We start from the raw sequence: 115,343 nt of genomic DNA on the forward strand, positions 1-115,343 counted from the left end.
TTCCTAGTGAATTAGGAAACTTGGTTGATTTAATAGCTTTATATTTTTATAAAAATCAATTGACAGGAAATATTCCTAGTGAGTTAGGGAATTTAACTAAAGTGATTGAATTAAGGTTTTTTGATAATCAATTAACAGGAACTATACCTGTTGAGTTAAGTAAATTAACTGAACTAAAAACATTAAGTTTTAATAATAATCAATTATCAGGAGAAATACCTACAGAATTTGAAGGATTAATGAATCTTGAAAATATTTATCTTTATAGAAATAAGTTTTCAGGGAAGCTTCCAAATTTCTCAGGACTCCCAAATTTAAAACTTTTAAAAATAGAGAATAACAATTTTATTTTTGGAGATTTTGAAGATCAGTTCAATCAATATAATAGCTTAGATACATTTACTTATTCACCTCAAGATAAATTTGATGAGGAAAGTATATTAACTCATGAAGAAGGAGAAAATATCACTTTAACCTCGTTTTTTGCTTCTAATCCATCTAGTCCTAATAATAGTTATCAATGGTATAAAGATGGAAATGCTATTAGCGGAGCTACAAGTGCTAATTATATGATAACCGACGCAAAAGAAACTGACGCTGGAGATTATATTTTAAAAGTTAATAATAGTGTAGTTACAAATTTAGAGTTAGAAAGAAATAAATTAACTGTTGAGATATCTGAAAAAGCAGGAAACGAAGATTTAGTTTTTGATAAAGATGTAAGCTTATTTCCTAATCCATCTCAAGGAGCTATTAATTTAAAAATAAATAACAATTACTCTGGTAAACTTACTGTTGAAGTTTATGATTTATTAGGAAAATCTATACTTAAAAAAGAGTACGACAAAAATGGTCAGGACTTTATTCAAAGAATAAATTTTACTAATATTTCAAATGGAATTTATTTAATGAAAATTAAAAAGGATAATGGTTTTGTTAGTAGAAGGATAATACTTTCAAAATAAGGAATAGTTACTCGTTTTAAAATTAAAATAAGGCAGTCTTGTTAACAAGACTGCCTTATTTTGTTTATACTTTCAAAATAATTCGATTGATTTACCAACTAGTTTGTCGGTCGGAATTTATATTGTAAGATTAAATACAGAAGATAATATTAACAAAACTAAAAAGATAGTTATCAATTAATCCCTAATTTAAGCATAAGATGAAAAAATCTGATAAAAATATATCAAGAAAAGAAGCTTTAAAAAAGATAGGTAACTATAGTAAGTATTCAGTATTAACAGCTATCGGAACATATTTAATTTTAAATCCTCAAAAAGCTCAAGCTAGTAGCCCTGAAGCTCCAGGTGAAGGTTTTTAAAAAGAAGAAGTATTATAGGGGGATGAATTTGTTTTTTTGTGAAACTGATTAGTATTCCTACTGAGAGAATAACGGTCTCGGCTATGAGTAGTTGCGTGGTTTAGTGCTTAAACTTAGCAAGTACACACCAAGCTGAAAATCCGCGAGGATTTTCAGAAGTAAGCGAGAACAAGCAATTACTTATAGCCATTGTTGGGCATAGTTATTTTTTCTTACTTTTTTTTGTGGTCTTTTTTTTGTCTTTAATATCGTTCATTAGTTTTACAAAAGACTTTTTCTCTCTTTCAACTACGACGAACTCTTTATCGAAAATCTCTTTAAATGTATCTTTAAATTTATCAGTGTCTCTAAAATCCCTAAAAAGAGGCCATTCCTGATAACTTGAAGCATTTATGTCATCGTGTTCAGGTCCAATTTTTTTCATTAACGAAGTTGATAAGTCATAATCTTCTTTTAATACGGAAACAGCTAATTGAAATACTAGACCAACAGACCAATCTTCCGAATCAAGTATTTTATTGCTTGTTTCTTTTTCTCCTTTTAAATAAAACGACAATGCTTTATTAATAATCATCGTTTTTCGCATTTTTTCTGTACCCTTTTTAGGTAAAGTTTCTGTTGCGAATTTGAGTAAATTAATAGCTAAATCATAATAACCGTTAATAATCAAGTCAAAAGAAATATTGTTTAAATTACCATCAGCTTCATTTATTTTGGTAGGAAGGAACTTTCTCCATAATACTTGTCCTAATTTAACTCCTATTTCAAATACAGCTTGGAAACCATCATTGAAATATTCTGGGGCAACATCTAAAACATCATTAAGTTCTATGTTTTCTATTGTTTTGACATTATGCTTTTTACAATTTTCAATGTAGTTTCTTGATACCAAACCATTACAATGAACAAATAGATTTCTTCTTTCTGTTAATTCTATGAATGTTGGTAAAACAGGAAGATTAGTTGTTAAAGTAAATTCTTTTTTTGTGTGTTTAGAAATTCTTTTTTCTAGTGTTCTTAGCTGTTCATAATGGCTTTTACGTAATAGAGATTCAACATCTTTTTCTATTACATATTCTTTTAATTCATCTAAATCTTCATATTTTAGGATATCTTGAAATGTAAACTCTTTTTCTAGCAAAAAAGCAAGTTCTGGCTTAATTTGAAATAAAGAACGGCAAAGGTCTGCTAAATAGGCATCATACTGACTAACTAATGAAACCACGAAATTTCTCGGCAAAATATCATATGCTGCTCTTGAAGTTTTTGCATGTTTATCAAGCTTATTAAATTCATTAAATCTATCTAATGGTATTCTATATAATTTCTCACCATTTTCATCTTTATCCTCGTGTTCATCAATGAATTTATCAAGTTTTTTTTGATGATTTTTTAACTTATATTCTACTAATCCCATTACTAAAGGTAAAGATTCTGCAAGTGAATCAATTTCAAGTGTGAATCTATCGATAGCGTATTCAAATAACTGATAATCTTTAAGTTCAGTCTCTAGGTTTTCTTCTTTATTCATTCAGTTTTTTAATTATGCCCAACTTGTTTATATAGACACAAAATACATCGTTATATATCCAATTAGGTAGATAATCGATATAAAAGTGTGTTTTATACTTTTTTTTTAATGAGTTATAAATGTATAGATATTAGAGGTTTTATTATTGCGGAAATCCGTAATTTTAATAAGGTTTTTCCGTAATAATTTTAAAACATAAAAAAAACACATCGTTACGATGTGCTTTTTTATTTTATGTAGTAAGAAGATGTTAGACGTTACCCCAACACATATATTTTATTTCCATAAATTCACTAATACCGTATTTAGAACCTTCGCGTCCGAAACCACTTTCTTTAATTCCTCCAAAAGGTGCCACAGTGGTAGAAATAGCTGCGGTGTTAATACCTACCATTCCGTATTCTAATTCCTCGGCAACACGCCATAATTTTGCGTAGTCTTTTCCGTAGAAATAAGCTGCTAATCCGTATTCGGTATTGTTGGCTAGTTCAACAACTTCTTCTTCGGTAGAGAATTTAAAAACAGGTGCCACTGGACCAAAAATTTCTTCTCTATGAATTTTCATGCTTGTATTTACATTGGCTAATACCGTTGGTTGATAAATATTAGCAGTTCCTTTAACACCACCAAGTGCTATAGTAGCTCCATTTTCAACAGCATCTATTACTAAGTTGTTTACATCTTCAACTGCTCCTTGATTAATTAACGGACCAATAACGGTATCTTCGTTTAATCCATTACCAACAGGAAGTGCTGCAACAGCTTTTGAGAATTTTTCAATAAAGGCATCGTAAATTCCTTCTTGAACAAAAAGACGATTGGCACAAACACAAGTTTGTCCTGCATTTCTATATTTTGCTAATAAAGCACCTTCTACTGCGGCATCAATATCTGCATCGTCAAATACAATAAAGGGTGCATTTCCTCCTAATTCTAACGAAAGTTTTTTAACCGTATCGGCACTTTGTTTCATTAAGGTTTTTCCGATTGGAGTAGATCCTGTAAATGATAATTTTCTCACAATAGGACTCGAGGTCATAACACCACCAATTGCTCGTGAGTTTCTACCAGTAATTACGTTAACGACTCCTGGAGGAAATCCTGCTTGTTGTGCTAATTCCATTAAAGCTAATGCCGATAAAGGTGTGTTTGCTGCTGGTTTTATAACAACAGTACATCCTGCTGCTAGTGCCGGAGCAACTTTACGGGTGATCATTGCGTTAGGGAAATTCCATGGAGTTATGGCAGCAACCACACCAATAGGTTGTTTAATGGTTGTAATTCTTGCATTTGCCATATGTGCAGGAATGGTATCTCCGTAAGTACGTTTTGCTTCTTCTGCAAACCATTCTACAAACGAAGCTCCGTATAAAATTTCTCCTTTAGCTTCTTTTAATGGTTTTCCTTGTTCTACCGTTAAAATATATGCTAAATCATCGGCATTTTCTACAATTAAATCGTACCATTTGCGAATGATTTTTGAACGATTACCTGCAGTTTCTTTTTTCCAAAGTTTAAACGCTTCGCTAGCAATGTTAATGGCTTCTTCAGTTTCTTCGGCTCCACAATTTGCAATGTTTGCAATAACTTCGTTGTTAAAAGGATTTTCAACAGTAAACGTTGTTTGATCTTTTGAAGAAATCCACTTTCCATTTATATAAGCTTGCTCTTTAAACAAAGCTTTGTTCTTTAATTCCATGTTACATCTTTTTTATATTATCAATCACAAATTGAGGAATTGTTTTTCCTTTTCTTTTCTCAGTATCGATATGGCATGTTATTATTTCTGTTTCTGCTACTGTTTTTGAAGTTTCTAAGGACTTCATAACATGTTTCATTTTTAGAATTTTATTTTTTAACTCTACAATTTCAGATTCAACATAAATACTTTCTCCTGCTAAGACCTCGCTTTTGTACTTTATGTTTTGCTCTAATGCTGCCATACCACAATGGTTTTCTTTTAAATATTTTGGTGTTAAACCAATAAGGGTGAAAAGATTCCAAGCAGCTTCGTCGAACTTACTGGTGTAAAATTGTACGTTCATATGATTCATATGATCGCATTGCCATGGATATACAACTCCTTGATATGTTTTAATCATATAACTATTATTTACAGATACATACTGTCAATTTGCGATTCGTATTTTTTACGAATAACTCTACGTTTAGGCTTCATGGTTGGTGTTAGTTCTGTTTCGCTACCATCTGCTTTCATAAAATCCCAAGTATCTAAAATAATAATAAACTTTTTGATTTTTGCTGTATGACTCGAACCAATATTTGCTTTATCTACCGCTTCTTGATAACGTGTGATTACTTTTTGATTTTTACAAGCTTCGGAAAGGTTAGATGAATCAATTCCATTTTCATCACACCATTTTGTTAATGCTTCGGTTGCTGGTAAAATAATTGCTGAAACAAATTTCTTTTTTTCACCAACTACCATAGCTTGTTCTACCAAAAAATCTTCTTTTAAACGTCCTTCGATAGGAGCAGGAGCTACATATTTTCCTCCAGAAGTTTTTAAAAGTTCTTTTTTACGATCGGTAATTTTTAAGAATTTAGTTCCATGTTCATTGGTAATAATCTTACCAACATCGCCAGTTCTAAACCAGCGTTTACCGTTAAGTTCTACGAAGTTTTCTGCTGTTACTTCTGGTTTATTGTAATAGCCCATCATTACATGAGGTCCAGAAGTTAATATTTCTCCTTCACCGTCTCCGTAGTTGTCATCTTCTTCAATCATTACATCTACACCATCAACAAATTTTCCTACGGTACCTACTTTAGATTGATGAGATTTTGTAGAATTAATAGTAATTGTTGGTGATGTTTCGGTTAATCCGTATCCTTCTCTAATACGAATTCCTGCGGTAGAAAATGTTCTAATAATGTTAGCAGAACATGGTGCTGCACCAATTGCCATTGCACGAATATTACCGCCTAAAGCGGCTCTCCATTTACTAAATACAAATTCATCGGCTTTGGCTAAAGCAGCTTTTTCTTCTTCAGAATATTCTTTGTCGAATTCAAAATTTTCAGCTAAACTTAATGCCCAAAAGAAAGCTTCTTTGGCTTGACCTTCTAAGGCTAAACCTTTATTATAAATACTTTCGTATACTTTTTCTAATAAACGAGGTACGGTTGTAAAATAGGCTGGTTTAACGGCTAAGATATCACCATCTGGTCCTGCTAAATTTTGAGTTCCTGCTTGGTAAATAGAACAACCTTGATAAATATAACTGTAGGTAACGTTACGTTCAAAAACATGACATACTGGTAAGAAACTTAATACAGTATCTCCTTTTTGGGTTTCTAAATCATCTACCATACTGGTAACATTACTTGCAATATTCCAATGAGATAACATTACTCCTTTTGGGTTTCCTGTGGTTCCTGAAGTATAGATTAAAGTAGCTAATTCCTCTTTTTTAATACTGCTTTTTAATTCTTCTACTTTAGGTTGTAATGTGGTGTCAATTTCGAATAGTTCTTCCCAAAAAGGTACATCTTCTCTTTGGTCAAAAGAGTATACTTTTTTAAGTGTAGGAACTTCTTTTTGTGCTTCTAAAACTTTACTTACTAAGTCTAATTTTCCTGCAAAAACATATGATACTCCTGCATCGTTAAAAATATATTTGTAATCTTTCGGACTAATAGTAGGATATACAGGAACATTAATAGCTCCTATTTGTGAAATAGCAATATCTGCAATAACCCATTCGGCTCTATTTTGATATACAACCATGGCTATTTTATCACCTTTTTGTACTCCTATTTTTAACAAACCTCTACTAAGTGCATTGGCTTTGTCTATAATTTCTTGGGTACTGAACGAAATCCAATCGTTACCATTTTTATAGGTAACCGATTTTTCCATTGGATGGTGTTCTTGTTGATAATATATAAAGTCGAATAATCTTTCTGGTTTCATTGTTAGCTTGTTTTACTGTTAGTTAGTGTGAGTGTTTTAAACACGGTTTTTTCTGTAAGAATCTTTAATGTAGATTTTTCCATCTTTAAAGTGGAATAAATCATTTCCATTAACTTCTACTTTTTTTCCGTCTTCTAAAGTTCCTGTAAAATACCATTGTGAAGCACCACGATTTCCATCAACAAAATGGATGTCGTTGTTCCATTGTGCATCTGGAAAAACTTTAAAAATGCCTAAAAAACTTTCTCTTACTGCTTGTTGACCTTCGAAACGAGTACCAAATTCAAATGCTCCTGAAGAAGCATCGTATATACAATCGTCGGTCATACAATCCATTAATGTATCTATGTCGTGATTGTTAAAAGCTTGTGCAAACTTTTTTAACAAATCTATTTTTTCTTGATGTGTCATATTTTTTACTTTTCTACTTTTTGGGGCATTAATAAATCTTCTAACTTATTTTTAATACTATCGGGTATTAGTACTGTTTTTCTAATTTCTTTGTTTAAAAAAGCATAGGTTATTACTGCTGTTCCCGATAATTCTTTGGTGTCTCCATTGTATAACTCATGAGTTATTTGTACTACTTTTCTAGCCAAAGAACTAATGTGAGATTCTATATAAATGGTGTCGTCTTCGAATAGTTCTTTGTAATATTTTATTTGTTGTTCTAAAATAATAATGCCTAAGTTATTTTCTTTAGCATATAGGCGGGTATAGCCTACATCTGTAAACATATTCATAGCGGCAAGTTCATATTTGTTAATGTAATGCATTACATTCATATGCCCATTTGTGTCGCTTTGGTTAATGCTAACAGCTCCTTTGTATGCTAATGTTTTTTTGGTCATTTTAATATGGTAGGTCTACTTTTTAAGTAAGAATCTTTAATTAAAATTTTATCGTTTTTAAAAGTGAAAACATCTACACCTCTCACTTCTATTTTTTTATCTTGATTAATAGACGCTTCAAAGGTCCATTCAGAATAAGCTTTGTTCTCATAAACAATACACACAGGGTTTTTCCATTGTGCATCTTTAAAATTGTTTATTACATTTTGAAAAGCTTTTTTTACATCTTCATAACCTTTGTGTTTTTTCCCGGTAACTTCAGTTCCTCGAGCTTCCAAAAACACACAGTCTGTATGCATGTACGACATTATTTTATCCATGTCGTGTTTGTTCCATGCATCCATAAAATCTAAAACCACAAATTCTTTTGTCATTTTAAATTAGAATTTAGGATATACAATAGGTTCAGATCGTAAATTTTCATACATTTTAGAGAGCTGTAAAACTCCTAAATCGTCAAATCTATTACCAACAATTTGCAAACCAATTGGTAACCCTTTTTTGGTAAATCCACAATTGATAGATGCTGCTGGTTGTTCAGTTAAGTTGAATAGAAATGTATAGCACCAAGGGTCAAATAACCTTGTTTCGTCTGGCGCTGCTTTTTCTGCTTCAAATGAAGGAATTGGAGTAGAGGGTAATAATACAAAGTCGTAACCATGAATTAATTGCATAGCACGTTCTCGTAGTTTTTGTATGATGTTAAAAGCATCGTATAAATCCGTTGCTTTCATATCTACACCATCTCGTGTCCAATTATAAATAGTGTTAGATTTTGATAAATCCTCAGTAGGTAATTTTTGAAACTCTGTTAAGGTCCTTATTTTATAAAAAGCTTCTGCAGCTTCGTATTCGTCTTTTTTAAACGGAGGAGTATCTAAAATATCAACATTTAAACCTTCGTATTTTAAATCTTTAACAGCATCTCTTATATGTAAATCTACCTCTAAATCTAAGGTAGGTCCAAATCCTAAGCTTGGTATAAACAGTGCTTTTTTATTCAACAAGTCTAAAGGTTTTAATTCTTTATGATATTGAATATTATCAAAAGGTAACGCAGTATAATCTCGTTTATCTGGTTGCGCTAAAACGGTCAGCATCAACGCAGCATCGTCTACAGTTCTGGTCATAGGACCTGCAACTAACGATGGACTATTTGGAAAATAATACGGTACACGACCTTGGCTTGGTTTTAATCCGTATAAACCACAAAACGAGGCAGGTAAACGAATAGAGCCTACAATATCGGTTCCTATGGATATTGGACCAATACCCGCTGCAACTGTAGCTGCTGCACCCGAAGACGATGCACCTGTGTTGTGAGCTAAATTCCACGGATTTCTAGTTACTCCGTGTTTTGAGCTTACGCCAGCGCCTAAAATTCCGTAGTCACACATGGTATTTTTACCAAGGATAATGGCACCGTGTTCTTTTAATCTTGCTACCGTAGAATGATCGGTAGTTGCAATTTCAGCTTCATTAGCTGCCGAACCTCTGTACATTGGCATTCCTATAGTACCTAAAGCATCTTTTACTGTAGTAGGAATTCCGTCTAATAATCCGATTGGATTTCCTTCTTTCCATCTTTTCTCAGATGCTAAGGCTTCCTTTAATGCGTTTTCTGCAACAACATAATACACAGCATTAATTTTCGGATTAACTTCTTCAATACGTGCCAACATGAATTTAGTAACTTCTACAGGAGAAAGTTCTTGTCTTCGATAGGCTTCTAGTAGTTGAAGCGCGGTCATGTAAGCAATATTGTTGTACATATTAAATGTCAGTTAGTGTTTTATAACCTTTGCCTCCATAGATTAAAGGTTGTTGCTCGTTGTGTTGAATATCTTCAATAGTTCCAATAAAAATGGTATGTGTATTAGTATCCACAGTTTGGGCTACTGTACAAGAAAAAGCGGTATTCGCTTCCTTTAAAATGGGTGTTTCAATAGAGCTTTCGCTCCAATTACCACTTTCAAATTTTTCTTCTGGATGGTTTACAGAACTTGCAAATCTGTTTGAAATATGAACTTGTTCTTTGTTTAAAAGATTTACCGAAAACTTACCACTATTGGCAATTAAATCGTGTGTTCCTGCACTTTTGTTTACACAAACTAATAATGATGGCGGATCGTTCGAAACCGAACTTACAGCAGTAGCTGTAAGTCCTGATCGAACTCCACTATGACGAGCAGTGATTATCGTTACGGTAGCAGCTAATTGCTGCATTCCTTTTTTAAATTCGTCTTGAGTAATTGGCATCTTATCCGTTTACTTTTTTAATTACACCCTCAGAGAACGCTTCTAAAGCTCCACGCTCAATATCGTCTCCAAAGAAACCAACGTGATGCCATACGAAGAACTCATCGATGTTATATTTTTCGGCGAGCATCATTACCTGATCTAGTGTTTCTTGATGTCCACCATTCCAAACACGTCCCATTGGCACATGGTAAGGAGGTGCATTGTAAGCATAGTTAAATGTTTCTGTAAACATTTGCTTGTACTTCTTTCTATCAGCTTCTGTATGCCCTGTTAATAAGTGAGCTCCTAAAGCAAGAATATCGTTATTGGTAGTATGTGTTAATCCGTTTTCGTGAGCTGCTTGTAAACAGTTATCTAGAATAACTGGCATAAACTCTTCTTTATCGGCAGTAACAAACGATACCATTTTAGCTCCTTCACCAGCCCAAAATTTAGCGGTTGCCATAGAGTATGAAAATGGTGCATATACTTTTGGATAAGGTTGCTGTAATGGGCGAGGAGTAATTCCTCCTTTTTGTAATATTCCTCTTGAGTCTACAGTTCCTTCGGGGCTCCAATCTTTTGTAGGATTAAATTCCCATGGCACTTTTGCTGGGAACTTCCAAAACTCACCATCGTGTTCTGTTAAATCATCAGTCCATAACGATTTTACTAACTTCCAGTTTTCATATAAAGCACGTCTGTTACGTTGATCTGCTTCAGATTTATCAGATTCTGCTGAAGTAATATCTAAGTGTTGCCCCATAGCAGCTGTCCAACGAGCAGTATTTCCTCTAGAGAAACCTGCGAAAGCACGTCCACCAGTCATATGATCTAACATGGCAATGTCTTCTGCGACTTGAATTGGGTTTTTAGCCGTTAGGTTCATACCTAACTGACCTACTTTAAAGTTTTTAGTGTGTTGTGCAACGTATAAGTTCCATAATAATGGATTGGTAGTTGCTTCAACTCCTTCAACTTGCATGTGGTGTTCTGTTAAACAGAAACCATCGTATCCTAATTCTTCAGCATATACCATCTGATCTTTCATCTTTTCCATCATTACTTGGAAACGATGTGGATCTCTACCTGCTAATTGCGTGTTTTCTCCGTATTCACGCATAAAAGGAATGGCTAATATTTTAAATTTCATCGTGTTGTTTTTTATAATTGATAACCTCACAACATAGGCTGTGAGGTTATTGTATTAGTTTAATAATTCGTAGATACCTGCGATACCTTGACCACCACCTACACAGGCGGTTACCATACCGTATTTAGCTCCTCTACGACGCATTTCGTTGAATAACTGAACCGATAATTTTGCTCCTGTACAACCTAATGGGTGTCCTAAAGCAATGGCTCCACCATTTACGTTTACGATATCTGGATTGATGCCTAATTCTCTAACTACAGCTAATGCTTGTGATGCGAAAGCTTCGTTTAATTCGATTAGGTCAATATCTTCTAACTTTAAATTCGCATTTTTTAATGCTTTCGGAATCGCAGCAATAGGTCCGATTCCCATGTATAACGGATCAACACCTGCAACGGCACAAGTAATTAAACGTGCAATAGGTTTTAAGTTTAATTTTTCAACTAACTCGCCGCTTACTACTAATACAAATGCTGCTCCGTCTGAAGTTTGTGATGAATTTCCTGCAGTTACAGAACCTCCTGCTTTAAATACTGGACGTAATTTTGATAATACTTGCGGATTTGTTCCTGGACGAACTCCTTCATCAGTATCTACTACAAAGTTTTTCTTTACACGCTTTCCGTCTACATAATGTGTTTCTTCAACATCAATAGGAACAATTTCATCTTTGAATTTTCCGTCGGCAATGGCTTGTGCTGCTAACTTGTGAGAACGTGTTGCAAACTCATCCATATCCTCACGAGAAATATTGTATTTTTCTGCTACAGCTTCCGCAGTATTTCCCATTCCAACATAATAATTTGGAGTTGTAGATGCTACGTTATAACTTGGTGCGTATTTGTTACCTAACATTGGTAGCATACTCATACTTTCTGCACCACCAGCAATATAACAATGTCCGTGACCAGCTTTAATTTTAGTTGTAGCAATATCGATAGCTTCTAAACCTGAAGCGCAAAAACGATTTACGGTTACTCCCGGAACAACTTTTCCCATAGACATCATTGAGACTTGACGACCAATTTGAAAAGCTTGTTCTGCTTCTGGTACTGAACATCCTACAATTACATCATCAACCATTTCCGGAGTAATTTCTGGCACTTCTGCCATCATGTGTTTTACCACTTTTGCTCCTAATTCATCTGAACGGTGAAATTTGAATCCACCTCTATGCGATTTTCCAACCGCTGTTCTATATCCTTTTATTATATATGCTTCCATTTGTTAGTTTCTTAAAGGTTTACCAGTTTTTAACATGTGTTTAATACGCTCGAATGTTTTTGGCTCTGTAGCTAAACTCACAAAACCTTCTAATTCTAACTCTAATAAGTATTTTTCTGAAACTTCTTGAGCACCAGATAAATCTCCACCACATAAAATCCAAGCAATTTTCTTTGCTACTAAAGCATCGTGCTCAGAAAAATAGTTTCCTAATTGATAGGTATTAATAAATGTGTAGATTGCCGCTAAACCACCTTGACCCATTACAGAAATACGTTCTCTTAATACTGGAGCAACGTAGTTGTATGATAAGGCTAATACTTTTTGTTTTGCAGCTTCGATTGTTGATTCTGGTCTACCCACAACCATATCTTGATTCTTTACGATATACCCCATGTTTTGCGCATCGAAAGCCGAACCTGCAACTTTAGACATTGCTAATTGATTGAACTTCGCAATTAACTTAGGTACTTTTACATCTTCAAAGAAGAATCCGTCTGATAATTGAACTGCCATTTCTTTGGTTCCACCACCACCAGGTAATAGACCTACACTTGCTTCTGGTAAACCAATATATGATTCGTAAGCAGCAACAGCAGCATCTGAATGCATCATAATTTCTGCTCCTCCACCTAAGGCATAACCTTTAACAGCTGCTACAACAGGTACTTTTGCTAAACGAATAGCTGAGGTCATTTTTTGGAAAGTTCCGCAAGCTAATTCAATAGCTTTGAAATCTTTTTTCTCAATACTTTCTGCAACACCTACTAAGTTGGCACCTACAGAGAATGATTTTGTATTGTTACCAATTACAATTCCTTTCCAACCATTTTCTTCTGCGATACGGATAGCTTCTAAAATTCCAGCAGTAACTTCTACAGAGATAGCGTTAGCTTTAGAAATGAATTCTAAACATAAAACACCATCACCAATGTCGTGTAATTTAACACCTTCATTTTGATATACCGGAGCTTTGTCGGCACCTAAAGAAGCAAAGGCACTACGTCCTTCAACTTTTTGATAGTTTTTATCTTCTGAATTGAAGTAGTCTGCACCGTTGTTATTGTAGAATGTTTTTCCGCTTGAAATTAAATCAGCTGCCCAAGAAGCTACTTCTTTACCTTCTGCTTTGGCTAATGCTAATCCTTTTTCTCCACCGATTAAATCCCAGTATTCAAAAGGGCCAACTTCCCAAGCATATCCTGCTTTCATAGCATCATCAATACTGTAAATATTGTCTGATACTTCTGGAATTCTGTTTGAAATATATGCGAAGAATTCACCGAAATAGCGACGTGCAAATTCTCCTCCTTTATCGTCGGCAGCTAATAAGCTTGCTAAACGGTCTTTTAAGCTTCCTTTAGTAGCTAAACTAGCAATAGTAACCTCTTTTACTGGAGCATATTCTTGCGTTTTTAAGTTGAACGCTAATAATTGCTTTTTACCTTCTGGAGTTACCGTTTTTTGGTAATATCCTTTTTTGGTTTTATCTCCTAATGCTTTGTTTTCTAACAACCACTTAATATAGTCTTGGCGCTCTCTGTTTGCAAACTCTACGATTAACTCGTCTTTTGGACAAGCTTCTACCATAAAATCCATCACTTTTTCGTTTACGTCAATACCAATTAAATCTTGTAAGCGGTAGAATCCTGTTTTTGGACGACCGATAGGTTTTCCTAAAATAGCATCTACTTCTTCGATTGTAAGATCTAATTCCTCAGTAAGTTTTTCAATGATGATTCCTGAAGCAACGCTAAATCTGTTTGCTATAAATGCTGGTGTATCTTTACATAGAACAGTTACTTTACCTAATGTTTTTCTTCCGTAAACCATTAAGTCAGAAACTAAACTAGCACTGGTTTCATCAGTAGGAATTACTTCTAATAAATCCATATGACGTACTGGATTGAAGAAATGTAATCCTAAGAAATTCTTTCTAAAATCATCGCTACGTCCTTCTTTCATTAATGAAATAGGAATACTTGATGTGTTTGAAGCTACAATACTTCCTTCTTTACGGTACTTATCTACTTTTTCAAAAACTTGCTTTTTAATAGCTAAGTTTTCAATAACAACTTCAATAATAATATCGCTATTGGCAATTTTTTCAAAATCGTCTTCAAAATTTCCAACCGCAATTCTTGCAGCAAAATCTTTGCTATAGAAAGGATTCATTCTCGATTTTGTTGCTGCTTTTAAAGCACCAGCAGCAAAAGAATTACGAGCTGATTTTTTCGATTTTTGTTTCTCGTCTAAATTTGGTGGAACGATATCTAATAATAGTACTTCACAACCAATATTGGCGAACTGAGCAGCAATACCCATTCCCATGGTTCCTGAACCTAAAACAGTTACGTTTTTTATTTGTTTCATCTGTTAATGTCTAAAATCTGTATTATAATTTGATCTTAAAGAATTAATTCTTTATCTCCTGTTTTAATGGTTAACATATCGGTATCCATTAAAGTTGTTGCACAAGAATCTATACGAGGCATTTCGTATTTGTAGAAATAACGCATAGTTAATAATTTACCTTCGTAGAATTCTTGAGAACGTTTTGTACTACCACTTTCTAATGCTTTTTTAGCAGCAGTTCCCATTTTTAACCATTGCCATCCTATTACGATGTTACTAAATAGTTCCATCATATAGTTAGCATCTGCTAAGAAGGTTTCAAAATCACCTTTTGCAGCGTTAGGGAATAAGTGACCTAATACTTTTTGTAATGTTTCTAATGATTTGCCTAAAGTAGCAGCGTGTGGTTTTAAATCTTCAAATTGATTTGCAGCTTCGATATCTTTAGCTACAATTCCGTTGAAAAGTTTTAATGCTTTTCCTTTATTCATGGTCATTTTACGACCTAATAAATCTTGAGATTGGATTCCTGTAGTTCCTTCGTATAAAGACATAATTCTAATATCTCTATAGTATTGTTGTAATGGGAAATCCATGGTGAAACCATAACCTCCTAATACTTGTAATCCGTTGCTTACAGACATTTGTCCTTGCTCTGCAGGATATGTTTTTACAATTGGAGTTAACAATTCCATTAATAATTCGGCATCTTCTTTAGCTTCTCCTTCAGATAAATGCTCAAGGTCAAAGAAACGAGAGCACTCTAGAATTAATGCGAATGAACCTTCAGTTATTGCTCTTTGTAATAATAACATTCTACGAACATCTGCGTGGTTCATAATTGAAATCTGCTCTGTAGTAGCGTCTTTAGCTCCAGATTTATTTAATTTTCTACCTTGGTTACGCTCATTTGCATATTGTAATGATGCTTGGTAAGATGCTGAACAAATTGCTGCTCCCATAACTCCAGTACCAATACGAGCACCGTTCATCATTTGGAACATGTAGTTTAATCCTTTTCCTGGTTCACCAACTAACCATCCTTTACAATTGTCTTTTCCTCCGAAACCTAAGTGAACAGTAGCAAAACCTTGTTGTCCTACTTTTTCGAATTCAGCAATAGATTGTACATCATTTGGTTCTAAAGAACCATCAGCAGTAATTCTATTTTTTGGAACTACGAATAATGAAATTCCTCTTGTACCTGCTGGTGCTCCTTCAATACGTGCTAGCGTTAAGTGCACGATATTGTCAGTAAATTGCATATCTCCACCAGAGATAAATATTTTTTGCCCGTCGATATTATAGCTTCCGTCACCATTATCTTTTGCTGATGTTGTGATGTCTGATAATGAACTTCCTGCTTGTGGCTCTGTTAAACACATAGACCCCATCCATTCTCCAGAAATCATTTTTTGAGCATACTTTTCGTTTAATTCTTCGTTACCAAAAGAAGTAATTAATTTAGCAGCCCCACCAGTTAATAATGCATAACCTGGTGCACTGTTATTGGCTGCGTTCATAATTAAATCGATAGTTCTGTATACAATCATTGGCATTTGAATACCATTCTTGTCGTAATCGAACATTGCACCGAACCAACCTAATTCTGCTAAACCTTTGTTGATTCCTTCAATTTTAGGATGCACATAAATTTGTCCATCTTTAAAATATACCGGTTCGCTATCCATTTCTGTTGCACAAGGAAAGAGTTCACGATCTGCAAATTCCTTAAAAGCATCTAACATCATATTGATGTTTTCTATATCGTAATCTTGGTATTTTTCATTTGAAATAATAGGACTTATATCTAACGTTTCTTCTAAAATAAAGCGTAAGTCGTCCAAGTCAATGTATTTTTGAGCATACATATCTGCCATGATAAAATGTATTTTTGAATTATTTTATTTCTTGATTATTAGTGTTTTAGTATTGAAATTCTCTCATTACTATTCTTTCTTTGTGAAGATGTCTATTACCTTCAACAAAATCTTTGATTATTTGTTGATATTGTCTGCACTGAGCTTCGGTAACTTCTGCAGATGCACCTACTGAAAACATTTTAGATTGCAATGCTTTTTGTTGTTGTTCGCAAGCATAATTGTCTTCTAAAACAAAATCATAAGACTCCATTGGGTCGCCATCTTTTAGTTTTTGAAGTTGTAAAAAACCAAAATATGAACGGATAAATTTTGGAATATTCTTAATAGTTTCTGAAGTGGACATTGGTTGTACTTTAGTTCGCAAAACCACTTTACATTTGTTTGGAGCTAATGGAATAATATGAAAGGTAGACCAGTTCGTTTGACTTTCTGCTAAACCGATGTTTGGGAAAATCATAGGTACATATACCAAAGTACTATCAACTCCTTTTATTTTAGAAATGGGTTGATTGTTAATTCTTTTTTCATAATCTTTTTCATGCACTGGTTCTACAAATGTATAATGAGGTCCGGCATAACCAAAACTAGCTTTATCGTGGTTAAACATGAAAAGTGTTTTACTGTGTAAGTGATTTAGATGGTATACATCCATGTAGTTTTCAGCAACTAATTTCCAGTTTGCATGAATAACGTGTTCTTGTTTAAAAGCTGTTAATTCTTGTAGTTCTTCTGGTTTGTGATAGGGACTAATATAATTTTCAAATCCACATAAAAATTCATGTAAAGGTTCTGCTTTAGGATCAGGATGAACAAATACCATTCCTCGCCAAGTTTCAACTTGAGCTTTATGCAAACAGAATTTCTTTTTATCTAGATTAGGAAATTGTTTTTCTTCGTCTGGAACTGATTGTAACTCACCTTGTAAACTATAAGTCCAAGCATGATAAGGGCAGGTTATTGCTGTTTTAGCTTTACCGGCAGAACGTAATAATTGTGTTCCTTTATGACGACAAATGTTATGAAAAGCACGTAAGCGTTGGTCTTTTCCTTTTACAACCATAATGTTTTGACTACCACATTGAACGGTAACAAAATCTCCTGGGTTAGCTACGTCTTCTATAAGACCAGCAAATTGCCATGTGTTACCAAAAATATGTTCCATTTCTAAATTGTACCATTCTTGAGAAGTATATGCTTCTACTGGTAAAACAGGCATTAGTTTTTGTTCTTCGGTAGTGGTTTTCATGGTAAAAATATTAGTCTCTTCAAATTTATTTTAAACCCTAGTTTTTTCTTTTGACATAGGTCAAAAACTAAGGTTATGCACCCAGGTATTCAGGAAAAAAAGGACGTAAAATAAATACCATACTAAATAAGAACCATAGTACATTGGTTAGCCAAAATTCTAAAGGCTCATTTTCTTTAGTTGCAATTGATAAGAATTGTGTAGAACCACTATTTACAGCTTGAAAAACCCAAGATAAAAACAATAATCCCCAACCAATACTAAACCATTTGTTGGTTTCTGGGTAAATAAAAGGAATGAAGAAACTAGCAAACCCAACAATAATAGCTATTAAATTAATTTTTTTCATGTGTATAATTTATTTGTTATAACAACAAAGGCTGAAATTAAATTCAACCTTTGTTGTTGTGTTTTTTTTATTGAAAAATGTTGTTTATTTTTAATCGAACTCCAGCAATTAAAGGAAGACCTCTAGATACGTATGGAAACTCAGCTCCAGCTCCTAAAGCGCCATTTGCTCTAGCCACTGTTAAGTATTCTTTGTCTAAAATGTTATTTGCAAATACTGAAACATTAAATCTTCCGTTTGCCAAACCGTTAAAACCAATGCTACCATTTAATAAACCGTAAGCCTCTCCCTTTAAGTTAGGGTCATTTCTTTGATGGAAGAATTGATCACCTTGATGGTAATAATCTGCTTGTACAAAGAACGATGTAGTTTGGTTGCTAAAATATTTTTCGTAGGCTAAAAATGCATTGAAAGTTAATTCTGGAGTATAAGCTAATCTGTTACCGCTATAATCAATATTATTAACAATAGCAGGACCGCCCGTTGGAGGGAAGATAGTTTCAACAGTTGTAAAATCTTTAAATTTAGCATCTACGTATGAAAGACTACCACCAATTGTTAATTCTTGAAGGATGTTATATGCAGTTTCGATTTCGATACCTTTTGATGTTGATTTACTAGCGTTTATAATAGCTGTTCTAGGTCCACTAATATCTTCAACTTGTAAGTTGTTATAATCGTAATAATAAGCAGAAACATTTATAAATCCTCTTCCTTCTGGGAAGTTGTATTTAGTTCCTATTTCAAAAGCATTATTAGTTTCTGGTTTTACTTCTTCTAAAATATAGTATCCGAATCCACCAGGTTTGTAACCTCTAGAATATCCTCCAAATACCATTAAATCTTTAGTGAATTTGTAGGCTACATTAAGTCTTGGTTGAAAAGCTACCCAAGTTTGTTCAGTGTTATTGTCAGCAGCACCTAATCTTTCACCAAAAGTTAAAAAGTTAAAAGGTGTGTTAGTTGGAGGGTTAAAAGCACCGTTGTTTTGATGATATTGACCAGTACCTAATTTAGCAAAATAGCGTAATTTTTTCTTGTCGTAAGAAACTCTAAAACCTGCCGTTACGTCAATTTTTTCTGTAGCATGCCATGTAGCATCGGCAAAAACAGATGAACTGAAAATTTTTGAAGTATGTAAAGTGTTTTCTTTCCAATCATTTGATGTCCACCCATTTAAAATGTTTGCAGAAAAACCACCTCCTAAAGGCACTGGACCTAATGAATATGAGATGAATTTATCGAATTGAGCATCATTACCAAATAAATTATTTTGTTGGTCTGATGTTTGGTAGAATACATTCACAGCAGCTAACCAATCTAATTTATCATTAGAACCTTTTAAACGGATTTCTTGGTTATAAGTTTCGAATTCATCGATAGATTCTATTGATGTAAAGTCAAATGCGGTTTGATCGATATCAGTAATAAAAGTTAATTTATTATTGTTGTATGCAGAAATAGATTCTAAAGAAAGGTTTTCTGATAAAAATCCTACTAATTTTAAGGTAGCTGTTGTGTTTTGTGAATTATCTGCCGACGGTGCGCTAATTTTTGTTTTTCTTCTAAATTTATCGGTGTTAGGAGCTATAACGCTAATGCCATCTGGAGCAAATGAAAAGGTGGAAAATTGCCCGTTTGCAATGTTTAAAGCTGTAATTTGAGTTTTCATAATATCATTATCAGCAATAGATACGAATGGTGCACCACCTCTGTCAGAATCTGTATGTGTAACTTTTAAATCTGCTGAGAAAAATTCAGAAACATAATTTAAACCTAACCTGTTAGCTTTTAGGTCTACTTTTCCTAATTGAGTAATAGAGTTGTCTTTTATGTTAGTTGCTTCAATAAGTCCGTTTCTTGTTTGTTTTCTACCAGAAAATCTAAAAGTAAATTTATCAGATAATGGGAGATTTATCATATAGTCTGCAGTAAACTGTCCTTCGTTTCCAAAAGTAAAAGCTAATTTGGCATCTTCGTAAAATTTTGCGCTATTGGTGTTAATGCTAATAGCACCTGCAGAGGTGTTACGACCAAATAATGTTCCTTGAGGTCCTTTTAAAACTTCAATTCGTTCGATATCAAAAAATTCATTTCCGCCAGCAGTAAGTCTTCCTGAGAAAAAACCATCAGTAAAAATACCCACACTATTTTCGATTGAATTATGGAAAATGTTAGAGCTTATACCTCTAATGTTGTATACTACTGCTCCTGGTGTAATACCTCCTGTAAGACCAGGAATTTCGTTCATTATACCTTCTACGTTGTTAATATTTGGTTTAGCTTCAACTCTAGAGGCGTCGAAAACACTAACGGCAATAGGTACTTCTTGTAATTTTTGTTCACGTAATTGTGAGGTAACTACTACTTCATTTAATGTGTTTCCGTATTCTAATGCAACAACAATTTCTTCGTTAGCATTTGTAACTGTTAATTCTTTTGAGTTATAACCAACAAATGTTACGTTTAAAGTTAGTGGTAATGGATGTTTAGTTGAAAAGGTGAAGTTTCCATCAAAATCGGTTGTAGACCCTGAATAACTTCCTTTTACCATTACGCTTGCTCCAGGAAGAGGTTCGTTAGTGGTTTTGTCTAATACCTTCCCTTTTAAGGTTGTTTGAGCAAGTAAAGAAAAACTACTTAAAAAAGTAAGTAAGAACAAGGTTTTTCTTAAAGATAGGAAATTGTGTTTCATTACGTTTAAGGTTTATAGTTATTAATTATTTGTTTAGTTTATCCGCTTTAAGTCAGGGAAATAAACTTCAAGTCCTTTTTGAGTGTAATACGGATAAATGAGTTTTGATATATGATCTAGAGCGCCTTCTAAATCGTCTTCTTTTTTTCCTTTAGTAGCTTGTCTTGTTAACCAGAAATGAAGTGTGTTTGTAATTGCTTCGGAAAGCGTTTTATACATTCCTTCAATTTCTTCTGGTCTAAAATATCCTTTGCCAACACTTATAAATAGTAAGCTTTCTATAACTTCTATTTGACGGTTAACCATACGTTGATGTTTAGTTGCTATTTCTGGATAACTATTTATTATTGAAATAATGTCTTTATAGAAAAAACGAAATCTACTTACTTGCTCTAGATATAGTCTTGGAGCTTCCATACCTTTTCCTCTACTAATTAATATTTGATCGCCTAAAGAAATCTCTTTAATATTTGTGATCATATAATCGTAAATAGCATTCATCAAAATTTTATTTGTTGAAAAATGATAAGTGATATTTCCTGGGCTTATATCGAGTCTTTCTGCAATATCTCTAATTTTAACATTGGTATAACCCTTGTCATTATAGAGGGCTATTGCTCCTTCAATTATTCTGTTTTTTGTCTTTTGCGCTTTTGACATTTTAGGTTGTTATTTTTTGTTTATTGGGTAAAAATAGTACGTGTTTTTTGACAAATTTATATAAAAAAATCATTTGAACAATTTTTTTAGTAATTTTTTGTACATTTGTACTAAATGAAAGCAAAAAACAACACTAAAATTACCCTAAATACTATAGATGAGGGGATTGAAGCAATAAGGAGAGGAGAAATTGTTATTGTAGTAGATAATGAGAATAGAGAAAATGAAGGAGACTTTATTTGTGCCGCAGAATTAATTACTCCAGAAATTATAAATAAAATGGCCTCTTTAGGAAGAGGTCTTATATGTACGGCAATTGAAAAAGTCAGAGCCGATGAATTAGGTTTGAACATGATGGTTGCTACGAATACCGATAAAAATCAAACAGCTTTTACAGTATCAGTAGATTTAATTGGTCATGGTTGTACCACAGGAATTTCTGCTTATGACAGGGCAACCTGTATCAAAGCTTTAACAAACTCAAGTTTTAAGCCTTCGGATTTTTCAAGACCAGGACATGTATTTCCTTTAGTAGCTAAAGAAGGAGGTGTATTACGAAGAGTAGGGCATACAGAAGCTGCAGTTGATTTGGCAACATTAGCAGGGTTACATCCTTCAGGAGTTTTGGTTGAAATTATGAATGAAGATGGCACTATGGCTCGATTACCAGAGCTATATGAGCTAGCTCAAAAGTTAAATATGAAGCTGATTTCAATAGACGACTTAGTAGCATACAGATTAAAGAGTGAGCGATTGGTAAATCAAATTCAAGTGACTAAAATAGATTCAGTTTATGGAGAACTTGATTTAATTGCTTATGAACAAATTACTAATGGAGACATTCATATTGTTATTAAAAAAGGAGGCTGGAATGAAGAAGAGCCTGTTTTGGTAAGAGTACATTCAAGTAGTGAAACAATAGAGTTTTCTCAATTATTCTATTCTAACGAAAAAACAGTGTTACAAAAATCAATGCAAAAGATTGTAGAAGAAGGAAAAGGTGCTATTGTTTTTATGCGTCATAAAGAAAAAGAAGAAAACATTTTAACTCAGTTATCTAACCTCACATTAAAAAAAGAAGAGCTTAAAGAAAAAAAGGAAGCTAAAAACCAAAGAGATTATGGTATCGGCGCTCAAATTATTAGAGATTTAGAAATAAGAAAGATAAAATTAATAACCAATAATCCGAAACGAAGAGTAGGACTTATTGGCTATGGATTAGAAATAGTTGAAAACGTAGAATTATAAAAAGCAAAAGAAAATGAATGTAACAAAGAAATCAATTTTAGTATTCGCAGTAGTAATTTTAGGAGCAATTACAGTTTTTAGTCAAACTACAGTAGAGTTGTTTGGTATGGGAACTGTTGAGGTTAATAAAACTAATATAACATCCTCTGAATTAGTAGGGAAGTGGGAAACTTCTTACGATATGGAAGGGGAAAAAGTATTTGTGGTTTATGAAATAAAAAAAGAAATGGGTAAATACAAAGCGTATAGTGTTTTGTTAAAAAATGAGAAAGGAGAAGCGCAACCAGATAACACTTTAGTAATGCCAAATATTCAATTAGGTAAAAAAAGTGATTATGTTATTGAATACGAAGGAAAGAAATACGATATAAAAGCTGATGTTAAGCTTAAAAGTATGAATACAATAGAAGTATTTTATAATTATTACGGATATAAAAACACAGAAATCTGGAAAAAAGTAAAGTAGTTTTTGACTTATATCAAAAATAAAAAACAATAACCTTAAGATATTTGAACTAACCTTAAAACTCTTAGTAAAAATGCCAATTCAAACTTTAAATCCTTATACGAACAAAGTTGAAAAAACTTTTGAAGAGTTCTCTTCAGAACAAATTGAGACTATAATTGCTAAAGCAGATGAAGCGCATAAAAGTTGGAAGAACACTTCAGTAGCAAAACGATGCGAATTGATGCACAATTTAGCAAAAGTATTAAGAGAAAAAGCAGATCATTGGGCTAAGTTTCCTGTTATAGAAATGGGTAAACTTTTTAGAGAAAGTAAAGATTGGGAAATTGATATTTGTGCACAAATTGCAACATATTATGCCAAAAACGGTAAGAAGTTTTTAGCCCCAGAAGTATTGAAAAGAAATCTATTTACAGGTTCAACTGTAGTAGAAAAACATTCTATAGGAGTTTTGTTTGGAATCATGCCATGGAACTATCCATATTATCAAATTTTCAGGTTTGCAGTTCCAAATATCATAGCAGGAAATACGATTATACTGAAACATGCATCTAATGTTCCTCAATGTGCCATTGCAGTTGAAGAAATGTTTAAAGAAGCTGGTTTTCCAGAAGGAGTTTATACCAATGTTTTAGTATCGGGGCGAAATACAGCTCAGATAATTGAAGACCCAAGAGTTAAAGGAATTTCTTTAACAGGAAGTGAAACTGCTGGAGCAAAAGTTGCTGAATTAGCAGGAAAACATCTTAAAAAGGTAGTAATGGAATTAGGTGGAAGTGATCCTTTTGTAATGTTAGACGATGCCGATATGGATTATTCGGTTGAAGTTGGTCTTTTAGGGCGTTTTTTCAACTCAGGACAAACCTGTATTGCCTCTAAACGATTTGTAATCCATGAGAAGGTTTATGACGAGTATTTAGCAAAATTTAAAGGAGCATTACAAATGTATGTTCCAGGTGATCCTATGGAATATAAAACCATGTACGCACCAATGAGTAGCATGGATGAATTAGAATATTTAGATGGCTTGGTTCAAAAAGCAATTGAACAAGGAGCCGTTTTAGAAGCAGGAGGTAAAAGAATTGAAGGATTACCAGGAGCTTGGTATGAACCAACAATTTTATCGAATGTAACAAAAGATATGGACATTTATTCACAAGAATTATTTGGTCCTGTAGCAGTGTTTTATAAAGCTAAAAACGATGCAGATGCAGTCGCTTTGGCAAATGATTCACAATATGGATTATCATCTGTAGTAATGTCTAAAAACAATAGTAGAGCTAATAATGTAGCTTCTCAATTAGAAGCGGGTATGACATTTATAAACTGCCCTAGTATTACAGAACCTGAAACTCCGTTTGGTGGAGTTAAAAACTCAGGTTACGGACGTGAGTTAGCAAAAATGGGAATTGAAGAATTTGTGAATTTAAAAACAGTTCGAAAAATTCCAGTGTGGGCATTTAAAATGCTCCTTAATAAACAGAAGAAGGCTTTAGCAAGTTCTTAGTTGTTTTCTTGCTAAAATTTTGAACATTGTTCAATAAATTAGTTACGTGTAATGAGCCTCTGCTCAATATAGTTGAGGCTCTTTTTTTAACCTTGAAAATGAAAAAGTATTAAAATATAGAAGAATAGGGTAATGATCAATTTTTATTGATTTTAGTTAATCGAAATCGTTTTGGTAGTAATATCAAGACGATTTTTTGTTTACCTAAAACTCCATCCCTTATAACTTTTATTTGCTTCTAACTTGTTTTCAATTTCGTCTGGTAAATTTTTAAAAAAATCAATACCTGTTAACTCTTCTAATTCATCAATTGAAACAACAAAATCATATAAAGGTTTGTTACTATCTTGATGAGGTAATAAAAAAGCAATCGCTTTAATCTCTGGTTCAGTATAGTCTAATAAAATCTTATAAAAATAGTTTGGAATAGATACTTTTTCTTTTCCAATACTATTTAGGTTTGAAGATAATATTCCGCCAGTAACCACATATAAATGATTGTACTTTTTAGCCCAATAACGAGTTTTTTGTTCTAACCTATTCCAAATACCAGCGTTAAAATTGTGCCTTTGAGGTGAGATGTTGGATGTATAAAACGTTTCATCAAAATCTTTTTTAGAATATTTTCTATCTCCTGCAGGGCATAAATGACCTCTATCATAACCCGATCTTTTGTAATTTCTCCAATCGGCAGATTTGCTTTTTACTTTCGGATCTCTAATAAAAAATGGACGTTCTCTATTGGTGTAAACAATATCTTTTTTATCTAATGAATAGGCTACCCATTCGGCTTGTTCGTGCTTTTCATTATACGATAAAGTGTAAGCATTGTGTTTAATTACTTGTCCTGTTGTAGAGCTAGGTAAATAATTAAATGATACATTATGATGTCTGTCTGTAACTTCTATAGTTGAAGTATCACCATTATAATTTTTAATAATATAGGCTATGACAAGAACAACAATTCCAATTACTGAAGTCCATTTTTTAGTATTCATTTATTTACTTTTTAATTCAATTTCTTGAAAATCTTCAGTTTTTTCACCAGTAGCAAAAGCTTCATAAAAACGTGTTGGAGGTACCGTTAATTTACGTTTTTTGAGGTCTAACCAAGCTCCGTAAACTGTAATTATTGCTGATAGTTTTCCTGCTTCATTAAAAATTTCGTGCTGTACCTTCCAGCGTTCTCCTTTGTTAGATAAAGCAAGAACTTTTAAGTTGGCTGTAATATTTTCTCCTAAATGTATTTCTTTTAAAAACTTAGTGTTTTCTTCAAAAATTATAGGGCCAATAGTTTCTTTAGCAAAATCAACAGTGGTAATATCGAATTTTTTAAAATAACGTAATCTAACTTCAGCAGCATAATCATTATAAGCTGTATGACGCATATGAACGTTAGCATCAAAATCTGCCCAACGAGTGGTAAATTGTACAGTAAAACTCATTTAAAATATTTTAGAACAAATGTACAAAACTAGGCTATTAACAAGTAGTTTTAAGTTCTAAGATTTTACATCTAAAGCATCGCGAAGCGTGTTTCCTAACAACATAAAAGCCATGACTAAACTCATTATTGCTAGACCAGGAATTAAAGCTAAAAAAGGTTTTCCTAAAATAATATAATTGTAATGATTTTTAATGATAGCTCCCCAAGAAGGGGTTGGAGGTTGCGCGCCAATTCCAAGAAAGCTTAAGCCACTTTCAATTAAAATGGCAGCAGCAAAATTTGCTGCAGAAATTACAATAATAGGAGCCCAAATATTAGGTAAAATATGTTTGAAAATAATTCTAAAATCATTGTAGCCTAAAGCACGTGCTGCTTCTACGTATTGTTGTTGTTTGGTAGTGATTACTTGACCTCTTACAATTCTAGCAACTTCTACCCACATAGTTAAACCTACTGCGATAAATACTTGCCAAAATCCTTTACCTAAAGCTAGTGTGATAGCTATTACAAGAAGAAGTGTTGGAATAGACCAAGTAATATTGATAATCCACATAATAAAATTATCAATTTTACCACCATAATATCCTGCGATAGCTCCTATCGGAATTCCAATTAAAAGTGAAATTAAAACGGCAATAAATCCGATAGAAAACGAAATTCTTGCTCCAATTAATAATCTACTTAAAAGATCTCTTCCGTATTTATCGGTTCCGAATAAAAATGTTTTTTTCTGAATGTTTTTTACGTATGGCTTTGGATAACTCTTAGAAAGTCCGTCTGAAAACTTAATAATTTCTAAAGAATTGTTTTTTGTACTATAAGATTTAATAGGAATTTCGGTATGAGTGTTTTTTCTACCATTAATAAAAGTAGAAATCCAAGATTGAGATTGTTGTTCTTTGTTAGGAATTGTTAATATATCTACTGTGAAACCTGGTGGTTTTGAATGAATTTCTAAATGCATTTGGTTTGCATTATTACTATTGTCTGGAGCTAATATGTAGCAAAAAGAAGCAATCAATCCGCAAAAAATAATAAACCAAAAGCTAAACATCCCTGTTTTACTTTGCTTGAATTTTTGAATAGCTATTTGCCAAAGAGAATTAGAGTCACTCATACAGTAAAATTAGAAATCAGCTATTTCTTCACCTAGTTTTAAATTGAATTTTTTTCGAAACCAGTATACAATTAGGTATAAGATAGGCGTGTCTAAAGCAGCTATCATTATTTTAAATAAAACGCCACTAATTAATAAGCCCCAAAATAAATTCCATTGAATAACTCCAAATGAGCAAAGTAGTATTAAAACAGTGGCAGTGTCTACTAATTGTGAAGTGAAAGTCGAAAAATTATTTCGTAACCATAAATGTTTTCCCTTGGTAAATGTTTTCCAAAAATGGTAGACCTTAATATCGATAAACTGAGCCGATAAATAGGCTAACATTGAAGCCAAAACTGCAAGAGGAGCTGCTCCAAAAACGTTTACAAACATAGTGTCATCTACAGAAGACCACGAAGTTGCAGGAACATTTTTAGAAACATAAATAATGCCTAAAGAAAAGAAAGATGCAAAAATACCAGCAATTACAACTAGATTAGCTTTCTTTTTACCATAAATTTCTGATAATACATCGGTGATTAAGAAAGTGATAGGGTATGGAAGTAATCCTACAGAAATTTCAAACAATTTTACATCTAAGATTTCAATATCAATTGGATACCAATAAAAAAACTTTTGAAAAATTAAATTAGAAGTAACCAACGAAGCAATAAATAAAGCAGCAAGGATTAAGTATATTAATAAGGCTTGAGATTTTTGTTGCTCAGTCATAAAACGAAAATAGTAATTTTAGATGATTAGATAGATAGATTGTTAGAGTTTTAGATGGTGTCTAATTAAAATGTTTATTTTTGCCCAGTATAACAAACAACAAATAAAGAATGAAAGCGTACATTTTTCCAGGTCAAGGAGCTCAATTTACAGGAATGGGGTTAGATTTATATGAAAACTCTCCTTTAGCTCAAGAACTATTTGAAAAAGCGAATAATATATTAGGTTTTAGTATTACCGACGTAATGTTTGAAGGTACTGCTGAAGAATTAAAACAAACAAAAGTAACACAACCAGCTATATTTTTACACTCAGTAATTTTAGCAAAAGTTTTAGATGATGATTTTAAACCAGAAATGGTAGCAGGTCATTCGTTAGGAGAGTTATCAGCTTTAGTTGCAAATGGTGTGTTATCTTTTGAAGATGGATTAACATTAGTTTCTAAAAGAGCGATGGCAATGCAAAAAGCATGTGAAATTCAACCATCAACAATGGCTGCAGTTTTAGGATTAGAAGATAAAGTTGTAGAAGATGTTTGTGCTGAAATTGACGGAGTGGTAGTTGCTGCAAACTATAACTGTCCAGGACAATTAGTAATTTCTGGTGAAATTGAAGCAATTAATAAAGCATGTGAAGTTTTAACCGAGAAAGGAGCTCGTAGAGCATTAGTGTTACCAGTTGGGGGAGCTTTTCATTCGCCAATGATGGAACCTGCTCGTGAGGAATTAGCAAAAGCAATTGAAGAAACTACATTTAACGAACCAAAATGTCCTGTGTATCAAAATGTAGCTGCAAAAGCGATAACAAATCCTGCTGAAATTAAAGAGAACTTAATTGCTCAATTAACAGCTCCTGTAAAATGGACGCAATGTATTCAAGCAATGATTGCAGACGGAGGAACTGAGTTTGTAGAAGTAGGTCCAGGTAAAGTTTTACAAGGATTAATGCGTAAGATTGATAGGAGCGTTACTGCAAGCGGAGCTACTATTGAAGCGTAATTGAACAGATAAAATGATAAAAAAGCGAACTTAATTAAGTTCGCTTTTTTTGTGTTTATTTTTGACTTTCTTGCCATTTCCAAGAGGAAAGTAAGGCTTCATCTAGTGTTTTTTCAGTTTTCCAGTTTAATTCTTTATTGGCAATAGTAGTATCGGCATAAGCAGCAGTAATATCTCCTGCACGACGACCTACAATTTTATAGTTCAATTTTTTGTTGGTTACTTTTTCAAAAGAATTGATTACCTCTAAAACTGAACTTCCTTTTCCAGTTCCAACATTAAAAAATTCAAAATTAGTTTTATTCTTTTTGTTTAATAAACGTTGTAAGGCAGCTATATGCGCCTTGGCTAAATCTACCACGTGAATATAATCTCGAATTGCTGTTCCGTCTGGAGTTGGATAATCATCACCAAAAACTGAAAGTTGTTCTCTAATACCCGCCGCAGTTTGTGTTACATATGGAATTAAATTTTGAGGAACACCTAAAGGAAGTTCTCCAATTTTAATAGAATCATGTGCGCCAATAGGGTTGAAGTAGCGTAAAGCAATAGCGTTCAAATTATGAGCAGCACAACTTTCTTTGATTATTTCTTCACCGATTTGTTTTGTGTTTCCGTAAGGAGATTCCGCAGGTTTTATAGGAGCGTTTTCGGTAATTGGTAATTCGTCTGCTTGTCCGTATACAGTACATGAGGAACTGAAAATAAAATTGTCCATATTTCTATCTCTCATTTCCTGTAATAAGTACACTAAACTACCAATGTTGTTTTCGTAATAATCTAAAGGCTTTTCAACACTTTCACCTACAGCTTTAAAAGCAGCAAAATGAATAATTCCATCAACTAAAATGTTGTCAAAAAAGTTTTTTACTTCTTGTTTATTACGTAAGTCTAACTGAAAGAAAGCTGGTTTTGTACCAGTAATAGCAGTAATATTGTCTAAAACATCAATTTTTGAGTTGGACAAATCATCAATAATAACTACTTCAAAACCTGAGTTTTGTAATTCAACCACAGTATGTGATCCAATAAAACCTAATCCGCCAGTAACGAGTATTCTTTTCATGTTTTTTTATTTGTTAGTGAAGATAAAAATAAAAGCTGTATTGAAGTTCAGGATAAAACCTCAATACAGTTTGTAAAATCATCTAAATGAATTTTTATTATTGTAAAAAGTCATTAATAGTTTTTGTAATGAAGGCTAATTGTTCTTCATCTAACTCTGTATGCATTGGTAATGAAATAACTTCGTCAATTAACTGGTTGGTTATTTCAAAATCATCTTCATTATATCTATCATCTTGATATGCTTTTTGAGCGTGTAACGGAACTGGGTAATAAATAGCATTTGCAATTCCATTATCTAATAAATGTTGATGTAACTCATCACGTTTTCCATTCGTTATTTTTAATGTATACTGATGGAAAACATGTGTGGTAAAAACACTAATTGCTGGAGTTACAATATTAGGGTTTGTAGAAAAAGCTTCAGTGTAATACATAGCAGCTTTTCTACGAGCATCGCAATATGAATCTAATAAAGGTAACTTAGCTTTTAATACAGCTGCTTGTATAGAGTCTAAACGAGAATTTACGCCAACCACATCATGGTAATAACGTTTGTACATTCCGTGGTTTACCATTCCACGAAGTGTGTGGGCTAAATCATCATCATTCGTGAAAATAGCTCCACCATCACCATAGCAGCCTAAGTTTTTAGATGGGAAAAATGATGTAGTTCCTACATTCCCCATTGTTCCTGCTTTCTTTTTAGTTCCGTTAGCGAATGTATAATCTGCTCCAATAGCTTGCGCATTATCTTCAATTACAAACAAGTTGTGTTCTTTGGCAACTTCTAAAATAGCTTCCATATTAGCACATTGACCAAATAAATGTACAGGAACAATTGCTTTTGTTTTCGGAGTAATTGCTTTTTTAAGTGCTTCGATATCTATGTTAAAAGTATCTGGTTCTACATCAACTAAAACTGGAGTTAATTTTAATAAACCAATAACTTCAACAGTTGCAGCAAATGTAAAATCGGCAGTAATAACTTCATCACCTGGTTCTAGCCCTAATCCCATCATTGCTATTTGCAAAGCATCGGTACCATTGGCACAAGGAATTACATGTTTTACACCTAAATATTTTTCTAAATCAGCTTGAAATTCTTTTACGTAAGGACCATTTATATAAGCAGATGAGTTTAAAACTTCTTGAATAGAAGTATCTACGACATCTTTTATTTTTTGATATTGACTTTGTAAGTCAACCATTTGAATTTTTCTCATTGTCTGAAAATTTTGCTGTTCAAAAATACGACATAAATCTGTTATCTTTGAGAAAAATCAATTCTAATGAAGCTTTTAAAAATTGTTCTTAAAGTAGTTGCTGTATTGTTTGTTTTGTTATTTGTTGGCGGATGGTTATTCTCGAGAACCTTGCACCCAACTTATAATGGAGAGTTAAAACTTAAATCATTATCTGATAAAGTAACCGTGTATTTTGATGATGTTGGTGTGCCACATATCAACGCTCAAAATCAAAAAGATGCCTATACAGCTTTAGGGTATGTACACGCCCAAGATAGACTGTGGCAAATGGAATTGATTAGAAGAATTGCTGCTGGTAGATTAGCAGAAGTCTTCGGAAAAGACTTAGTAAGAACTGATAAGTTTTTCTCTGGTTTAGGAATTGAAGAAGCTGCTGAAAAAACTATTAGTAAACTAGATAAAAACTCAAAATCATATCGATTAGCGGAGGCATATCTTAATGGAATTAACCAGTTTATTGAAGAAGGAGCAACTCCTTTAGAGTTTTATTTAGTCGGTTTAGAAAAAGAAAAATACTCAATTAAAGATGTGTATAATGTTTTTGGTTATATGGCATTTAGCTTTGCAATTGCGCATAAAACCGATCCGTTGTTAACAGAAATCAAAGAAAAGTTAGGAGAGGAGTATATTAATGAATTGTTAGAAAGCGATTTTAAAAATCTAACTTTAATTAAAAATCAAAAGAATGCAGAAGTAGAAGCGGAGTTTTCTACAGCAATTAATACGTTAATAGATAAGTTACCACTGCCACTATTTATAGGAAGTAATTCTTGGGTTGTAGCTCCAGAGAAAACTAAGAATGGAAAAGTTCTTTTTGCTAATGATCCACATATTGCATTTTCTCAGCCTTCAGTTTGGTATCAAAATCATATCAAAACTCCAAACTATGAAATGTACGGATTCAATCTTGCGTTAACTCCGTTTCCGTTGTTAGGACACAATAGAAATTATGCGTACGGATTAACAATGTTTGAAAATGATGATGTAGATTTTTATTACGAGCAAAATAATCCGAATAATCCAATGGAATATAAAACGCCTAACGGATATAAAAAATATAAGTTGATAGATAAAACCATTAAAATTAAAGGAGAACCAGATACTACTTATCAAGTAAAGGTAAGTAAACATGGACCTGTAATGAATGGTTTAATTGATTTTATGAAAGATGAAAGACCTATTGCAATGCAATGGATTTTCACAAAATTAGAAAACCAGTTGTTAGATGTTTCTTATGAAATGTCGCACGCATTATCGTTATCAGACTTTAAAAACGGAGCTAAAAAATTACATGCACCAGGTTTAAATATTATGTACGGAGACGCAAAAGATAATATTGCGTGGTTTGCTTCTGGTAAACTATATAAATACAGAGATAGCTTACAAACAAAGCTCATTTTAGATGGCGCCTCTGGTAAAGATGAAATTTTAGAATATTTAGATTTTGAAGAAAATCCGCAAGCTATAAATCCAGATTGGAAGTATGTGTATTCAGCTAATAATCAACCCGATTCTATTGCAGGTAAATTGTATCCTGGATATTATTTACCAGAAGATAGAGCGAAAAGAATTGTTGATTTATTAGAAGCTAAAAGTGATTTTACGAAGGAAGATTTTGCTGAAATGATTAATGATGTTACTTCACCTGTAGCTCCAGAAATAAGCAGAAATTTACTTAAGAATGTGAATAAAAACGAACTTACAGCAAGTGAGAAAAAAGCAATGCATGTTTTAAGAAATTGGGATGGAAATTATAATAAAAATGAAATTGCACCAGTAATTTATAATCGTTTATGGTATGAGTTTGTAAAGAATACATTCAAAGATGAAATGGGTGCAGCGTTCGAACAATTTGTAAATACACCTTTTGAAGAAAAAACGGTAGCAAATCAAGTAAAAAAAGAGAAATCTGTTTGGTGGGATGATGTTTCAACTCTAGAAAAAGAAACTAAACGAGATATTGTTACAAAATCATTTCAAAAAACAATTGCTTTTTTACAGAAACAGTTAGGAGAAAATATTGATGATTGGACATGGGAGCGAGTTGCTACGGTAGAGTATGAGCATCCTATTGGAAAAGCAGGTGGATTATTACGAGAGTTTTTTAATGTGGGACCATTTACAACCAATGGAGGAGATCAGGTAATTAACAATCAAATTTATAAGATAGATAGTACTGGATATTATAAAATTCATGCTGGTCCATCAACTAGAAGAATTGTAGATTTTTCTGATGTAGAAAATAGTATCACTGTAATTCCAACTGGGCAGTCAGGAAATGTATTTAGTGAACATTATAAAGATCAAGCTGAAAAATACAACAAAGGAGAGTTTGTAAAAATGAAACTGAATCAGTCAGATATTGAAAAGAGTGAAAATAAGTTAGTGTTTTTGCCTAAAAAATAATTTTAAAGAGATAAGTTTATTGAATAATGGAAAAGAAGTATTTTGGAAGAAACAGATTTATTGGTCTTCCGATTAATAAAGAGTCTATGTCTTATATTAGAAGTAGTTTGGATGTTTATACTTTTGATTCTTATGTTGTAGGGAGTAATGATGAAGCTCAATATATGATAGACTTATTTCATGAGTCACTTAAGGATAACCCTAAAAAGGAATGGTATAGTAATCAAGAAGGGGTTTATTTACCTATCGAGGCTGAGTTGAATTCTTTGAAAAAACAACTTTTAATAGTTTCTGAAATTCAGATAATGTTTACCTATAAGCAATTTGAGTCGTGTCTTAAAAACCTAATAAAAACATTTTATCCAGCTAAGGCAAGTGGTAATATTTATAAATGGAGGAATCTGTTAGAGTTTTTTAAAGATAAAGAATTAGATTTAAAAAAACTTTGCGGATATAATGATGTTAATGAATTGAGGGTGGTTAATAATGCAATCAAACATAATTTAGAGGCGTATGGTAGGTCAACAAAATTAATACCTGAGCTGTCAAAATATTCTCAAGAAGGAGTTACTGGAGTTCAATTGGCAAATTTTTATCGAAGGGTTAAATTTGCGGTACCAATATTCTATTCGTTAATATGTGATTTTGTTGAAGAAGATGTTTTGGGATAAATAGGTTTTTGTGGAAAAGTAAAAAAATTATACTTCCTTATAAACCTCCTTAAAAGGAATTCTAAAACGTTCTCCATAAACGCCTTCAGGTTTTCTAATTCCGCAAGAAATAATCATGTTTATTTCTGCTCCGCGTGGTAATCCTAATAAACGTTTTACACGCCAAGTATCAGAACCTTCCATTGGGCAAGTGTCGTAACCTTCTGCTGCCATAGAAAGCATAAAAGTTTGTGCTGCTAGTCCGCAGGTTTTATGAGCTACAATGCGCATATCGCTGTTGCGAACTTCACGATAAATTGGTCTAAATAATCCAGTGATTAAAATCATTAAATATTTAAAGAAACCTAATATTCCAAAGAAATCAGCATAAGCAAACGGAATAATATTTCCATAGTAATTGCGTGCTACTTTTTCTCTGCTGCTCCACTCAGATTTTGGGTTGTCTTTTCCGAAAGTAGTATCTAGCATTTCTAGATTAGCCTTGGCTCGCTTACGCCATAAATCTTTTCGAGTAACAAAAACTACCAATTGCTGAGCGGTTCTTGCTGCATTCTGATTAAAACACATCGGAGCAAGTTTTTTAATAATGTCTTTGTTTGTTATATGGTAAAATTCCCACAATTGCATATTACTACTTGTAGGTGCTAAACTAGCTTGCTCTAAACATTTTTTTACAACACTACTATCTATTGATTTTTCAGCATCGTAAACTCTTACCGATCTACGATATGCTACTGCTTCTGATACAGATTTTTCACTCATGTGTTTTGTTTCTTTAATTTTTAAATTTTGATTCTCAGATAAAAAATTATCCGAACTTCATAAGAGATTTTAATTGAGCTAATTTTCCTTTGTACGGAGCATAACGAGTAGGGATATCTAACCAAGTTCCTCTAGTAACCACTCCTTTTTTATGTGAAAAAGTATCAAAAGTTTGTTTTCCGTGGTAGCCTCCAATTCCACTTTCTCCAACGCCCCCAAAAGGTAATCTATGATTAGCAAAATGAACGGTAGTATCGTTTATGGTTCCGCCACCAAAAGAGTATCGTTGAATTATTGTCTTAGCAAATTGTTTTTTTGAAGTAAAAACATATAAAGCAAGTGGCTTGTCGTATCTAGAAGTGATGCTTTCTATATCTACTTCTGTTTCGTAGGAAATCATCGGAAAGATAGGTCCGAAAATTTCACCTTTCATTACTTCGCTATCTAAACTAGGTTCATCAATTAAAGTAGGGGCAATATATCTGTCTTCTCTATCGATGGTGCCGCCAATTAAACAGTTTTCATTTTCTAGCATAACTGCTAATCTGTCGAAATTACGAGTATTCACAATTCTTGGATAATCTTCTGAAGCTTGTGGGTTTTCGCCATAAGCTCTAAAGATTTCCTCTTTAAAATATGTAACGAATTGATCTTTTACCGATTTGTGAATTAATAAATAATCGGGAGCAATACAGGTTTGTCCTCCATTTATGAATTTACCCCAAACAAGTCGCTTTGCTGTTAGTTTTAAGTTGGCAGTTTCATCAACAATACAAGGGCTTTTTCCTCCTAATTCTAAAGTAACTGGGGTTAAAAATTCTGCAGCTGCTTTGGCAACAATTTTTCCTACAGGAACACTTCCAGTAAAGAAAATATAATCCCAACGTTGTGCTAATAATTCTTGCGCAACCGGAACTCCACCTTCAACAACAGTTACGTGATTTTTATCAAAAACTTTCTCAACTATTTCAGTAAGTATTTTACTAGTGTTTGGAGTAAGTTCTGAAGGTTTTAAAACTACAGTGTTTCCTGCTGCAATTGCACCTATTATTGGGTTCATTGCAAGTTGATAAGGATAATTCCAAGGAGCAATAACTAAAACACTTCCGTAAGGTTCTTTATAGATTTTTGCTGAGGATGGAAAGTTTAAAATTGATGGAGTTACTCGTTGTGGTTTTGCCCATGTGCTTAATTTACTTATCGTCATTTTTAATTCAGAAATAACGATAGAAGTTTCTGTCATTACTGCTTCGTATTCCGATTTTTTAAAATCATTATAAAGTGCATCGGTAATGTCTTTTTCTCTTGAAATTAATTCAGAAAGTAGTTTTTTTAATACTGCTTTTCTAAAACTAATATCTTTTGTTTTTTGAGTAGTAAAAAAGTCTTTTTGAGCCTTTAAAAGCTGAGGAATGTTCATGTTAAACGAGTTCTTTTAGTTTTTTGTTCATTAATAAAAACCACAATGGTGGAAATAGTGCTAAAAGCATCATTCCTGGGTAACCAGTTGGCATTTGTGGGCTTTCGGGTAATGATTTTAAAATTTGGTAGTGTTTGCTTCCGTTGTAATGATGGTCGGAATGTCTCGATAAATTAAATAAAACCAATTTACCGATAATATGATTTGAGTTCCACGAATGTGTTCGTTTTACGCGTTCGTATCGCCCATGTTTATTTTTTGTTCTTAAGAGTCCGTAATGTTCAATATAATTTACGGTTTCTAGGAGTAAAATTCCAATGATAGCCACAGCTAAAAATGCAATTAATGCATTAAGCCCTATTAAAAAATAGATGGTTGCTATAAGAATGATGTTAAATATAGTATAAACAATCATTCTGTTTTGATAATGAAGCCAAGATCTGTTTGATAATCTAAGTCTCTTATTTTCTAATTCCCATGCTTGATAATAACTTTGGAAGTGTGAACGTATCCAAAACCAATAAATAATTTCATTTTTTCTAGCTGTTGCAGCATCATTAGGAGTAGCAACGTTTAAATGATGCCCCGCATTATGATATGGTAAAAAATGAGTGTTTAAAGAAGTTAGTAATAAAACTTCTCCTAAAAATTCATCAAATCGATTGTTTCTGTGCCCGAGTTCATGCCCTACATTAATTCCTATTACTCCACACATAATTCCCATTGCAGAAAATTTTCCGATAGCATCTACTGATAATAAGTTTTCATTTTGAATGATGATTAAAAACCATATAAGAAATATGATCTGTATAGGAAGTGTTAAATATAATATGTATGTATAAAGTTTGTTGTTTTTTTCTATTTCTTCTTGTTCTTTATCGAAGTTTGAAGCGTCGGGTTTAAAGAAAAACTCTGATAAAGGAACGATTCCAAAAACATAAATTAGTGGTAAAAAGGTTATCCATCCTTTAGATGTAAAAGAAATAGCAGTTACTAAAGGTATGGTAAATACCAATAAATATTTTAGAGCTTTCAAAAGAGTAAGGGTTTAGAAAGCTAAAAATACAAATTATAAACAAGCATCACAAACTGATAGTTAAGATGCTTATTTTAGATTAAATGTTCTTTTTATAGAAAGAATCCCAGTACTCCTTATTGTATTCGACTCTGTGAAGTGAGTTTTCTTTTTTATCGTTATATTGATAATATTCAATTTCTTCAACATCTTTCGTTTCGAAATCAAATAGTTTTGAATCACTTTCGTAAGTTCTAATATTTTTGTTTTCGTCAGTATCTATTGACTCATTTATTATTCGATTGAAATATCTAGTAGCGTAATATTTACCATCTTTCAAAATGTTTGAATATTCACAGATGTTTTCTTCTTTTATAGTAATTTGAGTAAGTTCACTTTCAGTATTTATATTGTTTTTGTTGGGTTTGTAGTTTGAGAAATACATTTTAACTTCTTCTTTTGTAAAGCTACTTGCCCAGTTTTCTATTACTTTTACAATGGCATAATTTTCTTTGTTAATATATATGAAGCCAGAGTAAATAGTAGGGTAACCTTTATTGTTGTATTTCCAATTGTCTTTTTCAGTTTTAAAAGAAATTATATAGAAACTTTTGTCTTTATCATCATTAGTTTTTACAAACTCTAAATTGAATTTTTTATATTTTCTTTTATGTAGAGTATTAGAGTATCGAATGGCATTTTGCCTATAAGAAAAGAATTGTGCTGAATTTTGATACTTTTTCTTATTAATAGTATTATTCCATTTTATTTGCTCTACTCTCTGAGAAATTACATATTCTGATAGATAACCGTAATCGCAATCTTTAGTGATGAGTTCTAAGTCTACTTTTGTTTCGTCGTTGTTGTTAACGATAATATTTCCGTATCTGTAAAAATTAAAAGGCTCTGTTGGGTGATTGTTTTTCTTGTTTTTTATAGCTCTTTCTAATATTGTCTTTGGAGATAAAAATCCTGAAACAACAACTTCATCTAATTCTTCTATATCAGATGTTAAGAATACTTTTTTGTTTAAGTTTTTTAAAAGAGTATTATAAGGTTTATAACCTATTGAAGAGATTTCTATGTGAGAGTTGTTTGTGTTTTTTCTTGTAGGAAATTTATAATAACCATTTTCATCTGCTACTCTATAAATACCATTTTTTTAGCGATTATAGTTGCAAAAGGTATGGGTTCTTTGGTTTCTTTATCGAGGACTTGCCCTACAAAGAAATTAGATTTAGTTTGAGCATTTAATGTTTGAAAACAAATAGAAATTAGGTAGAGTAGAATAATAGTTTTTCTCATAAAGTTTAGTTTTTGTGTCAATAATAAAAACTATTACTAAAGAAATTTCCTTTTTAACAGAAGTTTACAATTAAGGAAAATGAATTAAAGCAAGAATGTTAAATTAATTGAAAATTTATAAACAAGCATCCCAAATAGGATCTTTGGGAATAGGTGCAATAACATTTATAACTTCTTTGCTTACAGGGTGTGTAAACTGTATTTTGCGAGCATGTAAGTGAATACTACCGTCTTTATTACTTCGTTTTGCTCCGTATTTTAAATCCCCTTTTATAATAGAGCCAATGTTCGAAAGTTGAACTCTAATTTGATGATGACGTCCTGTTTCTAAGTCTATTTCTAATAATGAATAATTGTCTAACTTCTTAATTACTGAGTAGTGAAGAATTGCTTTTTTGCTTCCATCAATTTCTTTACTATGAGCAAAAGATTTGTTGTTTTTTGGATTCTTTTTTAAGAAGTTAATTAGAGTGTTTTTTTCTTTTTTAGGATGACCTTTTACAACAGCCCAATACGTTTTTTGAATTGTTTTATCACGAAGCATTTTATTTAAACGCTCTAAAGCTTTCGAAGTTCTGGCAAAAATTACAATTCCACTTGTAGGTCTGTCTAAACGATGAACCGTACCAAGAAAAACATTTCCTGGTTTGTTGTATTTATCCTTAATGTATGCTTTAACTACATCGCTCAAAGGAATATCACCAGTTTTGTCACCTTGAACAATATCACCCGCACGTTTATTTACAATAATAATATGATTGTCTTCATAAATTACTTGTAAATTGTCTTTTGTAGAATGCATTTTTTTAAAATGTCATCTCGAGAAAAGTCGAGAGGTTATTTAAAGTTGTCAGCAACATCTTCGTTTACTTGATCAATAAATCTCAAAAACTCATCTCTTCCCATTCCTGTTTCAGAAGAAGTAATAAATGACATAGGTAATTCTTCCCAGTGATTTAGTAGTTTCTTTTTGTAAGAAGTAATTTGCTTGTTCAATTTAGAGCTTCCTAATTTGTCTGCTTTTGTGAAAACAATACAAAACGGAATTTGATTTTCACCTAAGAAACGCATGAACTCTAAATCTATTTTTTGCGGATCATGACGTGAGTCAATCAAAACAAAAGTGCAAACTAGTTGTTCACGTTCTTTAAAATAGTTTTCAATGAAAAATTGAAATATTTGACGCTTCTTTTTAGAAACTTTAGCATAACCATAACCTGGTAAATCTACCAAAAACCAAGAATCATTTATCTTAAAATGATTGATTAATTGTGTTTTTCCTGGTTTTCCTGAAGTTTTTGCTAAATTTTTACGCTCCATTAACATGTTAATTAATGAAGATTTACCAACGTTAGATCGACCTATAAAAGCATATTCTGGAATATTTTCTTTAGGCGCTTTAGTAACATTGGAGTTACTCATAACAAACTCTGCTGAAGAAATTTTCATCTGTTTTATGTGTTTGATTATAAGTTTCTTTTAGTAAACCAACCCTCAAGAATATTGTTAAATTCTTCTGGGGTTTCCATCATGGCAGCATGCCCACAATTATCTATCCAAAATAAATCTGAATCTGGCAAGAATTTATGAAAATCTACTGCTACTTCAGGTGGAGTAACTGTGTCTTGTTTTCCCCAAATTAAACAGGTGGGTTGTTGCATGTTAGGTAAATCTTTAGCCATGTTGTGTCTTACAGCACTTTTCGCAATTGCTAAAGTTTTAACGAGTGTATTTCTATCATTTATAACGTCGTAAACTTGATCTACAAGTTCGTCGGTTGCTATTTCTGGATTGTAAAAAACTTCACGTGTTTTATTTCTAACAAATTCCTTGTCTCCTCTTCTAGGGTAATTGTTACCCATTGAGTTTTCGTAAAGACCAGAGCTTCCTGTTAATACCAAGGCTGCTACGTCTTTTGGGTATTGTTTTATGTAGTATAAAGCAATGTGTCCTCCTAAGGAATTTCCTAGTAAAACTACGTCTTCTAGGTTTTTGTGTTCTATAAAATCGTGTAAAAACTTTGCTAAGTTTTTAACATTGGTTTTTAGTAAAGGTAAGGTGTATAAAGGTAATTCTGGAATGAAAACTTTATAACCTTTTTTAGAAAAATATTTAAACGTTTCGTCAAAATTACTCAATGCTCCCATGAGTCCGTGAAGTACAATTAAGGGTCTTCCTTCACCTGCTTCTGCGTATGTAAATTTGCCTTCTGTCTTTAAAAATTCAGTCATTATAAGTTTGATTTGACTTAACGACAAATGTAATTCTTTTTTATCACTTTTTAAGATTTAAAATTTTAATGAATTAAGCGGGTGTAAACCCTCAGTTAATCAGTTTTTTAAGGGTTTTAAGGAAATTTATTAACAAAGTGGTAAAAAGTGGTAAAAAGTGGGTAAAAATTTATATTTTTGAAAATGAATCCAGAAAATGAAGTGAGTGATAAATTTAATTGGAACATATGAGTGTAAAGCTGATGCAAAAGGGCGGGTGATGTTTTCATCGGCGCTTAAAAAGCAGTTGGCTCCTGTGTTGCAAGAAGGGTTTGTTATTAAGAGAGCTGTTTTTCAACCGTGTTTAGAATTGTATCCAATGCAAGAATGGAATAAGATGATGCAGAGAGTAGGAAAATTGAATCCGTTTGTAAAGAAACATAACGATTTTATAAGAAGATTCACTGCAGGTGTGAAAATGGTTGAGCTCGATGCTTCGGGGAGGTTGTTGATACCAAAAGATTTGTGTCAGTTTGCTGGGGTAGAAAAGCAAGTGGTGCTTTCTTCTGCAGTAAATATAATTGAAGTGTGGGATAAGAATCGTTACGAAAAAGCTATTGATGATGCTGCGGTGGATTTTGCAGATTTAGCTGAAGAGGTAATGGGAAATTTTGATGTAGATGAATTATCATAGTCCAGTTTTATTAAAAGAAAGTATAGATGCACTCGATATAAAAGAAGATGGAGTGTATGTTGATGTAACCTTTGGTGGAGGTGGGCATTCGAGAGAGATATTGAATAGGTTAGGTGAGAACGGACGATTGTTTGCTTTTGATCAAGATCCTGATGCTTGGGAGAATACAATTGATGATGAAAGGTTTGTGTTGATTCAAGAAAACTTCAGGTTTGTTTCAAGATTTTTAAGATTTCATGGAGTGCGAAAAGTTGATGGTGTTTTAGGAGATTTAGGAGTTTCTTCTCATCAATTCGATGCTGCTGAAAGAGGTTTTTCAATTCGTTTTGATGGTGAGTTGGATATGAGAATGGATCAAAAAGCAGTATTGTCAGCAAAAGAAGTAGTGAATACTTATGAAGAAAATGATTTAGCTGATGTGTTGTACTTATACGGGGAGTTGAGAAATGCAAGGGCTTTAGCAAGAACAATAGTTGCTGCGAGAGCTGAAAAGCAAATTGAAACAAGTTTTGAATTGAAAGAAGTATTGAAGCGTTTTTTACCAAAAGCCAAAGAGCATAAAATACTAGCTCAAATATTTCAAGCTTTAAGAATTGAGGTGAATCAAGAGTTGGAGGTGTTAAAAGAATTTTTACAGCAAATTCCTGATTTGTTAAATCCAGAAGGAAGGTTGAGTGTGATTTCATATCATTCATTAGAGGATAGATTGGTGAAGCGTTTTATTAGAACTGGTTTGTTTAGTGGTGAACCAGAAAAAGATTTCTATGGAAATATAAGTGTTCCGCTAAAAAAGGTTGGAAAGATGATAGTTCCAGCTCAAGAAGAAATTAAACAAAATAACAGAGCTCGAAGTGCTAAGTTGAGAATTGCCACTTTAAATGAATAGTACAAAGTCTAAGATATACGATGTTTTAAAAGGGCGGTTTTTAACTGATGAATCTTCCTTTAAAAATTGGAGGTTGATTCTGTTTGTGGTTGTCTTGTTGTTGATAATGATTACAAGTGCGCATAGAGCAGACCAAAAAGTATTGAAAATAGCTGAGTTAAATCGATTGAAAAGACAATTGAGGGCGGAGTTTGTAGATACAGGAACAACGCTAATGAGAATGAAGTTAGAATCGAGTATTCGAGATAAAGTGAAAACAAAGGGATTGAATCCTTCAAAAACTCCCCCGCAAAAAATAAAAGTAACAGTAAAAAAAGATTAAAATAAATGGTTGTAAAAAAAGGCATATTAAATAAACTCTATATAGTTGTTGTTTTAATGGCGCTTTCTTTTATAGTTGTTGTTTTTAAAATCTTCAATCTTCAATACATAGAAGGTGATAAATACCGAAAACTTTCTTTAGAAAAAACACATAGAAACGATACAATTTTTGCTAATCGAGGTAATGTGTATGCTGCAGACGGAAACTTATTGGCAACATCAATGTCTAAGTTCAATATTAGAATGGATGTGATGGCGGTGAAATCAAGTGTTTTTGAGCGAGATATTAAAGCGTTGTCTAATGAGTTGTCTAAAATGTTTAAAAAACCGAGTAGTTATTTTCAAAAAAAATTACGTGATGCTCGTAAACGAAAAAACAGATACTTATTAATTGCACGGAATGTTGGGTATAACGACTATGCAAAAATGAAAACCTTCCCGATTTTTAAGTTGGGAGTTTTTAGAGGTGGTTTTATTGCTGAACAAAAAACAGTGAGAGTTCATCCTATTGGTAAAATAGCAGAAAGAACAGTTGGTTACGATAACCATAGAGGAGGAGCGGGTATTGAAGGAGCTTTTGCTGAATATATGCAGGGAGAAAATGGAAGAAGATTGAAACAGAAAATTGCAAAGGGGCAATGGAAACCTATTAATGATGTAAATGAAAAAGAACCTATTGATGGTAGAGATGTAATCACAACGATTGATGTAAATATTCAAGATATAACACATCATGCACTTTTAAAGCAATTAGAATATTTTGATGCAGATCATGGTTGTGCGGTTGTAATGGAGGTTGAAACTGGTGAAGTAAAGGCAATTTCTAACTTAGGCAGAACTAAAAATGGAAAATATTACGAAAAAAGGAACTATGCTGTTTGGGAGAGTCACGAACCAGGGTCTACATTTAAGTTAGCAAGTTTAATGGTGGCTTTAGAAGATAAAAAAGTAGATACTTCTTTGGTGGTTGATTGTGGAAAAGGGAAAATATTTGTAAACAATAAAAAAGTAGAAGATAGTAAAAGAGGAGGTTATGGGAAAATCTCTTTAGCTCGAGTTTTTGAAGTATCTTCTAACGTTGGGATTGTAAAAGTAATTCAGAAGCACTATGACAAGAGTCCGAAAAAATTTACTGATAAAATAAACTCATTTGGTTTAGGTGAAATGACGGGCGTTAAAATAAAAGGTGAAGGAAAACCTTTTATTCGAGATCCTAAAGATAAAAGTTGGAGCCCGATTTCTTTAGAATGGATGGCTTGGGGTTATGGTGTTTCATTAACTCCGTTACAACAATTAACATTTTACAATGCAGTAGCAAACAATGGTACAGTAGTAAAACCAAGGTTTGTTAAAGAGTTGCGAGTTGGGAATAAAGTTGAAAAAAGTTTCGATAAGATTGTTCTGAAGGAAAAAATAGCTTCTCAAACTACCATTAATAAAGTGAGAAAAATAATGGAAAATGTAGTGAAAAGAGGAACTGCAAAAAACATTTATTCACCTAACTTTTCTATGGCAGGAAAAACAGGTACTGCAAAAAAATGGATTCCGAAGCATAAAGATGAAAATGGAAAAACTGTTTACGGGCATTATTCTAGTAAATATTATACCTCTTCATTTGCGGGTTTCTTTCCAGCTAAAGAGCCAAAATATTCTTGCATCGTAGTGATTCACAAACCAAAGAAAGAGAAAGGATATTATGGAGCAACTGTAGCGGCACCAGTGTTTAAAGAAATTGCGCAAAAGATTTATACAAGTACACCGGTTGATAACCAATCGATTTCAGAAGAGAAAGAGTTTGCGAGTATCAACAAGAGTTATGAAAACTACTATACTAAGCTAAGAAAGTATAAAACAATTATGCCTAAAGTAACTGGTATGGTGGCTATGGATGCTATTTCATTGTTAGAAAATATGGGACTTAAAGTTAAGTTTTCTGGTTCAGGAAAAGTAGTTGAGCAATCTATTGAAAAAGGAAATAAAGTAAAAAAAGGAGCAACTGTATATTTAAAATTATCATAATTGAAAGTTTTAAAAGACATATTATATAAAGTAGCTGTTAACTCAGTAATTGGCTCGACAGATGTTGAGGTTAAAAATATTGTTTTCGATTCTAGAAAAGTCGAAAGCAATAGCCTGTTTGTAGCTCAAAAAGGAGTGACTGTAGATGGGCATAAGTATATAGGCAAAGCTTTAAGTCTTGGAGCAACAACAATTGTTTGTGAAGTGTTTCCAGAAGATTTAAAAGAAGGAATAACTTATGTGCAAGTTGATGATTCTGATACAGCGCTAGCAATTATAGCTTCAAATTATTATGAAAATCCATCATCTGAAATAAAGTTAGTTGGAGTAACTGGAACCAATGGTAAAACAACTATTGCAACCTTATTATATCAGTTGTTTAAAAAAGCAGGATACAAAGTGGGGTTGCTGTCTACTGTTAAGGTTTTGGTTGATGAAAAAGAATACAAAGCAACACATACAACACCAAATTCAGTAGCGATCAATCAGTATTTATCTGAAATGGTTAACGAAGGAGTTGAGTTTTGTTTTATGGAAGTAAGCTCGCATGGGGTTCATCAAAAAAGAACAGAAGGCTTAGAGTTTGCTGGAGGGATTTTTACCAATTTATCCCATGATCATTTAGATTATCACAACACTTTTGCAGAATATAGAGATGTAAAAAAATCGTTTTTTGATTCCTTGCCAAAATCAGCTTTTGCATTGGTAAATATTGATGATAAGAATGGAAACATCATGTTGCAAAACACCAAAGCAACAAAACAAACATATGCATTAAAAACTATAGCAGATTATAAAGCTAAGGTTTTGGAGAAGCGCTTTTCGGGAACTTTATTAACGGTAAATAACGTTGAGGTGTGGACGAAATTAATAGGACAATTTAATGCGTATAACTTATTAGCAATTATTGGCACTGCTGAATTGTTAGGGTTAGAGAAATTAGAAGTTTTACGAATAGTAAGTGAGTTAGAAAGTGTAAGTGGTCGTTTTCAATACACGGTTTCAAAAGACGGAGTTACAGCAATTGTAGATTATGCTCATACTCCAGATGCATTAAAAAATGTATTAGAAACTATTAATGATATAAGAACTGGTAACGAAAATGTATTGACTGTTGTTGGTTGTGGTGGAGATAGAGATGCTACCAAAAGACCCAAAATGGCACATATTGCTTCTCAACTAAGTACACAAGCAATTTTTACTTCTGATAATCCAAGAACAGAAGATCCGCAAGATATTTTAAATCAGATGGAAGAAGGAGTAACTCCAGAAAATTATAAAAAGACACTTACCATTGAAGATAGAAAGCAAGCAATTAAAACTGCATGCAAGTTATCTGAAAGTGGAGATATTATTTTGATTGCAGGAAAAGGACACGAAAACTACCAAGAAATTAATGGAGAACGATTCCATTTTGATGATTTCGAAGTAGTAACCGAATGCTTTAATCAACTAAAAAACTAAGAAAATGCTGTATTATTTATTTGAATATTTAGAAAGTGAATTCAATTTAACAGGGGCGAGTGTGTTTCAGTTTATTACGTTCCGTTCGGCAGCAGCGTTTATTATTTCTCTGTTAATATCTACCATTTTCGGTAAGCGAATCATTAATTTTTTAAGAAGACAGCAGGTTGGTGAAACTGTAAGAGATTTAGGGTTAGAAGGACAAATTCAAAAAGCAGGAACTCCAACGATGGGAGGTATAATCATTATTTTAGCTACACTAGTTCCTGTATTGTTATTCGCAAAGCTAGAAAATATTTACATCATCATTTTATTAATTACTACTGTGTGGATGGGGTTAATTGGTTTTGCTGATGATTATATAAAAGTATTCAAGAAAGATAAGGAAGGACTTAAAGGGAGATTTAAAGTACTTGGTCAAGTTGGTTTGGGAGTTATAGTGGGCTCAATGTTATATTTTCATCCAGATGTAACTATTAAAGAACAGTTACCAGAAAATCAACAAGTAGTACAAGCTAATGAGAGGAAACAAGTTTTTGGAGATGCGCATAAATCAACAAAAACAACAGTTCCGTTTTTAAAAGATAACGAGTTAGACTATGCAAAGGCATTAAGTTTTTTAGGAGATGATTATAAAAAATATGCGTGGTTAATTTTTATTCCTTTCGTAATATTTATCATCACAGCAGTTTCTAATGGAGCAAATTTAACAGATGGAATTGATGGGCTAGCAGCAGGATCTTCCGCAATAATAGTCATTGCTTTGGCGATTTTTGCATGGGTGTCGGGTAATATAATTTTTGCTGATTATTTAGATGTAATGTATATCCCTAAGTCGGGTGAAATGACGGTATTTATACTTGCTTTTGCTGGTGCTTTAATCGGATTCTTGTGGTACAATACATACCCAGCTCAAGTATTTATGGGGGATACTGGAAGTTTGACTATAGGAGGAATCATTGCGGTAATTGCAATTGCTATTCGTAAAGAGTTGTTGATTCCAGTATTAGCAGGAGTCTTTTTAGCGGAGAATTTATCGGTAATGTTACAGGTGTCTTATTTCAAGTACACTAAGAAAAAATATGGAGAAGGAAGACGAATTTTTAAGATGTCTCCATTGCATCATCATTATCAAAAATCAGGATATCACGAAAGTAAAATAGTAACTCGTTTTTGGATTGTAGGAATTTTACTAGCAGTATTAGCAATTGTAACCTTGAAGTTAAGATAAATGAAGCGATTGGTAATTCTTGGAGGAGGAGAAAGTGGTGTTGGAACTGCAATTCTAGGAAAGCAAAAAGGACATGAAGTTTTTGTTTCTGATAAAGGAAATATTGCAGAAAAGTATAAAGAAGTTCTTAAAAAACATGCTGTTGATTTTGAAGAGAATCAGCACACAGAAGAAAAAATTTTCAATGCCAGTTTGGTAATGAAAAGCCCTGGTATTCCAGATAAGGTAACGTTGGTTCAAGAGTTGATTACAAAGGACATTCCTGTAGTATCAGAAATAGAATTTGCTTCTAAATATACCAATGCAACTGTAGTTGGAATTACAGGTTCAAACGGAAAAACAACCACAACTATGTTAACGCATCATATTTTAAAAAATGGTGGATTAAATGTTGGTATAGGAGGAAATATAGGAGATAGTTTTGCGCAACAAGTAGCAGAACAATCCTACGATAGTTATGTGTTAGAATTGAGTAGTTTTCAGTTAGATGGTATAGAGGAATTCAAACCTCATATTGCTGTGATAACGAATATTACTCCAGACCATCTCGATAGATATGAGTATGATTTTAATAAGTACATAGCTTCAAAATTTAGAATAACAAAAAATCAAACCGAAGAAGATTTTCTAATCTACGATGCAGATGACGAAGCTATTTTGGGATGGTTAAAAGAAAATATAACGAAAGCGCAATTAGTACCTTTTTCAGTAATTAAAGAATTAGAATATGGTGCGTTTTTAAAAGATGAAAAAATAACAATAAGATTAAAAACAGACGAAATTATAATGAGTGTTTCGAAATTATCAATAAAAGGAAAACATAATACTAAAAATGCTATGGCAGCTTCATTGACAGCGCAATTGTTAAAGGTGAGAAACCAAACGATTGTAGAGAGTCTATCTGGTTTTGAAGGAGCAGAGCATCGATTAGAAAATGTTCAGAAAGTTAATGGAGTACAGTTTGTTAATGATAGTAAAGCAACCAATGTAAACGCTACCTATTATGCTTTAGAATGTATGACTTCTGAAACTATTTGGATTGTTGGAGGAGTAGACAAAGGAAATGATTATTCAGATTTAATGCCTTTAGTGAGAGAAAAAGTAAAGGCAATAGTTTGTTTAGGTTTAGATAATGAAAAAATAAAAGCTGTTTTTGGTAACGTAGTAGAAGATTTAGTAGAAACTGCCGGGGCTGAAGAAGCTGTAAAAGTTGCGTTTAAATTAGCATCAAAGGGAGATACAGTGTTGTTGTCACCTGCTTGTGCTAGTTTCGATCTATTTGAAAGTTACGAAGATCGTGGTAATAAGTTTAAAGTTGCGGTTAAAAATTTATCTTAGATTATAAAAGAAGTGGATGAAACAATTGTTTCAACATATCAAAGGAGATAGAGCTATTTGGGCGATTGTTGCCATTTTAGCAATATTTTCATTCATGCCGGTATATAGCGCAAGTACCAATTTGGTATATGTAGTAGGAAATGGTTCTACTTTAGGGCATTTAATAAAACACATTGTGTTATTAATTGCAGGATTTGCCATTATTTATGGTGTACACAAAGTACCTTATAGATATTTTAGTGGAGGTTCAGTTTTAATGCTACCTATTGTGGTGTTACTTTTGGTAATAACCTTAGCGCAAGGAACTGTTATAGGAGGAGCAAATGCAAGTAGATGGATTCGTATTCCTTTTGTGGGAATTGGTTTTCAAACATCTACATTAGCGGCATTGGTATTGATGGTGTACGTGGCTAGATATTTGGCAAAGAACAAAGAAAAAGTAATTGCTTTTAAAGATAGTTTATTGCAATTATGGTTACCAGTGGGTGTGGTTTTAATGTTGATATTACCAGCCAATTTTTCTACTACGGCAATGGTGTTTAGTATGGTATTGTTGCTGTCATTTATTGGCGGATACCCTATCAAATATATTTTATATGTTTTAGGAATGGGGCTTTTCGGATTGTTGTTTTTTATCTTGGTAGCCAAAGCTTTTCCAGATGCTATGCCTAACCGTGTGCAAACTTGGGAAAGTAGGATAGATGGTTTTTTGTCTGGAGAAAAAAAGGAAAACTATCAAGTTGAAAAAGCGAAAATCGCAATTGCTACAGGAGGAGTTGTAGGTAAAGGAGCAGGAAAAAGCATTCAAAAGAATTTTTTACCACAATCATCATCCGATTTTATTTATGCAATAATTGTTGAAGAGTTTGGTTTAGTAGGAGCGTTGTCTGTTATTTTTATTTATTTCTTATTGTTATTCAGAATCCTTATAGCAGCTAAAAAAGCAACTACAATTTTTGCAACATTATTGGTAATCGGAGTAGGGTTGCCTATCATATTTCAAGCCATTATTAATATGGCAGTAGCGGTGAATTTATTTCCTGTTACCGGACAAACTTTACCACTAATAAGTAGTGGAGGTACTTCGATTTGGATGACATGTTTTGCTTTAGGAATGATCTTAAGTGTAAGTGCATCTAAAAACGAAACTGAAGAAACAATTTTAGATGATAATCCGTTAGATATATTACATGAAACAATCGATTAATGTAGTCATAAGTGGAGGAGGAACTGGAGGTCATATTTATCCAGCAATAGCTATTGCAAACGAAATAAAAGCACGATATCCAAAAGCGAATATTTTGTTTGTAGGAGCTAAGGACAAAATGGAAATGGAAAAAGTTCCGCAAGCGGGATATGATATCAAAGGATTATGGATTTCAGGTATACAGCGTAAGTTAACGTTGAAAAATTTAAGTTTTCCGTTTAAACTATTAAGTAGTTTATGGAAAGCAGGTAGAATTATAAAAAAGTTTCAGCCAGATATAGCAATTGGAACTGGTGGTTTCGCAAGCGGACCAACCTTGATGATGGCAAGTAGAAGAGGAATCCCAACTGTAATTCAAGAGCAGAATTCTTTTCCAGGAATCACAAATAAGTTATTAGGAAAAAAAGCCAATAAAATTTGTGTTGCTTATGATAATTTGGAACGATTTTTTCCTAAAGATAAAATAAAGAAAACTGGCAACCCTGTTCGTCAAGATTTGTTGTTTCTTAAAGATAAAGGTCAAGAAGGGAAAAAGTTCTTTGAGTTAAATACTGAAAAGAAAATACTTTTGGTATTGGGGGGAAGTTTAGGAGCAAGAAGAATTAATGAATTAATCGAGGCAAATTTAGAGTTCTTTAAAGAGCAAGAAATTCAGTTGATTTGGCAGTGTGGTAAGTTATATTTTGAACAATATAAAAAGTACAATGATTTAGAAAATGTGCAAGTGCATCAGTTTTTAAATCGAATGGATTTTGCTTATGCATCAGCAGATTTTGTAGTGTCGAGAGCGGGAGCAAGTTCGGTATCTGAGTTGTGTATTGTAGGAAAGCCTACTGTATTTATTCCTTCTCCAAATGTAGCAGAAGATCATCAAACTAAAAACGCAAAAGCAATTCAAGAAAAAGATGGGGCTATTATGGTAAAAGAATCTGAGCTTGAAACGTTTTCTGAGGTGTTTGAACGTTTATTGAAAGATGAGGAGAAACAACAGAAGTTAAGTGAGAATATCAAAAAGTTAGCGTTACCTAATGCAACTGGTGATATTGTAAACGAAATTGAAAAATTAATTAGTTAGTGAATTTAAAGACGATACATAATATTTATTTTGTAGGAATTGGTGGGATCGGAATGAGTGCTATTGCTCGATATTTTGTTGAGAATGGTAAAAATGTGGCGGGTTATGATAAAACTCCATCTCTAATTACTGAATCGTTAAGTTCTGCAGGAGTTTCAATTCATTTTGAAGATAGTGTTAAGAATATTCCGATTAATTTTTTAAATAAGGATACTACTTTGGTAGTTTATACCCCTGCTATTCCTAAAGAGCATGAGGAGTTAAATTATTTTCAACAGAATCAATTTCAAGTATTCAAAAGAGCGGAGATTTTAGGGCTTATTACTAAAAATACATTTTGTTTTGGTGTTGCTGGAACTCATGGAAAAACGACAACATCGTCTATTTTAGGTCATATTATGGAGTCGGAAAAAGCCACGTCTTTTTTAGGTGGAGTTACCGAGAACTATAATTCAAATCTAATTCTAGGAGAAGATAAAATTTCTGTAGTAGAAGCAGATGAGTTTGATCGTTCGTTTTTACAATTAGCACCCAATATTGCATGTGTAACTAATATGGATGCGGATCATTTAGATATTTACGGAGAACATGAAGCCTTATTACAATCGTTTCAAGAGTTTGTGGCTAAAGTGAGTGAAACATTAATTGTAGCAAAAGGACTTCCGTTGAAAGGTTTAACTTATGCAATTGATGAAGTTGCAGATTATGAAGCCTCAAATCTTAGAGTGTCGAATGGGACTTATGTGTTTGATGTAAAAACACCAACAGCTTCTTGTGAGAATATTGAATTTCATTTACCAGGAAAACACAATGTGATGAATGCACTAGCGGCATTGGCTATGGCAGATTCATACGGAGTTTCGTTGGAAGTGATAAAAGAAAGATTAGGAAGTTTTAAAGGAGTACAAAGAAGGTTTTCTTACAAGGTTAAAACCGATGATGTTGTGTTAATAGATGATTATGCACATCATCCAACAGAGATTTTAGCGGTAGAGCAATCGGTAAGAGAAATGTATCCGAATCAAAAAGTATTGGCTGTTTTTCAACCGCACTTGTTTAGTAGAACAAGAGATTTTGTTGATGAGTTTGCAAAGGCACTTTCAAAATTTGACGAATTATTGTTGTTAGATATTTATCCAGCAAGAGAATTGCCAATTGAAGGTGTTACTTCTAAATGGTTGTTAGATAAAATTTCAAATAAAAATAAAAAGTTAATTCAAAAAAATGAGTTGGCTGTTGAGATTAAAAAATCAGATTCAAAAGTAATTGTGATGATTGGTGCAGGAGACATAGGATTGCTTGTAGATGATGTGAAGAAAATAGTAGAAGAAAAATATCAGTTATAAAAAATGAAGAAGACGTTAACTTACATAGGGTTTTTAGTGCTGCTAGCGTTTTTAACGTTTTTATATAGCTTTTCGTCACATAGAAATGAGGCGAAAAAGGTGAAAAATACAGTAGTGGAGTTTACTTCAGGAGATAATAATTTCCTGACACACAGTTTGGTTGATAAATTGTTAATACAAAATAACGATTTTGTGAAAAACCAAGCGAAAAGAGTAGTAGATTTACACCTGCTAGAAACTAAAGTTTCGTCTAACCCTTATGTAGAGAAAGCTACTGTTTTTTTAACAATCGACGGTGATTTAAAAACGATTATTAAACAGCGTAAACCACTAGCTCGCATTGTTAATAAAGATAGTTCATATTATGTTGATAAGTATGGAGTTAAGATGCCATTGTCAACAAATTTTTCGGCAAGGGTCCCGTTGATTTCTGGTGTGGGGAATCCAGAAGAATTAAATGAAGTTACTGATTTAATAAATATAATTGTAAGTGACGATTTTTTAAAAAAAGAAATCGTTGCCATACATAAACTGGCTAATAACGAATATAGTTTCTCTGTAAGAAGTGGAAGGTATAAAATTCTTTTTGGCAAGTTTACAAATGTGGAGAATAAGTTTAAAAAGTTAAAAGCTTTTTATAACAAAGCGTTTGTAGATGCAACTATTAAAAAGTATAAGGTAATTAATTTAAAGTATCACAATCAAGTTGTGTGCACAAAACAAACTAAAGATGGAAAACAATAAAATAGCAGTTGGTTTAGATATTGGTACAACCAAGATTGTTGCCATGATTGGTCGTAAAAACGAATACGGTAAGCTAGAAGTTTTAGGTATTGGTAAAGCCAAAAGTTTAGGTGTAAAACGAGGTGTGGTAAATAACATTACCCAAACAATTCAGTCTATTCAACAAGCGGTAGATGAAGCAGAAAGTGTTTCTGGTCAAAAGATAGAAAATGTTGTGGTTGGTATTGCGGGTCAACACATTCGTAGTTTGCACCACAGTGATTATATAACAAGAGATAAATCAGACGAAGTAATTGATGAGTTAGATATCGAAAACTTGGTAGGTCAAGTACATAAATTAGTAATGCTTCCTGGTGAAGAAATTATTCATGTATTGCCTCAAGAGTTTAAAGTAGATAGTCAACCAGAAATTAAAGAGCCAATAGGAATGTATGGAGGAAGGCTTGAAGCTAATTTCCATGTTGTGGTTGGTCAGGTATCATCAATCAGAAATATTGGTAGATGTGTAAAAAGTGCTGGGTTAGATTTATCAGATATCACTTTAGAACCTTTAGCTTCAGCTTCAGCAGTATTGAGTCAGGAAGAAAAAGAAGCGGGAGTAGCATTGATTGATATAGGTGGTGGAACAACAGATTTAGCAATTTTTAAAGATGGAATTATTCGTCATACAGCAGTAATTCCGTTTGGAGGTAATGTAATTACTGAAGATATAAAAGAAGGTTGCTCAATTATTGAGAAGCAAGCAGAATTATTAAAAATTAAGTTCGGTAGCGCGTGGCCAGGAGAAAATAAAGAAACCGAAATTGTTTCTATTCCTGGATTACGAGGAAGAGAACCTAAAGAAATTACGCTTAAAAACTTATCAAAAATAATTCATGCACGTGTTCAAGAAATTATTGAACATGTGTATTTAGAAATAAAAAATTACGGACACGAAACTCAAAAAGGAAAATTAATTGCAGGTATCGTGTTAACAGGAGGTGGGTCTCAATTAAAACACTTACGTCAACTAGTAGAATATATTACAGGAATGGATGTAAGAATTGGGTATCCTAATGAACATTTAGCAGGAGATTCTGATGATGTTCTTTCGAGTCCAGCATATGCAACCGCAGTAGGATTGTTAATGGAAGGTTTGGAAAGGCAAGAAAAAGAAGCAGTGGTAGAAGAAGTTGTTGTTGAGGAAGAATTGCCTCCGATTACAGAAGAGCCTATTGAAGAAGAAATAGAACCAAAAGTTGTTCAAAAAGAACAAGAACATAGACCTAAATCTAAATCGTTTTTTGAAAAATTTACAGAACGTTTCAAAGAATTTTTAGATAATGCAGAGTAAAGTATAATTAAGTTAAAGTAAAACTCTCTCGTCCCCTAAAGAGAGTTCATTTAGAATAAGAAAAAAGTTAAAACGAAAAGTTATTATGAGCGCAGAATTTGATAACATTTCATTCGACATGCCAAAAACACAATCGAATGCTATTAAAGTAATTGGTGTTGGAGGGGGTGGTAGTAATGCTGTAAACCACATGTATAGTAAACAAATTCACGGAGTAGATTTCGTAATTTGTAATACAGATGCACAAGCATTAGAAAACAGTCCTATACCGAACAAAATTCAATTAGGAGCTCACTTAACCTCTGGGTTAGGTGCAGGAGCAAACCCCGAAGTTGGTGCACAAGCTGCAGCAGAAAGTATTCAAGAAATACAGCAAATGCTAAGTACACATACCAAAATGGTATTTATTACTGCTGGTATGGGTGGTGGTACTGGTACAGGAGCTGCTCCTATTATTGCAAAAATTGCAAAAGATATGGATATTCTTACGGTAGGTATCGTAACAATGCCATTTCAGTTCGAAGGTAGAATGCGCTCAAAACAGGCTCAAAAAGGAGTTGATGAGCTTCGTGATAATGTAGATTCATTAATTGTAATCAATAACAATAAACTTAGAGAAGTTTACGGAAACTTAGGTTTTAAAGCAGGTTTCTCTAAGGCAGATGAAGTGTTAGCAACAGCAGCAAAAGGTATTGCAGAAGTAATTACACATCACTATAAGCAAAATATCGATTTACACGATGCTAAAACAGTACTTTCTAATAGTGGAACTGCTATTATGGGGTCTGCAAAAGAAACAGGTGCAAATAGAGCTAAAAATGCTATTGTAAAAGCCTTAGATTCTCCGTTGTTAAACGACAATAAAATTACGGGAGCAAAGAACGTATTATTACTAATTGTGTCTGGAGCTAACGAAGTTACTTTAGATGAAATAGGAGAAATTAACGACTATATTCAAGATGAAGCAGGATACGATGCCAATATTATTATGGGTATCGGTGAAGATGAGTCTTTAGAAGACGGAATTGCAGTAACTGTTGTAGCGACTGGTTTTGCAGTAGATCAACAAAGTACAATTACTAATACAGAGGTTAAAAAGATTGTCCATACTTTAGAGGATGAACAAAAAGCAACGTATAATTTCAATGAACCAACGTTAGAAACTTCTCCGAGTATCAATCAACCTTTGCCAAAAGCAAAAGAGGAAAAAGTTGTACATGTTTTAGAGGAAGAGGTAATTGAAGAAATTCAACCGAAACCTAAGCAACAAATAACATTGGATTTGGTTCCTACAACCGATTTGATTAAAAACATTGATGTAACGTATGAAGAAATTGCGTTAGAAAAAGTTGCTACTGAAGATTTCATTATTACCAATGTTACTGAACAAAAAATTGAAGAGGAAAAGCCTAAAGCAGTTCAGCAAGATTTATTGTTCGATTTACCAATCAATTCTTACGAAGAAATAAAGCCAGAAGCAGGATTGATTAAAACAACCAATTCTATTAGAAATATGAGAGTTGAGGCTGAAGAGGTAAATCCTAGAATCGAGGAGAAAAAACGTTACATTTTAGACGATTTTAATGTTGAACCAACAATTGGTAAAAGTTCAACTCCAGATATTAAAAACGAAGCAGCTGAAGAAGAATTACAGTTTGAAGTTCGTACAAAAACTCAAGAAGAAATCAACGATATAGAAACGACCAGTGAAGAAGTTTCTCCTTTGAGTTTAACCATTTCTGAATTGCAAAAAAGAAGCAGAAACAGAATTGAAACTATGAAGAACTTTAACTATAAGTTCAACGATCAGGTAAATAAAAATATCGATGATATTGAGCGTCAACCAGCTTATAAACGCTTAGGTGTAGATATTGATGCCGGAGCAGATATTAGTAAATCAGACACAGCGTTGAATACTGAAAATGGCGATGTGCAATTACGCTCAAACAATTCGTTTTTACACGACAATGTAGATTAATACATAGAATTATATAACTACAATTAAATTCCCGATTCGTCGGGAATTTTTTGTTGTATATTTGATAGTTATTAAAAAAAATATGAAAAGAAACACATTTTTATTATTCGTTTTATTCTTAGTATTTAGTTGTAAAACAAAAATAAATTATCATGATGATTCCGAATTATGTAAGCTATTAACTAAAATGGCTGAAGACGATCAGAAAATAAGAAAAATGCCTCTGTTAGATACAGGAACGAAGAAACAAAAAGATTCTTTGTGGAATATTCAGAAAAGAAAAGATAAAAAGAATATTGAGATCTTAATAGAAATAATAAAAGAACGAGGTTGGATTGATAAGAAAGAATTGAAGTGTGATAAAGCTGTTCCGCCTGTGTTGATATTTAGACACGCACCAGAAGAATACTTTAAACAAATTGAAAAAATTATAAGTATTGAAAATGAAGCTGGAAGAATGTCTAATGGCGATTATATGTTTGTTGAGAATCATTTAAAAGGAAGACCAAGTTTTAGTATACAAGTTGATGACTAAAACATTTAAAATTCATACAAAACGATAAAATAAATCTTATGAGTATTCAAAAACAAGTAATGGATAAGATGAAAGAAGCTATGAAGTCTAAAGATACTGTAGCTTTAACAGCATTAAGAGCATTAAAATCGGCTTTTATGTTGGCAAAAACTGAGGCTGGAGCTAGTGAAGACTTAACTGCAGATCAAGAATTAAAGATTATTCAAAAGCAAGTAAAACAACGTAAAGACAGCGCACAGGTTTTTATTGAACAAGGTAGACAAGACTTAGCTGATCCTGAATTAGCAGAAGCTACAGTTTTAGAACAGTTTTTACCAGAGCCTTTATCGGAAAAAGAAATAGAAGATGTAGTAGTAGCTGTTATTAACCAAGTTGGTGCAGCTGGAATGAAAGATATGGGTAAGGTTATGGGAATGGTGTCTAAGCAATTGGCAGGACAAGCAGATGGTAAAACTATTTCTACTATTGTAAAAGCTAAATTAGCGTAGTTTTAAATTGACTCTATAGTTCAACTGGATAGAATATCAGATTTCGGCTCTGAGGGTTGGGGGTTCGAATCCTCCTAGGGTCACAAAATTATATGATTGAGATGAAATCTATTTTAATATCTCTTACGGTATTGATAATTGCTCTTTGTTTGACAAGGTATTTAAAAAAGAAAAGGAATGATTTATAATAAATTAGATACCGTTATTTTATGAATACCATTTATGAATACATAGTTTTTGGTACGTTAATAGTATTGGTTATGATTTTAATTATAATTGATAAAAAGAAATCTGATGATATTGATTTTGTTGATGATTTATATGATAATGAAGATGATGATTTCTTTGATTTCGATTAATTAAAGCTATTAAAACACAAAACCTCGAAGTATTATACTTCGAGGTTTTTTTGTTTTATTCATAAACTACTTCAACTTCCTCGGTAAGTGGTATACTTTGGCAACTTAAAGCGTAGCCTTTAGCAACTTCTTTTTCTTCTAAAGCAAGGTTGTTTTTCATGTGAACCTTACCTTTAGTTACTTTACATAAACAAGTAGAACATACACCTCCTTCACAAGAATATGGAGGTTCTTTTCCTTCAGTAATTAAAGTTCTTAAAATTGTTTTTCCTTGTGGTATTGTGGTCGTAATAGTTTCTCCGTGTAACTTAGCTGTAAGTTTTGCATTCGCAATTGCTTCGGTAGTGTCTTTTGATGCTCCACCTCCAAAACTTTCAATAAAAATACGTTCATTAGGTACGTCAATATTTTGTAAGGTTTTTTTGGTGTTTTCAATCATTGATCCTGGACCACAAATGTAATATTCTACATTTTGTGCATATGGAGGATATTCATTAATAAACCATTTTACAGCTTCTTCATCTACGCGCCCTTTTCTAAATTCTTTATCAGAAGAACTCTTCCATAAATCACTCCAGCTACTTTTAGGTCTACTTAATGTATACACTAAAATAAGTCTCTCTGGAAATTCTTCTTGTAGCTTATCTAATTCCTCTTTAAACATCACAGTTTCTTGGTTACTGTTACCATAAATCATGTGAACATAACTTCTTTCTTCAGTATATAAAACGGTTCTTAAAATCGATAAAATAGGCGTTATTCCACTACCTGCAGCAAAAAGGTAATAAGTTTTGTAATTGTCTTCTTTTACATCGGCAAAAAAACGACCATCTGGTTGCATTACTTCAACAATATCTCCTGGTTTTATGTTGTCATTTATATGATTAGATACCAAACCTCCTTTAACACGTTTTACACCTACTTTTAACGGCTCTTCAATAACAGGAGAACTACATAAAGAATAGGATCTTCTTACTTCTTCTCCATTTAAATTAAACTTTAAAGTAAGGTATTGACCTGGTTTGTAGTTATATGCTTCGTAAAGTTCATAAGGAACATCGAACGCAACTGATTTTGCATTAGCGGTTTCTTCTTTTACTTCAAGTACTTTTAAAGAATGAAATTTAGCCATTTTTTAATGATTTTTTTATTAAAAAAATAAGAGTTCCAAAAATTAAAATAGGTGATATATAATACCCTATTACACCTAGTAAAAAACCAAAAGCCTCTAATTTTAATGATGGATTATAAACATGCAATAAAATAGGTAAGCTGAATATTGTTATTAAAATATAGGTGATGGCCTTCTTATTCATATTACTTTATTTTGTTAATTTTTGTTGCTAAAATTTGCGTTGGAAAACTATCTACATACTCACCTTCTACTTTTACTTTATCTCCAACTTTTAAACTCACATAATTGTCACCAAGATTTGGAATACTAGCAATCATGTTATATGCTTTTTTGTTTTTGTCTGAAAGATGAATTGTTTCTCCATCCTTTCCTGGTATTATTTTAGTAACTGTAAGTTCGGGCAGTTTTTTTAGGGATTCCTTTTCTATAATTTTTATTTTTTTGGCAAAGATTTGTACAGGATCACTTTCTGCATATTCTCCCGCAATTTTTACTTTATCACCAACATTAAGTCTTATATAATTGTCTTCAAGATTTGGAATGCTAATAGTAGTAGTGTATAGGTTTTCTTTATCATTTTTTAATGTTGCCAAATAACCATCTCTTCCGTTTTCTATTTTGGTAACAGTTAAGGTTGCGTAGTCAGACATCATTTCATCAGTGATTGGTTTTTCTTTTTTAATGATTTTTAATAATTTATAAAAAGTATCACCAACATCTTGCGGTGGGTTTTTTAATACAATCTTCTCAACTTGTAAGTTGTATACAAATCCTGGTTTAAAATCAAACCCTTCAATACCTTCATATTGATTTTTCCATTCTTTGTCTTCACCTAGCTCTTTAATTTGTAAGCAATTTTGTTTCCCATGTGCTCCATAACATTCTACCTCTTCAGCATTCACTTTTAACACTACAATTGTTTTGCTTTTAATATTTTCTTTGCCCATATCATTAACTATAGAATGGCTGTTATCTTTTTTGTTTTTTGTTGAATTACAAGCTGTAAAAACAACTAACATGATTAAAAATATTTTTTTCATTTTATTTCTTTTTTATTTGATAAAACAAGCTTTACGCCAAACTTTTATTTAGGAAGAGTTCTTTGTTTTTCAATCCATTCTTTTACAACCTGCTGAAATTTAGCTACAGCAAATTCTCCTTTTTCTGCTTGAGCACCTACACTAAATTTAGGTGATTGTAAAGATTTTTGCTGTTGCTCGCACACATAAACATCTTCTTCCATAAAATCTGCAGTTGCCATAGGGTCACCTTCAAAATGAGCTTCGTATTTAGGAAAAATTCTCCTGTTCCAAAACTCTTCTTCAGCATACGATTTGTTAGCTTGTTTAGTGAATTCCTTAGTAGGTAAATTCATTAGTTTAGATCGTAAGGTTACTAAGGTTTTTGAAGGAGAAATTGGTGTAACATGAAATGCTGTCCAAGAATTTTCTTCTTCACTTAATCCTATATTAGGAAATAACCAAGGTACATAACCTCCTATTGCTTCTTTTGGAACTGAATCTATTAAAGGATATTCTGAAACGCTATCTAACTTTTCGTGATATTCTTCTTCTAAAGGTTCATAAAACCAATAATGCGGACCTACCCATCCAAACTCAGCTTTATCATGTTGATACATATTTAATGTCCCTGAATGTAAATGTGCTAAATGATATTGGTCGATATAATTTTCAACAATAATTTTCCAGTTACAATTTACTTCTTTTACATAAATTTCTTCGGGTTTGCTATATTCTACTAGTTTTTCAACTTTATGTGGACCTAAATAAGGTAAAACTTCTCCGAAGAAATCGTTAATATCTTCATTTGGATTTGGATGTATAAAATACATTCCTTTAAAAACCCCAATAGATGCTATTGTTAAAGAAGGGAAATTCGCATTTGTGGAATTTCCTTCTAAATCATAAGTAACATTTTTTGTAGGGCAATAAATGTATTTTCCTAATCGACCAAAGTTTTTTAAAATTGGTGTTTTACAGGTAGAACAATAATTATGAAATGCTTTTACTTCATAATTATTATCCATTACTACCAAAAAGCTATTATACCCAATATCTAAGCACATATAATTTCCAGGTTTTTTGAATTCTTCAATAAAACCAAGAAATTGCCATGTAGTGCTAAAAATGTGTTTTTGTTCTAAATCGAACCACTTTTGCGATGTGTATGCACTAACTGGTAAGTTATGCATCATGGGTATTTTAGCTTCTGCTACCATTTAATCTTTGTATTTTTCAATCCATTCTTTTACTACACTTTGGAATTTTTCCATTGCGTATTCTCCTCTTTGCGCTTGCGCACCAATACTAAACATAGGAGATTGTAACGATTTTTGTTGTTGCTCACAAGCATATACATCTTCTTCCATAAAATCTCCAGAAGCCATCGGATCTGTATTTGGATCTCCTTCGTACTTTCCTTTAGCTCCGTATTTAGTCCAAATTTTACTCATTGAAGATTTTGCCGCTTGTTTGGTAAATTCCCATTCGCTTGAGTTCATAACCTTAGTTCGGAAAGAAACTAAAGTCCTGTCTGGTGCTAATGGAGTTACGTGGAATGTACTCCATGTTCCTTCACTTTCTGCAAGTCCAATATTTGGAAAAAACCATGGAACGTAGGCTCCGATTTTATCTTCAGGAACATGATCTATAACTGGAGTTAAAGATGCGTTTTTAAGATCTTTTCTATAATCTTCTACTAACGGTTCGTAAAACCAGTAGTGAGGACCTACCCAACCAAATTGAGCTTTATCGTGATCGTACATATTTAATGTACCTTCATGTAGGTGTGCTAAGTGATAATGATCAATATTATTTTCAACTACAATCTTCCAGTTAGCTTTTATTTCTTTTTCGTAATATCCTTCTTGGTATTCTACTAATTCCTCTGGAATGTGAGGACCTAAATGAGGTTCAACTCCTTTAAAATATTCCATTAAACTTGGAGCATTTTTTTCTGGATGTACGAATAACATTCCTTTAAAAATATCAACTGATGCTTCGTGAAGATTTAATCCGCAATCGTGTAATTCCTTATTACATAAATCAGGGAATTCTTCTTCTTTTTTAGGAATACTTACTAGTTTTCCTTCTAAATCATACGTCCAATCGTGGTACGGACAGGTAATTGCTTTTTTAGCTTTACCTACTGCACGTAATAATTGCGTTCCTCTATGACGACACATATTATGGAAAGCACGTAAACGATTGTCTCTTCCTTTAATAATAAAAATATTGTTTAATCCTGCTTGAACAGAAATATAGTCTCCTGGGTTTGCTACATCTTCAACCAAACCAGCAAATTGCCATGTTTTGCTAAAAACGTGTTTCATTTCTAAATCAAACCACTCTTGAGATGTATATGCTTCTACGGGAAGCGCATGCATCATGGTTTTTTTGTTAGCCATAAACTTTTAGTGTTTAATATTGTTAGTTACGTTGTGTGTTTTTATAATAATCCGAAGTAATTATACCAAGCGCCAATTTCTACGACAGTTAAAATAATTACAAGGATTAAATAGTCTTTCCAACTAAATGGATTATTGTATGTAAAATAGTCGATAACTGACCAAAGTATTATTAAAGCTACCCAAATTATTAAGGAGCTAGTACCATATTGTGCCATGATAAAGTAGGCAATTATCGAGATTATTGTTGTTAATAAAAGTTTCATTAGTTACTGAATTTCTTTGTTAAGTAATTTACTAATTTTCAATTAAACCGTCTTTTTTCCACTTAAAAACAATTAAACGATCTTTTAAAGAAAGAGGTTCTGTTGGTGGCATTGGTTTAGTTTTACTATTCATACGTTTAATTAAACCTCTTTTTTCGATGGCTTTTTTAACGTTTTTAAAATTTGTTAAGTCTAAGTTAGCGCTTGGGTCTGGTCCGCCATGACATGTAATACAGTTGTTAAAAATTATTTTTTTAACATCACTGTCGTAGGTTACTTCCCAATCGATTACAGGAACTTCTTCTTTGCTATCATCTTTAATTTTAGGTGAATAAAAATCGGTTCCTAAACTGTTGTAAAAATAGTCGTTACTAACGTTGTTCATGTCATTAATCATTATTTCGGTATCTTCTTCAGGAGATACTTCAACCATAACGCTTTTGTTTATTAAATCTCCTTTTGAGATTATGAAATCATGATTCATATCTGCAACTACTGTTACATAATATGTGCCTGGATGTACGTAGGTAAATAAAAATTCATCTTCATTATTTGTTAAAAAAGGATATAAAATTGTGGTGTTAAAATCATCTCTATTTTTTACGATTTTTCCTCTTTTGTCTACAAACGGTTTGGTAGAAACATACAATGCAATTTGTTTGTTATTTGCTTTAAATGGTCTTTTAAATTTAACTTTTAGAGTTGAAAGGTATGGGTAATCTTTAATAGTTACTGGATCCAAAGCCGCCTTTGCCATTTTGTAAACATTGTCGTTAGTTTCTGATTGCCAAAGGAAAGATGCCGATTTTTTCATGTATAAATACGAATCATCAAACCCACTTGGAAAACTATAAGCAATCTCCTTTTGAGGGAAATTAAACTTTGTAGAAGTTTCTTTAGCTAAATCGTTGGCATATTTCTTACCTTTAAAGGTCATGTGTCTTTTAGCAGCAGGATTTGCTCCTAGTTTACTTGTATAAGAGTTCCAGTATAAGCTATCGTTTTTAAAACGAAGTTCCATATACATTGTGTTTTCTCCACCAACAGCATCTACCAATCTATAGTAGCTTCCGTTTTCGGTGCTATCTGCTTTATCTAATACAAAATAACTTGTACGGTAAATTCCGTTTAAAACACCTCCGTTACGAGCCATAATAGTTTTGGTTCCTTTAAAGTCTGCTACGAAAAAGGAGTTGAATAAATTTCCCATAGAACCCCCTTCGTGAATACCGTGCACGTGTGATTTAGAAATAGCTCTATAATCCCAACCAAACCAGTTAAAGTTAATTCCTGCAACACTATTAATCCCTATCCATTGACCTTGAATTTTATCAAGTAAATCGAAACCTTTTTTTTCAATATTAACAGGTTCAAAAGAAGAATTAATATTCTTGTAGTTTCTGGTTTTGTCATTTTTAACAAAACCAAAAATGACAAATGACAAAGCAATTAGGGAAATTAAAAAAAGTGATTTATTGAATTGATTTTTCATGTATAAACATTTTAAATATTGGGTGAGAGATTTCCTTACCAGAAGTCTTAAATCTGATTTTTTGAAAGACAAATTTAGACTATGCTAAAGTCTAAATTGTTTGTCATTTTTTATTTGACACAGGTCAAAAAAACGTTTTTAAGTTTAAGGTTTGTTATTTTTGTTTTTTCCAAGTTTCAACGCCACTTTGACCATAATAATCGTAGCTTAATTCGAAGGTACTTTTATTAAGAAACTTGATTTTACAAGGTACATCGTACTTTTTGCCTTCATAGGATATTTTGTAAATGCCTTTTCCGTTCTTTTTGTTAAAGGATTTAATGATCAATGTTTTTAAAGGAGAAACTTTTTCGCCATATCCATTTTCGTCTTGAACTTCGTATGTGTAAGCATTAAATATTGTTCCTTCTTTTTTGATGTTGTAAACCATAGCGCCACCAAGGTCTTTGTATGCTACTTTCCATTTACCAGAAAGCATTACTTTAGAATTGCTGGTTGTGGGTTTATTACTCTTAGATTGAGGTTCTTTATACTCGTATATTTCTGTAGGATAATCATTCTTTTCAGAATTAATTTCCCAATCTATTTCTGATGGATATAACGCATAAAATATCAACAATGCTAAACCTCCTAGTATGATAAAATATCCTAAAATCTTAAATATTACGTTTGATGTTTTCATATGCTGATTTTTTAGTTTTTATCGGTTTGGGGTGGATAAGTTTGTCCATCTGGCATCCAATGAGGTCGTTTTATAAAAGATAAAAGTTTGTTGCTAAATCCTTTGGTGTGTTTTAATTTATGGTAAAAACGTGTAATTCCATGAAAGAATACTTTTACTGGGTTTACACTATCTAGTGCTTCTGAAATTCCATAAACTACTTTTTCCTCTTCTGGTTCAAAAGTACCTAACATTCTATCCCAAATAATTAAAATTCCAGCGTAATTTTTATCCCAATATTGACGATTAGAACCGTGATGTACACGATGGTGAGATGGTGTGTTAAAAATATATTCGATTGGTTTTAAAAGTTTACCAATAATCTCGGTGTGTAATACAGCTTGAAAGGTTTGTACAAATAATTCGGCTGCTAGCATTAAAAACGGATTAAAACCGAACATTACGGCTGGGATTGAGAAGAATAAAGGGAAAAACCCATCTAAAGGACCAAAACGATATGCTACTGACATATTAAAATGTGGTGAGCTGTGGTGTACTGTATGAGTTACCCAACCAGCAGCTAATTCGTGCATTAAACGATGTTCCCAATAATAAAGAAAGTCTGCTAATAAAATACATGAAGCAATGGTTACCCAAGTTAGTGGTAATTCATCAAAAAAGCGATATTCCCATGCCCAAGCATATAGTTTTAAGGCAAATAAAAGTCCTAAAATATAGTTGATAACTCCAAATGCACCTACAGTTATTAAGTTAGCAACAGAGTCTAGTACTAAATTTTTATTTAGTCGTTTTGTGAAAAAGTAACGTGCTAACTCAAGAATAAAAAATGGTATAATGATATACAAAATACTTAAGCTATTGAAGATGTAAAAAAAAGTATCTACGGTTTCGTTACTGTATTCTGGTATGTTAAAATTATCTGCTACATAGTGAGGTATTCCAATTATAGTAGCTAGAATTACAATACTGTAAGTAATTAATCTTATTTTGCTCATTGTATAGGTGTTACGTTTATAAAAATAAAGAATGTATTGTTAAATACTAAACTTGTTTTAGAGTAATTTAATGTGTTAAATTCTGAAACAAGTTTAGTACGAATAAGTTTATTCTCTTACTAAAGGCATTTGACTTGAAAGTTTAAAATCTCTAGCAACTTCAATATAATGATCTATTTGTAAAAAACGCAGGTACTTTTTTATAGGTAAATGCTTTTTTATTTTTTTGAAGTATTTGTTTTTTAAAGCTCTTAATTCTTTCTCAGATTTATTCATTCTTTTTAAGATGTTTTCTGCTCCTCTGGCTGATAGTTTGCTATAATCTGTTAAGAAAATATTTACTTCTTTAGCAAAAACTTCATCCTTTTTAGTTAAATATTCATTTAAAATAGGCCAAAAAGCATTGGTTTCAGATTCGGTAAAATTCATGTTATATCTAATGATGTCTTTATATTCTTTATCTGCCATTTCAATAGCATAACGAATTTTATCTTGCTTGTTTTGTGCTGTTGTTTTGATGCTTATAAATGCAATGATTATGATTGTGAAAATTGTTTTAAATGTTTTCATAATTGATTTATTTAATTTTTGTCCAAGTGTCTTTTTGAGTTAACATTCCCCATTTATAGGAAAGTTCTATCGTGTTTTTATTAATTATTTTTAAGGTTCCTTTGTATTGTTGTTTTTTATCAATAACAAAGTTTCCTGTATACTTATTAGGTTTTTTTTTCTTGAAATTGGTCATGAAAATACCTAAGTACTGTTTTTCGTATTTTTTAGGAGTAGCTTCAATAATTTCTCCATAAAATAATTCGTCTTGTTCTTGTATCTGAGCAACCAGGGTTGTTTTGGAGTTTTTATATTTCCACTTTCCAGTGATTTGTGAGGTAGCAGATGATGAAATTATTACTAAAAAAACAATAGTTATATGAAGTCTCATCATAACTTTTACTTTAAAGTTATCGTTTCTCTATTTCCATTTTTATCAGTAAAGATGGCTTTGTTATCACATTTTCCATCTCCGTAATCTAATGTGCCACTATTGTCTCCGTCTATAATTTTTAGTTTTCCTTCAGAATAAAATCTACAGTTTAGTTTTTTAATTAAAGGAGTTGTGATTTCTAATACATATTCTTTATTGTCTCGTAATTTGGCATTTACTGAACCAGTAGTTTCTGTATAATGTTCATCTTTATTAATTTTAATAATTCTAGTGCTTCTATATGTAGAGTTAGAATTATCTTTCCAAATAATATTAACATTAGCGTTTGTAGTAATAGTACGAGTGTTATTTCGATTAACAATTTCTCTTAACTCACTTCCTTTTACTTTAATGCCATTAATTATTAATTCGTTAAAGTTGGTTTTTATCTCAATTAATCGCTTAGGTATTTCGTTATTGTAAATGTATTCTAAGATCATCTTACCTTTGATTTCTCCATTTTTTCTTGAACACTTTTCTTTAAAATTAAAGGTTATTGTTTTTGAATTGCTGGTTTCTTTGGTTGTGTAAGAACCGCAGAATTTAGTGTCTAGTTTTGGATCTTTAGAAATATTATCAACATCGAATATTAAATCATCAATGTCAGAAATAATAGTTTTAGCTTCTGCTATTCTATTTAGTATGTTTAGATTAACAGGTTTTACAATTTCGTCTCTATTTGAACAACTGAAAATTGATAGTGTAATAATTGCTAAAAAAAAGATTTTATAAGTTCTCATAATTTTTGGGTTTAAATTCTGAGGCAAATCTATTTTAGTAAAAAGGATTAAACGTTTTTCCCTATAAAACGAGACGAAAAAAAGTGTCTTGTATTATCGGGAGTGTATTTAAGTTGTTGTTTTTGAAGTTTTTATATTTTGTTTTCTTTTTTGAATTGAGAAGGCGTTTTATTGGTGGATTTTTTAAAAGCTGCATAAAAAGCAGCCTTACTATTAAAGCCAACATCTAAAGATATAGCATAAATTGTATCGGGTTTGTTTGCTAGTAATTTTGTTTTTGCTGCTTCTATTCTGTGTGCATTAATATAGTCAGTAAAACTCATATTTGCAGTTTGGTTTATAGCTTGCGAAATATGATGTATCGATTTGTTTAATTTCTCTGCTATTGTGTTTAGTTTTAAGTCAAACTCTAAATACAATTTTTCTGAAGTAACTAATTTTTCTATTTCATTAAATAAACCTGTAGCATCTGTTAAAGAAGATTTAGCATATTTTTTCTGGATGTTTTTAGGTAAGTCTTTGAAATTTCCTGTAAATGCAAAAACAGGAAAATGCATAATGCTGTAAGCAAATAAAAAGAAGAACATAGCCAATATGGTGGTGTCTAATTTTATATGAAAATCGAAATATTGTTCATCATACAAAGCAATCATATTGTTAATAAACATTATTATTTGAAATATGATTGTAGATAAAATTATAATCTTAATCCATTTAAATTGAGTTCTTTTCTCAGGAGTTAAATCAATAGTTAATGGTGTTTTAATAAAAGCTTTATATGCAGAGAAACTTAAATAAATGTTTATTAAACTAGCCCAAAAATATTCCCAAGAAACCCAATACAAAAAATTATAGTAATTCTCCTTAATTAAAAATTCATTAATACTATTGTATTGAAAAAAGTAGAGTAAGAATACTATTTTAAAGATTGAATAAACTATAATGTATATAAACCATTTTTTTATTAATAGTCTATTGTTTAAGAATTGCGAGATAAAGTAATATAAAATAAACCCTATTAAATGGTAGAGAAGATAAGAACCGCCAACATAAACATTGTCTTCTCCTACAGTACTATAAAGGAAGTAGTCTAAACACGTATAACTAAAAATAAAAATTAAAAAGCTTAATGTATATTTTAGTTTTTTGTTTACTCCTAATCCTGTTTTTTTGAAAAAGACTAGAAAGGTTAGTAACAAACCAGTTATAGTTCCAATTAATGAAATTGTATTTATTATCATAATAAGTTTAAGTGATTAGCAATAGCTAAAAACGTTAATATAGACCAAAATATGGTCATAAACCAATATAGTTTTGGTGCATCTTTTTGTGTAACTGCTTCAACGAAATGAATTTCTTTACTAATAATAATGTTTAGTAGCCCTAAAAATAAGAGTAAAGCCCAAAACCATTGCCAATTAAATAAAATAGCTAAAAAAGTAAGTATAAGAGCTAAACTTGTTTTCCAATATTTCATTTGGTTTAAATTGTTTTAAGTCGAGAACTAATTTCTTTTAATCTAATTATTTGTTGAAAAATAATTGGAAGCATAAATACTCCGCCAGAGAATTCTAAAACATAAGTTAGTACAGAAAAAATACCTCCTGCTGTTGCGTTTGCTGCGCTTGCAGAGGCATACAAAGCAAAAATTGCTAGTGCAAATAGTACAATTTCTATTATTGAAAAATTAACGGTTTCTAAATCACTCATTTTTATTAACCATTTAGCAATGTTTTTAAAGTGAGTAAAAATTCCGGTTTGATTTCTAGATTCTAAAACATTTATTCGATGTTCTAATTCATCATTTAAACCAATGTTGTAGTTATAAATTCTTTTTGTACTTAGTGTGTAAATTAGAATAATGATTATGATAGAAAATAAGCATCCAGCAAAAATCCATAAATCAAATACAGCTAACATAACTAATGCTCCTATTACGCTAATTGCCGAGGTAAATCCTTGTGTAATATCGTGTTCAAAAAAATCTACTAATTCTTTTACCAAAGCACTTCTAGCTGCAATTGCAGAAACTTCTATACCTTTTTCATTTTGCAGTTCTGCTATTTCAGAAGCTACATTAGTGTATATAAAAGTATAAGCTCTAGTGTCGTAATATCTTCTAATGGTTCCAATTAAAAAACCGATTCCATATAGTCCGCAGAATAACCAAAGCCCATCATTTTTACTTTTTATTAGGTCGTTTATAGCTATACCCAAAACTAATGGTTGTAATACTTTTGCTACATTTTCTAAAATTAGAAGAATAAAAGTAAATGAGATTCTCCACCTGTATCTTTTAAAGATAGATTTTATTGAAAAATCAGTCATAATTCTTAGTTTAATTATAAGTAATGAATAAAGTTGATAAGGAGAATAAAGACATAATAATCCAGCTAATTACGATGCTCCAAAATAAAAGAGGATTTCTTTCTCTTTCTACAGGTTCTATAAAATAGGTTACTCCTCTAAATATATCTGGTATAACCCAGTATAAGAATAGAATTCCCCAAGCCCATTGCCAGTTTAAAATAAAGATTAAAATCACTCCAATTAGCGCAATAAAAGGTCTCCACTGAAAAGGTGTTTTTGATTGTGAATGGCTTTGGTTTTCAGTTCTTTGAGAAAGTTTTCTTAAGCGTTCAGAATTGTTCATTACTATTAGTTTTGTGTAACTTCAAAGATACTAAAATGTGCCTGTACTAATTTTTTGACATAGGTCAAAAAAGCTTCTCAAAAAAGCTACAATTTTTGCATCGTAACTAAATTGAACAAGATTTTGAAGAAAATACTTATGGTGTTTTCAGTTTTAATATTTTCCTGTACAACTAAAATAGATGATAGAATATTCGGAGAATGGAATGTGCAAAGTAACTTTTACAGAGCTACATATAAAATTGAAAAACAAAGCAGTAAGATAGTTGGTAAAGTGTTGTATTATAATGATGATACTACAGTTTTACACGAAACAGGTACCGATAAAGATATATTCCTAAAGAACTTAAAATTTAAAGAAAACAAATTTGTTGATGCTATTTCTGGCGCAACAAAAACAAATAAAGAAGCTATAACAATTGAGGTAAAACATAAAGATACTCTTAAGGTAACAAGTTATGTAATGCATAAACCTTCAATTGAAATATGGACACGTAAAACAATAACAAAACCCCAATAAATTCAAACATATGAATACTCAATTTAAATTACTGTTACTATTTGTTGGTATAGTAACTTTAATAGGATGTGAAAGCGGAGTTAGAGACGTTACTGGTGGAGTAGGTTCTAACCCAAACCCTGATCCCGATCCAAATCCAAACCCAGTGGTAGAAGTTGTGCCAGTAGATATTACTCAAGATGGTTTTGACTTTTTAGAAAAAATGCAAGGCCATTGGGTAGGAACTAATAAAGTTATTAATGATGAATTTCCTTGGTTTGCTTGGGATTATAGAGCTATTTCTAAATCTCACATACATGGAATTCACGAAGGAGGTACTCTAGGTAACCTATTAACTTCATTCTTTGTAACCAACTTTAAAGGTAAGCGAACTATTATGGCGCGTAACGGAGGTTTGTTAAATGGAATTTACCGTACAAGTTACTTTGTAATGGATAGCGTAAAACAAAACGGAGCAAATGATAAATACTATAGATTAGTTGATGCTAGAGGAGGAACAGGTATTATGCATATGGAGCTTCGCTTTAAGAATGATAGTTTATACTTTAATTCTTATACAAGTAATTTAGGAAATAGAGTTCCGTCAAGGCATATGACTTTTAAAGGAAAGAGAATGCATTTTGAGTTGGCACAAGCGGCTAAAGACGCTACAGGGTTTCCTGTAAACGAAATTGATGCAGGATTAGATTTTGCAAATGGATTTGTAGAAGATAATTTATATAAGCAACAAGGACAAGAAAAAGCAAAGTCAACTACGTTTTTGGCACAACAAAATAGTAATGATGTATATGAGTTAGCTCCACAATCAGGAGATCCTTATATCATTACCGATCATCCAAGGTTAGGAAGTTTAGTGGTTAACTTAACTAGAGGGTCTAATTCTAATATTGCTGATGATAATTTATTAGTATGGTTGTCGAAAGAACCGTTAACTGATGCTTCTGGTTTTTTAAGTTCTGATGCAAGTGTATTTGATACAATGTTGCATTTTCCAACCCTAGAAAATAAAGAAGACTTTACATTATTCACTTACTTACATCCAGGAGAGTATTACGTAAATGTTATTGCAGATAAAGACAAAGATGGAAGTCCAGGTGCTGGAGATATTACTAGTATTTCTCAAAAAATAACGATTGGAGTTAAAGAGGATAAAGTAATAAACGTAACTAACATAAATGTTCAAAATTAAGAAGATGAAGCAGATTAAAATAGTATCACTTGGACTGATTATAGGATTAATAGCTAGTTGTACAACAGCAGAAATTCCTGTTCCTGATACAGTAGATCCAACTCCACCGGGAGAAGCAAAAGTAACTTATGAAAAAGATGTTAAAGACATCATTTTTAATAACTGTTTAACATGCCATAGTACTGTAAATCCAAGAGCTGGTTTAATATTGGTAAACTACAATCAAGTTAAAAATTCAGCACAAAACGGAAATTTAATAGCAAGAATGAATGATGCGGCAAACCCAATGCCACCTAATGGAAAATTAGTACAATCATCATTAACATTAATTGATAAATGGAAAGCTGATGGCTTTTTAGAAAATTAAGAAATTATGAAAAAACACATATTTTCAATAGTAGCATTATTGTTTTTGGTACAAGGAATTAATGCACAAAAATATTTTACAAGAACAGGAATAACAGAGTTTAAAGCATCTGTAGAAGCTTTTGAACCTGTAGAAGCTATAAATAAAAGTACTTCGGTAGTTTTTAAAACTGATACAGGAGAGTTAGCTGCTTTGTTGTTAATGAAAGCATTTCATTTTGAAGTAGCCTTAATGCAAGAGCATTTTAATGAAAATTATATGGATTCTGATAAGTACCCTAAAGCGACTTTTAAAGGTAAAATTCAAGACTTTGATTTTGAAAGCGTATCATCAAATAAAGAATACATATTAAAAGGTACACTAACTGTAAGAGGTGTTAAAAAGGAAATAAAAACCAAAGCAAATATTGTTAAAGGAGAAAATAAACTTAGAATAGCTTCTAAGTTTTCGGTAACACCTCAAGAGTTTGGAATTAAGATTCCTAGCATCGTAAGAAAAAAAATAGCAGAGAAAATCAATATTAATTTACATTATGAACTTTCTAAAAAATAAATGGTGGTCAATAGTGATATTACTATTAGCTGTAGGAGGGTTTTCTGCTTATAAATATGCATATAAACCTCATGCAACTACCGAAAGTTTATCCGCTTCTTTTAAAGGTGATGCTTCTAATTTTTTAACTAAAGTTTCATCGAATTCAGAAGAATGGTTAAACAAAGCTGTGGTTTTATCTGGAAAAATAACTTCTGTTGATAATGAAGGGGTTGTTTTAAATGATCAAATCTTTTGTCAATTCAATAAAGAAGAAAAAGTTACAGCTAAAGTAAATGATGAGATAACAGTAAAAGGTGTAGTTATAGGTTACGACGATTTGTTAGAGGAACTAAAAATTAATAACTGCATTTTAAAAAACAACTAAAATGATAAAAAAAATATTTATATACCCAACTTTATTTCTGTTAGTATTTTCAGTAAATGCGCAAGATGATTTGTTAGCAGAATTAAATGAAGAAACAGGAAATCAAGACCAATATGAATTGCCTGCTTTTAAAGCAATGCAAATAGGTAATTTACAGTCAACAAAAATAGGAGACAAAGGAGATTTATATTTAAATGTAGCTCATAGATTTGGATCGTTAAAAGATGGAATTGATAACTTCTTTGGTTTAGATGAAGCTAATACTAAAATTCAATTAACCTATAGCTTTTTTGATGGTGTTCAATTTGGTTTAAGTAGAGATTCTTTTGAAAAAACCTATTCGTTAACTTCTAAAGTTAGAATTAAAAGGCAATCATCTAAGTTTCCAGTAAATATTGTTGCTTACGGAGCAATTGACATTAATACGATTTTAAAATCTGCAAATTTTGCTGATTTTAAATTTGGAGACCGTTTTAGTTATGTAGCTCAAGCATTAGTTTCAAGAAGAATTGATAAAAACTTATCGTTAGAAATTGCTCCAACCTATGTAAGACAAAACTTACAAGATATTAGTGTAACTGGAGGTAGAACTCATAATCAATTTATAATGGGATTAGGAGGCCGTGTGAAGGTTAGTAAAAGAATGAGCATTAATTTAGATTATGCTTTAAACCTTAGTAGAGCTACAGGAGCAAAAACTTTTGATCCAATCACTTTAGGAGTTGATATCGAAACTGGAGGACACGTATTTCAGTTATTATTTACGAATGCTAGAGGAAGTAATGATTCTGGATATTTATCTAGAACAACAGGAGATTTCTTTGCAGGAGATATTTCATTCGGGTTTAATGTTGTCCGAGTATTTTAATTTGTTAAAAGCGTAAAGCTAAAAAAGGATGAGTTTTAACTCATCCTTTTTTATTTTCCTCTAATTCTACTTAAAGTTTCTTGTGATATTCCAAGCATAGAAGCTATGTGTCCTAAATTGGCTCTTTGTACAATACTAGGGTAATTATTTATTAATAACTCGTATTTTTCTTTAGCAGATAAAAAGTAGTATCCTTTATAAAATTCATCTAAAGTTGCAATTTGATATTCCATCACAATTCTTACAAATCGATCTAATTCAGGATATGTTTTAAATAAATATTGCCAATCTTCATAAGTTAATGAAACTAGAATTGAATCTTCTGTAGCTTCTATATATTCCGATGAAGGACTTTCATTAATATAACTATGCCATGAGGTAACCATTGAATTATTCGGGTATACCCAGTGAGTAATGTCTTTACCTTTTAGGTAGAAAAAAGCTCTTAAAGTACCTTCTTCAAGAAAGTAAATTCTTTTACAAGTTTTTCCCTCAGCTAAAACTTCATGACCTTTTTCAATAGACTCTCTAATAGCTAATCTTTTGATGTCATTCTCAGCTTTTTCTGAAAGATTTATGAAATACTTTATATAATCTATGAAACTTTGCATTTGCTAAAAATACAAAATTAATTAATGATTGCTTTTAGATTTTCTATCGTTGAGGCTGGATTTTCGCTTTTAAAAACAAAACTTCCTGCAACTAAAACATCAGCTCCAACTTCAATAAGTTTGTTAGCATTTTGATCGGTTACACCACCATCAATTTCTATTAATGTTGAAGCTCCACTAAACTCAATTAAATTTTTTAATTGTTGCACTTTTTTGTAAGTGTTTTCAATGAATGATTGCCCTCCAAAACCAGGATTTACACTCATTATACAAACTAAATCTAAGTCTTTAATAATGTCTTCTAAAACAGCAATAGGAGTATGCGGATTTAAAGCTACTCCAGCTTTCATTCCAGCAGCTTTAATAGCTTGGATAGTTCTGTGTAAATGTGTGCAAGCTTCGTAATGTACCGTTAAAATATCAGCACCTAAATCTGCAAAAGTTTGAATGTAACGATCAGGGTCAACAATCATTAAATGTACATCAATTGTTTTTTTAGCGTGTGTAGAAATAGCTTTTAAAACTGGCATTCCAAATGAAATATTAGGAACAAATACACCGTCCATAATATCAATATGAAACCAATCGGCATCACTGTTGTTTACCATTTCTATGTCTCGCTGTAAGTTAGCAAAATCGGCTGCTAATACTGAAGGAGCTACAAGTTTTTTCATCTTTTGTTTTTGTTGTGTTGTTAAGTTGGGCAAATATAACTAAAACACATAGAGGATTCATAAAAAAGAAAACTCTCAAAAAATTGAGAGTTTTCCATTCATTAATCAAAAAACGAATAGTTATGATAACTATTTGTTGTTTTATATATTGTTTAACCTAAATAGGTCATTAAAATTTTACTGCGAGAAGTGTGCTTTAATCTACGAATTGCTTTTTCTTTAATTTGACGAACACGTTCACGAGTTAAATCGAAAGTTTCACCAATTTCTTCTAAAGTCATTGGTTGGTGTTCACCTAAACCAAAGTATAGTTTTACAACATCTGCCTCACGAGGAGTTAATGTTTCTAAAGCACGATTAATTTCTATTCTTAAAGACTCGTGTAATAATGTTTTATCTGGATTTGGAGATTCTCCTGAATTTAATACATCGTATAAGTTAGAATCTTCTCCTTCAATCAATGGTGCATCCATAGATACGTGACGACCAGAATTTTTCATTGATTCTTTTACATCATTAACAGTCATGTCTAACTTCTTAGCAATTTCCTCAGCACTTGGTGGGCGCTCATTTTCTTGTTCTAAGAAAGCATACATTTTATTAATCTTGTTAATAGAACCAATTTTATTTAAAGGTAAACGTACAATACGAGATTGCTCTGCCAACGCTTGTAAAATAGATTGACGAATCCACCATACTGCATATGAAATAAATTTAAAACCACGAGTTTCATCGAAACGTTTAGCAGCTTTAATTAATCCTAAGTTTCCTTCGTTAATTAAATCAGGTAATGTTAATCCTTGATTTTGATATTGTTTAGCTACCGATACTACGAAACGTAAGTTAGCTTTTGTTAATTTTTCTAATGCTCTTTGATCTCCAGCTTTAATGCGCTGTGCTAATTCTACTTCTTCATCTGCAGTAATTAAATCTACTTTTCCAATTTCTTGCAAGTACTTGTCTAAAGATGCTGTTTCTCTATTGGTAACCTGCTTTGTAATTTTAAGTTGTCTCATCTATTCTAAGTAAAATTTTTAATGATTAACACTCTGTTCTCAATTACTTATACGTAGCATTTAAAGTAAATGTTACAAAAAAGATATTTTTTTTGAAAATTATTTGAATTAGTTAAAGAATTGTTAATTTTACTTTTGAATTGTATAGCGGTGACTTGTTATAAAAAATTGTGTCTAATAAGCTACAAGTCTTAATTTAAAAAGAACCAAACTTAGTCTTTGAAAGATATAGAAGCTACAAAATTAAGCGACGAAGAATTGGTACGTAAAATAGTAGAAAAGAATGATACTCATTTATTTGCTGTTTTGTACGACCGTTATGCAGGTGTGGTTTATAATAAATGCTATGGGTTTTCTAAAAACAAAGAAGAAGCCCAAGATTTAACCCACGATGTATTTGTTCGTTTATTTGTTAAGCTAAGAACTTTTAAAGGTAAATCTAAGTTTTCTACATGGTTGTATTCTTTTACCTACAATTTCTGCGTAAATTACGTGCAAAGAAATAGTGAGAAAAAGAAAGAAAAGGTTACTGTAGTAACCGATCAAATAAAAGAAGAAGATTCCGAATTTGAAGAAATTGATGATAGCACTTTATTCGAGTTAAAGTCAGATAAACTGGCTAAAGCACTCGAAATGATTTCAGCTTCTGATAAAATGATTCTTTTAATGAAATATCAAGACGATATGAGTATTAAAGAAATTTCAGGAGCCTTAGAGTTAGGTGACAGCGCCATAAAAATGCGCTTAAAACGAGCAAAAGAAAAAGTCGTTAAAGCGTATAATGAATTGTAATTAGTATGGATAATCCATTTAAGAAAATATTACATAACGAAGAATTGCCAGAAGTACTAAAAGACAAAGTGCTTAATGATGTGGCAATGATAAAGCTATCTATAGATATGGCTGATTTGTTTGTGGTAAAATATCCGAATACAATTGCCGATTTAATTAATGCGCCAGAATCATCAGAAAAAAAGCAGTCAGAAGAAGAGAATAATGAAGCAAAAGAAGATAAAAACTAAATACAACTAATATTATGTACCCTCTAGAAATAGATATTTTAGGTCCTTTTCGTAAGATTTTTGACGATATAATAGAATCGTTACCTACCGTTGCTGGTTTTATAGCATTTGTTCTTGTATCGTGGTTAGCGATTAAATTGTTTTTGTACGTTGTTAGAAAAGCTTTGGCAAAAACTAAGATTGATGAATGGTCTAAAAAATTAAGTAAAACAGAAATTTTTGGGAATTCTACCATAAACATTGTATTAACTAATGTAATACTAGCGGTATTAAAATGGTTCTTGATTTTTATGTTTGTAATGGTTGGAGCAGAAATGTTCGGGTTAACAGTTGTTTCTGATGGAATTAGGAGCTTCTTTGCCTACTTACCAAAATTATTAACTGCCTTAGGAATTTTTGTAGCTGGAGCGTATTTAGGTACAATAGTTAAAAAAGCTATTCAGTCTATGTTTAAGTCTTTAGAGATTTCTGGAGGTAATTTAGTCGGGAATATTGCTTTTTACTTAATCGTAATTTTCTTATCGATTACAGCGTTAGATCAAGCAGGAGTTGATACTTCAGTAATTAAAAGTAATTTAACATTATTAATAGGTTCTATTTTATTAGCTTTTACTATTGCTTTTGGTTTAGGGGCTAGAGATGCTGTGTCTAGATTGTTATTTGGTTACTATTCAAGAAAAAATATTGGTATAGGGGAGAAGATAAAAATTAATGATATTGAAGGTGTTGTAATTGCTATTGACAATATTTGTTTTACTATACAAACTGCAGATGGCAAAGTAGTATTGCCTATTAAAGATGTGGTAAACAGTAAAATAGTTATAAAAAATTAACATATGTTAATAACATTTTATATATTTGCCTATACTATTACTAGGAAATATATATTAAAGATAATTGTATGATAGATTTCGGGGGACTTCTATCAAATAGTAAAGAGTAATCTTTACCATGATTAGACCATCATTTTTTGATGGTCTTTTTTTTGAAAAATATGTGACCTTTTAAAAAATAATGTGTCTTAATGATAGATAGATTTTGGGGGATTTCTATCAAAGTTCGTAAAGTAATTACTTTGCAAATAAAAAGCGGCTAACTTTAATAAGTTAACCGCTTGTTTTTTATATTGTTATAGGGTTTACTCGAAAGACAAGTGTAAAAATATACCTCGAGTTCCTAAGAAATCTATAGGAGCTGTCCATTGGCTGTCAATAGAATTATCATAAGTTACTTCGTTGTTTAATGCAAAAATACCTCTAATTGAAGGAGAGAATTTAAAATAGGTTAAATAAAAATCCATACCAATACCTACTTCATACATAAAGTTACTTGTTTTGGTTCTAAATTTTCCAGCTGCATTATCATCACTATTATTCTCGTTACTAGAAAAATTATAATCATAAGAAACTCCAGCTAAAACATATGGTCTAATATTGTTTAGTCTATTTGCACTAACTTTTAAAATAAAAGGTAAGTGTAAGAAAGTAGCATCAACCTCTCTAGTTGTAATGTTTTCGTTAGTAGAGTTAATATGTTTAAAACGTAACGTTTTAGTGTTTGATATTAAACCAGGCTCAAAACGTAAATTAACATTGTTGTGTAAACGTAAATCACCAATTAAACCAACATTAAAACCTATAGATGATTCTACTTCAATATTAGGTGTACTTGTAGCGTTATTAGGTCTGTAAGCTATTTTATAGCCATTGGTGTTTAGCCCTAAATAAAAACCGTAATGAAATAAAGGTTTGTCAAAACTAGGAAGGTTTAATACCTTTTCTTTTTGACCGTAAGAAATACTTGCTACTAAAAGCAAACTTAAAATTAAAAGTTTTTTTAACATATTATTTACTAGCTGTATAAATTGAAGCAACTCCAAAAGTTACTGGTAAATCCTTTGCATTCTTAAACCCATTTTTTTCTAAAATATTGTTGAATGCCTTACCAAAAGGAAAAGAATTTGCACTTTCAGATAAATATGAATAGGCTACTTTGTCTTTAGAGAACAGTTTTCCTACTATTGGCAAGAATAAATTAGTGTATAATTTATACCCTTGCTTAAAAGGGAATTTTGTTGGATTCGAAGTTTCTAAAACCACAAATTTACCGCCTGGTTTTAAAACGCGTAAAATTTCCGTAAGACCTTTGTCTAAGTTTTCAAAATTACGAACACCAAAAGAAACTGTAATAGCATCGAAAGTATTGTCTTCAAAAGGAATATTTTCGCTGTCACCAACAACCATTTCAATAGTGTCTGATAAATTTGCTTTGGCTACTTTTTGCTTACCAACATTAAGCATTCCTTCAGAAATATCTAAACCAACAATTCTATCTGGTTTTAATTCAGACATCATTAAGGCTAAGTCTCCTGTTCCTGTGGCAATATCTAAAATTTGCTTCGGATTATTTTCTCCAACTAACTTTACTACTTTTTTACGCCAACTTACATCTATTCCTAAAGAAATAACGCGGTTTAATCCGTCGTAATTTTCAGAAATATTATCGAACATTTTAGCTACTTGTTCTTTTTTACCTAAGTCAGAATCTTTATATGGTTTTACGATTTTACTCATTTTTAGTAGTAGGTTTTATCCGTTAATTGCAACAACTTCACTAATTTGATTAGGAAGCATTTCTTTTAACATTGTTTCAATTCCGTTCTTTAACGTTACTGTTGATGAAGGACATCCGCTGCATGCTCCTTGTAAAACAACGCTAACAACTTTACTATCTTTATTGTACGATTTAAAAGCAATATTTCCTCCGTCAGACGCTACAGCAGGTTTAATATATTCATCTAGAATATCAACAATTTTAGCCTCGGTGTCGGTAAGGTTTTCTTTCGGAATTTCTACATTTTGTTTTGTTTCTTGTTTCGGCAATTCTCTAATAATGGTTTTACCATCTAACAGGAAGTTTCTAATGAATGAACGAACATCTTGAAAAACATCATTCCATTCAACCATATCATATTTTGTAATAGAAACATAATTTTGAGAAATAAATATTTCTTTTACAAAAGGAAAGTTGAATAACTCTTGTGCTAACGGAGATGACTTGCTAGCTTCATCAATATTGTGATACTCCACATCTGTTTGAGTTAAGGCTTTGTTAGTCCCAAACTTCATTACTGCTGGGTTAGGAGTAACTTCAGCATATACTTCAATAGGTTCTTTTTTTGAAGTAACTTCTTCTTTTACTACAGGATTACCTTCTGTTAAATAAGCTTCTATTTGCTCTTTTACTTCTTCTTCCACATCATTCCATTGAACAATGTCGTAACGTTGAATAGCAATAAAATTTGCCGTTACAAAAACCTTTTTTACAAAAGGTAAGTAGAATAATTGTTGTGCTAAAGGTGAGTTTTTAGCTTCGTCTATATTGTTGTATTCATAACTACCTCCATTAATTAAAATAGTATTGCTTACAAATTTTATAATGGTTTCGTTTGCAGTTTCTTGAATGTTAATTTTTATTGTGCTCATAAAATTATAATGAGGTGCAAAATTACGGTAAAAAAATAAAAAAGCTCCGTTAGATTTATAAAACCTAACGGAGCTTTTTATTAATTGTATGTCTACTATAGATTTATTGTAAGTGTACCCATAATTCTTGCAGTATTAATGTTTAATTCTGCAGGGTTTACATTAACTCTATCTGTATTATATAATCGGTAAGGAGAAGTGCTTTCTGTTTTACTATATGATAAGCCAAAATTCATGTTTCCGAAATTATAACCTAATCCAGCAGAGAAGCCTTTTAAATTGTCAGAGTCTAAAGCATCTTTATATGGACTTTGCTCATAGTGATAACCTCCTCGAATACTCATTTTATCAAACCTCCATTCGGTACCAATGTTAACAGCATGTGTACTTCTAAAATCGTTGTTGAAGTTGTTGTTTACATCTGTAAAGTTACCGTTTGAAAAATTAGTGTTTTTATAATCTTTAAACGTATAATCAATACTGATTAAACCTTTTTTGTCGAATAATATAGCTCCACTAGCGGTTAGTTTACCTGGAGTTTTTAATCTAAAAGCATATGTATTAAACTCTTCACCGCTGTCTACATTAGGAGTAATGTTGGTAGCGCTAATTCTAGTGTAGCCTAACCAATGATCGTAAGTAGAGTCATTAGGATCAAAAACAGCTAAATTACTTTCCTCTAAAACTTCAGTATACCAAGTCGGAGTTTCGTAAGAAAGTCCAAGTCTTAAATTTTGATGCATTTTATAAATAAAACCAACACCTAAAGAAAAACCTTGTCCTTCGAATCTGCTAATTTGTTCATTAAACGCGGTAAGTGTATTACCATTTCCATCTTCATTAATCTCATTAAGAGTAGCTCTTTGACCTAATCTTACATCGTGTAAATTTACTGTAGCACCTACAAATAATTTGTTTTGATGTACTGCAGAAAATCCAAAACTAAATACACTCGATTCTCCATTTAAAGTGCTTGTGAAACTTTGTTCTCGAGCATTTGTAAATTGAGTTCTTGGAGTAGCTGGATCATCTGGATGTTCATTGAAAAATGCTTGACCACTATTACCCCTTACAGAAAAACTTCCATCAAAATCATTTTTAAGTCTATAGTTAAAACTTAAAGCAAAACGATTCCAATCACTATCGTAAGCTGAATCAAATGATAAAATTGCACCAGCTTGTGTTACATTAAAAAAATCATCTTGATTGTTTAAAGTATTTCCGTAGTAACTTGCAGCTATGTCGGTATTTCTATTACCCATAGTAAAAGAAAGTTTACTTTTTCTTGCTACAGCACCACCTGCGGGGTTTATTCCTATAGAAGACACATCTCCACCAAGAGCTCCAAAAGCTCCGCTCATTGCGTTAAATCGTGCTGTACCGTTGTTGTTGTCTTGGCTAAAAATGATGCCTAAATCATTGTAGCCTAAAGATTGAGAAAAGGACGTTAACGTTCCTGCGACTAAAGTCGCTATTATAAAAAATCGTTTCATGTTTTTCTTGATAATTCGTTTAACTTATACTGTGTAGTTTGGTGTTTTTATCTTCTACCTCTAGAGCTTCTTCCGCTTGAACTTCTACTAGATGTTCCTCTACTGCTAGAGAATCCTCTTGATGAAGAGTAGCTTCTTGAAGATCTCGAAGATCGAGAAGGAGTGTAGCTACGAGTAGATCTTGAATTTCTATTTGAAGAATAATTTCTAGACGATCGATTACTAGAATTGTTTGAATAACTTCGTGTACTACGTGTAGATCTTCCATTACTTCTAATGTTTCTAGATGACCTGCTTCCGCCAGTGTTGTAGCTTCTTCGAGTAGAACGAGTACTTCTATTTGTGCTGCTAGGTTTATGTCCTCCAGTAGTATAACCTCTAGTATTTCTTCTAGTTTTACTTATTCCTCTTGTAGAACGAGTAGAGTTATATCCTCTAGTGCTTCTTGTACTTCGAGTAGATCTGCCGTTTCTTCTATAAACATCAGAAGATCTTCTAGAACTTGTAGCTCTTCTATTAGTAGAATAACCTCTTCTTGAGTTAGAAGCAACTCCGTAACCTCTACGGTAAGGGTTTGCACCTCTTCTAATTGGACGATAATATCTGTTTCCGTAATAGTATCCGTTTCTAAATGGTCTATAATAAGGAGGGCAGTAAAAAGGGTCGTAAAAACCTCCAACACCAATGCCTACATAGATTCCTGTGTTCCAGTGGTAAGGATGCCAATAAGGATTGTAGCCCCATCTGTTCCATCCGGTTCTCCATCCCCAACGATTCCAACCCCATCTATTCCATCCCCAAGGGGTATCCCAATATGGATCGTAAAATCCGTTGAATCCCCAACGAGGAGCTGTATTAATGTTAATTACCACATCAGCATCAGAGCTATAACCCCAAGGTTCATTGTAGTTATAAGTAATTCTAGTTTTTGGTCTTTCTTCGTCTATAATTTCTTCTTCAACGTCAAAATCTTCAGAACTGTATTCTTCTATTTCAGTAAAAATATCGTTTCCTTTTAAAGCACCTATACGTTCTACTTCTTTTCTAAAATAATTTTCTTCATGTTTTTTAAACTCCTCTTCATCTACTTCCACAACTCGTCGTTGAGGTTGTTCTGTATCGTCGGCATAAATTCCGTCATCATTACCAGTAACCGTTTGTGTACTTCCGCAAGAAACTAAGGTAGCCACCATAAATAATGATAGAAAATATAAAGGGAGTTTGGTTTTAGTGTAATGTAACTTCATGTCTATGCTTTTTAGTTAATTTTAAATATTTGCAAAAAACGAGTTATTATTTGGGCAAAATTCTCTTTTTAATGTAGTTTTGCAAACACAATTTACGCATAAAAAGTAACAATTTTTATGCCAAACTTTTGAATATGAGCAAACATTTAACGAAAAGAGCAGAAGATTACTCAAAGTGGTATAACGAATTGATTGTAAAGGCTGATATGGCTGAAAACTCAGCTGTAAGAGGTTGTATGGTGATTAAACCCTACGGATTTGCAATCTGGGAAAAAATGCAAGCAGAGTTAGATAGAATGTTTAAAGAAACAGGACATCAAAATGCATATTTTCCACTTTTTGTTCCTAAAAGTTTGTTCGAAGCTGAGGAGAAAAATGCAGAAGGTTTTGCTAAAGAGTGTGCAGTAGTAACTCATTATCGTTTGCAAAATGACCCTGATAATGAAGGGAAGTTACGTGTAGATCCTGAAGCAAAACTAGAAGAAGAATTAGTGGTAAGACCAACTTCAGAAGCTATTATATGGAATACCTATAAAGGATGGATTCAATCACATAGAGATTTACCATTATTAATTAACCAATGGGCTAACGTTGTTCGTTGGGAAATGCGTACACGTTTATTTTTACGTACTGCAGAGTTTTTATGGCAAGAAGGTCATACAGCTCACGCAACAAAAGCTGAGGCTATAGCAGAAGCAAAACAAATGCAAGAAGTGTATGCAACGTTTGCAGAACAATTTATGGCAATGCCAGTAGTAAAGGGAGCAAAATCTGAAAGTGAACGTTTTGCTGGTGCAGATGATACATTAACTATTGAAGCTTTAATGCAAGATGGTAAAGCTTTACAAGCTGGTACTTCTCACTTCTTAGGGCAAAATTTTGCGAAAGCTTTTGATGTAAAGTATACGTCTAGAGAAGGGAAACAAGAATATGTTTGGGCTACTTCTTGGGGAGTTTCAACACGTTTAATTGGTGGTTTAATTATGACGCACTCTGATGATGCTGGATTAGTATTACCTCCTAAGTTAGCGCCAATTCAAGTAGTGATTGTTCCTATATATAAAGGAGAAGAACAATTGAGTGCTATTTTCGATAAAGTAGATCCTATTATTAAGGAATTAAAAGCAAAGGGAGTTTCGGTTAAGTTTGATGATAGAGATACGATGCGTCCAGGAGCAAAATTTGCAGAATACGAATTAAAAGGTGTTCCTGTAAGAATTGCAATGGGTAAAAGAGATTTAGAAAACGGTACTGTTGAGGTTGCTCGTAGAGATACTTTTGAAAAACAAACCGTTGCTCAAGATGATGTGGTAACTACTGTTGAACAATTATTAAATGATATTCAAGAGAGTCTTTATACGAAAGCTTTAAATTATAGAAGTGAACATACAACAGAGGTAAATACTTTTGATGAATTTAAAGATGTAATTGAAAATAAAGGAGGATTTATTTCTGCTCACTGGGATGGAACAATTGAAACTGAAGATAAGATTAAAGAATTAACAAAAGCAACGATTAGGTGTATACCAAACGATGCTGTTGAAGAAGCAGGAGTATGTGTTTTTACAGGTAAGCCATCTACTAAAAGAGTACTGTTTGCAAAAGCGTATTAAAAAAACTTAAAAAAGTTTTGGTGCAATTCAAAAGAGTTTATATATTTGCACCCGCAAACAAGAAATTGATTGTTTTGCTCCGTTCGTCTAGGGGTTAGGACGCCAGGTTTTCATCCTGGTAACACGGGTTCGAATCCCGTACGGAGTACAAAGCTTCGAATTTATTTCGAAGCTTTTTTTATCAAAAAATAGAAATATTTTTTATTGCAGATATAAAAAGAAGTTTCTATATTTGCACCCGCAATCAATTAGAGATTGTAATGCTCCGTTCGTCTAGGGGTTAGGACGCCAGGTTTTCATCCTGGTAACACGGGTTCGAATCCCGTACGGAGTACAAAAGTTTTTTTATAAACATTTAACGTTTAGTATAATGGCAAATCATAAGTCAGCATTAAAGAGAATAAGAAGTAACGAAGCGAAGCGCTTAAGAAATAAATATCAGCATAAAACTACACGTAATGCTGTTAGAAAATTAAGGGCTACTACAGATAAGAAGGAAGCAGAAGGAATGTTTTCGTCAGTTGTTTCTATGTTAGATAAATTAGCAAAGAACAACATTATTCATAAGAATAAAGCGGCAAACTTAAAGTCAAAGTTGGCTAAGCATGTTGCAGCTTTATAAGAGTTTTAAGGTTAGTTAATAAAAAAGCATCTCGTATGAGATGCTTTTTTTTTATGCATTATTTTATCTAAAATTCTGTTAAACTATTTTTTAATAAGAAAGTTAATGAATTAGAAAAGTACTAATAGTTTGATTTTTAAATGTTAATCAAATAAAAATAGTTTTTATCCTATGCTTTATGTTGTTTTCATTGAATATTACTACACCAGTATGAAGTGTGTAAAAATGATAATCATTGAGCTATAGATATTAATAGTACTTAAATGTGTTATTGAAGTTAAAGGAGAAAATGAATTAAGGTTAGTGCTAAAATTAGATTTAGTTAATTAATAGAAAGAAGATTAATACTGAAGATAATAATGATGAATAAATAGCTAAAGTATTAGTGGTTAAAATTGCTGAGAAAGAGATGATACTTCGTAAAAGGACTTTTTATTCAATAAGGGATTTGTGCTTCTTGTTTACCAGTCATATTTTTTATGAGCATCAAGTCTTATGAAAATGAAGAGTAATAAAGTAAAGCCCCATAAGGAAGATCCTCCATAGCTAAAGAAAGGAAGAGGTATTCCAATTGTAGGTAAAAGACCTATTACCATACCAATATTTACAATTACGTGAAAGAAAATTATTGATGCTACTCCGTAACCATATATTCTTCCAAATTTATTAGTATGCGTTTCTGCGAGGTATATGATTCGATATAATAAAATCATAAAAAGAATAATAACTAAGCTACTTCCTAAGAATCCCCACTCTTCACCAACAGTGCTGAATATATAGTCTGTATGCTGTTCTGGTACAAAATCTCCCTGAGTTCTGTCTCCTTGTAAAAAACCTTTTCCAAAAAAACCTCCAGAGCTTACTGTTAATTCTGATTGATGTGAGTTGTAACCAATGCCTCTTGTGTCTTTAATTTTTCCTAATAAGATATCGAAACGATCTTTTTGATGTTGTTCAAATACATTAGTGTAGGTGTATCCTACAGCAAAAATAAATGTGCTTAAAGCTAAATATGCACCTACTACTATGGGCCAATTAAAGCGAATAAACTGTTTGTTTTTATATACGTTATAAATTATAGCTATAGTTAGGATTGAAATTACAGTAATTAATACCCATTTTGTACCAAAATAAACGGTAAGTAAGAACAATACGATTGCTGTTACTCCTAAAATGAAATAGTTTAATGTTAACCCTTCTCTGTTTAATACAAAAAAGAAAGAGAAATAGATAAGAACAGATCCCATATCTGGTTGTAATGCTATAAAAAATGCAGGTAAAAACATTACAATAAATGCCTTAACTTGATTTTTTAAAAGCTTTAGATTGTACTGTCGATCACTCATTAATTTTGCTAAAGCTAGAGCTGTAAAAGCTTTTGCAAATTCTGAAGGTTGTAATCCTATTCCGCCAAAGTTATACCAAGAGGTGGCTCCGTTAATTTTCTTTCCTATAACTAATACTCCAGCTAATAAAACTAGTGAGAATATATAGAGAACACTTGCAAATTGTTCATAGAATTTAGAGTTAAAAAAGAGAATAAAAACCATTAAAGGAACACTTGCGCAAATAAATATTAATTGCTTACCATATTTAGTGGAAAAATCAAATAATTGAGTAGCAGTATCTGTAGATGAGGCAGCGTAAATATTCATCCATCCAAAACCAACAAGAATAAAATAGATTAGTATTAATACCCAGTCTATACTAGCAAATATGTTATTTCGTTCCTGACGCAATGGTATCGTGCTTTTTTATTAGTTTATCGTATTCTTTTTGAAGACTAAAATTAACCATTCTGTCTTCTAAATTTTTTCTAGTGGTTGTACCCGTAAGATATTTTTCAATCATTAAACTAGTAACTGGTGCAGCAATTGTTGAACCATAACCTCCGTTTTCAACAAAAACAGCCATGGCAATTTTAGGATTATCTTTTGGAGCAAAAGCAATTAGAATAGAGTGGTCGGGAGCTTGTACTTTTTTACCATCAACAATTTTAATTTTGTTTTCTGCAGTACCCGTTTTTCCACAAATGTCTAACCCATCTACTTGATACCATTTAGCGGTTCCGTAAGTAAAAACATCGTGCATAGCATCAATGGCAATTGGAAAATGTTCTTTATCAATAGTTGTGTGTCTTTTTACTGTATATGTAGAGTCTGTTATGGATTGGTTATTTATTTTTTTAACAATGTGTGGTGTGTAGAAAAAACCTTTGTTGGCAATAGCTGCAGTCATATTTGCTAACTGCATTGGTGTTGTTAAAATTTCACCTTGACCGATAGCGTTAGATATGGTGTAGGTCGATCTCCATCGATTTTTATACCATCTATTATAGAATTTTGCATCTGGAATTACACCTTTTCTTCCTGAGGGTAAATCATAGCCTAGATAATTTCCAAGTCCAAAACTTTCCGCATGTTTGTTCCAAGCTTCTATTCCGATATTTGGATTATCAGCTTTATCTAAAATTCTTTTGTAAGTCGTTGCAAAAAAACTATTACAAGATTTAGCGATTGCTGTTTTTAAACGAATGGGTCTACCTACAATTCCACAGTGACAACCCATAAACTCATTTTTACGTTTTCCGTACTTGTAACCATGCTTGCAGTAGACGTATGTGCTTTCGTCAATAACATTTTCTTGTAAACCAATTAATCCATTTATGATTTTAAAAGGAGAACCTGGAGGGTACATTGCTTGTAAACCTCTGTCGAATGTAGGTGTATTAATGGTGTCATTAAAAAGTCTCACAGAATTGGGTGAACGTTTTCTTCCTACTAATAAATTAGGATCGTAAGAAGGAGCTGTAATTAAAGCTAGTATTTCGCCAGTAGCAGGCTCAATTGCAACAATTCCTCCTCGTTTACCTCGCATTAACTTTTCTCCATACTGTTGAAGTTTAGAATCTATAGTTAATGTTAAGTCGTTACCAGCTAACGCTAAGGTATCATATTTGCCTTTTTTATATGAACCAGTTATTTTATTTAGGTTATTTCTTTTAAAGTGTTTTTTTCCTTTAACACCACGAAGTTCGTTTTCGTATTGGGCTTCAACCCCCATCTTTCCAATTAGTTCCCCTTGTTCGTAGTAGTTACTGGTTCGTGCTTTTTGTTCGTTTACTTCACTAATATATCCTAAGACATTGGCAGCGGATTTAATTGGGTAATCTCTAATAATACGTTTCTGAATATAGAACCCTTTGTATTTAGGTAGTTTTTCTTGCAAGTAAGCGAAATCTTCTTTTGCTAGCTGTTTTAAGAATACTGAAGGAAGCCATCTTGCATATCTTTCAGCTTTTTTGAATCGCTTTACAAAGCTCTTCTTGTCTATTTTTAATAGTTTGCAAAACTCTAAAGTGTCAATTTGTTTAACTTCTTTAGGAACTACCATTACATCGTAAGAAAGTTGATTGGCAACTAATAATTCTCCATTACGATCGTATACATAACCTCTTTCTGGGTAATCGTATTCAATTTTTACGGTAGCGCCATATATTGGGTTTTGATTTCCACCACGAACAATTTGTAGTTGAAATAACCTAATAATATATATTAAGCTAACTAAAGCGATTAAAAAGATGAGTAAAAAACTACGTTTCATGAATCTTTTTTACTGAAAATAAAACTTCCTAAAAAATACAAAATTAACGTAAATACAGTCGAAAAAATTGTATTTAACAATACATTAGTAAAATTTGAAAACCCGAAGTTAATTAGTGTAAATAAAAGAAAATGATGTATTAATGTGAGTAAAGCTACATAGTTAAAAACTTTATCGAAAGTTTCTAATTTTAAATTGAAAGTAGAAAGCTCTGATGAAGTCTTTCTAAAAATAGTTCTTATAAAAAACACACGAATGTATGCTATAAATAAGATTGAAAATGCATTTACTCCACCTAGATTAGAAAAAGCATCAACACAAAGACCTAATAAAAAAGATAGAAATAAAAATGGAAACCTGTTGTTTCTTACTGGATACAAAAATACAAATGCTATATAGAGATACGGATTAATATACCCTAAAAACAATACATTGTTTAAGACTAATACTTGCAAAAAAAGCAAAAAGAAAAATAAAAAAGCTATGTATAAGGTTTTATTCATTCGGTTTGTTTTGCAACGTTTTTATTTCTTCTTTATCTAAACTTATTATTATATCGACATAGCCTAGGTTAGTCATGTCGTTAAATAATTTAATATCAATGGTGTTTGATGCTGTTATTTTATCAGGAACGTTAGCAACAGTACCAATTAAAATTCCTTCAGGAAAAATAGTTGATTTTCCTCCAGTAATTATAGTATCTCCAACATTGTAAGTAGCTTGTCTTGGAATATCGGTTAACTGAACAATATTAGTGTTCTTTCCGTCCCAAATTAAAGTTCCGAAGTGGAATCCGTTTTTAAAACGAGCATTAATTTTACTGTTTTTATTTAAAATGGATTGAACTCTGGCATAACTTCCAGAAACATTATCGGTAATTCCAATAATTCCTTTGCTGTTTACAACAGCCATTTCTTTTTTTAGCCCGTTTTTACTTCCTCTGTTAACTGTTAGAAAGTTGAATGGAGTAGTGTAATTATTACTTGTGATTTTTCCATTTACAAAAGAAAATTTCTGTTTGAAAATAGAGTCGTTTTTCTGTGTTAATGTTACAGAATCAATTATAGTATTGTATTGTTGAAGTAAGTTTTTAAGTCGAGTATTTTCTTCAGAAAGTAATTTGTTCTGACTTTTTAAGTTCATGTATTCAGAAATATTAGAAGTTTTTTCTTGAATACCTCCAGTAATAAAATTTGTTGAACTAATAAATTTACTTCTATGAAAAGAATGATTGTTAATAATTAATGCAACAGCGATTATTTCGAGAAATAAGAAAAAAAGAAAATACTTATACTTCTGAAAGAAATAAATAAGCTGTTGCATAAATTATCATTGTGTTTTATTTAAGTAATACTGTTTTGTATTTCTCAATATTTTTAAGTGCAATTCCAGTACCTCTAACCACTGCACGTAATGGATCTTCGGCTACATAAACAGGTAGGTCTGTTTTTCTAGATAAACGCTTGTCTAAACCACGTAACATAGAACCACCACCTGCTAAATAAATACCAGTATTGTAAATATCGGCAGCTAATTCTGGTGGAGTTTTAGATAAGGTTTCCATAACTGCATCTTCGATACGTAAAATAGATTTATCTAATGCTTTCGCAATTTCACGATACGATACTTGTACTTGTTTAGGTTTACCACTTAATAAATCACGTCCTTGAACCATCATATCGTCTGGTGGCGTGTCTAAATCTTCAGTAGCAGAGCCTATTTGAATTTTGATTTTTTCAGCAGTAGTTTCTCCAACATGTAAGTTGTGTTGCGTACGCATGTAATACATAATATCACTTGTAAATAAATCACCAGCAACTTTTACCGATTGATCGCATACAATACCTGCCAAAGCAATAACAGCAATTTCTGTAGTTCCTCCACCTATGTCAATAATCATATTTCCTTTAGGTTCCATAATATCAATACCAACCCCAATTGCAGCTGCCATTGGTTCGTAAATCAAATAGATTTCTTTAGCATTCATATGACGACCAGAGTCAATAACCGCACGTTTTTCTACTTCTGTAATACCAGACGGAATACAAATAACCATTCGTAATGATGGTGGGAAAAGCTTCTTTTTAATTGCAGGAATTTGCTTAACAAATTCTTTAATCATTTCTTCTGAAGCTTGAAAATCTGCGATAACTCCGTCTTTTAATGGACGAATAGTTTTTATGTTTTCATGAGTTTTTCCTTGCATTCTATTGGCTTCATGACCAGTGGCAATAATTTTTCCAGTTAGTCTGTTTCTTGCAACAATAGAAGGACTGTCTATTACAACTTTTCCGTTGTGAATGATTAAGGTATTTGCGGTTCCTAAATCTACCGCAATGTCTTCAGTCATGAAATCAAAAAAACCCATATGGTATTATGTTATCTAAATTTAAGTGGAATCTTACAAATCTACTAAAAATCTGCTTTGATTCTACAACTAAAATTATTAATGTTTAAAATGTCTGGTTCCAGTAAAAACCATAGCAACGTTATTGTTGTTACAATAGTCAATGCTTAATTGATCTTTAATTGAACCTCCTGGTTGAATTACGCTTTTTATACCTGCTTTATCTGCAATTTCTACACAATCAGGAAAAGGAAAAAATGCATCACTTGCCATAACAGCATTTTCCAAATTGAAGTTGAAGTTTTTAGCTTTTTCAATAGCTTGTCTTAAAGCATCAACTCTACTTGTTTGTCCAGTTCCACTAGCACATAATTGTTTGTTTTTAGTCAAAACAATTGTATTAGATTTTGTGTGCTTACAAATTTTAGAGGCAAATAGTAAATCCTCTAACTCACTTTCGGTTGGTTTATTGTTAGTTGCGTACGATAAATCCTCTAAACGATCGGTTTTATTGTCTTTATCTTGAATTAACAATCCGTTTAAAGCAGTTCTTACATTTTGAGCTGGTAATTCAACTTCTTTTTGAACTAATAAAACTCTGTTTTTCTTTCCTTTTAAAATTTCTAAAGCGTCATCGTTAAATGCCGGAGCAATTACTACTTCGCAGAAAAGTTTATGAATTTCTTCAGCAGTAGCTTTGTCAATAGTAGTATTACTAATTAAAATACCTCCAAAAGCAGAAACAGGATCTCCAGCTAAAGCATCTACATAGGCTTGGTAAACTGTTTCTCTTTGAGCAAAACCACAAGCATTGTTATGTTTTAAAATAGCAAATGTTGGTGCTTCGTCTTTAAATTCGTTCATTAAGTTAACAGCAGCATCTACATCTAATAAATTGTTATAACTTAGTTCTTTACCGTGTAATTTGTCGAACATTGCGTCTAAATCTCCAAAGAAATATCCTTGTTGGTGTGGATTCTCTCCATAACGTAATGTTTTAGAAGTAGTTTCGCTTGCTTTATAAACGATTTCCTCTTCGTTGAAATAATTGAAAATAGCTGTATCGTAATGGGATGAAATGTTAAATGCTTTAGCAGCAAATTTCTTCCTATCATTAATATTTGTTTCTCCGTTATTTTCTGAAATGATGTTTAAAAACTCATCATATTGTTCCATTGAAGAAACAATAAATGTGTCTTTAAAGTTTTTAGCAGCTGCTCTAATAAGAGAAATTCCTCCAATATCAATTTTTTCAATAATATCTTGTTCTGCAGCTCCAGAAGCAACTGTTTTTTCAAAAGGATATAAATCAACAATTACTAAATCTATCTGCGGAATTTCATATTCCTCTAATTCAGCAACATCTCCTTCATGATTTTGACGATTTAGAATTCCGCCAAATACTTTTGGGTGTAGTGTTTTTACTCTACCTCCTAAAATAGATGGATAAGAAGTTACATCTTCTACAGGTACTACATTAATACCTAAATCTTTGATGAATTTTTCGGTACCTCCAGTAGAATAAATAGTAACATTAAGCTCATTTAGCTTCTTAACAATAGGCTCTAATCCGTCTTTGTGAAATACAGAGATTAATGCCGATTTAATCGTTTTTGTAGTGTTCATTTGTTGTTGTGTTGTTAAGCGAACAAAACTACTAAAACCCACAAGTTTATACAATAAAGTTTTTCGGATTTTAAAGCAAAATAAAACACCATCAAATTAAAGCTTGATGGTGTTTTATCTAACAAAAACGAAAAAGTAAAAAACTATTATTCTGCAGTTTCTAAGAAATTGCGGAACCAAGTAGCAAATTTTTCGTAAAGTGATTGTTTTGTTTGTGTATGTGAACTATTTCCAAGCGCAGCATACGTGGGGATTTGTTTGTTGCTCATTTTAAGGGGATTAAATGAAGTTAATTATTACTAATAGTTTTCAAATAAAAGAAAAAATATATTAATAATCAAGCAATTGCGAAAAAAATTACAAAATCGTTGCAACTTTACTACAAACATGCTCTAATAACTCCTCATCTTGTGGGGTGAATGGGTTAACTGTGTGAGAATCAATGTCTATTTGTCCGATGTTTTCTCCGTTTACAAAAATTGGAATTACAATTTCAGATTTTACCTTCCATCCGCAAGAAATATAGTTGTCTTGTTCACTTACGTCTTGTACAACAAAGTTTTCATTGCTTACAGCAACTTGACCACAAATACCTTTACCAAAAGGAATAATTGTATGATCCGTTGGCTCTCCTGTAAATTGAGCTAATTTAAGTTCTTCTTTGTTTCCGTTTTTAAAATAAAAACCTACCCAATCGTAATAGCTAATTTGAGCTTCTAGATAATCACAAATTTGTTGTAATTTTTCTTCTTTTGAAATAACACTATTTATAATAGTGTTTACTTTATTTTTATGTTGATCTAAGTTCATTTTTTAATCTTTCTTAACTAGTTCGAAAAAGAATATATAAGCTTACAAAAATAGTTTTAACAGATGTTTTAAAAAAGAAGAAATTTTGTTTTTGTACATTTGCCCTCTAATGAAATCATTTTTCTTAAAAATATCGTCATTAACTTTAGCCTTTTTGGTTTTGTTTTCTACATTCTCATTTACTGTAGAAAAGCATTTTTGTGGTGATTTTTTAGTGGATATTTCTTATTTTGGTGAAGCACAATCTTGTTCTGGTGAAGTAGAAAAAGACAGTTGTGAAGAAAAAAGAGTAGAGAAAAAGAAAAAATGCTGTAAAGATGAAGTTCAGCAAATTGATGGACAGGACGATTTTCAAAAAACGTCAATAGATAAAATTACATTTAAACTTCAAAAGTTTGTAATTGCTTATGCAGTTTCATACAAATTGATGTTTAAAAAACTTCAGCGATTAATAATTCCGCACAAGAATTATTCGCCCCCCAGCTTATACTTTAATTTTCAAGTTTTACATGAGGTATTTATCATATGATTTTAAATGTTTTTAAAGCAAAACGCTATAAAAATGTTTAATGATTAATATGATAATAAATGAAAAAATATATCAGTAGCTTTTTTATGCTACTTAGTTTACTCTCATTCTCTCAAAATACTTACAAGGGAATGATAATGGATAAGAACAATCCGAAAGATAATTTAGGAGTTTACGGAGCTAATGTTTATTGGCTAAATACTTCTATAGGTACTACCACAAATGAAAAAGGATGGTTTGAGCTTCCTTATAAAAAAGAATATAAAAAGTTAGTAGTAAGTTTTGTAGGTTATAAAACCGATACAATTACTATTAAAAATAATAAACCAATTCATTACTTTTTAACTGAAGAAAATACGTTAGATGAAGTATCGATAAACGCAAAAAAAGAAGCAACTCAAAAATCATACTTACAAACACAAAACGTAGCAACGATTAATAGTGAAGAATTATTAAAAGCGGCTTGTTGTAATCTTTCAGAGAGTTTTGAAACAAATCCGTCAATAGATGTGAATTTTTCTGATGCAATTACTGGAACTAAGCAAATTCAAATGTTAGGTTTAACGAGTCCTTATTTATTAATTACTCAAGAAAATATACCATCAATTCGAGGAGCAGCTCAAGCATTTGGACTCACATTTACACCAGGGACTTGGGTGGAAAGTATTCAAATTACCAAAGGAGCTGGAAGTGTAGTAAATGGTTTTGAAAGTATCTCGGGACAAATAAATACCGAATTGGTAAAACCGTTTTCAGATAATAAATTGTTTGTAAATACTTATGCTTCTCGAATGGGAAGATTAGAATTGAATACGCATTTCAATCAAAAAATTAATGAAAAATGGCATACAGGTATTTATTTACATGGGAATTATAGAGGAAGTAAGTTTGATGTAAATAACGATGGGTTTTTAGACAATCCGTTAGCAGACCAAATTAATGTAATGAACCGTTGGCAATATACCAATGCGGAAAAAGGTTGGGTAAGCTTTTTTAATGTTCATTTTGTAAATGATAATAAGCAATTAGGGCAGCTAGAGTTTAATCCAGATATTCATAAAGGCTCGAATACTATTTGGGGAAGTGAAATTAAAACAAGGCGTTTTGAAACGTCTGCTAAAGTAGGATATGTATTTCCTGAATTACCTTTTCAAAGCATAGGTGTACAGTTGTCGTATAGCAATCATAAACAAGATTCTTACTTTGGGTTAAGAAATTATAATATTGAACATCAAAGTGTTTATGGAAGTGCAATTTTTAACTCGATAATAGGAGATACCCGTAATAAGTTTAAAACAGGAATTAATGTTTCTTACGATAGTTATGATGAATTGGTAAAAGTAACTCAAGAAGAAAACTATAATAGAAATGAAAAATCTGTAGGAGCATTTTTTGAGTACTCTTACGATAACTTAGATAATTTCAGTTTTACGGCTGGAGCAAGAGTAGATACTCATAACTTATTAGGAACTTTTGTTACTCCAAGATTTCATCTTAGATATGCTCCTTGGGAAAAGGGAGTATTAAGAGCTTCTGTAGGATCGGGTAGACGTAGTGCCAATATATTTGCTGAAAATCAACAGTTTTTTGCTTCATCAAGACAATTGAATATTCAAAATTCGGGAGGAAAAATTTATGGACTGAATCCTGAAAAAGCATGGAATTTTGGTGTGTCATTCTTACAAGGGTATAAGTTGTTTGAAAAGAAAGGAGATATAACGGTAGATTTTTATCAAACAAACTTCACAAATCAAGTAGTTGTTGATTGGGAGAATCCACAAGAAATCTCATTTTATAATTTAGATGGAAAAAGTGTTGCCAAGAGTTTTCAAATAGAAATTAATCAGAAAATAGTTAAAAGGTTAAATACTCGATTTGCGTATAAGTTTTATGATGTTTATACGGATTATAAATCAGGAAGAAAACAAAAACCGTTGCAAGCACAACATCGTTTTTTTGCGAATATATCGTATGAAACTCCAATAACATTAAATTCTTTTCCTTGGAAGTTTGATCTTACTTATAATTGGATTGGAGAACAACGATTACCAAATCTTAATTCAGTATATTCTAAAAGTTATAATTTGTTAAATGCGCAGATAACAAAAGTTTTTTCAAACAAGTTTGAAGTGTATGCAGGAAGTGAAAACTTAACCAATTATAAACAGAAGAATCCTATTTTAGGAAGTGATAATCCGTTTGGTTCAAATTTTGATACTTCGATAGTATACGCACCAATTTTTGGAGCCAATTTTTATGCAGGTTTGCGATTTAAAATAAAATAAGAACTCTCGTTGAGAGAATCAGAAAATAAAAAATTAATTAAAATTAGTCAAATGAAAAAAATATTAGTTGTATTAGTAATGCTGTTAACTGTTAGTGTGTCAGCTCAGAAAAAAAAGAAGAACGCTAAAGTTTCTTTTGAAGTAGATGGTGTTTGTATGATGTGTAAAAAGCGTATAGAAAAAGCTGCTTTAAATACTAAGGGTGTAAAGTTTGCAAATTGGAATGTGAAAACGCATCAGTTAAATTTAATTATTGATGAACGTAAAACAGATTTGAAAACAGTTCAGCAAAAAATGGCTGATGTAGGACATGATACAAAAGCGGTAAAAGCTACTAAAGAGGCGTATGATGCTTTACATCCTTGTTGTAAATATAGAGACGAAGAGATTGTAGGTGATCATAAACAGTAAAGTAAAAAAGAAACCGAGCAATTTGCTCGGTTTTTTATTTCCATTCTTTTAAAAAAGAAACAACCTTTTCTTTGTAACTAGCTCCAATAGGAATTTCTGTTGAATCTACTTCAATATCATTTACAGTAAAAGCAGATATTTTGTCGATATTAATAATGTATGAGCGATGTACTCGTAGAAAGCTTTTATCTTTTAATTCTTCTTCTATTTCACTTATTCGATATTTTGAAACAATTCTTTTGTCGTTAACTGTATGAATTTTTATGTAGTCTTTTAAACTTTCTATAAACAAAATATCTTCTACAACTACTTTATGAAACTTGCTGCCAGATTTTATCAGCATAAAATCATCGGGAGTATTCTTCTTTGAAATGACTTCAGTTTGAGTAGTGTTGTCTTTTAAAAAGCGATCTATAGCTTTAAAAAAACGTTCGAAAGTTATAGGTTTGAGTAAATAATCTATCACTCCCAAGTCATAACTTTCTATGGCATAATCTCTATATGCTGTTGTGAAAATTGTTTTAGGTGGATTTTTTAATGTTTTTAAAAAATCAATACCAGTTAAATTGGGCATTTTTATATCTAAAAACAATAAATCTACTTGTTTGGTATTTAATATTTCAAAAGCTTTAATGGCATTATTGCAAGTTGCAACTACCTCTAAACTTTCAATTTTAGCGATGTGTTTTTCTAAAAGTTTAATTGCTAAAGGTTCGTCGTCTACTAATAAGCATTTTATTTTTGTAGCCATATTATTGCTTCACTATTAAAGTTACTTCAAATTTATTGTCTGTTTCTACGATATTTAAAGTATAATTAACATTATAAATTAAATCCAATTGCTTTCTAACATTTAGTAAACCTATATTTCCTTTATTGTCTGGTTGATAATCTTTAGAAACAGTATTCATTATCTTAAAAGTAAATTTAGCATCTTTATTAGATACATGGATATTAATTTGGGGTGAACCACTGTCTTCTCCAGCTCCATGCTTAAAAGCGTTTTCTACCAAAGACAATAAAATTAAAGGAGGAATTTCAGTGTCGTTTTCAATATCTTCAGTAAAAGTAACTTTTAATCGGTCATCGTATCGTAACTTTTCTAATTCAATAAAGTTCTTTAACAATTCTATTTCGCTCGATAGTAATACGTATTTTCCGTTGCATCTATATAAAACATGATCTAAAATTTCTGATAATTTACTTATAGAAGTTGATGTTTTAGGTGAGTTTATAATAGAAAGCGAATAAATATTATTTAAAGTATTGAATAAAAAATGTGGATTTAATTGACCTTTCAACGTTCTTAATTCTATCTCAGATTTTTCTTTTGCTAAAGCTAATTTGTTTGATTTTTCTCTTTCATCTTCAAAATAATATTTTACAGCAACAAACACCAAAGAATTCAACAAGATATTAGGAATGTATTTCGCTAATAACCATCTGTAATCTGTAAAAATTTCTCTTATTGATTCTTGTTCAAAAGGAGGAATTCTTACTAAAGGTTCACCTACATGCACTACTAAAATTCTACTTAAAACTCCTAAAAGATATATAGCAATAACAAATACTAGAATTGATAGAATATACTTTTTAGTTTTAACAAATTTAGGTATCCAAAAATAGGCTATAAAATATGAGGAAATTATTTGTGTTGAAAAACCTATGGCGTTAAAAATTAAGCCCTCAACAATAGTAAAATGCTGATTTTTCTCATTTATAATAATGTCCCTAAATAAATCTAAGGAAAAGAGTATAGTCCAAAATAAAATATGACGTAAAACTCTGTTGTTCTTAATTTGTACTGAAAGTTTATTCAATGTGTCCATGCTCTTACAAAAATAAAAGCTATTCCTTCATATACTAGTATAAGTAGACGAAACTTAATTTTTTACACCTAAACACAGCTTTTTTACTCCTTAACTAATTCGATCTGTAAAAAGAGTTATAAACGTCGATTTTTCTTGCCAGTTTATCTATTTGAAAAATATGCCTTAATACAATAACTCACATTTGTGGTATAATTTAAATTTAAGAAAATGAAAACAATATGCTACATATTTATGGTGTTAAGCTCAATAGTTATAAGTGCTCAGGTAACTATTAAAGGAAAAGTGCTAGAGCAAACCTCTAACCAACCTTTAGAGTTTGCAACTGTTATTTTAACAGATTCAAAAACTAACAAAATTATAGCTGGAGAAACTACAAATGAAAACGGACAATACACCATAAAAACTAAAAAAGGAACATATACTATTAAAGTAGAGTTTATTGGTTTTAAGAATAAATCAATTGAAAATATTACGTTAAGTAATAATCAAACTATTCCAACTTTTTTCTTAGTAGAAGATGCTGAAAAGTTAGATGAAGTTGAAGTAACTGCTGAAAAATCTACTACAGAATATAAATTAGATAAACGTGTTTTTAATGTAGGGAAAGATTTAATTTCTAAAGGAGGTTCAGTTACAGATGTATTAAATAATGTTCCTTCTGTAAATGTAGATATTGAAGGCGGAGTGAGTTTAAGAGGGAATCCTAACGTACGTGTTTTAATTAATGGAAGACCTTCTGTTTTAACAGCAAATAATGGATTAGAATCTATTCCCTCAGAAACGATAGAGAAAGTAGAAGTTATTACAAATCCATCTGCAAAATACGATGCTGAAGGTACAGCAGGAATTATCAATATTGTTTTAAAGAAAAATACAAAAGGTCGTTTTGGAAGCTCACTTCAATTAACTACAGGGATACCAGATAACCATAGGATTAATTATAATGTAAATTATAAAAAGGAAAAGTTTAATTTGTTTTCTAATATCGGTTATCGTTATATAAGTTTTAGTGGAAATGGTTTTTTAAACCGAACAAATTTTGATAATAATAAGAACGTTATTTCATTTTCTAACAGAACCACCAATAGAACGCGTAGAATGAATACTCTAAACCTTTATTTTGGAAGCGATTATTATATTAACGATAAAAATACTCTAACATTAAGTTATTACTACAGAAATAATTTGAGTAGAAACACTGTAGATTATGCTTTTGATTTTTTAAATAGTTCACAACAAGTAGACAGTAGAGTTGTAACACAAGAAAGTTATAGAGAACCCCAAAAAGCAAATCAAATTGAATTTAACTACGTAAAAACCTTTGACAAAAAAGGACAAAAATTCACTTTGAATCTCCAATATGATTTTTGGAATGATGATGAAAATGAGTTTGTAAAAGAGCAACAAGTATTTCCAACGAACACAGCAATTAAAACCTTGCAAAGTAGAGATGTTGAGAGTAGTAAAGATTTCTTGTTTCAATCGGATTTTAAATTACCAATTACCAAAAAATCGCATGTAGAAATGGGGGTTAAAGGTGAAATTAGAAATATTGATAGTGATTATAAAGTTTGGGATAATACAGTTTTAGTTGATAGTTTAGATAACTTATTAAAATATAACGAACGTATTTATGGGGCTTATATTCAATACGGAAATCGTAAAAATAAATTACAGTATTTAGTAGGTTTACGTGCTGAACACGCTAATACAGGAAGTACAGACAGAAAGAATCAATTTAAAACAGATAAAAGTTATACCGATTTATTTCCAACAGCTCACTTAACGTATAATTTTACCGATGCAACTAATTTACAGTTAAGCTATAGTAGAAGAATTCGTCGCCCTAGTTTTTGGCATTTAAATCCGTTTGGCGGAATTTCAGATAGAAGGAATATAAGAGTTGGGAATCCTGATTTAAACCCTATGTATACCAATTCTTATGAATTAGGATTTTTAAAACGATGGAAAAGATTTACAATTAATCCTTCTATATATTATCAGAGAACAACTAATGTGTTCGAAACGTTGATTACAGCTAACTCTTTTGGAGCATTAGTTTCAAAACCAATCAATTCAGGAACAGAAAAAAGATACGGAGCAGAACTAGCAGTTAGATTTTCTCCATACAAATGGTGGCGTTTATCGAGTGAGTTTAATTACTTTGGGTTTAGCCAAAGAGGTATTTATACTGTAGATGATAATGCGTGGTCTACACGATTGAATTCAAGAATGAAGTTCTCTAAGCTAACGATACAATACAGTTTTAACTATCAAGGAGAAAGACAAAGTGGACAAGTGTTTACTGAAGGTCAGTACAGAGCAGATTTAGGTATAAGTAAAGATTTTTGGAATGATAAAGCTACTGTAACCCTTAACATGAATAATATTTTTGATTCTAATATTAGAAAAAGATTAATTACAGGTGAAGATTATACTGCTTATAGATACGAAAGACCAATAGGGCGTTTTTCATCCATAACTTTTACATATAGATTTAATAGAACAAAAAAAGATAGAGATCGTTTACCAGATTAAATCCATAAAAAAACCGAGCAAATAGCTCGGTTTTTTTATTATAACATTTGTAGTGTGTTAATTTCTTGATTTGTTAACTCTCTCCATCTGCCGCGAGGTAAATTTTTCTTAGTTAAACCAGCAAAAATCACACGATCTAATTTTACAACATGGTATCCGAAATGTTCAAATATTTTACGAACAATTCTGTTTCTACCTGAGTGAATTTCAATTCCAACTTCTGTTTTTCTTTCACCTTCTACATAAGAAACGGCATCAATAAAAACCTTGCGACCTTCAATAATTACATCACCACGCAACTTTTCTAAATCTGCTAATGATAATTTTTTATCTAAAGAAGCATGATATAATTTACGTACATTATGTTTTGGATGTGTAAGTTTTTTAGCTAATTCGCCATCATTGGTAAATAGTAATAATCCAGTGGTATTTCTATCTAAACGACCAACAGGATAAATACGTTCTTTTGTAGCGTTTTGTACCAACTCCATTACCGTTTTTCTACCACGATCATCTTCCATAGTAGTAATGTAGTTTTTAGGTTTATTCAATAAAACATAACGCTTTTGTTCCATTGAAATTAAAGTTCCATCGAAACGAACTTCATCTGTAGGTTGTACTTTGTATCCCATTTCAGTAACCAACTTACCGTTTACAGAAACACTACCGTGTTCAATGTAAGTATCAGCTTCACGACGAGAACAAATACCAGAATTAGAAATGAACTTATTTAAACGAACTCCTGTATTTTCCTTTTCAGCAGGTTTTGGGGTGCTCTTAGGTTTTCTAAAATCTCTTTTGAAGTTTTTCTTTCCTTGAGGATTGCTGTTTCGATCAGCTTGTCGTCCTCTCGACGAGTTTTTTCTATTCATTATGAATGTTTATTAAAAAATGCGTGCAAAGGTATGCTAAATATTTGATTTTTAATGTAAAACCTTTACTACTTTATTTAAAATTAAAGAAGGATCGATAAAAAGTAAACTAAAAACTCCTATTAATAATAAGATTTTTAAGATGTTATGAAGTAAGGTGTATTGCTTTTTATGCTCTGCTTTAAAAATGTAAAAACCAGTAAATAATAAAACAACGGTAGCAAAATAAAAATAATACTTCATGTATTGTATTGCAGGATAATTAAATAAAACTGCAACAGGAATTAAAGTAAGTGTTAAAAGAAGTAGTATTGTTTTTTTAGTATTCTTTTCTCCGTATTGAACAGGAAACGTATTGTAATTATTGGCTATTGCTCCTTTAATGTTCTCTAAATCTTTTACAAGTTCTCTAACCATAATAACTAAGAATAGAAAAGTAGCATGTACAAAAATTACTTTTGAAAAATTTTTATAATGAATAAAAACTACAAAAAAAGGAAGTATAGTTAAAACAGAAGCACTTAGTAAACCTACCAAAGGATAGCGTTTAAGTTTATGTGAGTACAGCCAAATTCCAAAGATATAAGTGGCAAAAAATATGCCTGCTCTCCAAGAAACAAACCACCCGAAAGTGAATCCGATAAAGTTTAATAGAAAATATAAAGAGAGTTTGGTTTCTTGTTTTACATGTGAATCTATTCCTGTTTTTAGAGGGCGATTAATTCTATCAGATTTTTTATCGTAAAAATTATTGATGATATAACCCGCAGCAATTACACTTACTGTGGCGAGTACTAAATAGAGTAAGTCTAAATCAAAAATTACAGATTTGATAGACTTTTCAGGTGAGAAAATAAAAATAGCAGCTAAATATTGAGCTGCTATTAATACTAATATATTGTATCCTCTTACTACAGATAAAAGACTGAATAGTTTAAAAAAAAACGATTTTCTTTTTGTTACTTCCATAGCGCAAAGTAATCAAGTTTTAAAAACGATAAACTACTTCTAATTTATAATCTTTTAAGCTGTTTTTAGCTTTTTCAAAGTCTTCAGTAAAGCCTAAAATATAGCCTCCACCACCAGATCCGCAAAGCTTTAAATAATAATCGTTTGTTTGAATGCCTTTTTCCCAAACCTTATGAAATGCTGTAGGAATCATTGGTTTAAAATTAGCTAAAACTACTTTAGATAATTTCTTTACGTTACCAAATAAAGATGAAACATTACCTTTTAAGAAATCATCTATACAAGCGTCTGTATGGGTAACGAATTCTTCACTCAACATTTTTCTAAACCCTTCGTTTTTCATCTTATTCATAAAGATGTTAACCATAGGTTCAGTTTCCCCTATTTGTTCAGAGTCTAATAAAAATACAGCTCCTTTTCCTTCTTTTTGAGATGGAATTCCAGCAGGTTCTATGTTTTCTTTTGAGTTGATTAATATCGGTAAGCTTAAATATGAATTTAATGGATCTAATCCAGAACTCTTTCCATGGAAAAAAGATTCCATTAAAGAGAAGATTTCTTTTAATTTTAAAAGCTTATCTCTAGTTAGGTTTTCTAAAACAGTAATCTTATCGTTTGCATATTGCTCATAAATAGAAGCAACTAAAGCTCCAGAACTACCTACACCATAACCTTGAGGAATTGATGATTCAAAGTATAACCCAGCCTCAACGTCTTCTTTAAGAGTTTTTAAATCAAACGATACAATTTCGGTATCTAAGTTTTCTAAATAATTATAGAAATTAGCTAAACTTTGGTTTGATTTTAATGCTTCTCCTGATAAGTTTTTTGCTGATTTTAACGCTCCTTTGTAAGAATTAAAAGGTATAGCAAGCCCTTTAGAATCTTTAATGATTCCGTATTCTCCAAATAGAAGTATTTTGGCGTAAAATAAAGGTCCTTTCATAGTGTTTTAATTACTCGACAAATATATATAAAATGTTAGTTAAAAGAGGTTTAATAAACATTTTTGTAAAAGGTTTTCCAAACCCCTACTTTTTCACCATTTCTATATTTTCCTTTTGTTTCTATTTTTCCGTTTTTATAGAAGGTTTTCCATATGCCGTCGCGTTTTCCTTCTTTGTATTTTCCTTGCTCTTTTAAATCACCACTTTCGTAAAAAACTTTTCGTACTCCGTCTAAAACTCCATTTTTGTAGTTGGCTTTATGAAAAGGTTTTCCATTTTTGTGGTAGTATAAAACCAATCCATCAAATTTTTCTTCGTGTGGTACATTGGTTTTACTAAAGCCTTCCATTTGCACATTACCATTTTTGTAGTAATCTATAATCCAAAAACCGTTGTCTTGTTTTTTAGGAGTAGGTCTGTAGTATTCTGCATTTTCTTTATTGGTTTCTTTCCAATTTGCGTCGAACCAAATAGTTTCTTGAGCCGTTACATTATATGTTAAAAACCCAACAAACATTAGTAATATTAATGTTGAAGTTTTCATAATTTAAAGGGAGTTTTAAGTTATTGTTTTTGCGCGCCAAAACCCGCATTATCACAAATATACTGATTTTTCTGGCAGTAAAGTGCTAAATGATTCTTAATAAACTCGTTTACAGACTCTTTTTCATTGTTTGGATACAGTACGTGAACATTTGCTCCTGCATCTAAAGTAAAGCAAATGTTACTATTTGTTTCTGCTCTATACTCCCATATTTTATTAATGATTTCTAAAGTATTTGGTTTCATTAAAATAAAATACGGATTACTTGTTAGCATCATTGCATGTAATGTTAAAGCTTCACTTTCAATTAGGTTAATGAATTCTTTAATATCTCCGTTTTGAAGAATTGTTGAAAGCTTTCCAAGATTATCGTTTGCTTGTTTAAAACGATTTTCTGCATATGGATGATTATGCATTAAATTATGACCAACGGTTGAAGAAACTTGCTTTTCACCTTTGTCTACTAACAATATCGCGTCTTGATAATTCTCAAAAATAGGATGAACTTTATAAGGAAATTGAACCCCATACAAATCTGAACTTCCTTCAATTTCTGGATGTTCTCCCCAAACTATTAATGGTCCCTCAATACTTCTACTAGCACTTCCTGATCCTAAACGAGCTAAAAATGAGGCTTTTTGATTGAAGTAGTCTTCAGTAATAGTAGGGTTTAGTTCTTTTTCTAAACTTAATAAGCACATAGCAATGGCGCTCATTCCGCTTGCGGAAGAAGCAATTCCGCTACTGTGAGGAAAAGAGTTTTCAGAATTAATAACCATTTTATACTCAAAAATGTATGGACAGTACTCTTTAATTCTATCAAAAAACTTTGCGATTTTAGGTTTAAAATCGTCTTTCTTTTTTCCTTCAAAGAATAATTCAAACTCAACAGTTGAGTTTTTTTCTGTTTTAGTAAACTCAATAGAAGTTTTTGTATGGCAATTGTTTAGTGTAAAACTTATAGATGCATTTTTAGGTAATTGAGGATCTGTTTTTCCCCAATATTTTACCAATGCAATATTACTTGGTGTTTGCCATGAAAAAGTTACTTTTTCTACTGTGTTTGTGAATGTATTCGGAATGAAGTTTTGCGTATTCAATGCTAAAAATTTTGGTGTAAAGATAGCATATCACTTATACTTCTGCTAATTTTTGTATAACACAGTCTTTATAGCTTCTACTAATGGGAATTGCTTTGTTTTCAATTTCAATAGTTTCTGTAGTGTAAGATGAAATTTTAGATAATGAAACAATAAAAGATCTATGAACTCTTATGAATTTGTTGTTAGGCAGTTTTGTTTCAATATTACTAATGGTTTCTCTGGTTACAAAAGTTTCTTTTTGCGTATGAATTTTTATGTAGTCACTTAAACTTTCTATGTAAAGAATGTCTGAAAAGTTAACCTTAACCATTTTTCTCTCAACTCTCACAAAAATAAAGTCTTTAGTGTTTTCTTTTTCAGAATTATTATTTTGTTGAATTTGATCTTTTTGTGTAATTCGTTGAATGGCTTGTAAAAAACGATCAAAAGAAATTGGCTTTAATAAATAGTCGGTAGCTTGTAAGTCAAAACCATCAACAGCATATTCTCTATACGCTGTTGTAAAAATTATATGCGATTTTTTATTGATGATTTTTGCTAAACTTAAACCTGTAATTTCTGGCATATTAATATCTAAGAAAAATAAATCGACAAGATTATTTTGCGCAATTTGTAGTGCTTCAATTGCATTTTTACAAGTAGCAATTAAATTAAGATTTGGCGTTTTTTCGACAAAAGAAGTTAAAATTTCTCTTGCGATAGGCTCGTCATCAACAATTACACAGTTTAGTTTATTACTCATTTTGTAAAGGTATAATTAAGTTAACCAAAAATTTATTTTCGGTTTGATTAATTGTTAGAGAAGATTGTTCTTTATATAACATTTCTAGGCGTTTTTTAATGTTTTCTAAACCAATTCCTTTTTTAGTATTTGTATTGGTTTTTGCAGAATTTGTTATCGAAAAAAACAATTTATCTTCTTGAGTTACTAAATCAATATTAATGGTTAAAACATCATCTTGATATGTTCCATGTTTAAAAGCATTTTCAACAAAAGGTAGCAATAACATGGGGGCAATTTTTATGTTTTGCTGATGAAATTCTTTCTCAAATTTCACAGATAAACTATCTTGAAATCTCATTTTTTCAAGAGAAATATAATCGTCAATATGTTTTATTTCGTCTGATAATAAAACAAAAGGTTTGTCAACTTGATAGAGAATATAGTCGAGAAGATTAGAAAGTTTTAAAATCATGTTTGGAGTTGTGTCTGATTTCTTAAGAGCAAATCCATACAAAGTATTTAAAGTGTTGAATAAAAAATGAGGATGAATCTGCATTTTTAAAAACTTTAATTCTTGTTCTTTTAGTTGTAGCTGAGTAGCTAAAAACTTACTTCTTAAATCCTCGCTTTTTAATGCCGATTGATAATTATGCATGACCATACCCAGCATAATTACCACAAGGACTATAAAATATACTCCAAAGACTATAAATGGTAATGTTTTAGTTAAAGGAGAAGCATCGTTGGTTGTTAAATCGTATGAAAAAATAAGCCCGTATAAGATTGATAGTATTATAAAAAAAGAAGAAATAATAAACGTGTATACAGTATACAGAATGAATAAAACTTGTTTTTTTTGCAGTAAATATTTGGGAATTAAAAAGAATAAAAAGAAATAACTAGTGCAAATAGTAATTGGCATTAGAAATAAGGAAAACTTATTTACATAGTTTGTATTGTTAGTTCCGTAACCTAAAAAATAAGTGTAGAAAAAATAGACTCCAATCCAAAAAATAATATGAACCGCAGCAGTAATTAACCACTTTAATATTGATGATGTTTTTACCACGCTAAATAATCTTTAGTGCAATATCTTTCTTTTTTTAAAAACACAGCATATTTTGCGATAAAATTCAAAAAACACAAGACGAATTACAATTTTACTGGTTGTCGATAAAAAACTGTAGATTTAGGAATCTATATTGTAAGACATCGAAATAAAACTAATTGAGTTATAATCTAAAATACATTTGAAGCATATTAACATTAAAATTTTACAACTATGAATTTTTTATTTTTTGGTCAGTTTTTCGATAGATTAAACGAAGGAGGTCCAGTTTTTATGTATCCATTGTTTTTAATGATGCTTATTTGTATAGGTTTAATAATATTTTCTTTCGTAAAAGGAGATGCTTCTGGGAAACTTCAAAAAATTGTACACCATGTTGGGTTGTTTGCTTTGGTTTGGGGTTTTTTGGGACAAATGATAGGATTAATAGGAGCTTTTGATTCAATATCTATTGCTAATGATGTCAGTCCACAAGTATTGGCAGGAGGATTAAAAGTAGCGTTATTGTGCCCTACTTATGGAATGTTTATTTTCTTAATTGCTCGTTTAGGAATTATAGGCTTAACTCTTAAAAAGAATTAAATACTAATTTTACTTAGTTAATTTTCAATACTCAGTTCTCAACAGAATTGGGTATTTTTGTTATATGAGTAGAAAGATAAAATTAATTTGGGATTTTAAAGGTCCAGAAGGTTTAGAGATAGCAAAACATCACTGTATTCACTTAAAAGAATTCACGCAAATAGATAACTTACCATACCATGAAGTAGATTATAAAGAAGTAAACCCAATGCATACGTATGCTTTTATTACAGTTGACGAAACTTATATGAAAACGTTTAGAGATGCCTTAAAGCCCCATAGAGGAGAACTAGCTTAATCTTCAGCAATTGCTTTAGCACAAATCCATCCACCAGTCCAAGCGTTTTGAAAGTTAAACCCACCAGTAACGGCATCAATGTTTAAAACTTCACCCACAAAGAATAAGTTTTTATGAAACTTGCTTTCAAAACGTTTAAAATTGATTTCTTTTAAATCTACACCACCAGCGGTAACAAACTCTTCTTTAAAAGTAGATTTTCCGTTAGCTTCAAAAACCGATTTTGTTAGTTGACTTGCTAAGTTTTGTAATTGCTTATTGTTTAAATCTCCCCAATTCTGGTTTTGTTTTATTCCTGATGCTTCAACAAAGCGTTCCCACAATCTTCTTGGTATTTCTGTAAAAGGAGATTTTAAACTCGCTTGTTTTTTAGCCTGTTGCTTTTTTAATTGCTGAAGTTCTTCTAATGTGTCAGAGGTATCACTTCCCAACCAATTTACTTCAACGTTGTATTGGTAACTTTTCTCTGCTAAAATTCGAGCCCCGAAAGCAGATAGTTTCAAAACAGCGGGCCCGCTTAATCCCCAATGAGTGATTAATAAAGGACCATAGTTTTCTAATTTTGCATCTAAGATTTTAACCGTTGCATTTGGAACTGAAATCCCACCTAAATCTAAAATTCTTTTATCTTTTATGTTGAAAGTAAATAGCGATGGAACTGGATTAATGATAGAATGATCTAAGGTTTTAGCTAAATCCCAAACTTTTTTACTACTACCAGCTGCAACTACTAAATAATCGGCTTTAAAAGTTTTTTCTTTAGTGTTAACTACCCATTGTTCATTTTGTTTTTCAATAGAAAGTACACCATGATTTTTTAATACTTTAATGCCGAGGTCTTTTACAGCGTTTTGAAAACAATCAATAATAGCTTGTGAAGTGTTTGCTTCTGGAAAAACACGATTATCACTTTCAATTTTAAGAGGGACACCTTTGTTTTCGAACCATTCAAAAGTATCTCCAGTCATAAATTGATGAAAAGGACCTAATAACTCTTTTTCTCCACGAGGGTAGAATTTTGTTAGTTCTTTAGGTTCAAAGCAAGCATGAGTAACATTACAACGACCTCCACCAGAAATTTTTACTTTTTGTAAAACTTCCTTTCCCTTTTCAAGAATAGTAATGTCTAAGTCAGGGTTTTGTTCTTTAGCGTTTATCGCTGTGAAAAAACCAGCTGCACCACCACCAATTATAACTACTTTTTTCATTATATAACCATTTTAGAATAAGGGATAATTGTATCAAATCCTTTTTGTCGAAAATATTTCGGAGTGTCTTCGTTACCAGTTGCTAGAACAAAATCGCCACCCCAAGCACCAAGACTTTTTATTTCCCCGAAATAGCCAAAAAATAATGAGTTTTTTACAGGATTCAATTTGATTATTGAACTAATTATTCTTTCATGTTCAACAATAATTTTATCAATGTCTTTAGAAGAAGTTGCATTGATAAATTCTTGAGATAATTCTGAAATATCTTTTATCTCTTGCTGGATATTTGAATTGTTTTTTCTGTATTGAGCAATTCCATCTCTACTGTTTTGTTTCTGATTTAAATACACAAAAAATAATTCGTCTGAAAAACTTGGTTTAAATTCAAGAGGTGTAACGATTGGTTGACTGAGCGTAGTCGAAGTCTTTTCCAATTGATAAAAAATAGGTGTATTATGTTTAGCACAAGCAATATCATAACCACTTCCAGAAAAAGCATTCCATAAAAGTGTAAACGGATTTACTTCTGCCCATGTAGCTATATTATTGATTAAAGTAGAAGAACTTCCTAATCCCCAATCTCTAGGGAAGGTTAAGTTAGTTTTTACAATATAACCATTATTGTTACTTAAAAAATCTGGATTTAAACGTTTGGCTTCTTGTAATAAATCGCGAAGTGTTTCAGCAATAAATTCAGCACTTCCTTCTTTGTCTGAATTAAATGTAGCTGAAGTTAAACGTAGTTTAGGTAAATCGAAACTAGCTTCAAACCAACAATCGCCAGTATGTGTAAAACTTCCCCAAATTAGTTGAGGTTCTTTAATAGGTTCAATTACTAAATCTTGACCAAATTTTGTGGGTACAGCCAAAGATGTAGCTCCGTCTAAAACTACATATTCACCTGTAAGTAAAAGTTTTCCGTTACTGTAAAACTGCATTATACTAATCCAAATTGTTTAAAGTGATGTGTAAAATGTTTTACATGAAACTTTTTCCAGTATTCATAATCTAACTCTCCGAAGAAAGGATGTGTTATACTATTGTTTGGGTTTTCTTTGAAATAAGTTTCAAAAGTATCTATTTGAGTAAACAAATCATTTATAGATTCTTCAATAGAACTATATTTTGCAGGGTAAGGTTCTTCTGATAACATTGGTGCTTTAAAACCTGCTTGAATTTCACCATCAGTATCTAAGAAAGGTTTTCTTCTTGCAGACTTTTCATCAGAAACAAAAATTCCAGTATCAATTCTTCCGTTAGAAATTCTTAGTAAAAAACCTAAGTGCTCAATCATTTGTTGTCCATTCATTTTACCAAATAATGGTTTAGAATCAGCATTTAGTTTTGTGAGTTTTTCTGAAAGTTCTTCTTTATTTAGAAAATCTATCCAGTTTACTTTGGGTTTACGTAAAGAATTTATCTTTTCAACTACTGCGCTGTGAGAAACTGTTCGGTTTTCAAAATATTTTGAAATCGCTTCTTTTTCTTCAGCTGTTGCATTGTGCTGATTTAAGATGTTTTGTAAATGCATTTTCATATGTCCGTGCTGAATTCCTTTGGTAGTTAAAGCACGTAAAGCAGCAAAATTTTGTGCTAAACCAGCAGTTGCCATAATTTGCATTAAAGTTCTTGCTGATGGACACCCCATCATATCTAAAGATAATTTAGCCATAGGGTGTAAAGCGGTTAATCCACCAACGGTTCCTAAAGCTAATGGGATTTCAATCCAAAATCTGAAAATTCCGTCTTTAACTTCGCAATGTGTTAAACTTTTATACTGTCCATCTTTCGAAGCATAGGCGTGTGCTCCAGCTTCAATAGCTCTAAAATCGTTTCCTGTTGCTAAAACCACAGCGTCAATACCGTTCATAATTCCTTTATTATGAGTAACAGCACGATAAGGTTCAATTTCTGCAATTTTAACTGCCTGCTCGAATTTTTGAGCAAATTTCTCTGGATTTTCACCACCTAATTCTTCTACTTTACAACTAACTTCTGCTCTTACTAAACATTTTGGAACATAGTTAGAAAGGATGCTCATTACAATTTCAATATCGTCTTTTTGAAATTGTTTAGCCATAGCTTCTAAGCACGAATTGATGAAATTCGCACCCATAGAATCTTTGGTTTCAAACGTTACATGAAGCTGATAATAATTAGCAAGCTTATCAGTTTTGTCAACTAATTGAATGTCTAAAATTCCACCACCACGTTTTTCCATGTTTTTTGTGATGGAAGCAGTCGCAGCATATAATTCAGTTTTTTGTTGATTGAAATATGTCTCTAATTCCTTTTTATTACCAGCATACATAAAATGTACTTGACCAATTTTAGTGGTAGAAATAACTTCTGTTTTAAAACCACCTCGCGTACTCCAATATTTAGCAACTAAAGAAGCTGCGGCTACCACTGAGCTTTCTTCAACCACCATTGGTATTACATAATCACGACCATTAATTACAAAGTTTGGAGCAATACCATACGGCATGTAAAAATTGGTGATAGTATTTTCAATAAAATCATCGTGTAATTGTTGTAAAGAAGCATCTACATTCCAATATTGTTTTAGTGTTTGTATAATTTCGGGTTGGTTGTCAAAGTAAGTTTTTGCTAACCAATCAATTTTTTCTTCTTTGGTGAGTTTTGAAAATCCTGAAATAATTTTCGACATTCTATCATCATTTTTGGTGGTTCAAAGATAAATGAATCCTGTTAAAATCGCTTTCATATTCTGGATTTCTAACTTTTTAGGTGCGATTTTTGATGATTTTTCCGTAAACTTGGCAAACTTTTTATTTAAACAACAACGATAAATGAAGAAATTGTTAATCTTTTTTTTGAGTATTACTTCACTTTTACAAGCTCAGAAAAAAGACATCACTCTAGAAGATATTTGGAAAAAAGGCACATTTAGAGCCGATTATATGAACTCCTTAAACTCCATGAACGGAGATTTTTATTCACTTCTCAATTATAGTAAAGAGGGTTCAACTGTAGATAAATACAGTTATAAAACGTTAGAAAAAGTAGCAACTATTGTAAATAGTAAAGACTTAAACGGAATACAGTATATTCAGTCATATTCATTTAACAATGACGAAACAAAGTTAATTTTAGGAACTAACTTTAAGCAAATATTTCGTCATTCATACACTGGGACTTTTTATGTGTATGATATTGCCTCAAAGTCACTGTCGTTAATTGGGGAAAATATTCAAGAACCAACATTTTCTCCAGATAGTAAGAAAATAGCATACGCTAAAGAGAATAACTTATATATTAAGGATTATTCTAAAGACGAAACTATTTACCAAATTACAAATAGCGGTAAAAAGAACGAAATTATTAACGGTATTACAGATTGGGTGTATGAAGAAGAATTTGGTTTTGTAAAAGCTTTCGATTGGAGTGCAGATAGTAAGAATTTAGCGTATTTACGTTTTGATGAAAGTAAAGTGAAAACTTTTTCGATGGATGTTTACGGGAAAGATAAATACCCAAGTCAACATGTATTCAAGTATCCAAAAGCAGGTGAAGAAAATGCAAAAGTAACGTTGCATATTTTTTCATTAAATACTAATAAAACTGCTGAGATTAGAGTAGGAGATTACGAATATATCCCTAGAATTAATTGGACAAAAGAAGCAAATACATTAGCAGTTCGTACATTAAATCGTCATCAAAATGATTTAAAAATGTATTTCGTAAATGCTACAACTTTTAATAGTTCTTTAATTTTAAACGAAACTGATAAAGCATATGTAGATGTTACTGATGATTTAACCTTCTTAGATGATAATAGTTTTATTTGGACTAGTGAAAAAGATGGATATAATCACATTTATCATTATGCGAAAGATGGTAAATTAATCAATCAAGTTACTAAAGGTAATTGGGAAGTAACTTCTTATTACGGAATCAACCCAAAGAAGAAGACTATTTATTACCAGTCTGTAGAAAATGGTTCTATTAATAGAGGAGTGTATAGTATTTCTTTAAAAGGAAAAAATAAGAAGTTGTTAAGTAATCCAGATGGGACAAATAGAGCTTCGTTCAGTAAGAATATGCACTATTTTATCAATACATTTTCTGATGCTAATACACCAAACGTATACACTTTAAGAAATGCTGACGGAAAAGTGTTGAAAACTATTAAAGATAACGCAGCTTTAAAAGAAACAATTGCTCAGTATAACTTAAGTAAAAAAGAATTCTCTACTATTAATGTTAATGGTGAAGAGTTAAATATGTATACCATAAAACCTATTAACTTCGACCCTAATAAAAAATACCCAGTATTGATGTATCAATATTCTGGACCAGGGTCTCAGCAAGTAGCGAACCGTTGGAATGGCTCTAACGATTATTGGCACCAAATGTTAGCACAAGATGGATATATCATTGTGTGTGTTGATGGTAGGGGAACAGGTTATAAGGGGCGCGATTTTAAGAAAGTAACCTATATGAACTTAGTGAAACATGAAACTGAAGATCAAATAGCAGTAGCGAAGAAATTAGCTGAATTACCATATGTAGATGCAAAGAGAATTGGAATTTGGGGTTGGTCTTTTGGAGGTCATATGAGTACAAATTGCTTACTAAAAGGAAACGATGTTTTCTCAACTGCTATAGCTGTAGCACCAGTAACTACTTGGAGGTTTTACGATACAATTTATACAGAACGTTATATGCGTACGCCAGAAGAAAACCCTTCAGGATACGATGATAATTCGCCATTAAATTACCCAGAATTATTAAAAGGAAAATACCTGTTAATTCACGGTACTGGAGATGATAATGTACACGTGCAAAATGCATATCGAATGGCAGAAGCATTAATTCAGGCTAACAAGCAATTCGAATGGGGTATGTATCCAGATAAGAATCACGGAATTTACGGTGGAAATACACGTTTACACTTGTATACTAAAATGACA

At 31.7% G+C, this 115,343-nt stretch carries 118 protein-coding genes and 3 tRNA genes (1 of these 121 running past the window's edge); 47 read left to right on the plus strand and 74 right to left on the minus strand.

Annotated features, from left to right (window positions below; all coding sequences use genetic code 11):
• The 3 genes from WH52_RS10945 to WH52_RS14985 all read left to right on the plus strand — a co-directional run.
• On the plus strand, positions 1 to 965 hold a 965-nt coding region (locus WH52_RS10945; RefSeq protein WP_143592145.1), incomplete at its 5' end, for a T9SS type A sorting domain-containing protein.
• An 85-nt stretch (positions 966 to 1,050) separates the two neighbouring features.
• Positions 1,051 to 1,146, plus strand: coding sequence for a T9SS type A sorting domain-containing protein (locus WH52_RS15100; protein WP_143592154.1), 96 nt, complete (start codon positions 1,051 to 1,053; stop codon positions 1,144 to 1,146).
• A gap of 19 nt (positions 1,147 to 1,165) precedes the next feature.
• Positions 1,166 to 1,324 (plus strand): hypothetical protein, encoded by a 159-nt coding sequence (locus tag WH52_RS14985; protein ID WP_198938435.1) that lies wholly within the window; start codon positions 1,166 to 1,168, stop codon positions 1,322 to 1,324.
• A 202-nt stretch (positions 1,325 to 1,526) separates the two neighbouring features.
• Here WH52_RS14985 and WH52_RS10950 read toward each other — a convergent pair whose 3' ends face one another.
• From WH52_RS10950 to WH52_RS11030, 17 genes are all read right to left on the minus strand, one after another.
• Positions 1,527 to 2,855, minus strand: coding sequence for a hypothetical protein (locus WH52_RS10950; protein WP_086030995.1), 1,329 nt, complete (start codon positions 2,853 to 2,855; stop codon positions 1,527 to 1,529).
• Positions 2,856 to 3,105: 250 nt separating this feature from the next.
• Positions 3,106 to 4,554: an NAD-dependent succinate-semialdehyde dehydrogenase gene (locus WH52_RS10955; RefSeq protein ID WP_086030996.1), complete on the minus strand. Its 1,449-nt coding sequence runs from the start codon at positions 4,552 to 4,554 to the stop codon at positions 3,106 to 3,108.
• Position 4,555: 1 nt separating this feature from the next.
• Positions 4,556 to 4,957 (minus strand): acyl-CoA thioesterase, encoded by a 402-nt coding sequence (locus WH52_RS10960; RefSeq protein WP_086030997.1) that lies wholly within the window; start codon positions 4,955 to 4,957, stop codon positions 4,556 to 4,558.
• Positions 4,958 to 4,968: 11 nt separating this feature from the next.
• Positions 4,969 to 6,792 (minus strand): AMP-dependent synthetase/ligase, encoded by a 1,824-nt coding sequence (locus WH52_RS10965; protein WP_086030998.1) that lies wholly within the window; start codon positions 6,790 to 6,792, stop codon positions 4,969 to 4,971.
• Positions 6,793 to 6,828: 36 nt separating this feature from the next.
• Entirely contained in the window at positions 6,829 to 7,203 is a 375-nt protein-coding gene (locus tag WH52_RS10970; RefSeq protein ID WP_086030999.1) for a nuclear transport factor 2 family protein, read from the minus strand.
• A 5-nt stretch (positions 7,204 to 7,208) separates the two neighbouring features.
• Positions 7,209 to 7,643 carry an acyl-CoA thioesterase gene (locus WH52_RS10975; protein ID WP_086031000.1) on the minus strand — a complete coding sequence of 145 codons (435 nt, stop codon included), beginning with the start codon at positions 7,641 to 7,643 and terminating at the stop codon, positions 7,209 to 7,211.
• A complete protein-coding gene (locus WH52_RS10980) occupies positions 7,640 to 8,017 on the minus strand; it encodes a nuclear transport factor 2 family protein (protein ID WP_086031001.1) in 378 nt (125 codons plus the stop codon). The genes WH52_RS10975 and WH52_RS10980 overlap by 4 nt, the downstream gene beginning before the upstream one ends.
• Before the next feature lie 6 nt (positions 8,018 to 8,023).
• Positions 8,024 to 9,415, minus strand: coding sequence for an amidase (locus WH52_RS10985; protein WP_086031002.1), 1,392 nt, complete (start codon positions 9,413 to 9,415; stop codon positions 8,024 to 8,026).
• A 1-nt stretch (position 9,416) separates the two neighbouring features.
• The gene (locus WH52_RS10990; protein ID WP_086031003.1) at positions 9,417 to 9,902 is read right to left on the minus strand and encodes a flavin reductase family protein; all 486 of its coding nucleotides are present in this window, start codon (positions 9,900 to 9,902) and stop codon (positions 9,417 to 9,419) included.
• A gap of 1 nt (position 9,903) precedes the next feature.
• Complete coding sequence (locus WH52_RS10995; RefSeq protein ID WP_086031004.1) at positions 9,904 to 11,037, minus strand: LLM class flavin-dependent oxidoreductase; 1,134 nt, start codon at positions 11,035 to 11,037, stop codon at positions 9,904 to 9,906.
• Between the two features lie 54 nt (positions 11,038 to 11,091).
• Positions 11,092 to 12,264, minus strand: a complete 1,173-nt coding sequence (locus WH52_RS11000; RefSeq protein WP_086031005.1) for a thiolase family protein — start codon at positions 12,262 to 12,264, stop codon at positions 11,092 to 11,094.
• Between the two features lie 3 nt (positions 12,265 to 12,267).
• The gene (locus tag WH52_RS11005) at positions 12,268 to 14,637 is read right to left on the minus strand and encodes a 3-hydroxyacyl-CoA dehydrogenase/enoyl-CoA hydratase family protein (RefSeq protein ID WP_086031006.1); all 2,370 of its coding nucleotides are present in this window, start codon (positions 14,635 to 14,637) and stop codon (positions 12,268 to 12,270) included.
• Between the two features lie 35 nt (positions 14,638 to 14,672).
• Positions 14,673 to 16,499: an acyl-CoA dehydrogenase gene (locus WH52_RS11010; RefSeq protein WP_233131557.1), complete on the minus strand. Its 1,827-nt coding sequence runs from the start codon at positions 16,497 to 16,499 to the stop codon at positions 14,673 to 14,675.
• 46 nt (positions 16,500 to 16,545) lie between these two features.
• Positions 16,546 to 17,748: an aromatic ring-hydroxylating oxygenase subunit alpha gene (locus tag WH52_RS11015; RefSeq protein ID WP_198938436.1), complete on the minus strand. Its 1,203-nt coding sequence runs from the start codon at positions 17,746 to 17,748 to the stop codon at positions 16,546 to 16,548.
• Positions 17,749 to 17,821: 73 nt separating this feature from the next.
• Positions 17,822 to 18,097 (minus strand): hypothetical protein, encoded by a 276-nt coding sequence (locus tag WH52_RS11020; protein WP_086031007.1) that lies wholly within the window; start codon positions 18,095 to 18,097, stop codon positions 17,822 to 17,824.
• A 67-nt stretch (positions 18,098 to 18,164) separates the two neighbouring features.
• Entirely contained in the window at positions 18,165 to 20,792 is a 2,628-nt protein-coding gene (locus tag WH52_RS11025) for a TonB-dependent receptor (RefSeq protein WP_086031008.1), read from the minus strand.
• Between the two features lie 33 nt (positions 20,793 to 20,825).
• Positions 20,826 to 21,452 carry a TetR/AcrR family transcriptional regulator gene (locus WH52_RS11030; protein ID WP_086031009.1) on the minus strand — a complete coding sequence of 209 codons (627 nt, stop codon included), beginning with the start codon at positions 21,450 to 21,452 and terminating at the stop codon, positions 20,826 to 20,828.
• Between the two features lie 114 nt (positions 21,453 to 21,566).
• Between WH52_RS11030 and ribB the strand changes: the two genes are divergently transcribed.
• The 3 genes from ribB to WH52_RS11045 all read left to right on the plus strand — a co-directional run bounded on the left by ribB (position 21,567) and on the right by WH52_RS11045 (position 24,673).
• Positions 21,567 to 22,700: a 3,4-dihydroxy-2-butanone-4-phosphate synthase gene (gene ribB / locus WH52_RS11035; protein ID WP_086031010.1), complete on the plus strand. Its 1,134-nt coding sequence runs from the start codon at positions 21,567 to 21,569 to the stop codon at positions 22,698 to 22,700.
• Positions 22,701 to 22,713: 13 nt separating this feature from the next.
• Positions 22,714 to 23,166 (plus strand): hypothetical protein, encoded by a 453-nt coding sequence (locus WH52_RS11040; protein ID WP_086031011.1) that lies wholly within the window; start codon positions 22,714 to 22,716, stop codon positions 23,164 to 23,166.
• A 73-nt stretch (positions 23,167 to 23,239) separates the two neighbouring features.
• Positions 23,240 to 24,673, plus strand: a complete 1,434-nt coding sequence (locus WH52_RS11045) for an NAD-dependent succinate-semialdehyde dehydrogenase (RefSeq protein ID WP_086031012.1) — start codon at positions 23,240 to 23,242, stop codon at positions 24,671 to 24,673.
• Between the two features lie 200 nt (positions 24,674 to 24,873).
• Here WH52_RS11045 and WH52_RS11050 read toward each other — a convergent pair whose 3' ends face one another.
• The 4 genes from WH52_RS11050 to WH52_RS11065 are packed head-to-tail and all read right to left on the minus strand — an operon-like array spanning position 24,874 to position 27,951.
• A complete protein-coding gene (locus WH52_RS11050) occupies positions 24,874 to 25,671 on the minus strand; it encodes a DNA/RNA non-specific endonuclease (protein ID WP_086031013.1) in 798 nt (265 codons plus the stop codon).
• Positions 25,672 to 26,118: an acyl-CoA thioesterase gene (locus WH52_RS11055; RefSeq protein ID WP_086031014.1), complete on the minus strand. Its 447-nt coding sequence runs from the start codon at positions 26,116 to 26,118 to the stop codon at positions 25,672 to 25,674. It lies immediately after the preceding gene.
• A gap of 57 nt (positions 26,119 to 26,175) precedes the next feature.
• Complete coding sequence (locus WH52_RS11060) at positions 26,176 to 27,237, minus strand: ABC transporter permease (protein WP_086031015.1); 1,062 nt, start codon at positions 27,235 to 27,237, stop codon at positions 26,176 to 26,178.
• Between the two features lie 9 nt (positions 27,238 to 27,246).
• The gene (locus tag WH52_RS11065) at positions 27,247 to 27,951 is read right to left on the minus strand and encodes a queuosine precursor transporter (RefSeq protein ID WP_086031016.1); all 705 of its coding nucleotides are present in this window, start codon (positions 27,949 to 27,951) and stop codon (positions 27,247 to 27,249) included.
• A gap of 110 nt (positions 27,952 to 28,061) precedes the next feature.
• Between WH52_RS11065 and fabD the strand changes: the two genes are divergently transcribed.
• A complete protein-coding gene (gene fabD / locus WH52_RS11070) occupies positions 28,062 to 28,949 on the plus strand; it encodes an ACP S-malonyltransferase (RefSeq protein WP_086031017.1) in 888 nt (295 codons plus the stop codon).
• A 55-nt stretch (positions 28,950 to 29,004) separates the two neighbouring features.
• On the opposite strand, the gene galE is transcribed toward fabD, so the two are convergent.
• Together galE and WH52_RS11080 are read right to left on the minus strand one after the other, a co-directional pair.
• The gene (gene galE, locus WH52_RS11075; RefSeq protein WP_086031018.1) at positions 29,005 to 30,015 is read right to left on the minus strand and encodes a UDP-glucose 4-epimerase GalE; all 1,011 of its coding nucleotides are present in this window, start codon (positions 30,013 to 30,015) and stop codon (positions 29,005 to 29,007) included.
• A 97-nt stretch (positions 30,016 to 30,112) separates the two neighbouring features.
• The gene (locus WH52_RS11080) at positions 30,113 to 31,240 is read right to left on the minus strand and encodes a DegT/DnrJ/EryC1/StrS family aminotransferase (RefSeq protein ID WP_086031019.1); all 1,128 of its coding nucleotides are present in this window, start codon (positions 31,238 to 31,240) and stop codon (positions 30,113 to 30,115) included.
• A gap of 66 nt (positions 31,241 to 31,306) precedes the next feature.
• On the opposite strand from WH52_RS11080, the gene WH52_RS11085 reads away from it, so the two are divergent.
• Positions 31,307 to 33,688, plus strand: a complete 2,382-nt coding sequence (locus WH52_RS11085) for a penicillin acylase family protein (RefSeq protein WP_086031020.1) — start codon at positions 31,307 to 31,309, stop codon at positions 33,686 to 33,688.
• 26 nt (positions 33,689 to 33,714) lie between these two features.
• Positions 33,715 to 34,359 (plus strand): hypothetical protein, encoded by a 645-nt coding sequence (locus tag WH52_RS11090; protein WP_086031021.1) that lies wholly within the window; start codon positions 33,715 to 33,717, stop codon positions 34,357 to 34,359.
• A gap of 27 nt (positions 34,360 to 34,386) precedes the next feature.
• On the opposite strand, the gene WH52_RS11095 is transcribed toward WH52_RS11090, so the two are convergent.
• The 8 genes from WH52_RS11095 to WH52_RS11125 all read right to left on the minus strand — a co-directional run bounded on the left by WH52_RS11095 (position 34,387) and on the right by WH52_RS11125 (position 41,092).
• Positions 34,387 to 35,121 (minus strand): nitroreductase family protein, encoded by a 735-nt coding sequence (locus tag WH52_RS11095; RefSeq protein ID WP_086031022.1) that lies wholly within the window; start codon positions 35,119 to 35,121, stop codon positions 34,387 to 34,389.
• A gap of 46 nt (positions 35,122 to 35,167) precedes the next feature.
• Complete coding sequence (locus WH52_RS11100) at positions 35,168 to 36,541, minus strand: aldehyde dehydrogenase (RefSeq protein ID WP_086031023.1); 1,374 nt, start codon at positions 36,539 to 36,541, stop codon at positions 35,168 to 35,170.
• Position 36,542: 1 nt separating this feature from the next.
• A complete protein-coding gene (locus WH52_RS11105) occupies positions 36,543 to 37,577 on the minus strand; it encodes an alkane 1-monooxygenase (protein ID WP_086031024.1) in 1,035 nt (344 codons plus the stop codon).
• 79 nt (positions 37,578 to 37,656) lie between these two features.
• A complete protein-coding gene (locus WH52_RS11110) occupies positions 37,657 to 38,001 on the minus strand; it encodes a hypothetical protein (RefSeq protein ID WP_086031025.1) in 345 nt (114 codons plus the stop codon).
• 695 nt (positions 38,002 to 38,696) lie between these two features.
• On the minus strand, positions 38,697 to 38,861 hold the full coding sequence (locus WH52_RS14815; protein WP_143592147.1) for a carboxypeptidase-like regulatory domain-containing protein: 165 nt from the start codon (positions 38,859 to 38,861) through the stop codon (positions 38,697 to 38,699).
• Positions 38,862 to 38,976: 115 nt separating this feature from the next.
• Positions 38,977 to 39,663 carry an RluA family pseudouridine synthase gene (locus WH52_RS11115; RefSeq protein WP_086031026.1) on the minus strand — a complete coding sequence of 229 codons (687 nt, stop codon included), beginning with the start codon at positions 39,661 to 39,663 and terminating at the stop codon, positions 38,977 to 38,979.
• A gap of 35 nt (positions 39,664 to 39,698) precedes the next feature.
• Complete coding sequence (yihA, locus tag WH52_RS11120; protein WP_086031027.1) at positions 39,699 to 40,310, minus strand: ribosome biogenesis GTP-binding protein YihA/YsxC; 612 nt, start codon at positions 40,308 to 40,310, stop codon at positions 39,699 to 39,701.
• 17 nt (positions 40,311 to 40,327) lie between these two features.
• The gene (locus WH52_RS11125; RefSeq protein WP_086031028.1) at positions 40,328 to 41,092 is read right to left on the minus strand and encodes an alpha/beta fold hydrolase; all 765 of its coding nucleotides are present in this window, start codon (positions 41,090 to 41,092) and stop codon (positions 40,328 to 40,330) included.
• A 205-nt stretch (positions 41,093 to 41,297) separates the two neighbouring features.
• Between WH52_RS11125 and mraZ the strand changes: the two genes are divergently transcribed.
• The 17 genes from mraZ to WH52_RS14895 all read left to right on the plus strand — a co-directional run bounded on the left by mraZ (position 41,298) and on the right by WH52_RS14895 (position 58,089).
• Positions 41,298 to 41,765, plus strand: coding sequence for a division/cell wall cluster transcriptional repressor MraZ (gene mraZ, locus WH52_RS11130; protein WP_086031029.1), 468 nt, complete (start codon positions 41,298 to 41,300; stop codon positions 41,763 to 41,765).
• Complete coding sequence (rsmH, locus tag WH52_RS11135; RefSeq protein ID WP_086031030.1) at positions 41,752 to 42,651, plus strand: 16S rRNA (cytosine(1402)-N(4))-methyltransferase RsmH; 900 nt, start codon at positions 41,752 to 41,754, stop codon at positions 42,649 to 42,651. Before mraZ ends, rsmH begins: the two co-directional genes overlap by 14 nt.
• Positions 42,644 to 42,973 (plus strand): FtsL-like putative cell division protein, encoded by a 330-nt coding sequence (locus WH52_RS11140; RefSeq protein ID WP_086031031.1) that lies wholly within the window; start codon positions 42,644 to 42,646, stop codon positions 42,971 to 42,973. The genes rsmH and WH52_RS11140 overlap by 8 nt, the downstream gene beginning before the upstream one ends.
• Positions 42,974 to 42,978: 5 nt before the next feature.
• Positions 42,979 to 44,991: a penicillin-binding protein gene (locus WH52_RS11145; RefSeq protein WP_233131558.1), complete on the plus strand. Its 2,013-nt coding sequence runs from the start codon at positions 42,979 to 42,981 to the stop codon at positions 44,989 to 44,991.
• Positions 44,992 to 46,455: a UDP-N-acetylmuramoyl-L-alanyl-D-glutamate--2,6-diaminopimelate ligase gene (locus WH52_RS11150; RefSeq protein ID WP_086031033.1), complete on the plus strand. Its 1,464-nt coding sequence runs from the start codon at positions 44,992 to 44,994 to the stop codon at positions 46,453 to 46,455. It begins immediately after the preceding gene.
• A gap of 4 nt (positions 46,456 to 46,459) precedes the next feature.
• On the plus strand, positions 46,460 to 47,686 hold the full coding sequence (mraY, locus tag WH52_RS11155; RefSeq protein WP_086031034.1) for a phospho-N-acetylmuramoyl-pentapeptide-transferase: 1,227 nt from the start codon (positions 46,460 to 46,462) through the stop codon (positions 47,684 to 47,686).
• Complete coding sequence (murD, locus tag WH52_RS11160; RefSeq protein ID WP_086031035.1) at positions 47,687 to 49,024, plus strand: UDP-N-acetylmuramoyl-L-alanine--D-glutamate ligase; 1,338 nt, start codon at positions 47,687 to 47,689, stop codon at positions 49,022 to 49,024.
• 16 nt (positions 49,025 to 49,040) lie between these two features.
• Positions 49,041 to 50,231, plus strand: a complete 1,191-nt coding sequence (locus WH52_RS11165; protein WP_086031036.1) for an FtsW/RodA/SpoVE family cell cycle protein — start codon at positions 49,041 to 49,043, stop codon at positions 50,229 to 50,231.
• Positions 50,215 to 51,306 carry an undecaprenyldiphospho-muramoylpentapeptide beta-N-acetylglucosaminyltransferase gene (murG, locus tag WH52_RS11170; RefSeq protein WP_086031037.1) on the plus strand — a complete coding sequence of 364 codons (1,092 nt, stop codon included), beginning with the start codon at positions 50,215 to 50,217 and terminating at the stop codon, positions 51,304 to 51,306. The genes WH52_RS11165 and murG overlap by 17 nt, the downstream gene beginning before the upstream one ends.
• Positions 51,306 to 52,652 (plus strand): UDP-N-acetylmuramate--L-alanine ligase, encoded by a 1,347-nt coding sequence (gene murC / locus WH52_RS11175; protein WP_086031038.1) that lies wholly within the window; start codon positions 51,306 to 51,308, stop codon positions 52,650 to 52,652. The genes murG and murC overlap by 1 nt, the downstream gene beginning before the upstream one ends.
• 3 nt (positions 52,653 to 52,655) lie before the next feature.
• A complete protein-coding gene (locus tag WH52_RS11180) occupies positions 52,656 to 53,396 on the plus strand; it encodes a cell division protein FtsQ/DivIB (protein WP_086031039.1) in 741 nt (246 codons plus the stop codon).
• Entirely contained in the window at positions 53,383 to 54,729 is a 1,347-nt protein-coding gene (gene ftsA / locus WH52_RS11185; protein ID WP_086031040.1) for a cell division protein FtsA, read from the plus strand. Before WH52_RS11180 ends, ftsA begins: the two co-directional genes overlap by 14 nt.
• Before the next feature lie 85 nt (positions 54,730 to 54,814).
• A complete protein-coding gene (gene ftsZ / locus WH52_RS11190) occupies positions 54,815 to 56,707 on the plus strand; it encodes a cell division protein FtsZ (RefSeq protein WP_086031041.1) in 1,893 nt (630 codons plus the stop codon).
• Positions 56,708 to 56,789: 82 nt separating this feature from the next.
• On the plus strand, positions 56,790 to 57,242 hold the full coding sequence (locus tag WH52_RS11195; RefSeq protein ID WP_086031042.1) for a hypothetical protein: 453 nt from the start codon (positions 56,790 to 56,792) through the stop codon (positions 57,240 to 57,242).
• Between the two features lie 38 nt (positions 57,243 to 57,280).
• Entirely contained in the window at positions 57,281 to 57,730 is a 450-nt protein-coding gene (locus WH52_RS11200) for a GatB/YqeY domain-containing protein (RefSeq protein ID WP_086031043.1), read from the plus strand.
• A 9-nt stretch (positions 57,731 to 57,739) separates the two neighbouring features.
• Positions 57,740 to 57,813: transfer RNA gene (locus WH52_RS11205), tRNA-Arg, on the plus strand.
• Between the two features lie 126 nt (positions 57,814 to 57,939).
• Entirely contained in the window at positions 57,940 to 58,089 is a 150-nt protein-coding gene (locus WH52_RS14895) for a hypothetical protein (protein WP_158091375.1), read from the plus strand.
• 55 nt (positions 58,090 to 58,144) lie between these two features.
• Here the strand turns inward: WH52_RS14895 and WH52_RS11210 are convergent, their stop codons facing one another.
• The 16 genes from WH52_RS11210 to WH52_RS11280 form a co-directional block, all read right to left on the minus strand.
• On the minus strand, positions 58,145 to 59,221 hold the full coding sequence (locus WH52_RS11210; protein ID WP_086031044.1) for a ferredoxin--NADP reductase: 1,077 nt from the start codon (positions 59,219 to 59,221) through the stop codon (positions 58,145 to 58,147).
• Positions 59,214 to 59,405 carry a hypothetical protein gene (locus WH52_RS11215; protein WP_086031045.1) on the minus strand — a complete coding sequence of 64 codons (192 nt, stop codon included), beginning with the start codon at positions 59,403 to 59,405 and terminating at the stop codon, positions 59,214 to 59,216. The genes WH52_RS11210 and WH52_RS11215 overlap by 8 nt, the downstream gene beginning before the upstream one ends.
• 1 nt (position 59,406) lies before the next feature.
• Positions 59,407 to 60,264, minus strand: a complete 858-nt coding sequence (locus tag WH52_RS11220) for a DUF4377 domain-containing protein (RefSeq protein ID WP_086031046.1) — start codon at positions 60,262 to 60,264, stop codon at positions 59,407 to 59,409.
• Between the two features lie 44 nt (positions 60,265 to 60,308).
• Positions 60,309 to 61,463 (minus strand): aromatic ring-hydroxylating oxygenase subunit alpha, encoded by a 1,155-nt coding sequence (locus WH52_RS11225; RefSeq protein ID WP_086031047.1) that lies wholly within the window; start codon positions 61,461 to 61,463, stop codon positions 60,309 to 60,311.
• Positions 61,464 to 62,651: an aromatic ring-hydroxylating oxygenase subunit alpha gene (locus WH52_RS11230; RefSeq protein ID WP_198938437.1), complete on the minus strand. Its 1,188-nt coding sequence runs from the start codon at positions 62,649 to 62,651 to the stop codon at positions 61,464 to 61,466. It abuts the gene before it with no gap.
• Between the two features lie 41 nt (positions 62,652 to 62,692).
• A complete protein-coding gene (locus tag WH52_RS14820; RefSeq protein WP_143592149.1) occupies positions 62,693 to 62,917 on the minus strand; it encodes a hypothetical protein in 225 nt (74 codons plus the stop codon).
• Between the two features lie 31 nt (positions 62,918 to 62,948).
• Positions 62,949 to 64,409 (minus strand): hypothetical protein, encoded by a 1,461-nt coding sequence (locus WH52_RS11235; protein ID WP_086031048.1) that lies wholly within the window; start codon positions 64,407 to 64,409, stop codon positions 62,949 to 62,951.
• Positions 64,410 to 64,563: 154 nt separating this feature from the next.
• A complete protein-coding gene (locus tag WH52_RS11240) occupies positions 64,564 to 65,091 on the minus strand; it encodes a hypothetical protein (protein ID WP_086031049.1) in 528 nt (175 codons plus the stop codon).
• 11 nt (positions 65,092 to 65,102) lie between these two features.
• Positions 65,103 to 66,086, minus strand: a complete 984-nt coding sequence (locus tag WH52_RS11245) for a sterol desaturase family protein (protein ID WP_086031050.1) — start codon at positions 66,084 to 66,086, stop codon at positions 65,103 to 65,105.
• 108 nt (positions 66,087 to 66,194) lie between these two features.
• The gene (locus WH52_RS11250) at positions 66,195 to 66,656 is read right to left on the minus strand and encodes a hypothetical protein (RefSeq protein WP_086031051.1); all 462 of its coding nucleotides are present in this window, start codon (positions 66,654 to 66,656) and stop codon (positions 66,195 to 66,197) included.
• A 7-nt stretch (positions 66,657 to 66,663) separates the two neighbouring features.
• A complete protein-coding gene (locus tag WH52_RS11255; protein WP_086031052.1) occupies positions 66,664 to 67,029 on the minus strand; it encodes a DUF2147 domain-containing protein in 366 nt (121 codons plus the stop codon).
• Between the two features lie 5 nt (positions 67,030 to 67,034).
• A complete protein-coding gene (locus WH52_RS11260; protein ID WP_086031053.1) occupies positions 67,035 to 67,808 on the minus strand; it encodes a hypothetical protein in 774 nt (257 codons plus the stop codon).
• Between the two features lie 131 nt (positions 67,809 to 67,939).
• Positions 67,940 to 69,049, minus strand: a complete 1,110-nt coding sequence (locus WH52_RS11265; RefSeq protein WP_086031054.1) for a helix-turn-helix domain-containing protein — start codon at positions 69,047 to 69,049, stop codon at positions 67,940 to 67,942.
• Positions 69,046 to 69,285, minus strand: coding sequence for a hypothetical protein (locus WH52_RS11270; protein ID WP_086031055.1), 240 nt, complete (start codon positions 69,283 to 69,285; stop codon positions 69,046 to 69,048). Before WH52_RS11270 ends, WH52_RS11265 begins: the two co-directional genes overlap by 4 nt.
• 5 nt (positions 69,286 to 69,290) lie before the next feature.
• A complete protein-coding gene (locus tag WH52_RS11275; RefSeq protein WP_086031056.1) occupies positions 69,291 to 70,136 on the minus strand; it encodes an ABC transporter six-transmembrane domain-containing protein in 846 nt (281 codons plus the stop codon).
• Between the two features lie 10 nt (positions 70,137 to 70,146).
• The gene (locus WH52_RS11280; protein ID WP_086031057.1) at positions 70,147 to 70,461 is read right to left on the minus strand and encodes a hypothetical protein; all 315 of its coding nucleotides are present in this window, start codon (positions 70,459 to 70,461) and stop codon (positions 70,147 to 70,149) included.
• A gap of 123 nt (positions 70,462 to 70,584) precedes the next feature.
• On the opposite strand from WH52_RS11280, the gene WH52_RS11285 reads away from it, so the two are divergent.
• The 6 genes from WH52_RS11285 to WH52_RS11310 are packed head-to-tail and all read left to right on the plus strand — an operon-like array spanning position 70,585 to position 74,323.
• Positions 70,585 to 70,980 carry a hypothetical protein gene (locus WH52_RS11285; protein WP_086031058.1) on the plus strand — a complete coding sequence of 132 codons (396 nt, stop codon included), beginning with the start codon at positions 70,585 to 70,587 and terminating at the stop codon, positions 70,978 to 70,980.
• A 10-nt stretch (positions 70,981 to 70,990) separates the two neighbouring features.
• Complete coding sequence (locus WH52_RS11290; RefSeq protein ID WP_086031059.1) at positions 70,991 to 72,169, plus strand: hypothetical protein; 1,179 nt, start codon at positions 70,991 to 70,993, stop codon at positions 72,167 to 72,169.
• A gap of 4 nt (positions 72,170 to 72,173) precedes the next feature.
• A complete protein-coding gene (locus WH52_RS11295) occupies positions 72,174 to 72,536 on the plus strand; it encodes a hypothetical protein (protein WP_143592151.1) in 363 nt (120 codons plus the stop codon).
• A gap of 6 nt (positions 72,537 to 72,542) precedes the next feature.
• On the plus strand, positions 72,543 to 73,088 hold the full coding sequence (locus WH52_RS11300) for a YceI family protein (protein ID WP_086031061.1): 546 nt from the start codon (positions 72,543 to 72,545) through the stop codon (positions 73,086 to 73,088).
• Positions 73,069 to 73,455: a hypothetical protein gene (locus tag WH52_RS11305; RefSeq protein WP_086031062.1), complete on the plus strand. Its 387-nt coding sequence runs from the start codon at positions 73,069 to 73,071 to the stop codon at positions 73,453 to 73,455. Before WH52_RS11300 ends, WH52_RS11305 begins: the two co-directional genes overlap by 20 nt.
• Position 73,456: 1 nt before the next feature.
• The gene (locus WH52_RS11310; protein WP_086031063.1) at positions 73,457 to 74,323 is read left to right on the plus strand and encodes a DUF5777 family beta-barrel protein; all 867 of its coding nucleotides are present in this window, start codon (positions 73,457 to 73,459) and stop codon (positions 74,321 to 74,323) included.
• A gap of 50 nt (positions 74,324 to 74,373) precedes the next feature.
• On the opposite strand, the gene WH52_RS11315 is transcribed toward WH52_RS11310, so the two are convergent.
• The 3 genes from WH52_RS11315 to WH52_RS11325 form a co-directional block, all read right to left on the minus strand.
• Entirely contained in the window at positions 74,374 to 74,934 is a 561-nt protein-coding gene (locus tag WH52_RS11315) for a Crp/Fnr family transcriptional regulator (RefSeq protein WP_086031064.1), read from the minus strand.
• 17 nt (positions 74,935 to 74,951) lie between these two features.
• Positions 74,952 to 75,608 (minus strand): ribulose-phosphate 3-epimerase, encoded by a 657-nt coding sequence (rpe, locus tag WH52_RS11320; protein WP_086031065.1) that lies wholly within the window; start codon positions 75,606 to 75,608, stop codon positions 74,952 to 74,954.
• 152 nt (positions 75,609 to 75,760) lie between these two features.
• Positions 75,761 to 76,624, minus strand: coding sequence for a sigma-70 family RNA polymerase sigma factor (locus WH52_RS11325; protein ID WP_028891227.1), 864 nt, complete (start codon positions 76,622 to 76,624; stop codon positions 75,761 to 75,763).
• 219 nt (positions 76,625 to 76,843) lie between these two features.
• Between WH52_RS11325 and WH52_RS11330 the strand changes: the two genes are divergently transcribed.
• Genes WH52_RS11330 through WH52_RS11340 form a run of 3 tightly spaced genes read left to right on the plus strand, consistent with a single transcriptional unit; the run spans position 76,844 to position 78,479 of the window.
• Positions 76,844 to 77,416 carry an RNA polymerase sigma factor gene (locus WH52_RS11330; protein WP_086031066.1) on the plus strand — a complete coding sequence of 191 codons (573 nt, stop codon included), beginning with the start codon at positions 76,844 to 76,846 and terminating at the stop codon, positions 77,414 to 77,416.
• Between the two features lie 5 nt (positions 77,417 to 77,421).
• Complete coding sequence (locus WH52_RS11335; RefSeq protein ID WP_086031067.1) at positions 77,422 to 77,646, plus strand: hypothetical protein; 225 nt, start codon at positions 77,422 to 77,424, stop codon at positions 77,644 to 77,646.
• Between the two features lie 14 nt (positions 77,647 to 77,660).
• The gene (locus tag WH52_RS11340; protein ID WP_086031068.1) at positions 77,661 to 78,479 is read left to right on the plus strand and encodes a mechanosensitive ion channel family protein; all 819 of its coding nucleotides are present in this window, start codon (positions 77,661 to 77,663) and stop codon (positions 78,477 to 78,479) included.
• A gap of 305 nt (positions 78,480 to 78,784) precedes the next feature.
• Here the strand turns inward: WH52_RS11340 and porT are convergent, their stop codons facing one another.
• The 5 genes from porT to WH52_RS11365 all read right to left on the minus strand — a co-directional run bounded on the left by porT (position 78,785) and on the right by WH52_RS11365 (position 83,871).
• Complete coding sequence (porT, locus tag WH52_RS11345; protein WP_086031069.1) at positions 78,785 to 79,489, minus strand: type IX secretion/gliding motility protein PorT/SprT; 705 nt, start codon at positions 79,487 to 79,489, stop codon at positions 78,785 to 78,787.
• 1 nt (position 79,490) lies between these two features.
• Positions 79,491 to 80,219, minus strand: coding sequence for a bifunctional demethylmenaquinone methyltransferase/2-methoxy-6-polyprenyl-1,4-benzoquinol methylase UbiE (ubiE, locus tag WH52_RS11350; RefSeq protein WP_086031070.1), 729 nt, complete (start codon positions 80,217 to 80,219; stop codon positions 79,491 to 79,493).
• A gap of 15 nt (positions 80,220 to 80,234) precedes the next feature.
• Positions 80,235 to 81,131, minus strand: a complete 897-nt coding sequence (locus WH52_RS11355; RefSeq protein ID WP_086031071.1) for a NifU family protein — start codon at positions 81,129 to 81,131, stop codon at positions 80,235 to 80,237.
• A 95-nt stretch (positions 81,132 to 81,226) separates the two neighbouring features.
• Complete coding sequence (locus WH52_RS11360; RefSeq protein ID WP_086031072.1) at positions 81,227 to 82,624, minus strand: OmpP1/FadL family transporter; 1,398 nt, start codon at positions 82,622 to 82,624, stop codon at positions 81,227 to 81,229.
• A 47-nt stretch (positions 82,625 to 82,671) separates the two neighbouring features.
• A complete protein-coding gene (locus WH52_RS11365) occupies positions 82,672 to 83,871 on the minus strand; it encodes a hypothetical protein (RefSeq protein ID WP_086031073.1) in 1,200 nt (399 codons plus the stop codon).
• 134 nt (positions 83,872 to 84,005) lie between these two features.
• Here WH52_RS11365 and proS point away from each other — a divergent pair, with 134 nt between their 5' ends.
• The 4 genes from proS (at position 84,006) to rpsT (ending at position 86,106) form a co-directional block, all read left to right on the plus strand.
• A complete protein-coding gene (gene proS / locus WH52_RS11370) occupies positions 84,006 to 85,484 on the plus strand; it encodes a proline--tRNA ligase (protein WP_086031074.1) in 1,479 nt (492 codons plus the stop codon).
• 76 nt (positions 85,485 to 85,560) lie between these two features.
• Positions 85,561 to 85,632, plus strand: a tRNA-Glu gene (locus tag WH52_RS11375).
• Between the two features lie 114 nt (positions 85,633 to 85,746).
• Positions 85,747 to 85,818: transfer RNA gene (locus tag WH52_RS11380), tRNA-Glu, on the plus strand.
• Positions 85,819 to 85,854: 36 nt separating this feature from the next.
• Complete coding sequence (gene rpsT / locus WH52_RS11385) at positions 85,855 to 86,106, plus strand: 30S ribosomal protein S20 (RefSeq protein WP_086031075.1); 252 nt, start codon at positions 85,855 to 85,857, stop codon at positions 86,104 to 86,106.
• Positions 86,107 to 86,567: 461 nt separating this feature from the next.
• On the opposite strand, the gene rodA is transcribed toward rpsT, so the two are convergent.
• On the minus strand, positions 86,568 to 87,845 hold the full coding sequence (gene rodA, locus WH52_RS11390; RefSeq protein ID WP_086031076.1) for a rod shape-determining protein RodA: 1,278 nt from the start codon (positions 87,843 to 87,845) through the stop codon (positions 86,568 to 86,570).
• A complete protein-coding gene (mrdA, locus tag WH52_RS11395) occupies positions 87,826 to 89,709 on the minus strand; it encodes a penicillin-binding protein 2 (RefSeq protein WP_086031077.1) in 1,884 nt (627 codons plus the stop codon). Before mrdA ends, rodA begins: the two co-directional genes overlap by 20 nt.
• Before the next feature lie 195 nt (positions 89,710 to 89,904).
• Here mrdA and WH52_RS14900 point away from each other — a divergent pair, with 195 nt between their 5' ends.
• Complete coding sequence (locus WH52_RS14900; RefSeq protein ID WP_158091376.1) at positions 89,905 to 90,108, plus strand: hypothetical protein; 204 nt, start codon at positions 89,905 to 89,907, stop codon at positions 90,106 to 90,108.
• Between the two features lie 96 nt (positions 90,109 to 90,204).
• Here WH52_RS14900 and mreC read toward each other — a convergent pair whose 3' ends face one another.
• From mreC to WH52_RS11420, 5 genes are all read right to left on the minus strand, one after another.
• Positions 90,205 to 91,032, minus strand: coding sequence for a rod shape-determining protein MreC (gene mreC / locus WH52_RS11405; RefSeq protein ID WP_086031079.1), 828 nt, complete (start codon positions 91,030 to 91,032; stop codon positions 90,205 to 90,207).
• A gap of 16 nt (positions 91,033 to 91,048) precedes the next feature.
• On the minus strand, positions 91,049 to 92,077 hold the full coding sequence (locus tag WH52_RS11410) for a rod shape-determining protein (protein WP_086031080.1): 1,029 nt from the start codon (positions 92,075 to 92,077) through the stop codon (positions 91,049 to 91,051).
• A gap of 78 nt (positions 92,078 to 92,155) precedes the next feature.
• Positions 92,156 to 93,682, minus strand: coding sequence for a bifunctional phosphoribosylaminoimidazolecarboxamide formyltransferase/IMP cyclohydrolase (gene purH / locus WH52_RS11415; protein ID WP_086031135.1), 1,527 nt, complete (start codon positions 93,680 to 93,682; stop codon positions 92,156 to 92,158).
• Positions 93,683 to 93,828: 146 nt separating this feature from the next.
• The gene (locus WH52_RS15065; protein WP_262509542.1) at positions 93,829 to 93,951 is read right to left on the minus strand and encodes a hypothetical protein; all 123 of its coding nucleotides are present in this window, start codon (positions 93,949 to 93,951) and stop codon (positions 93,829 to 93,831) included.
• A gap of 88 nt (positions 93,952 to 94,039) precedes the next feature.
• Positions 94,040 to 94,492, minus strand: coding sequence for a GAF domain-containing protein (locus WH52_RS11420; protein WP_086031081.1), 453 nt, complete (start codon positions 94,490 to 94,492; stop codon positions 94,040 to 94,042).
• A gap of 109 nt (positions 94,493 to 94,601) precedes the next feature.
• Here WH52_RS11420 and WH52_RS11425 point away from each other — a divergent pair, with 109 nt between their 5' ends.
• The 3 genes from WH52_RS11425 to WH52_RS11435 are packed head-to-tail and all read left to right on the plus strand — an operon-like array spanning position 94,602 to position 97,717.
• Complete coding sequence (locus tag WH52_RS11425) at positions 94,602 to 95,021, plus strand: HYC_CC_PP family protein (RefSeq protein ID WP_086031082.1); 420 nt, start codon at positions 94,602 to 94,604, stop codon at positions 95,019 to 95,021.
• A gap of 59 nt (positions 95,022 to 95,080) precedes the next feature.
• The gene (locus WH52_RS11430; RefSeq protein WP_086031083.1) at positions 95,081 to 97,306 is read left to right on the plus strand and encodes a TonB-dependent receptor; all 2,226 of its coding nucleotides are present in this window, start codon (positions 95,081 to 95,083) and stop codon (positions 97,304 to 97,306) included.
• A 51-nt stretch (positions 97,307 to 97,357) separates the two neighbouring features.
• A complete protein-coding gene (locus tag WH52_RS11435) occupies positions 97,358 to 97,717 on the plus strand; it encodes a heavy-metal-associated domain-containing protein (protein ID WP_086031136.1) in 360 nt (119 codons plus the stop codon).
• Positions 97,718 to 97,751: 34 nt separating this feature from the next.
• Here WH52_RS11435 and WH52_RS11440 read toward each other — a convergent pair whose 3' ends face one another.
• A complete protein-coding gene (locus WH52_RS11440) occupies positions 97,752 to 98,468 on the minus strand; it encodes a LytR/AlgR family response regulator transcription factor (RefSeq protein ID WP_086031084.1) in 717 nt (238 codons plus the stop codon).
• Position 98,469: 1 nt separating this feature from the next.
• Entirely contained in the window at positions 98,470 to 99,546 is a 1,077-nt protein-coding gene (locus tag WH52_RS11445) for a sensor histidine kinase (protein WP_233131559.1), read from the minus strand.
• A 210-nt stretch (positions 99,547 to 99,756) separates the two neighbouring features.
• Between WH52_RS11445 and WH52_RS11450 the strand changes: the two genes are divergently transcribed.
• A complete protein-coding gene (locus WH52_RS11450; RefSeq protein ID WP_086031085.1) occupies positions 99,757 to 102,087 on the plus strand; it encodes a TonB-dependent receptor domain-containing protein in 2,331 nt (776 codons plus the stop codon).
• Positions 102,088 to 102,125: 38 nt separating this feature from the next.
• On the opposite strand, the gene WH52_RS11455 is transcribed toward WH52_RS11450, so the two are convergent.
• The 7 genes from WH52_RS11455 to WH52_RS11485 are packed head-to-tail and all read right to left on the minus strand — an operon-like array spanning position 102,126 to position 108,315.
• The gene (locus tag WH52_RS11455) at positions 102,126 to 102,959 is read right to left on the minus strand and encodes a pseudouridine synthase (protein WP_086031086.1); all 834 of its coding nucleotides are present in this window, start codon (positions 102,957 to 102,959) and stop codon (positions 102,126 to 102,128) included.
• Between the two features lie 51 nt (positions 102,960 to 103,010).
• Positions 103,011 to 103,928 carry a geranylgeranylglycerol-phosphate geranylgeranyltransferase gene (locus tag WH52_RS11460; protein ID WP_086031087.1) on the minus strand — a complete coding sequence of 306 codons (918 nt, stop codon included), beginning with the start codon at positions 103,926 to 103,928 and terminating at the stop codon, positions 103,011 to 103,013.
• Between the two features lie 19 nt (positions 103,929 to 103,947).
• Entirely contained in the window at positions 103,948 to 104,874 is a 927-nt protein-coding gene (locus tag WH52_RS11465; RefSeq protein WP_086031088.1) for a mevalonate kinase family protein, read from the minus strand.
• Positions 104,875 to 104,924: 50 nt separating this feature from the next.
• Positions 104,925 to 105,419, minus strand: a complete 495-nt coding sequence (locus tag WH52_RS11470; protein WP_086031138.1) for a toxin-antitoxin system YwqK family antitoxin — start codon at positions 105,417 to 105,419, stop codon at positions 104,925 to 104,927.
• Positions 105,420 to 105,439: 20 nt separating this feature from the next.
• Positions 105,440 to 106,519 (minus strand): diphosphomevalonate/mevalonate 3,5-bisphosphate decarboxylase family protein, encoded by a 1,080-nt coding sequence (locus WH52_RS11475; protein WP_086031089.1) that lies wholly within the window; start codon positions 106,517 to 106,519, stop codon positions 105,440 to 105,442.
• A 34-nt stretch (positions 106,520 to 106,553) separates the two neighbouring features.
• Positions 106,554 to 107,264, minus strand: a complete 711-nt coding sequence (locus tag WH52_RS11480) for a LytR/AlgR family response regulator transcription factor (protein ID WP_086031090.1) — start codon at positions 107,262 to 107,264, stop codon at positions 106,554 to 106,556.
• Positions 107,257 to 108,315 carry a sensor histidine kinase gene (locus tag WH52_RS11485; protein ID WP_086031091.1) on the minus strand — a complete coding sequence of 353 codons (1,059 nt, stop codon included), beginning with the start codon at positions 108,313 to 108,315 and terminating at the stop codon, positions 107,257 to 107,259. The genes WH52_RS11480 and WH52_RS11485 overlap by 8 nt, the downstream gene beginning before the upstream one ends.
• 213 nt (positions 108,316 to 108,528) lie before the next feature.
• Here WH52_RS11485 and WH52_RS11490 point away from each other — a divergent pair, with 213 nt between their 5' ends.
• On the plus strand, positions 108,529 to 108,897 hold the full coding sequence (locus WH52_RS11490) for a MotA/TolQ/ExbB proton channel family protein (RefSeq protein ID WP_086031092.1): 369 nt from the start codon (positions 108,529 to 108,531) through the stop codon (positions 108,895 to 108,897).
• Positions 108,898 to 108,961: 64 nt separating this feature from the next.
• A complete protein-coding gene (locus WH52_RS11495) occupies positions 108,962 to 109,195 on the plus strand; it encodes a hypothetical protein (protein WP_086031093.1) in 234 nt (77 codons plus the stop codon).
• Here WH52_RS11495 and WH52_RS11500 read toward each other — a convergent pair.
• From WH52_RS11500 to WH52_RS11510, 3 genes are read right to left on the minus strand one after another with little or no spacing between them, the layout of a single operon-like run.
• Complete coding sequence (locus WH52_RS11500; protein ID WP_086031094.1) at positions 109,192 to 110,403, minus strand: BaiN/RdsA family NAD(P)/FAD-dependent oxidoreductase; 1,212 nt, start codon at positions 110,401 to 110,403, stop codon at positions 109,192 to 109,194. The two genes, WH52_RS11495 and WH52_RS11500, sit on opposite strands and share 4 nt — an antisense overlap.
• Positions 110,403 to 111,344, minus strand: a complete 942-nt coding sequence (locus WH52_RS11505; RefSeq protein ID WP_086031095.1) for a GYDIA family GHMP kinase — start codon at positions 111,342 to 111,344, stop codon at positions 110,403 to 110,405. The genes WH52_RS11500 and WH52_RS11505 overlap by 1 nt, the downstream gene beginning before the upstream one ends.
• Positions 111,344 to 113,077, minus strand: coding sequence for a hydroxymethylglutaryl-CoA reductase, degradative (locus WH52_RS11510; protein ID WP_086031096.1), 1,734 nt, complete (start codon positions 113,075 to 113,077; stop codon positions 111,344 to 111,346). The genes WH52_RS11505 and WH52_RS11510 overlap by 1 nt, the downstream gene beginning before the upstream one ends.
• A gap of 142 nt (positions 113,078 to 113,219) precedes the next feature.
• Between WH52_RS11510 and WH52_RS11515 the strand changes: the two genes are divergently transcribed.
• Positions 113,220 to 115,343, plus strand: the 5' portion of a protein-coding gene (locus WH52_RS11515; protein ID WP_086031097.1) for a S9 family peptidase. The gene runs 24 nt beyond the window's last position; only the first 2,124 of its 2,148 coding nucleotides appear in the window; it begins with the start codon at positions 113,220 to 113,222; the stop codon falls past the right edge of the window.

It is taken from the genome of Tenacibaculum holothuriorum (assembly GCF_002120225.1).
GTDB classification, from domain to species: Bacteria; Bacteroidota; Bacteroidia; order Flavobacteriales; family Flavobacteriaceae; genus Polaribacter; species Polaribacter holothuriorum.

What these genes read in the sequence shown, in the direction of transcription:
- WH52_RS14985 (WP_198938435.1), top strand. Translation starts at nt 1,166, where the DNA reads ATGAAAAAATCTGATAAAAATATATCAAGAAAAGAAGCTTTAAAAAAG.
- WH52_RS10950 (WP_086030995.1), bottom strand. Translation starts at nt 2,855, where the DNA reads ATGAATAAAGAAGAAAACCTAGAGACTGAACTTAAAGATTATCAGTTA.
- WH52_RS10955 (WP_086030996.1), bottom strand. Translation starts at nt 4,554, where the DNA reads ATGGAATTAAAGAACAAAGCTTTGTTTAAAGAGCAAGCTTATATAAAT.
- WH52_RS10960 (WP_086030997.1), bottom strand. Translation starts at nt 4,957, where the DNA reads ATGATTAAAACATATCAAGGAGTTGTATATCCATGGCAATGCGATCAT.
- WH52_RS10965 (WP_086030998.1), bottom strand. Translation starts at nt 6,792, where the DNA reads ATGAAACCAGAAAGATTATTCGACTTTATATATTATCAACAAGAACAC.
- WH52_RS10970 (WP_086030999.1), bottom strand. Translation starts at nt 7,203, where the DNA reads ATGACACATCAAGAAAAAATAGATTTGTTAAAAAAGTTTGCACAAGCT.
- WH52_RS10975 (WP_086031000.1), bottom strand. Translation starts at nt 7,643, where the DNA reads ATGACCAAAAAAACATTAGCATACAAAGGAGCTGTTAGCATTAACCAA.
- WH52_RS10980 (WP_086031001.1), bottom strand. Translation starts at nt 8,017, where the DNA reads ATGACAAAAGAATTTGTGGTTTTAGATTTTATGGATGCATGGAACAAA.
- WH52_RS10985 (WP_086031002.1), bottom strand. Translation starts at nt 9,415, where the DNA reads ATGTACAACAATATTGCTTACATGACCGCGCTTCAACTACTAGAAGCC.
- WH52_RS10990 (WP_086031003.1), bottom strand. Translation starts at nt 9,902, where the DNA reads ATGCCAATTACTCAAGACGAATTTAAAAAAGGAATGCAGCAATTAGCT.
- WH52_RS10995 (WP_086031004.1), bottom strand. Translation starts at nt 11,037, where the DNA reads ATGAAATTTAAAATATTAGCCATTCCTTTTATGCGTGAATACGGAGAA.
- WH52_RS11000 (WP_086031005.1), bottom strand. Translation starts at nt 12,264, where the DNA reads ATGGAAGCATATATAATAAAAGGATATAGAACAGCGGTTGGAAAATCG.
- WH52_RS11005 (WP_086031006.1), bottom strand. Translation starts at nt 14,637, where the DNA reads ATGAAACAAATAAAAAACGTAACTGTTTTAGGTTCAGGAACCATGGGA.
- WH52_RS11010 (WP_233131557.1), bottom strand. Translation starts at nt 16,499, where the DNA reads ATGGCAGATATGTATGCTCAAAAATACATTGACTTGGACGACTTACGC.
- WH52_RS11015 (WP_198938436.1), bottom strand. Translation starts at nt 17,748, where the DNA reads ATGAAAACCACTACCGAAGAACAAAAACTAATGCCTGTTTTACCAGTA.
- WH52_RS11020 (WP_086031007.1), bottom strand. Translation starts at nt 18,097, where the DNA reads ATGAAAAAAATTAATTTAATAGCTATTATTGTTGGGTTTGCTAGTTTC.
- WH52_RS11025 (WP_086031008.1), bottom strand. Translation starts at nt 20,792, where the DNA reads ATGAAACACAATTTCCTATCTTTAAGAAAAACCTTGTTCTTACTTACT.
- WH52_RS11030 (WP_086031009.1), bottom strand. Translation starts at nt 21,452, where the DNA reads ATGTCAAAAGCGCAAAAGACAAAAAACAGAATAATTGAAGGAGCAATA.
- ribB (WP_086031010.1), top strand. Translation starts at nt 21,567, where the DNA reads ATGAAAGCAAAAAACAACACTAAAATTACCCTAAATACTATAGATGAG.
- WH52_RS11040 (WP_086031011.1), top strand. Translation starts at nt 22,714, where the DNA reads ATGAATGTAACAAAGAAATCAATTTTAGTATTCGCAGTAGTAATTTTA.
- WH52_RS11045 (WP_086031012.1), top strand. Translation starts at nt 23,240, where the DNA reads ATGCCAATTCAAACTTTAAATCCTTATACGAACAAAGTTGAAAAAACT.
- WH52_RS11050 (WP_086031013.1), bottom strand. Translation starts at nt 25,671, where the DNA reads ATGAATACTAAAAAATGGACTTCAGTAATTGGAATTGTTGTTCTTGTC.
- WH52_RS11055 (WP_086031014.1), bottom strand. Translation starts at nt 26,118, where the DNA reads ATGAGTTTTACTGTACAATTTACCACTCGTTGGGCAGATTTTGATGCT.
- WH52_RS11060 (WP_086031015.1), bottom strand. Translation starts at nt 27,237, where the DNA reads ATGAGTGACTCTAATTCTCTTTGGCAAATAGCTATTCAAAAATTCAAG.
- WH52_RS11065 (WP_086031016.1), bottom strand. Translation starts at nt 27,951, where the DNA reads ATGACTGAGCAACAAAAATCTCAAGCCTTATTAATATACTTAATCCTT.
- fabD (WP_086031017.1), top strand. Translation starts at nt 28,062, where the DNA reads ATGAAAGCGTACATTTTTCCAGGTCAAGGAGCTCAATTTACAGGAATG.
- galE (WP_086031018.1), bottom strand. Translation starts at nt 30,015, where the DNA reads ATGAAAAGAATACTCGTTACTGGCGGATTAGGTTTTATTGGATCACAT.
- WH52_RS11080 (WP_086031019.1), bottom strand. Translation starts at nt 31,240, where the DNA reads ATGAGAAAAATTCAAATGGTTGACTTACAAAGTCAATATCAAAAAATA.
- WH52_RS11085 (WP_086031020.1), top strand. Translation starts at nt 31,307, where the DNA reads ATGAAGCTTTTAAAAATTGTTCTTAAAGTAGTTGCTGTATTGTTTGTT.
- WH52_RS11090 (WP_086031021.1), top strand. Translation starts at nt 33,715, where the DNA reads ATGGAAAAGAAGTATTTTGGAAGAAACAGATTTATTGGTCTTCCGATT.
- WH52_RS11095 (WP_086031022.1), bottom strand. Translation starts at nt 35,121, where the DNA reads ATGAGTGAAAAATCTGTATCAGAAGCAGTAGCATATCGTAGATCGGTA.
- WH52_RS11100 (WP_086031023.1), bottom strand. Translation starts at nt 36,541, where the DNA reads ATGAACATTCCTCAGCTTTTAAAGGCTCAAAAAGACTTTTTTACTACT.
- WH52_RS11110 (WP_086031025.1), bottom strand. Translation starts at nt 38,001, where the DNA reads ATGTATTTCTCAAACTACAAACCCAACAAAAACAATATAAATACTGAA.
- WH52_RS14815 (WP_143592147.1), bottom strand. Translation starts at nt 38,861, where the DNA reads ATGAGAAAAACTATTATTCTACTCTACCTAATTTCTATTTGTTTTCAA.
- WH52_RS11115 (WP_086031026.1), bottom strand. Translation starts at nt 39,663, where the DNA reads ATGCATTCTACAAAAGACAATTTACAAGTAATTTATGAAGACAATCAT.
- yihA (WP_086031027.1), bottom strand. Translation starts at nt 40,310, where the DNA reads ATGAAAATTTCTTCAGCAGAGTTTGTTATGAGTAACTCCAATGTTACT.
- WH52_RS11125 (WP_086031028.1), bottom strand. Translation starts at nt 41,092, where the DNA reads ATGACTGAATTTTTAAAGACAGAAGGCAAATTTACATACGCAGAAGCA.
- rsmH (WP_086031030.1), top strand. Translation starts at nt 41,752, where the DNA reads ATGAATTATCATAGTCCAGTTTTATTAAAAGAAAGTATAGATGCACTC.
- WH52_RS11140 (WP_086031031.1), top strand. Translation starts at nt 42,644, where the DNA reads ATGAATAGTACAAAGTCTAAGATATACGATGTTTTAAAAGGGCGGTTT.
- WH52_RS11145 (WP_233131558.1), top strand. Translation starts at nt 42,979, where the DNA reads ATGGTTGTAAAAAAAGGCATATTAAATAAACTCTATATAGTTGTTGTT.
- mraY (WP_086031034.1), top strand. Translation starts at nt 46,460, where the DNA reads ATGCTGTATTATTTATTTGAATATTTAGAAAGTGAATTCAATTTAACA.
- murD (WP_086031035.1), top strand. Translation starts at nt 47,687, where the DNA reads ATGAAGCGATTGGTAATTCTTGGAGGAGGAGAAAGTGGTGTTGGAACT.
- WH52_RS11165 (WP_086031036.1), top strand. Translation starts at nt 49,041, where the DNA reads ATGAAACAATTGTTTCAACATATCAAAGGAGATAGAGCTATTTGGGCG.
- murG (WP_086031037.1), top strand. Translation starts at nt 50,215, where the DNA reads ATGAAACAATCGATTAATGTAGTCATAAGTGGAGGAGGAACTGGAGGT.
- WH52_RS11180 (WP_086031039.1), top strand. Translation starts at nt 52,656, where the DNA reads ATGAAGAAGACGTTAACTTACATAGGGTTTTTAGTGCTGCTAGCGTTT.
- ftsA (WP_086031040.1), top strand. Translation starts at nt 53,383, where the DNA reads ATGGAAAACAATAAAATAGCAGTTGGTTTAGATATTGGTACAACCAAG.
- ftsZ (WP_086031041.1), top strand. Translation starts at nt 54,815, where the DNA reads ATGAGCGCAGAATTTGATAACATTTCATTCGACATGCCAAAAACACAA.
- WH52_RS11195 (WP_086031042.1), top strand. Translation starts at nt 56,790, where the DNA reads ATGAAAAGAAACACATTTTTATTATTCGTTTTATTCTTAGTATTTAGT.
- WH52_RS11200 (WP_086031043.1), top strand. Translation starts at nt 57,281, where the DNA reads ATGAGTATTCAAAAACAAGTAATGGATAAGATGAAAGAAGCTATGAAG.
- WH52_RS14895 (WP_158091375.1), top strand. Translation starts at nt 57,940, where the DNA reads ATGAATACCATTTATGAATACATAGTTTTTGGTACGTTAATAGTATTG.
- WH52_RS11210 (WP_086031044.1), bottom strand. Translation starts at nt 59,221, where the DNA reads ATGGCTAAATTTCATTCTTTAAAAGTACTTGAAGTAAAAGAAGAAACC.
- WH52_RS11215 (WP_086031045.1), bottom strand. Translation starts at nt 59,405, where the DNA reads ATGAATAAGAAGGCCATCACCTATATTTTAATAACAATATTCAGCTTA.
- WH52_RS11220 (WP_086031046.1), bottom strand. Translation starts at nt 60,264, where the DNA reads ATGAAAAAAATATTTTTAATCATGTTAGTTGTTTTTACAGCTTGTAAT.
- WH52_RS11225 (WP_086031047.1), bottom strand. Translation starts at nt 61,463, where the DNA reads ATGGTAGCAGAAGCTAAAATACCCATGATGCATAACTTACCAGTTAGT.
- WH52_RS11230 (WP_198938437.1), bottom strand. Translation starts at nt 62,651, where the DNA reads ATGGCTAACAAAAAAACCATGATGCATGCGCTTCCCGTAGAAGCATAT.
- WH52_RS14820 (WP_143592149.1), bottom strand. Translation starts at nt 62,917, where the DNA reads ATGAAACTTTTATTAACAACAATAATCTCGATAATTGCCTACTTTATC.
- WH52_RS11235 (WP_086031048.1), bottom strand. Translation starts at nt 64,409, where the DNA reads ATGAAAAATCAATTCAATAAATCACTTTTTTTAATTTCCCTAATTGCT.
- WH52_RS11240 (WP_086031049.1), bottom strand. Translation starts at nt 65,091, where the DNA reads ATGAAAACATCAAACGTAATATTTAAGATTTTAGGATATTTTATCATA.
- WH52_RS11245 (WP_086031050.1), bottom strand. Translation starts at nt 66,086, where the DNA reads ATGAGCAAAATAAGATTAATTACTTACAGTATTGTAATTCTAGCTACT.
- WH52_RS11250 (WP_086031051.1), bottom strand. Translation starts at nt 66,656, where the DNA reads ATGAAAACATTTAAAACAATTTTCACAATCATAATCATTGCATTTATA.
- WH52_RS11255 (WP_086031052.1), bottom strand. Translation starts at nt 67,029, where the DNA reads ATGATGAGACTTCATATAACTATTGTTTTTTTAGTAATAATTTCATCA.
- WH52_RS11260 (WP_086031053.1), bottom strand. Translation starts at nt 67,808, where the DNA reads ATGAGAACTTATAAAATCTTTTTTTTAGCAATTATTACACTATCAATT.
- WH52_RS11265 (WP_086031054.1), bottom strand. Translation starts at nt 69,049, where the DNA reads ATGATAATAAATACAATTTCATTAATTGGAACTATAACTGGTTTGTTA.
- WH52_RS11270 (WP_086031055.1), bottom strand. Translation starts at nt 69,285, where the DNA reads ATGAAATATTGGAAAACAAGTTTAGCTCTTATACTTACTTTTTTAGCT.
- WH52_RS11275 (WP_086031056.1), bottom strand. Translation starts at nt 70,136, where the DNA reads ATGACTGATTTTTCAATAAAATCTATCTTTAAAAGATACAGGTGGAGA.
- WH52_RS11280 (WP_086031057.1), bottom strand. Translation starts at nt 70,461, where the DNA reads ATGAACAATTCTGAACGCTTAAGAAAACTTTCTCAAAGAACTGAAAAC.
- WH52_RS11290 (WP_086031059.1), top strand. Translation starts at nt 70,991, where the DNA reads ATGAATACTCAATTTAAATTACTGTTACTATTTGTTGGTATAGTAACT.
- WH52_RS11295 (WP_143592151.1), top strand. Translation starts at nt 72,174, where the DNA reads ATGAAGCAGATTAAAATAGTATCACTTGGACTGATTATAGGATTAATA.
- WH52_RS11300 (WP_086031061.1), top strand. Translation starts at nt 72,543, where the DNA reads ATGAAAAAACACATATTTTCAATAGTAGCATTATTGTTTTTGGTACAA.
- WH52_RS11305 (WP_086031062.1), top strand. Translation starts at nt 73,069, where the DNA reads ATGAACTTTCTAAAAAATAAATGGTGGTCAATAGTGATATTACTATTA.
- WH52_RS11310 (WP_086031063.1), top strand. Translation starts at nt 73,457, where the DNA reads ATGATAAAAAAAATATTTATATACCCAACTTTATTTCTGTTAGTATTT.
- WH52_RS11315 (WP_086031064.1), bottom strand. Translation starts at nt 74,934, where the DNA reads ATGCAAAGTTTCATAGATTATATAAAGTATTTCATAAATCTTTCAGAA.
- rpe (WP_086031065.1), bottom strand. Translation starts at nt 75,608, where the DNA reads ATGAAAAAACTTGTAGCTCCTTCAGTATTAGCAGCCGATTTTGCTAAC.
- WH52_RS11325 (WP_028891227.1), bottom strand. Translation starts at nt 76,624, where the DNA reads ATGAGACAACTTAAAATTACAAAGCAGGTTACCAATAGAGAAACAGCA.
- WH52_RS11335 (WP_086031067.1), top strand. Translation starts at nt 77,422, where the DNA reads ATGGATAATCCATTTAAGAAAATATTACATAACGAAGAATTGCCAGAA.
- WH52_RS11340 (WP_086031068.1), top strand. Translation starts at nt 77,661, where the DNA reads ATGTACCCTCTAGAAATAGATATTTTAGGTCCTTTTCGTAAGATTTTT.
- porT (WP_086031069.1), bottom strand. Translation starts at nt 79,489, where the DNA reads ATGTTAAAAAAACTTTTAATTTTAAGTTTGCTTTTAGTAGCAAGTATT.
- ubiE (WP_086031070.1), bottom strand. Translation starts at nt 80,219, where the DNA reads ATGAGTAAAATCGTAAAACCATATAAAGATTCTGACTTAGGTAAAAAA.
- WH52_RS11355 (WP_086031071.1), bottom strand. Translation starts at nt 81,131, where the DNA reads ATGAGCACAATAAAAATTAACATTCAAGAAACTGCAAACGAAACCATT.
- WH52_RS11360 (WP_086031072.1), bottom strand. Translation starts at nt 82,624, where the DNA reads ATGAAACGATTTTTTATAATAGCGACTTTAGTCGCAGGAACGTTAACG.
- WH52_RS11365 (WP_086031073.1), bottom strand. Translation starts at nt 83,871, where the DNA reads ATGAAGTTACATTACACTAAAACCAAACTCCCTTTATATTTTCTATCA.
- proS (WP_086031074.1), top strand. Translation starts at nt 84,006, where the DNA reads ATGAGCAAACATTTAACGAAAAGAGCAGAAGATTACTCAAAGTGGTAT.
- rpsT (WP_086031075.1), top strand. Translation starts at nt 85,855, where the DNA reads ATGGCAAATCATAAGTCAGCATTAAAGAGAATAAGAAGTAACGAAGCG.
- mrdA (WP_086031077.1), bottom strand. Translation starts at nt 89,709, where the DNA reads ATGAAACGTAGTTTTTTACTCATCTTTTTAATCGCTTTAGTTAGCTTA.
- mreC (WP_086031079.1), bottom strand. Translation starts at nt 91,032, where the DNA reads ATGCAACAGCTTATTTATTTCTTTCAGAAGTATAAGTATTTTCTTTTT.
- WH52_RS11410 (WP_086031080.1), bottom strand. Translation starts at nt 92,077, where the DNA reads ATGGGTTTTTTTGATTTCATGACTGAAGACATTGCGGTAGATTTAGGA.
- purH (WP_086031135.1), bottom strand. Translation starts at nt 93,682, where the DNA reads ATGAACACTACAAAAACGATTAAATCGGCATTAATCTCTGTATTTCAC.
- WH52_RS15065 (WP_262509542.1), bottom strand. Translation starts at nt 93,951, where the DNA reads ATGAGCAACAAACAAATCCCCACGTATGCTGCGCTTGGAAATAGTTCA.
- WH52_RS11420 (WP_086031081.1), bottom strand. Translation starts at nt 94,492, where the DNA reads ATGAACTTAGATCAACATAAAAATAAAGTAAACACTATTATAAATAGT.
- WH52_RS11425 (WP_086031082.1), top strand. Translation starts at nt 94,602, where the DNA reads ATGAAATCATTTTTCTTAAAAATATCGTCATTAACTTTAGCCTTTTTG.
- WH52_RS11430 (WP_086031083.1), top strand. Translation starts at nt 95,081, where the DNA reads ATGAAAAAATATATCAGTAGCTTTTTTATGCTACTTAGTTTACTCTCA.
- WH52_RS11435 (WP_086031136.1), top strand. Translation starts at nt 97,358, where the DNA reads ATGAAAAAAATATTAGTTGTATTAGTAATGCTGTTAACTGTTAGTGTG.
- WH52_RS11440 (WP_086031084.1), bottom strand. Translation starts at nt 98,468, where the DNA reads ATGGCTACAAAAATAAAATGCTTATTAGTAGACGACGAACCTTTAGCA.
- WH52_RS11445 (WP_233131559.1), bottom strand. Translation starts at nt 99,546, where the DNA reads ATGGACACATTGAATAAACTTTCAGTACAAATTAAGAACAACAGAGTT.
- WH52_RS11450 (WP_086031085.1), top strand. Translation starts at nt 99,757, where the DNA reads ATGAAAACAATATGCTACATATTTATGGTGTTAAGCTCAATAGTTATA.
- WH52_RS11455 (WP_086031086.1), bottom strand. Translation starts at nt 102,959, where the DNA reads ATGAATAGAAAAAACTCGTCGAGAGGACGACAAGCTGATCGAAACAGC.
- WH52_RS11460 (WP_086031087.1), bottom strand. Translation starts at nt 103,928, where the DNA reads ATGGAAGTAACAAAAAGAAAATCGTTTTTTTTTAAACTATTCAGTCTT.
- WH52_RS11465 (WP_086031088.1), bottom strand. Translation starts at nt 104,874, where the DNA reads ATGAAAGGACCTTTATTTTACGCCAAAATACTTCTATTTGGAGAATAC.
- WH52_RS11470 (WP_086031138.1), bottom strand. Translation starts at nt 105,419, where the DNA reads ATGAAAACTTCAACATTAATATTACTAATGTTTGTTGGGTTTTTAACA.
- WH52_RS11480 (WP_086031090.1), bottom strand. Translation starts at nt 107,264, where the DNA reads ATGAGTAATAAACTAAACTGTGTAATTGTTGATGACGAGCCTATCGCA.
- WH52_RS11490 (WP_086031092.1), top strand. Translation starts at nt 108,529, where the DNA reads ATGAATTTTTTATTTTTTGGTCAGTTTTTCGATAGATTAAACGAAGGA.
- WH52_RS11495 (WP_086031093.1), top strand. Translation starts at nt 108,962, where the DNA reads ATGAGTAGAAAGATAAAATTAATTTGGGATTTTAAAGGTCCAGAAGGT.
- WH52_RS11500 (WP_086031094.1), bottom strand. Translation starts at nt 110,403, where the DNA reads ATGAAAAAAGTAGTTATAATTGGTGGTGGTGCAGCTGGTTTTTTCACA.
- WH52_RS11505 (WP_086031095.1), bottom strand. Translation starts at nt 111,344, where the DNA reads ATGCAGTTTTACAGTAACGGAAAACTTTTACTTACAGGTGAATATGTA.
- WH52_RS11510 (WP_086031096.1), bottom strand. Translation starts at nt 113,077, where the DNA reads ATGTCGAAAATTATTTCAGGATTTTCAAAACTCACCAAAGAAGAAAAA.